This is a genomic window from Syntrophaceae bacterium (assembly GCA_013177795.1).
Lineage (GTDB): Bacteria > Desulfobacterota > Syntrophia > Syntrophales > UBA2192 > UBA2192.
This window is the reverse complement of the sequence record JABLXY010000002.1, coordinates 849,260-964,602: the sequence shown is the minus strand read 5'-3', so window position 1 is coordinate 964,602 and position 115,343 is coordinate 849,260. Positions and strand designations below refer to the sequence as shown.

103 protein-coding genes, 2 pseudogenes and 1 riboswitch (1 of these 106 cut by a window edge) are annotated in these 115,343 nt (G+C 63.0%); of the genes and pseudogenes, 84 read left to right on the top strand and 21 right to left on the bottom strand.

Annotation, left to right across the window (positions count from 1 at the left end):
• Positions 1–105: 105 nt before the first annotated feature.
• Positions 106–1,653: a hypothetical protein gene (locus HPY67_09530; GenBank protein ID NPV04959.1), complete on the top strand. Its 1,548-nt coding sequence runs from the start codon at positions 106–108 to the stop codon at positions 1,651–1,653.
• A gap of 86 nt (positions 1,654–1,739) precedes the next feature.
• On the opposite strand, the gene HPY67_09525 is transcribed toward HPY67_09530, so the two are convergent.
• A complete protein-coding gene (locus tag HPY67_09525; protein ID NPV04958.1) occupies positions 1,740–2,282 on the bottom strand; it encodes a hypothetical protein in 543 nt (180 codons plus the stop codon).
• 312 nt (positions 2,283–2,594) lie between these two features.
• Here HPY67_09525 and HPY67_09520 point away from each other — a divergent pair, with 312 nt between their 5' ends.
• The 9 genes from HPY67_09520 to HPY67_09480 all read left to right on the top strand — a co-directional run bounded on the left by HPY67_09520 (position 2,595) and on the right by HPY67_09480 (position 13,260).
• Positions 2,595–2,789, top strand: coding sequence for an ArsR family transcriptional regulator (locus tag HPY67_09520; GenBank protein ID NPV04957.1), 195 nt, complete (start codon positions 2,595–2,597; stop codon positions 2,787–2,789).
• Positions 2,790–2,926: 137 nt separating this feature from the next.
• Positions 2,927–3,919: a methyltransferase domain-containing protein gene (locus HPY67_09515; protein ID NPV04956.1), complete on the top strand. Its 993-nt coding sequence runs from the start codon at positions 2,927–2,929 to the stop codon at positions 3,917–3,919.
• Positions 3,920–3,961: 42 nt separating this feature from the next.
• Positions 3,962–5,425: a phosphoenolpyruvate carboxylase gene (locus HPY67_09510; protein ID NPV04955.1), complete on the top strand. Its 1,464-nt coding sequence runs from the start codon at positions 3,962–3,964 to the stop codon at positions 5,423–5,425.
• A 258-nt stretch (positions 5,426–5,683) separates the two neighbouring features.
• Positions 5,684–6,226 (top strand): hypothetical protein, encoded by a 543-nt coding sequence (locus tag HPY67_09505; GenBank protein NPV04954.1) that lies wholly within the window; start codon positions 5,684–5,686, stop codon positions 6,224–6,226.
• A 10-nt stretch (positions 6,227–6,236) separates the two neighbouring features.
• Positions 6,237–6,593, top strand: coding sequence for a DUF488 domain-containing protein (locus HPY67_09500; protein NPV04953.1), 357 nt, complete (start codon positions 6,237–6,239; stop codon positions 6,591–6,593).
• 26 nt (positions 6,594–6,619) lie between these two features.
• Positions 6,620–7,201, top strand: a complete 582-nt coding sequence (locus tag HPY67_09495) for a DUF4126 domain-containing protein (protein NPV04952.1) — start codon at positions 6,620–6,622, stop codon at positions 7,199–7,201.
• A gap of 34 nt (positions 7,202–7,235) precedes the next feature.
• A complete protein-coding gene (locus HPY67_09490) occupies positions 7,236–8,144 on the top strand; it encodes a diguanylate cyclase (protein NPV04951.1) in 909 nt (302 codons plus the stop codon).
• Between the two features lie 535 nt (positions 8,145–8,679).
• Positions 8,680–10,773: an acetate--CoA ligase family protein gene (locus HPY67_09485; GenBank protein NPV04950.1), complete on the top strand. Its 2,094-nt coding sequence runs from the start codon at positions 8,680–8,682 to the stop codon at positions 10,771–10,773.
• Positions 10,774–11,316: 543 nt separating this feature from the next.
• Positions 11,317–13,260 carry a hypothetical protein gene (locus HPY67_09480; protein ID NPV04949.1) on the top strand — a complete coding sequence of 648 codons (1,944 nt, stop codon included), beginning with the start codon at positions 11,317–11,319 and terminating at the stop codon, positions 13,258–13,260.
• 97 nt (positions 13,261–13,357) lie between these two features.
• Here the strand turns inward: HPY67_09480 and HPY67_09475 are convergent, their stop codons facing one another.
• Complete coding sequence (locus HPY67_09475; protein ID NPV04948.1) at positions 13,358–13,885, bottom strand: hypothetical protein; 528 nt, start codon at positions 13,883–13,885, stop codon at positions 13,358–13,360.
• 318 nt (positions 13,886–14,203) lie between these two features.
• On the opposite strand from HPY67_09475, the gene HPY67_09470 reads away from it, so the two are divergent.
• Positions 14,204–15,232: an alpha/beta hydrolase gene (locus HPY67_09470; GenBank protein NPV04947.1), complete on the top strand. Its 1,029-nt coding sequence runs from the start codon at positions 14,204–14,206 to the stop codon at positions 15,230–15,232.
• A gap of 63 nt (positions 15,233–15,295) precedes the next feature.
• On the opposite strand, the gene HPY67_09465 is transcribed toward HPY67_09470, so the two are convergent.
• On the bottom strand, positions 15,296–15,646 hold the full coding sequence (locus HPY67_09465; GenBank protein NPV04946.1) for a cupin domain-containing protein: 351 nt from the start codon (positions 15,644–15,646) through the stop codon (positions 15,296–15,298).
• A 52-nt stretch (positions 15,647–15,698) separates the two neighbouring features.
• Here HPY67_09465 and HPY67_09460 point away from each other — a divergent pair, with 52 nt between their 5' ends.
• The 9 genes and pseudogenes from HPY67_09460 (at position 15,699) to HPY67_09420 (ending at position 23,581) form a co-directional block, all read left to right on the top strand.
• Positions 15,699–16,643, top strand: a complete 945-nt coding sequence (locus tag HPY67_09460; protein NPV04945.1) for a polyhydroxybutyrate depolymerase — start codon at positions 15,699–15,701, stop codon at positions 16,641–16,643.
• A gap of 61 nt (positions 16,644–16,704) precedes the next feature.
• Positions 16,705–17,952 carry an MFS transporter gene (locus HPY67_09455; protein NPV04944.1) on the top strand — a complete coding sequence of 416 codons (1,248 nt, stop codon included), beginning with the start codon at positions 16,705–16,707 and terminating at the stop codon, positions 17,950–17,952.
• A 56-nt stretch (positions 17,953–18,008) separates the two neighbouring features.
• Positions 18,009–18,500, top strand: coding sequence for a hypothetical protein (locus HPY67_09450; protein ID NPV04943.1), 492 nt, complete (start codon positions 18,009–18,011; stop codon positions 18,498–18,500).
• 20 nt (positions 18,501–18,520) lie between these two features.
• A pseudogene (locus HPY67_09445) lies at positions 18,521–18,724 on the top strand (hypothetical protein).
• A gap of 80 nt (positions 18,725–18,804) precedes the next feature.
• A complete protein-coding gene (locus HPY67_09440) occupies positions 18,805–19,494 on the top strand; it encodes an anaerobic ribonucleoside-triphosphate reductase activating protein (protein ID NPV04942.1) in 690 nt (229 codons plus the stop codon).
• 77 nt (positions 19,495–19,571) lie between these two features.
• On the top strand, positions 19,572–20,873 hold the full coding sequence (locus HPY67_09435) for a hypothetical protein (GenBank protein NPV04941.1): 1,302 nt from the start codon (positions 19,572–19,574) through the stop codon (positions 20,871–20,873).
• A 134-nt stretch (positions 20,874–21,007) separates the two neighbouring features.
• Positions 21,008–21,703, top strand: a complete 696-nt coding sequence (locus HPY67_09430; protein NPV04940.1) for a lipid-binding SYLF domain-containing protein — start codon at positions 21,008–21,010, stop codon at positions 21,701–21,703.
• An 80-nt stretch (positions 21,704–21,783) separates the two neighbouring features.
• Positions 21,784–23,085: an MFS transporter gene (locus HPY67_09425; GenBank protein ID NPV04939.1), complete on the top strand. Its 1,302-nt coding sequence runs from the start codon at positions 21,784–21,786 to the stop codon at positions 23,083–23,085.
• A gap of 118 nt (positions 23,086–23,203) precedes the next feature.
• Entirely contained in the window at positions 23,204–23,581 is a 378-nt protein-coding gene (locus tag HPY67_09420) for a hypothetical protein (protein ID NPV04938.1), read from the top strand.
• A gap of 122 nt (positions 23,582–23,703) precedes the next feature.
• On the opposite strand, the gene HPY67_09415 is transcribed toward HPY67_09420, so the two are convergent.
• From HPY67_09415 to HPY67_09405, 3 genes are all read right to left on the bottom strand, one after another.
• Positions 23,704–24,381: a CBS domain-containing protein gene (locus HPY67_09415; GenBank protein NPV04937.1), complete on the bottom strand. Its 678-nt coding sequence runs from the start codon at positions 24,379–24,381 to the stop codon at positions 23,704–23,706.
• A 102-nt stretch (positions 24,382–24,483) separates the two neighbouring features.
• Positions 24,484–25,041 carry an SGNH/GDSL hydrolase family protein gene (locus HPY67_09410; GenBank protein NPV04936.1) on the bottom strand — a complete coding sequence of 186 codons (558 nt, stop codon included), beginning with the start codon at positions 25,039–25,041 and terminating at the stop codon, positions 24,484–24,486.
• A 113-nt stretch (positions 25,042–25,154) separates the two neighbouring features.
• Positions 25,155–25,580 carry a YjbQ family protein gene (locus tag HPY67_09405; protein ID NPV04935.1) on the bottom strand — a complete coding sequence of 142 codons (426 nt, stop codon included), beginning with the start codon at positions 25,578–25,580 and terminating at the stop codon, positions 25,155–25,157.
• A gap of 168 nt (positions 25,581–25,748) precedes the next feature.
• Here HPY67_09405 and HPY67_09400 point away from each other — a divergent pair, with 168 nt between their 5' ends.
• The 6 genes from HPY67_09400 (at position 25,749) to HPY67_09375 (ending at position 33,370) form a co-directional block, all read left to right on the top strand.
• The gene (locus HPY67_09400) at positions 25,749–26,771 is read left to right on the top strand and encodes a KpsF/GutQ family sugar-phosphate isomerase (GenBank protein NPV04934.1); all 1,023 of its coding nucleotides are present in this window, start codon (positions 25,749–25,751) and stop codon (positions 26,769–26,771) included.
• A 68-nt stretch (positions 26,772–26,839) separates the two neighbouring features.
• The gene (locus tag HPY67_09395; protein ID NPV04933.1) at positions 26,840–27,892 is read left to right on the top strand and encodes a DctP family TRAP transporter solute-binding subunit; all 1,053 of its coding nucleotides are present in this window, start codon (positions 26,840–26,842) and stop codon (positions 27,890–27,892) included.
• A gap of 19 nt (positions 27,893–27,911) precedes the next feature.
• Complete coding sequence (locus tag HPY67_09390) at positions 27,912–28,376, top strand: TRAP transporter small permease (protein ID NPV04932.1); 465 nt, start codon at positions 27,912–27,914, stop codon at positions 28,374–28,376.
• Positions 28,376–29,656, top strand: a complete 1,281-nt coding sequence (locus HPY67_09385; GenBank protein ID NPV04931.1) for a TRAP transporter large permease — start codon at positions 28,376–28,378, stop codon at positions 29,654–29,656. The genes HPY67_09390 and HPY67_09385 overlap by 1 nt, the downstream gene beginning before the upstream one ends.
• Before the next feature lie 187 nt (positions 29,657–29,843).
• The gene (locus HPY67_09380; protein ID NPV04930.1) at positions 29,844–33,008 is read left to right on the top strand and encodes a PAS domain S-box protein; all 3,165 of its coding nucleotides are present in this window, start codon (positions 29,844–29,846) and stop codon (positions 33,006–33,008) included.
• Positions 33,005–33,370, top strand: coding sequence for a response regulator (locus HPY67_09375; protein ID NPV04929.1), 366 nt, complete (start codon positions 33,005–33,007; stop codon positions 33,368–33,370). Before HPY67_09380 ends, HPY67_09375 begins: the two co-directional genes overlap by 4 nt.
• A 39-nt stretch (positions 33,371–33,409) precedes the next feature.
• Here the strand turns inward: HPY67_09375 and corA are convergent, their stop codons facing one another.
• The gene (corA, locus tag HPY67_09370; GenBank protein NPV04928.1) at positions 33,410–34,474 is read right to left on the bottom strand and encodes a magnesium/cobalt transporter CorA; all 1,065 of its coding nucleotides are present in this window, start codon (positions 34,472–34,474) and stop codon (positions 33,410–33,412) included.
• A gap of 340 nt (positions 34,475–34,814) precedes the next feature.
• On the opposite strand from corA, the gene HPY67_09365 reads away from it, so the two are divergent.
• The gene (locus HPY67_09365; GenBank protein NPV04927.1) at positions 34,815–35,660 is read left to right on the top strand and encodes an HDOD domain-containing protein; all 846 of its coding nucleotides are present in this window, start codon (positions 34,815–34,817) and stop codon (positions 35,658–35,660) included.
• 100 nt (positions 35,661–35,760) lie between these two features.
• On the opposite strand, the gene HPY67_09360 is transcribed toward HPY67_09365, so the two are convergent.
• From HPY67_09360 to HPY67_09330, 7 genes are all read right to left on the bottom strand, one after another.
• Entirely contained in the window at positions 35,761–36,597 is an 837-nt protein-coding gene (locus HPY67_09360; protein ID NPV04926.1) for an acyltransferase, read from the bottom strand.
• A gap of 41 nt (positions 36,598–36,638) precedes the next feature.
• Positions 36,639–37,136, bottom strand: coding sequence for an N-acetyltransferase (locus HPY67_09355; protein ID NPV04925.1), 498 nt, complete (start codon positions 37,134–37,136; stop codon positions 36,639–36,641).
• 29 nt (positions 37,137–37,165) lie between these two features.
• A complete protein-coding gene (locus HPY67_09350; GenBank protein NPV04924.1) occupies positions 37,166–37,954 on the bottom strand; it encodes a DUF169 domain-containing protein in 789 nt (262 codons plus the stop codon).
• Positions 37,955–38,179: 225 nt separating this feature from the next.
• Complete coding sequence (locus HPY67_09345; protein NPV04923.1) at positions 38,180–39,367, bottom strand: thiolase family protein; 1,188 nt, start codon at positions 39,365–39,367, stop codon at positions 38,180–38,182.
• Between the two features lie 143 nt (positions 39,368–39,510).
• Complete coding sequence (locus HPY67_09340; protein NPV04922.1) at positions 39,511–41,928, bottom strand: 3-hydroxyacyl-CoA dehydrogenase; 2,418 nt, start codon at positions 41,926–41,928, stop codon at positions 39,511–39,513.
• Positions 41,929–42,101: 173 nt separating this feature from the next.
• Positions 42,102–43,970, bottom strand: coding sequence for an acyl-CoA dehydrogenase (locus HPY67_09335; protein ID NPV04921.1), 1,869 nt, complete (start codon positions 43,968–43,970; stop codon positions 42,102–42,104).
• Between the two features lie 178 nt (positions 43,971–44,148).
• Positions 44,149–44,790, bottom strand: coding sequence for a TetR/AcrR family transcriptional regulator (locus HPY67_09330; protein ID NPV04920.1), 642 nt, complete (start codon positions 44,788–44,790; stop codon positions 44,149–44,151).
• 328 nt (positions 44,791–45,118) lie between these two features.
• On the opposite strand from HPY67_09330, the gene HPY67_09325 reads away from it, so the two are divergent.
• From HPY67_09325 to HPY67_09270, 12 genes are all read left to right on the top strand, one after another.
• Positions 45,119–45,484, top strand: a complete 366-nt coding sequence (locus HPY67_09325) for a hypothetical protein (protein ID NPV04919.1) — start codon at positions 45,119–45,121, stop codon at positions 45,482–45,484.
• Between the two features lie 2 nt (positions 45,485–45,486).
• The gene (locus tag HPY67_09320; protein NPV04918.1) at positions 45,487–45,957 is read left to right on the top strand and encodes an anti-sigma regulatory factor; all 471 of its coding nucleotides are present in this window, start codon (positions 45,487–45,489) and stop codon (positions 45,955–45,957) included.
• 52 nt (positions 45,958–46,009) lie between these two features.
• On the top strand, positions 46,010–46,345 hold the full coding sequence (locus HPY67_09315) for a serine kinase (protein NPV04917.1): 336 nt from the start codon (positions 46,010–46,012) through the stop codon (positions 46,343–46,345).
• A 126-nt stretch (positions 46,346–46,471) separates the two neighbouring features.
• Complete coding sequence (locus HPY67_09310) at positions 46,472–47,209, top strand: PHP domain-containing protein (protein ID NPV04916.1); 738 nt, start codon at positions 46,472–46,474, stop codon at positions 47,207–47,209.
• Positions 47,210–47,213: 4 nt separating this feature from the next.
• Complete coding sequence (locus HPY67_09305; protein NPV04915.1) at positions 47,214–47,762, top strand: ATP-binding protein; 549 nt, start codon at positions 47,214–47,216, stop codon at positions 47,760–47,762.
• Positions 47,763–47,788: 26 nt separating this feature from the next.
• Positions 47,789–48,283, top strand: coding sequence for an NAD(P)H-dependent oxidoreductase subunit E (locus HPY67_09300; GenBank protein NPV04914.1), 495 nt, complete (start codon positions 47,789–47,791; stop codon positions 48,281–48,283).
• A 123-nt stretch (positions 48,284–48,406) separates the two neighbouring features.
• Complete coding sequence (locus HPY67_09295) at positions 48,407–48,790, top strand: (2Fe-2S) ferredoxin domain-containing protein (GenBank protein NPV04913.1); 384 nt, start codon at positions 48,407–48,409, stop codon at positions 48,788–48,790.
• 53 nt (positions 48,791–48,843) lie between these two features.
• Positions 48,844–51,903 carry an NADH-quinone oxidoreductase subunit NuoF gene (gene nuoF / locus HPY67_09290; GenBank protein NPV04912.1) on the top strand — a complete coding sequence of 1,020 codons (3,060 nt, stop codon included), beginning with the start codon at positions 48,844–48,846 and terminating at the stop codon, positions 51,901–51,903.
• An 89-nt stretch (positions 51,904–51,992) separates the two neighbouring features.
• A complete protein-coding gene (locus HPY67_09285; protein ID NPV04911.1) occupies positions 51,993–53,774 on the top strand; it encodes a molybdopterin-dependent oxidoreductase in 1,782 nt (593 codons plus the stop codon).
• 14 nt (positions 53,775–53,788) lie between these two features.
• Positions 53,789–54,334 carry an NADP oxidoreductase gene (locus HPY67_09280; GenBank protein ID NPV04910.1) on the top strand — a complete coding sequence of 182 codons (546 nt, stop codon included), beginning with the start codon at positions 53,789–53,791 and terminating at the stop codon, positions 54,332–54,334.
• Between the two features lie 11 nt (positions 54,335–54,345).
• Positions 54,346–55,776, top strand: a complete 1,431-nt coding sequence (locus HPY67_09275) for a Ni/Fe hydrogenase subunit alpha (protein ID NPV04909.1) — start codon at positions 54,346–54,348, stop codon at positions 55,774–55,776.
• An 80-nt stretch (positions 55,777–55,856) separates the two neighbouring features.
• Positions 55,857–56,351 carry a hydrogenase maturation protease gene (locus HPY67_09270; GenBank protein NPV04908.1) on the top strand — a complete coding sequence of 165 codons (495 nt, stop codon included), beginning with the start codon at positions 55,857–55,859 and terminating at the stop codon, positions 56,349–56,351.
• Positions 56,352–56,413: 62 nt separating this feature from the next.
• Here HPY67_09270 and HPY67_09265 read toward each other — a convergent pair whose 3' ends face one another.
• Together HPY67_09265 and HPY67_09260 are read right to left on the bottom strand one after the other, a co-directional pair.
• Positions 56,414–57,289, bottom strand: a complete 876-nt coding sequence (locus HPY67_09265) for an epoxyqueuosine reductase (GenBank protein ID NPV04907.1) — start codon at positions 57,287–57,289, stop codon at positions 56,414–56,416.
• 105 nt (positions 57,290–57,394) lie between these two features.
• On the bottom strand, positions 57,395–58,783 hold the full coding sequence (locus HPY67_09260) for an MFS transporter (protein NPV04906.1): 1,389 nt from the start codon (positions 58,781–58,783) through the stop codon (positions 57,395–57,397).
• Positions 58,784–58,996: 213 nt separating this feature from the next.
• Here HPY67_09260 and HPY67_09255 point away from each other — a divergent pair, with 213 nt between their 5' ends.
• From HPY67_09255 to HPY67_09160, 20 genes are all read left to right on the top strand, one after another.
• Positions 58,997–59,575 carry a rubrerythrin family protein gene (locus tag HPY67_09255; GenBank protein NPV04905.1) on the top strand — a complete coding sequence of 193 codons (579 nt, stop codon included), beginning with the start codon at positions 58,997–58,999 and terminating at the stop codon, positions 59,573–59,575.
• Between the two features lie 90 nt (positions 59,576–59,665).
• Positions 59,666–60,985, top strand: coding sequence for a YihY family inner membrane protein (locus HPY67_09250; GenBank protein ID NPV04904.1), 1,320 nt, complete (start codon positions 59,666–59,668; stop codon positions 60,983–60,985).
• Between the two features lie 102 nt (positions 60,986–61,087).
• Positions 61,088–61,780, top strand: coding sequence for an ABC transporter ATP-binding protein (locus HPY67_09245; protein ID NPV04903.1), 693 nt, complete (start codon positions 61,088–61,090; stop codon positions 61,778–61,780).
• On the top strand, positions 61,771–64,266 hold the full coding sequence (locus HPY67_09240; protein NPV04902.1) for an FtsX-like permease family protein: 2,496 nt from the start codon (positions 61,771–61,773) through the stop codon (positions 64,264–64,266). Before HPY67_09245 ends, HPY67_09240 begins: the two co-directional genes overlap by 10 nt.
• A gap of 66 nt (positions 64,267–64,332) precedes the next feature.
• Entirely contained in the window at positions 64,333–64,560 is a 228-nt protein-coding gene (locus HPY67_09235; GenBank protein ID NPV04901.1) for a type II toxin-antitoxin system HicB family antitoxin, read from the top strand.
• Positions 64,553–64,771, top strand: coding sequence for a type II toxin-antitoxin system HicA family toxin (locus HPY67_09230; protein ID NPV04900.1), 219 nt, complete (start codon positions 64,553–64,555; stop codon positions 64,769–64,771). The genes HPY67_09235 and HPY67_09230 overlap by 8 nt, the downstream gene beginning before the upstream one ends.
• Before the next feature lie 68 nt (positions 64,772–64,839).
• On the top strand, positions 64,840–65,946 hold the full coding sequence (locus HPY67_09225) for a carotenoid 1,2-hydratase (protein ID NPV04899.1): 1,107 nt from the start codon (positions 64,840–64,842) through the stop codon (positions 65,944–65,946).
• Positions 65,947–66,697: 751 nt separating this feature from the next.
• On the top strand, positions 66,698–67,309 hold the full coding sequence (locus tag HPY67_09220; GenBank protein ID NPV04898.1) for a choice-of-anchor C family protein: 612 nt from the start codon (positions 66,698–66,700) through the stop codon (positions 67,307–67,309).
• 133 nt (positions 67,310–67,442) lie between these two features.
• Positions 67,443–68,129, top strand: a complete 687-nt coding sequence (locus HPY67_09215; GenBank protein NPV04897.1) for a hypothetical protein — start codon at positions 67,443–67,445, stop codon at positions 68,127–68,129.
• A gap of 891 nt (positions 68,130–69,020) precedes the next feature.
• Entirely contained in the window at positions 69,021–69,620 is a 600-nt protein-coding gene (locus tag HPY67_09210; protein NPV04896.1) for a hypothetical protein, read from the top strand.
• A gap of 581 nt (positions 69,621–70,201) precedes the next feature.
• Entirely contained in the window at positions 70,202–70,837 is a 636-nt protein-coding gene (locus tag HPY67_09205) for a choice-of-anchor C family protein (protein ID NPV04895.1), read from the top strand.
• A gap of 94 nt (positions 70,838–70,931) precedes the next feature.
• Entirely contained in the window at positions 70,932–71,813 is an 882-nt protein-coding gene (locus tag HPY67_09200; GenBank protein ID NPV04894.1) for a VPLPA-CTERM sorting domain-containing protein, read from the top strand.
• A gap of 479 nt (positions 71,814–72,292) precedes the next feature.
• Positions 72,293–72,390: riboswitch (cyclic di-GMP riboswitch) on the top strand.
• A gap of 112 nt (positions 72,391–72,502) precedes the next feature.
• The gene (locus HPY67_09195; GenBank protein NPV04893.1) at positions 72,503–73,198 is read left to right on the top strand and encodes a hypothetical protein; all 696 of its coding nucleotides are present in this window, start codon (positions 72,503–72,505) and stop codon (positions 73,196–73,198) included.
• A gap of 35 nt (positions 73,199–73,233) precedes the next feature.
• Positions 73,234–73,788, top strand: a complete 555-nt coding sequence (locus tag HPY67_09190) for a VPLPA-CTERM sorting domain-containing protein (GenBank protein NPV04892.1) — start codon at positions 73,234–73,236, stop codon at positions 73,786–73,788.
• 172 nt (positions 73,789–73,960) lie between these two features.
• Positions 73,961–74,575 carry a VPLPA-CTERM sorting domain-containing protein gene (locus tag HPY67_09185; GenBank protein NPV04891.1) on the top strand — a complete coding sequence of 205 codons (615 nt, stop codon included), beginning with the start codon at positions 73,961–73,963 and terminating at the stop codon, positions 74,573–74,575.
• A 102-nt stretch (positions 74,576–74,677) separates the two neighbouring features.
• The gene (locus tag HPY67_09180) at positions 74,678–75,547 is read left to right on the top strand and encodes a hypothetical protein (GenBank protein ID NPV04890.1); all 870 of its coding nucleotides are present in this window, start codon (positions 74,678–74,680) and stop codon (positions 75,545–75,547) included.
• Between the two features lie 120 nt (positions 75,548–75,667).
• On the top strand, positions 75,668–77,305 hold the full coding sequence (locus HPY67_09175; GenBank protein ID NPV04889.1) for a hypothetical protein: 1,638 nt from the start codon (positions 75,668–75,670) through the stop codon (positions 77,303–77,305).
• Positions 77,306–77,483: 178 nt separating this feature from the next.
• On the top strand, positions 77,484–79,148 hold the full coding sequence (locus HPY67_09170; protein ID NPV04888.1) for a hypothetical protein: 1,665 nt from the start codon (positions 77,484–77,486) through the stop codon (positions 79,146–79,148).
• A gap of 24 nt (positions 79,149–79,172) precedes the next feature.
• Positions 79,173–79,313 (top strand): VPLPA-CTERM sorting domain-containing protein, encoded by a 141-nt coding sequence (locus HPY67_09165; protein ID NPV04887.1) that lies wholly within the window; start codon positions 79,173–79,175, stop codon positions 79,311–79,313.
• A gap of 235 nt (positions 79,314–79,548) precedes the next feature.
• The gene (locus HPY67_09160) at positions 79,549–81,294 is read left to right on the top strand and encodes a DUF362 domain-containing protein (protein ID NPV04886.1); all 1,746 of its coding nucleotides are present in this window, start codon (positions 79,549–79,551) and stop codon (positions 81,292–81,294) included.
• 114 nt (positions 81,295–81,408) lie between these two features.
• On the opposite strand, the gene HPY67_09155 is transcribed toward HPY67_09160, so the two are convergent.
• Positions 81,409–81,807: a PEP-CTERM sorting domain-containing protein gene (locus HPY67_09155; GenBank protein ID NPV04885.1), complete on the bottom strand. Its 399-nt coding sequence runs from the start codon at positions 81,805–81,807 to the stop codon at positions 81,409–81,411.
• 1,266 nt (positions 81,808–83,073) lie between these two features.
• Between HPY67_09155 and HPY67_09150 the strand changes: the two genes are divergently transcribed.
• The 17 genes and pseudogenes from HPY67_09150 to xrtD all read left to right on the top strand — a co-directional run bounded on the left by HPY67_09150 (position 83,074) and on the right by xrtD (position 102,129).
• The gene (locus HPY67_09150) at positions 83,074–83,256 is read left to right on the top strand and encodes a hypothetical protein (GenBank protein NPV04884.1); all 183 of its coding nucleotides are present in this window, start codon (positions 83,074–83,076) and stop codon (positions 83,254–83,256) included.
• 67 nt (positions 83,257–83,323) lie between these two features.
• Positions 83,324–83,575 (top strand): CopG family transcriptional regulator, encoded by a 252-nt coding sequence (locus HPY67_09145; GenBank protein NPV04883.1) that lies wholly within the window; start codon positions 83,324–83,326, stop codon positions 83,573–83,575.
• A gap of 200 nt (positions 83,576–83,775) precedes the next feature.
• A pseudogene (locus HPY67_09140) lies at positions 83,776–84,933 on the top strand (ATP-binding protein).
• 356 nt (positions 84,934–85,289) lie between these two features.
• Complete coding sequence (locus HPY67_09135; protein ID NPV04882.1) at positions 85,290–85,529, top strand: hypothetical protein; 240 nt, start codon at positions 85,290–85,292, stop codon at positions 85,527–85,529.
• Positions 85,529–85,951 carry a type II toxin-antitoxin system VapC family toxin gene (locus tag HPY67_09130; protein NPV04881.1) on the top strand — a complete coding sequence of 141 codons (423 nt, stop codon included), beginning with the start codon at positions 85,529–85,531 and terminating at the stop codon, positions 85,949–85,951. The genes HPY67_09135 and HPY67_09130 overlap by 1 nt, the downstream gene beginning before the upstream one ends.
• Positions 85,952–86,087: 136 nt before the next feature.
• Entirely contained in the window at positions 86,088–86,846 is a 759-nt protein-coding gene (locus tag HPY67_09125) for a YdcF family protein (GenBank protein ID NPV04880.1), read from the top strand.
• 173 nt (positions 86,847–87,019) lie between these two features.
• On the top strand, positions 87,020–88,141 hold the full coding sequence (gene wecB / locus HPY67_09120; GenBank protein ID NPV04879.1) for a UDP-N-acetylglucosamine 2-epimerase (non-hydrolyzing): 1,122 nt from the start codon (positions 87,020–87,022) through the stop codon (positions 88,139–88,141).
• 32 nt (positions 88,142–88,173) lie between these two features.
• A complete protein-coding gene (locus HPY67_09115; GenBank protein ID NPV04878.1) occupies positions 88,174–89,202 on the top strand; it encodes a hypothetical protein in 1,029 nt (342 codons plus the stop codon).
• 5 nt (positions 89,203–89,207) lie between these two features.
• Positions 89,208–90,533, top strand: a complete 1,326-nt coding sequence (locus HPY67_09110; protein NPV04877.1) for an oligosaccharide flippase family protein — start codon at positions 89,208–89,210, stop codon at positions 90,531–90,533.
• Positions 90,534–90,615: 82 nt separating this feature from the next.
• Positions 90,616–91,491: a glycosyltransferase gene (locus HPY67_09105; GenBank protein NPV04876.1), complete on the top strand. Its 876-nt coding sequence runs from the start codon at positions 90,616–90,618 to the stop codon at positions 91,489–91,491.
• 84 nt (positions 91,492–91,575) lie between these two features.
• Positions 91,576–92,853 carry a hypothetical protein gene (locus HPY67_09100; GenBank protein NPV04875.1) on the top strand — a complete coding sequence of 426 codons (1,278 nt, stop codon included), beginning with the start codon at positions 91,576–91,578 and terminating at the stop codon, positions 92,851–92,853.
• 159 nt (positions 92,854–93,012) lie between these two features.
• A complete protein-coding gene (locus tag HPY67_09095) occupies positions 93,013–94,155 on the top strand; it encodes a glycosyltransferase (GenBank protein ID NPV04874.1) in 1,143 nt (380 codons plus the stop codon).
• A 103-nt stretch (positions 94,156–94,258) separates the two neighbouring features.
• The gene (locus tag HPY67_09090; protein NPV04873.1) at positions 94,259–95,335 is read left to right on the top strand and encodes a glycosyltransferase family 4 protein; all 1,077 of its coding nucleotides are present in this window, start codon (positions 94,259–94,261) and stop codon (positions 95,333–95,335) included.
• 61 nt (positions 95,336–95,396) lie between these two features.
• Positions 95,397–97,568, top strand: coding sequence for a hypothetical protein (locus tag HPY67_09085; protein NPV04872.1), 2,172 nt, complete (start codon positions 95,397–95,399; stop codon positions 97,566–97,568).
• Between the two features lie 38 nt (positions 97,569–97,606).
• Positions 97,607–99,295, top strand: coding sequence for an alginate lyase family protein (locus HPY67_09080; GenBank protein NPV04871.1), 1,689 nt, complete (start codon positions 97,607–97,609; stop codon positions 99,293–99,295).
• An 8-nt stretch (positions 99,296–99,303) separates the two neighbouring features.
• The gene (locus HPY67_09075; GenBank protein NPV04870.1) at positions 99,304–100,548 is read left to right on the top strand and encodes a glycosyltransferase family 4 protein; all 1,245 of its coding nucleotides are present in this window, start codon (positions 99,304–99,306) and stop codon (positions 100,546–100,548) included.
• A 6-nt stretch (positions 100,549–100,554) separates the two neighbouring features.
• Positions 100,555–102,129 (top strand): VPLPA-CTERM-specific exosortase XrtD, encoded by a 1,575-nt coding sequence (xrtD, locus tag HPY67_09070; GenBank protein NPV04869.1) that lies wholly within the window; start codon positions 100,555–100,557, stop codon positions 102,127–102,129.
• A gap of 111 nt (positions 102,130–102,240) precedes the next feature.
• On the opposite strand, the gene HPY67_09065 is transcribed toward xrtD, so the two are convergent.
• Entirely contained in the window at positions 102,241–103,332 is a 1,092-nt protein-coding gene (locus tag HPY67_09065) for a hypothetical protein (GenBank protein NPV04868.1), read from the bottom strand.
• A 402-nt stretch (positions 103,333–103,734) separates the two neighbouring features.
• Here HPY67_09065 and HPY67_09060 point away from each other — a divergent pair, with 402 nt between their 5' ends.
• Positions 103,735–105,372 carry an undecaprenyl/decaprenyl-phosphate alpha-N-acetylglucosaminyl 1-phosphate transferase gene (locus HPY67_09060; GenBank protein NPV04867.1) on the top strand — a complete coding sequence of 546 codons (1,638 nt, stop codon included), beginning with the start codon at positions 103,735–103,737 and terminating at the stop codon, positions 105,370–105,372.
• Between the two features lie 146 nt (positions 105,373–105,518).
• On the opposite strand, the gene HPY67_09055 is transcribed toward HPY67_09060, so the two are convergent.
• Positions 105,519–106,745: an ATP-binding protein gene (locus HPY67_09055; protein ID NPV04866.1), complete on the bottom strand. Its 1,227-nt coding sequence runs from the start codon at positions 106,743–106,745 to the stop codon at positions 105,519–105,521.
• 451 nt (positions 106,746–107,196) lie between these two features.
• Here HPY67_09055 and HPY67_09050 point away from each other — a divergent pair, with 451 nt between their 5' ends.
• The 3 genes from HPY67_09050 (at position 107,197) to HPY67_09040 (ending at position 110,365) form a co-directional block, all read left to right on the top strand.
• Positions 107,197–109,584, top strand: coding sequence for a tetratricopeptide repeat protein (locus HPY67_09050; protein NPV04865.1), 2,388 nt, complete (start codon positions 107,197–107,199; stop codon positions 109,582–109,584).
• Positions 109,585–109,784: 200 nt separating this feature from the next.
• Positions 109,785–109,991 (top strand): AbrB/MazE/SpoVT family DNA-binding domain-containing protein, encoded by a 207-nt coding sequence (locus tag HPY67_09045; protein ID NPV04864.1) that lies wholly within the window; start codon positions 109,785–109,787, stop codon positions 109,989–109,991.
• Positions 109,988–110,365, top strand: a complete 378-nt coding sequence (locus HPY67_09040) for a type II toxin-antitoxin system VapC family toxin (GenBank protein NPV04863.1) — start codon at positions 109,988–109,990, stop codon at positions 110,363–110,365. Before HPY67_09045 ends, HPY67_09040 begins: the two co-directional genes overlap by 4 nt.
• A 166-nt stretch (positions 110,366–110,531) precedes the next feature.
• Here the strand turns inward: HPY67_09040 and HPY67_09035 are convergent, their stop codons facing one another.
• Complete coding sequence (locus HPY67_09035) at positions 110,532–110,951, bottom strand: PIN domain-containing protein (GenBank protein NPV04862.1); 420 nt, start codon at positions 110,949–110,951, stop codon at positions 110,532–110,534.
• Positions 110,929–111,177 (bottom strand): hypothetical protein, encoded by a 249-nt coding sequence (locus tag HPY67_09030; protein NPV04861.1) that lies wholly within the window; start codon positions 111,175–111,177, stop codon positions 110,929–110,931. The genes HPY67_09035 and HPY67_09030 overlap by 23 nt, the downstream gene beginning before the upstream one ends.
• Before the next feature lie 111 nt (positions 111,178–111,288).
• Between HPY67_09030 and HPY67_09025 the strand changes: the two genes are divergently transcribed.
• The 4 genes from HPY67_09025 to HPY67_09010 form a co-directional block, all read left to right on the top strand.
• Complete coding sequence (locus HPY67_09025; protein NPV04860.1) at positions 111,289–111,963, top strand: polysaccharide export protein; 675 nt, start codon at positions 111,289–111,291, stop codon at positions 111,961–111,963.
• Between the two features lie 134 nt (positions 111,964–112,097).
• Positions 112,098–113,303, top strand: coding sequence for an outer membrane beta-barrel protein (locus HPY67_09020; GenBank protein NPV04859.1), 1,206 nt, complete (start codon positions 112,098–112,100; stop codon positions 113,301–113,303).
• Between the two features lie 153 nt (positions 113,304–113,456).
• Positions 113,457–113,846: a four helix bundle protein gene (locus HPY67_09015; GenBank protein ID NPV04858.1), complete on the top strand. Its 390-nt coding sequence runs from the start codon at positions 113,457–113,459 to the stop codon at positions 113,844–113,846.
• 38 nt (positions 113,847–113,884) lie between these two features.
• Positions 113,885–115,343: the 5' portion of a chain-length determining protein gene (locus tag HPY67_09010; GenBank protein NPV04857.1), read on the top strand. It continues 107 nt past the right edge of the window; only the first 1,459 of its 1,566 coding nucleotides appear in the window; it begins with the start codon at positions 113,885–113,887; its stop codon lies off the right edge, out of view.

Here is a 115,343-nt window from a genome sequence, read left to right as displayed (position 1 = left end):
ATCCTGCCGGCATCTTATCGTTTTCATTCATGACTCCGTATTCATCGATGACAGAGAACGAAGGGCTTCATGAGATCACTATTCTAAAAGGAGGAACATCGAAATATGCCCCAGCAGAAGATCGCCAACAAGGAACAAATCTGGATGCCGACTCCGACGCAGCAGAAGCTCCGCAACAAGATGATCACCCCCAAGCAGTGGGCCGACATGGTCAAGCCCGGCGACTGGATCAACCGCGGCGGTCCCGGCTCGGACACGACGGTGCTGATGGAGGCCCTGGCTGCCCGTCTCGGCCCCGGCCCCGGTGACCTGAATAACATCGAGATCTGGAACCAGGCCATCATGATCGGCAACGGCTTCTGCGCCGCCGCCGACATGGAGGGCAAGTACCACGTCCTCCACGAGGCCTTCATCCTGCCCACAACCCGCGGCCTCATGACCAAGGGCTACAAGGCCGTGGACTGGAAGCACTGGGGGTGGGCCATCGGCATGGACGCCGAGTACGCCCGGTTCTACCGGAAAGAGAAGTCGAAACGCGCCATGGACTGGGGCATCCAGGCCTGCGCGGTTCCCCAGGCGGGTTACGTCAACGCCAGCTACGGCGTCAACAACTTCATGATCACCGCCAAGTCCTGCAAGAAGTTCGTCTGCGAGATCCGCTCGGACTATGCCTGGTGCGAGGCGGGGCGGTCCATGTACCTGCCCATCGACGAGGTGGACTACTTCGTCGAGGTGGACGTGGACGACCCGAAGTACCAGTGGCCCTACATCGCCGAGAAGGACATCAAGCCCGACGCCGTCCAGACGGCCATCGCGAATAACTGCCTCTCCGTCATGCGCGACGGCGACTGCATCCAGGTCGGCATCGGCGCCCTGCCCACGGCCGTGGTCATCGCGCTGGCCAAGTCGGACCTCAGGCACATCGGCGTCCACAGCGAGATGATCGGCGAGTACGCCTTCACCCTCGCCGAGGCGGGCGTCGTGGACAACTCCCGCAAGACGATCGACAAGGGCCGCTGCGGCTGGGCCTACATCATGCCCGTCGACACGCCGCGCTACTACGAGTGGTTGCACCGCAACCCCTTCTTCGCGGGCTACGACATCGGCTACACCAACAACATCGTGACGCTCGCGGCGCTCGACAACATGGTGACCGTGAACAACTTCGCCCAGATGGACATTCGCGGTCAGGACTGCGCGGGCAACGTCGGCGGACGGCCCATCTCCTCCACGGGCGGCCAGTTCCAGTTCCACATCGGCGCCTCCCTGGCCCGGGGCGGACGCGCCATCCTGGCGGCCACGTCCCGCGACGCCAAGGGCCGTTCGCGCTTCGTCCCCATGCTGGACCAGGGCAGCGTCGTGACCGTGCCCGACCAGCTCGTGACCTACGTCTGCACCGAGTACGGCATCGTCAACATCATGGGCTGCACGGATGCCGAAAAGGCGAGGAAGATCATCTCCATCGCCCACCCGGACGACCGGGAGGCCCTGGAGAAGGCGGCCGTGGACAAGCTGGGCATCAAGCTGAACCACTGGATGTGGAAGAGCTGCCCGGACCGCCGCTTCCCGACGACTCAGGAGCTGAAGGACCACCGCTACGGCTACATGGACCTCGAGGTCTACCCGAAGCCGATCGCGAAGGTCACGGACTGAGCCTCCATCGTCGCATCGAAACGAAAAGGCAGGGTGCCCGGCACCCTGCCTTCTTTTTTTCCCAGCGTCTCTTCGGGGGCCGCCGGTCATTCCGAGTGGCGGAAGCTGAAGGGGAAATCGTACCGCAGCCCCAGCCGGACGAACACGTCGAGCGAGCCGAAGGCCCGCAGGATGTTCCCGCACTTGCCGGGGTCGAGCCGCGTGAACCCGCTGAACTCCCGGTCCAGATAACCGAGCATCTGCTCGACGATCGGGACCTCCCCCACGTGCGGCCTGCCCACAAAGCAGAGGAGCTCATGGGGCCCCTCCGTATGGGGGCCCCAGATGCACTCCGCCAGCGCGGGGTTGCGGTCCGTCATCAGAACGGTCGAGGCGGAGATGATGGCGCGGCCGCGATACCCCAGCACGAGGTCATCCCGGGACATGAGGGTCCAGGTCGAAAGGTTGCCCTGCGCATTGCGAATCCCCCAGAGGTGGCATTGCCCGTCCGGGTAAAGACGCCTCAGCGCCTCTTTCCGTCCCTCCTCCGGGATGAAGGGCAGCACGGTCTCGAGGGCGCACCCGCGTTCCGGGTCCCCGGCGAAAGCGGCCGCCCCGTCGTCTACTGCACAGATGAACACGCTGGCCATGACGTCTTCCCAAGATGCATGATTGAAGATGCATGAACGAAGATGCGCGAATGCCCCGTTTTCTCCCTTTCGGCGTTCCGGCCGTCCGCCTCCGGCAGGGGCCGCCGCCGCACCCGCGCGAGCGCGCGCAAGGGTGACGGGCCCATCATTACCAGAGATCGGGACGAAACGCCATCCCCCTCCGCCCGGCCCGGGCCGCAACTCGCCCCTTGCATTTCCCCACGCTTTTGCAGGATATTGATGACGCTGACACCGGATTTCAAGTATGCCGGCAACCGGCCGGACAGACGCCGGGAAAAGGAGGCAACCGTCATGCCCGCCGTCCGCATCACGCCCCAGGAGGCTTACGAGAAGGTGAAGGCAGGCCAGGCCCTGCTCGTCTGCGGCTACGAGGAGGAAGAGAAGTTCAAGGCCAACCGCCTCGAGATGGCCCTTTCCTTTGCCGAGTTCCAGAAGATGCTCCCCACGCTTCCCAAGGACAGGGAGATCGTCTTCTACTGCGCCTGAACGAAGGAGCACACGGCCGCCGGTCAGGCGGTCAAGTACAACAAGATGGGATATCCCAACGCCAAGGCCCTGCTCGACGGCGTGGAGGGCTGGAAGAGGGCCGGCTACAAGATTCTGTAACAACGAATGAGACCGACATGGGCTACGACACCCCTGAAGCCGTCCTGAAGCTGGCGCGGCAGTTCATGGAGAGCCGGATCCTGCTGACCGCCGCGGAGCTGAACCTCTTCACCCCGCTGGCCGGGAGGTCCTCAACGGCCGAGCAGCTTTCCAGGGAGCTCCGCTGCGACCCCCGCGCGCTGGGGATCCTGCTCGATGCCTTGGCAGCCATGGGCCTGCTCGAGAAGCAGGACGGCGCCTACCGCACGCCGCGCCCGGCCGCCCCGTATCTCGCCGCTGCGGGCCCCCGGTCCGTGATCCCCATGATCCTCCACGCGGCCAATCTCTGGGAGAGCTGGTCCCGGCTCACGTCCATCGTCAGGGGGACGGATCCGTCGGGAACCCCTGCGTCCAAGGCGAGGGATGCCGACGAGCTTTCCGCGTTCATCGGCGCCATGCACGTCGTGGGCATGCCCCTGGCGGAAACGATCGTGGCGGCGGTCCAGCCGGGCACGGCGAGGAACCTGCTCGACGTGGGCGGAGCCTCGGGGACGTACACCATCGCTTTTCTCCGTGCGGCCCCGGACATGAGGGCCACGCTCTTCGACAGGCCCGCGGTCATCCCCATGGCCCGCGAGCGCCTGGCCGAAACGGGGCTGCTCAACCGCGTCCGCCTCGCGGCGGGGGATTTCTGCGAGGACGAGCTGCCCGGCGGGCACGACCTTGCCTTCCTGTCGGCCATCATCCACCAGAACAGCCCCGCAGAGAACGTGGAGCTTCTCCGCAAGGTGTTCCGTTCCCTCGTCCCCGGGGGCCGGATCGTCATCCGCGATCACGTCATGGACCCGGACCGCACGCGGCCCCGCGACGGGGCGATCTTCGCCGTCAACATGCTCGTGAACACCGAGGGCGGCTCGACGTACACCTTCGAGGAAATCCGGCAATGGCTCGAGGCGGCGGGTTTCGCGCATGTCCGTCTCCTCAGGGCCGGGGAACGCATGGATGCGCTGGTCGACGCCTTCAAGCCCTGACGGGACGGGCGGATGGGGGACAATCGTCCAAGAGGTCACTGCATGCGGATACCGAGGGTGATGTCCACCCAGCATCCCGACAATGTCCTGCTGCCGTTCTTCGCGAAGACGCCGGACATGTCGGGTGACGACGAGGTGCAGGAGGCGTACTACTGCTTCTCCCATCTCGGCTGCGACGAGCAGATGTGGGACTGCGAAGGCAAGGAGGTGGACGACTTCGTCGTCCGGAAACTCCTGACCGACTACGGTCATTACTTCCGGAACACCGTCCTGGGGCGTGACCAGTTCCTGACTCTCCGCATCCCCAACCCGGACGTCGAGCGCGAGGAGGCCAAGGTGCTGATCGAGGCCCTGGAGAGCATCCCGCGGCAGTTCGACGCGGCGCGCGCCTTCTACGGGGAGGACGTCGCCCCGATCTTCGAGGTCATCCTGCCCATGACCTCCTCCGCCGCCAGCCTGAACCGGATCTATCACTACTACAGGGATTTCGTGATCGGGAAACAGAAGCGCCCCTTTTTCCCCGGCGACATCACCATCGCCGAATGGATCGGCGCCTTCAAGCCGGAGCGGATCAACGTGATCCCCCTGTTCGAGGACCTCGAGCACATGATCGGGGCCGACGGCATCGTCCGGGAATACCTGAAGGGCAAGGACCTCCGGCATCTGCGGGTGTTTCTCGCCCGGTCCGACCCGGCGATGAACTACGGCATGGTCAGCGCGGTGCTCTGCAACAAGATCGCCCTGAACCGGCTCCGGGCGCTCTCGGACGAGACCGGCGTCGAGATTCACCCGATTCTCGGCGCGGGCTCTCCGCCCTTCAGGGGCCACCTGACGCCCGACAACGTGGACGGCGTTCTGGCCGAATACGCCGGTGTCCGGACGTTCACCGTCCAGTCCGCCTTCAAGTACGATCACCCGGCCCCGGCCGTGATGGGCGCCGTGCAGAGGCTCCGCGAGGCCCCCGTGAGCCGGCCGCCCGCCGTCGACGAGGGCCGGTGCCTGGAGATCATCGACCGGCTGTCCCGGGAATACCGCCGCCGGATCGAATCGCTGGCCCCGCTCATCAACCGGGTGGCGGCTCTCGTCCCCCGGCGCAGGACGCGCAAGCTCCACGTGGGCCTCTTCGGCTACGCGAGGCAGACGGGAAAGACGAAGCTCCCGAGGGCCATCGGGTTCTGCGCGGCCTGCTACTCCCTCGGCCTGCCCCCGGAGATCATCGGGCTGAGTGCCCTGGGCAGCGACGACGCCGCCTTCCTGAAAAGCGTCTACGTGAACTTCGACCGCGACATCAAAGCGGCCATGCGGTATTTCAACCGGCGGGTTCTCGGTCTTCTGCCCGAAGACGCGGGGACCGGGCTGATCCCTGACTGGGTCGATGAGGGCCCGGCGGACCCCGAGCACGAGGCCGTCACCTCCATGGCCATCGAGGCGCTGAAGGACGACGCCCCGGAGAGATTGCGGTGGCTGATCCTGGAGGCGGCCCACGTGAGGCGTTTCCTGGGGTGAGGGAACACGACCGGCAAAGGACTGCCGCGACCCGGCAACCGTGCCAAGGGGAACAGAATGAAGCCGTTCACCGCAATCGCAATCGGAATCTTTTGACTGATCAGCCTTCTGCACGTCGTCAGGCTGATGACAGGGCTCGAGCTGACCGTCGGCGGGTGGGTCGTCCCGCTCTGGGTGAGCGTTCCCGGCGCCGTCGTGACGGGCGGACTGGCCTTCATGCTCTGGAAAGAGATGCGCTGAGACCCGAGGAGAACCCCCATGACACCCATGCGACGGATTTTCATGATCGCCCTTACCGCCTCGCTCCTTTTGCTCTCCGCCACACCGGCATGGCCAACGGCGCAGATTCCCGAGAAGATCCTCTACGAGGGCGAGCCGGGCTCCCTGCACACGAACCCCCTGGAGAGCTATTTCACGAAGGACACCCCTCGTCCCGAGTTCGCCGCACCGCACACGGCCTGCTGGCGGGGCTACATCGGCACCTGGGAGATCCGGGATGGCTACCTGTATCTGACCGACCTCAAGGCCTGGATGAGAGACAGCGAAGGCAAGGCCGCACCCGTCGGGCCCGAAGCCGTGTTCCCCGGCTGGAAGTTTCCCCTGAAGGCCGAGTGGTTCACAGGCACCCTGCGCATCCCCCGGGGCAAGCCGATCAAATACGTCCACATGGGGTACCAGACCGTCTACGAAGAGGAGGTGCACCTGCGGATCGAGGCGGGACGAGTGGTGGACAGGCAGACCATCGACAACCGGCAGAGGGTTCAGGTCCCCCCTGCCGCGCCGGTCACCCGGGACCCGTGAGGGCATCGCAATGAAAGCCAAGATCGCAATCAAGCGCGTCTACGACGCGCCGGCTGCATCCGACGGCAGGCGGATCCTCGTCGATCGGCTCTGGCCCAGGGGCCTCACGAAGGACAAGGCGAAAATCGACCACTGGGCGAAGGACGTCTCACCCTCCAACGAACTGCGGAAATGGTACGGCCACGACCCCGCGAAGTGGGACGAGTTCACGAAGCGATACTTCGCCGAGCTGGACGGCAACGCGTCGGCCGTCGAGGCGCTGATCGGGGCCATGGGGAAAGGCCCCGTGACTTTCGTGTACGGCTCCACGGAACGGGTCGTCAACAACGCCGAAGCCCTCAGACTGTACCTGCAGAAAAAGGCGTAACACATTACAGGACAAGGGAAATTCTTGTGAAAAGATCTCTTCTTGCCTTCGCGCTCTGCGCGGCCCTCCTGGTGCACGCTGCCGGCCTCGCATCTTGCTCGCGGACAGCGGACCCGCCGCCGGGCGCTCCCCCTTCAGGAACGGGGCCCGCCGTCCAGAACGGCGCGGCGAAGCAGCCGGTCCCGCAGCTCAAGCTCTACCTGCTGAGCGCCGTGTCCGCCCTTTCCCCCGGCATCGCCCTGCTGAAGGTCGCCTACGACTTCAAGGACGACAGGACCCTCAACGGCGGCAACAACTGGCTGGGCACCTATCTCTGGGTCTTCTGGATCATCGCCTTCATCGGCTTCACGCTGGACAAGATCCCCGGGGTCGCGCACATCCACCACTTCTTCGAGTACGGCGTCATCTGGTTTCTCGCCTTCATCGCGTCCACGTTCCTGAACGCCGATTTCGCGACGCTCTACGGGATCCTCACCGGTTCCGCCGCCCAGGCCCTGCGGCAGGGCCTTCGCGGGAGCGTCGACGCGGGCAGCGGCGGTGCGACCACCCCGCTGCTGAGCACGATCGAGGACATCGTGACCTACATCGCGGTCAGCTGGCTGCTGTGATATCGGGAGGGGGAAGACCCGGGAGGAGGCGACGTTGAGCGACAAGCACTGGCAGTTCTACACGGCCGCCACGTCGGTGCTCGCCATCCTCGTCTCCGTGTATTGCCTCTCGGAGGACATCACGGGCATCTTCGTCCATCTCTACTACATCCCCATTCTCATCGCATCCTACCAGTACCGGGAACGGGGACTGCTGCTGTCGCTGTTCCTCGTGATGGTCTACCTGCTTCTCGTGTTCTTCCATTTCCCCGGCGACGCGCGGGTCCTGATCGAGAGCCTGATCCGGGGCTTCGCGCTGATGGCCGTCGCCGCGATCATCGCGGTGCTCTCGAGCCGCATCCGGACCCACGTCGACGCCTTGCAGCGGGAGATCGAAGGGCACAAGAGAACCGAGGAGGCGCTCAAGCAGAGCGAGTCGCGCTACATGGAGCTGAGCATCACCGACGACCTCACGGGCCTCTACAACCAGCGGCACTTCTACAGCCTCCTGCAGGCCGAGATCGAGCGGACCGAGCGCTACGGCCGGCCCCTGTCGCTGCTGCTCCTCGACATCGACGATTTCAAGCACTTCAACGACACCTACGGCCACATGGAGGGCGACCGCGTCCTCGAGCGCATCGGGGCGACCATCCAGCGATGCATCCGGCGCACGGACTGGGCCTTCCGGTACGGCGGCGAGGAGTTCACCGTCTTCATGCCGGAAACCGAGGGGCAGCAGGCGGAGGTCGTGGCGGAGAGAATCCGGGCGGAATTCGCAGCCGAGCGCTTCCGTCCCGTGCCCGGCCGCGAGGAGGCCAAGACGGTGAGCATCGGGGTCGCCGAATACCGGCCCGGAGAGGGCATGAAGGACTTCATCAACCGGGCCGACCGCCTCATGTACGAGGCCAAGAGAAGGGGCAAAAACCAGGTCTGCTCCTCGATCGGGCCCCCGGCATCACGATGAACCGATTCGAAAAATCCTGATCCGCAGACGGCAAAGAGGCCTTCCGAAACGGACCCGTCCACAACGGACGCGTTTCCTCAACCCACTTATATCCCTGCACTATTTCCTCCCATGCCCCGGGGACGGCACGGTCCGCCATGCCCCGCGGCGAAGGCAGGGCTGCTGCGCGACGTTCCAAGTGTCCGCAATCATGGATTTTTTTGAATACCGGTCGCTCGGCACCCCTTGTGCGTAAGGCACCGGGCAGGCCGTCGCGCGACGCGGCGCCTAAAGCCGTTAAAAGCTCGAAGCAGGAGGTCCATCGCCATGAGGAACATGCGTAGGAGGCTCAGGCTCTTTGTCCTGTGCCACGAATATCTCTGCGCCGTCATCCTGTCGGTCATCGGCGCATTTCTGACCACATGGGTCGCGGGATAGATAAACGGACGGGGCCGGACGAGCTGCGAAGTCCTTTTTTTTCTTGAATGAAGCAGTCCATGAATGGATACTGCACCTGCGGCACGAATCCCACATCCGCCGTTCAGGAGGGCGCCCGATGCACAAATTCATGGACCCCGCATCCGTTGCACTGATCGGAACCCCCCGCAGGACAGGGGCCGGAGCCTTCAACAACGCCGAGATGATGCTCCGCTACGGCTTCAAGGGCCGCATCTATCCGGTAAACCCGGCAGGCGGCGAGATCCTCGGCATGAAGGTCTATCCCGCCGTCGCCGATATCCCTGAGACAGTCGATCTGGCCGTTATCTCCGTGGGGCGCGACCGTGTCCCGGCGGCCTTCGAGGACTGCGTCCGCGCCGGCATCCGTCGCGTGCTCATCATCAGCCAGGGATTCGCCGACTCGGATGAGCGAGGACGCCTGCTCCAGGAAGCGATCGCGCGCCGCGCGCGCGAGACCGGCGTCAGGGTCTTGGGCCCCAACACGCTGGGGGTCGTCAACAACTACAGGCATTTCAACACGGCCTTCGTCGAGATCCCCTTCCCCGAAAGATTCCTCCCCGTCTCCCTCATCGCCCAGACCGGATTCATTCAGGTGGCCTCGAGAAACCTCGCGTGGCGCGACATCGGGAAGGCCATCGACGTGGGGAATTCCTGCGATATCGACATCGTGGAGGCCCTCGACTATCTTGCCGACGATCCGGACACGCAGGTCATCGTCATCCACATGGAGGGCCTGAAGCGCGGCCGCGCCTTCCTCGAATCGGCGGACCGGGCCGGCCGCAAGAAGCCCGTCATTGCGCTCAAAACGGGGCGCAGCACGGCGGGGGCGCGCGCGGCCCTGTCCCACTCGGGGTCGCTCGTGGGCGAAGACCAGGTCTACGACGCGGCCTTCCGGCGGGCGGGAGTGCTCCGAGTCCGCAGCAGCGCGGAAATGCGCGACGCCATACACGCTCTTGCCGTACTCGGAGACATGCAGGGCCCGCGGGTGGGGGTCGTCACCGTGACCGGTGCGGGGGGCATCATGGCCGCCGACGCCTGCGAAGAACAGGGGCTCACCCTCGGGGAGATTCCCGCAGGGCTCCGGGACCAGCTGCTCCAGGGCCTACCCGATTGGATCCACGTCTCCAACCCCATCGACATCTGGCCCATCGGGATGCTCGGCAACCGGTACGAGACGGCGTGGCGCCTCTCGCTGACGGAATGTCTCCGCTCGCCCGGCATTGACGGCGTGCTGGCCGTCTTCTTCGTGACGGGATCCGCGCTTCACGGAGATCTGAACCTCGAGCAGGCCTTCGAGGAGGCCAGGAAGGCATCGGGGAATCGAAAGCCCCTTGCCGCGTGGCCCTACATGGAAAGCGAGTATGCCGTCGAGCGCTTCGAGCGGATTCCGGGGGTGGCCTGCTTCGACTCGATCGAGCAGGCCGTGCAGGGACTCGCCTGGTGCCGTCGGTTCCACCAGGCGAAGAACCGCCCCAGCCCCTCCCCCCGCTCCTTCGCCGTCGACGAGGCGAAGGCGGCGGAACTGGCCGCAAAGGGGAAAAAGGAAGGCGTGCTCCTCGGGCAGGACGCCCTGGAGATTCTCGGCTGCTACGGCATCCCCGCCGTGCGCGGTGCCGAGGCCAAGAGCCTGGCCGCGCTGCTCGCTGCTGCGAGGGGCCTGAATCCGCCCTTCGTCCTGAAGCTCGCGGGACGGGCCTTCCTGCACAAGAGCGAATGGGGCGGGATCGTGACGGGGATCAAAACCCTCGGCGCGCTGAAGGCAGCCCGCAAGCGGATCGCGGGGAACGTGCGCGCAAAGGACCCGGCCCTGCCGATCGAATCTTTTCAGCTCCAGGAACAGGCCGCCGGCACGGAGATCCTCCTGGGACTCAAGCGCGACCCGGTCTTCGGCCACGTGCTGGCCTGCGGCCAGGGCGGCATCTACACCGAGGTCTTCCGCGACGTGAGCCGCGAACTCGTCCCGGTCGACGGGCCCGCGGCGCGGGCGATGCTCGAATCGCTGAAGATCTGGCCCCTGCTCAAAGGCGTGCGGGGCGAGCAGGGTGCGGACGTGGAGGCCCTCGTCGAGACGATCGAGAGGCTCTCGTATTTCGCTGCGCAAAACCCCGGGGTGGCCGAGCTCGACATCAACCCCCTGATAGCCGGAGAGAACGGCTGCCTCGCCGTCGATGCGCGAATTCTCTGGGAATAGATCAAGGACGGCCTAAGATTTCACAGGATGGCCAGGAGAATTTTCAGCCTTTTTTCTCCCTGATGTAAAATAATTTTACAGAATTGCGAATCCTTTCAACTATTTGAAAATAAAACATCTTTTTCATTTCACCCCGTCGCCTCTCTACCCTGCTGTCGAATCCCTTTACAAAAAGGAAATCCGCAAAAAACCACATCTGAACAATCGATAATGATTACGACTTCTTACAGGAGCGGTACACTTTGTGCTGATGCATAAGCGATCTTCCTCCTGTAAGCCGCGAAATTTCATTGCCTACTGCGACCTTACACACAGTTTCGAGCCTGATCCTCCCATCCGCGCGAGCACAGGACGAATCGGTTTCTAGGCGAAAAGCGGCAGGGGAAAAGATGTGCGTTCATTTGGGAAAGGCATGATCGGCCGCAAGGCTTTCGGACGTTTCATGCCGGACACGTCGAGCCCGTCATCTCGGGCCAATCACCTCATGTACCGCTATCGTGCCATCATCCATCACGCAGATCTTCACGCCGCAGGAGGTGCATCATGAAAAAGAGAATCGCGACGGGTATACTTGGTGGTCTTTTCCTTTTTCTGTGGGTCGCAACGGCAAGCGCCTTCGTGAGAATCGCCGAGGGGGGATTCGGTGATTCGGCAAACAGCTATTCCTGGAGCGTGCTGCCGTTCAACGGCGATCTCTACGTGGGGACCAACCGGCACCATCTCCACAGCATGATGGAAGCCTTGTCCCGCATGACAGGCTCCCCCATCGACCCTTCCATGCTGCCAGCCGATCTGTTGCCCGACCCGCCACCGTCTACCACATGGTTCTCCAGAGGGTGGGCCGAGGCCTTTCAAGGTGAGATCTGGCGGTACAACAAGCAGAATCAATGGGAGAGGGTTCACCGATCGGGCGTCTACCAGACACAGGACGGGAGATGGGTGCCGTTTGCCTACGGATACCGGGCGCTGGCCGAGTTCAAGGGCTACCTGTACGCCTGCGGGATCGGGACATGGATGCCGCCTGTGCCGTACAACACCATCCTGCGATCGGCAAGCGGGGCTCCGGGAACATGGGAAGACGTGAGCAGGAACCTCAGGCAGACCACCAACATCCGGGCCATCGCGGAATGGAACGGGAAGCTCTACGTGGCGGTGTCAGTCGGCGCTGATCCGCGCACAGGACAGGGAGGAGAGGCTGTCGTCTTCGCATCAGAAGACCCGGGAGTCCAGGACTGGACACCGGTGAGCAACCCCGGTTTCGGGGGGAATAACTCGGAAATCTACTACCTCGCGGTCTTCAACAACCATCTCTACGCATCGACGGTGAACCTCGTCACCGGGTTCGAGGTGTGGAAAACGAACGGGACGACCGGCAGCGACGGGAAATACGTATGGACCCGGGTCCTGAAGAACGGATTCGGCGATACGTGGAACCAGTATGGGATGACCATGGCCGCCTTCGGTAATTACTTATACATCGGAACGGCGGTCGGCATCGGCATGGTGATGAAGAACGGCGAGGTGGTGGGCACTCGCCCAATCGAGATCATCCGGATCGACAAGGACGACAATGCCGAGCTGATCGTGGGGTCCCGCATCGCCTACGATCCCATCGACGGCGGTCCCAGCCTGCGCGTCCCGCTGAGCGGGTGGGGCGCAGGGTTCGGCAACCCGTTCAACGTCTATGCCTGGAACATGAACGTGTTCAAGAACTGCCTGTACGTGGGTACACTCGACCTCGGTGTCTTTGCCATAGGGATGCTCGAGCAGAATCCAGATATCCTTCGCTTTTTCATGTCACTCTACGATCCGAAGGACCTATCGCTCCCCGCGGAAATCGCGGATGCCATCGTCAACAACCGCCTCACGCCGGAGGTGCTGGCGCTGATGAAAAAGCTTTTCGGGGGCGGAGACCTGTGGAAGAGCTGCGACGGTCTGAACTGGATGCCCGTCACCCTGAACGGCTTCGGCAATTACCATAATTACGGGATCCGGGAGGTTATCCCTGTAAGAAAAGACGGGAGGGACAAAGCTTTGGCCGTCGGAACGGCAAATCCGTTCACGGGGCGGCCGGGCGGAGGATGCGAGGTATGGCTGGGCGGTTCCGACGGCGAGTCCGGCTGGGCCGCAGGCACTCGCTATGTCAGCAAAGGAAACTGGGCCACCTATACCCCCTATGCAGCGGGCAGCACGGTCAAGCTGTTCGCAGGACAGACCATCGAGGCGGGAAGTGTCACCTTCTCCGTCCCTGATTCCGACAACAAAGTGACAATCACCATCACCCTGAAGCCCGGGTGGTTCTTCGATAACGTTCCCGAAAACGTGAAGATCCAAGATTACGCGACCACGCCTCCCTCTCGCAATCCGAGCCCGGGACAGTTCGCGTGGAAGGGATATGCAAGCCTCTGCTCCTTCTCGATGAAGGTGCCCGCGAACAAATTCTATGGCGTGCACGTGGACCTCTGGCGCGCTGACCTGTCACACTAGGCCGCCCTCCCGGCTCGATCGCGCAAAATGCAACGGGGCGCGTTTCCGAAAGGTGACGCGCCCCGCTTCGTCTGCCGGAAGAGAATGCGGTGGCGGTTCAGCGGATGTGGATGAGGTTGTTCTTCTTGGGGGGCTCGACGACGATGCCGACGCGCAGCTTGCGGTTGTCGCCGGTGACGTAGTACCAGCGCTTCTCCAGCTCCGCCTTCGTCAGGTACCCGTAGCTGCCGAAGGGCAGCCCCGAGTCCATGAAGATGACCCGGTCGTCGTCGTGACCGATGGCCAGCACGTAGTGGCCGTAGTTGGTGAGTCCCTCGTAGCGGTCTTCCTTCTTGCTGCGGCTGTAGGCCTGGATGATGAGAATGACGGGGATCTCGGAGTCGATGAAATTGACCAGCGAGTCGACGGTCATGTCGTAGGTCATCCAGGCGCGGAACCCCTTGCTGTTGAGAAAGCGGACGATGTCGGGCTCCTCCGTCCCGGTCTCCTTGCTGACGTTGAGCTCCCGGCACAGGCGGCTGTACTGGTGCTTGATGTTGTGCTTGCGCAGGATGGACGAGACGATGGCAGCCCCGCAGTCATCCCTCGTCCTCTGGGTAACCGTGGGATAGGGGTGCAGGATCATGGGGTTTTCACTCCTTCTGACGCCGTCGGGCCCGGATACGCCGGGGAAGCGTACCGCCCTGATTCGGGCTCTATGATAACGACTTTACAGCCGAAATCCAAGTCCGCCCCGCCAAAAATAATCGTAAATGATTTCAAGCTGTTATACATATGCCGATGCCTGCCGTGCTCCCGGCCTGCCGCGGCCGCCCCCTGTCCGGGAACGCAAAAGGGCCTTGAAAAGTTTGCCCCTTGTGCCGATAGTATCAGCGGTGCGCGGCCTGGGGCAAACGCAGCACCGTGCAGGCGCAATGGACAATGGCAGAGGGGGCAAATGACGGTGAAGGGTCGTCTTATCCTGGTCATCCTGGCGGTCACGGTTCTGCAGGGGCTTTGGCCCGATGCCGAGGCGCAGGCGTTTTTCCGCGCCGACACTTTCCTGGAGAGTGAACCCGGCGTCAGGATTTTCGTCCGCGAGATCAAGGCCTCTTTGAAGGAGGAGCAGGGCTCCCCCGTGCTCCTCGTCCACGGTGGCGGCCCGGGAAGCCTTCCCAACTTTGACCCGACAGTGCCGCAATACTCCCTGGCCGAGGACATCGCCGCTGCGGGCTATTTCGTCTACCTGATGGATGTGCGCGGCTTCGGCAAATCGGCAGGCAAGGCAACCGAGGCGTGCTCCGATGAGGCCGTGAGGGACATCTCGGCTGTCGTGGACTGGATCCTTCGCCGCTGCGGGGACAACCGGGTCGCCCTGATGGGGCTGGGCGCGGGCGGCCACTGGGCCGCGCTCTACACGGTGAAAAACCCCGGCAAGGTGAGCCGCCTCGTCCTGCTCAACACCCTCTACGGGGTCAAGGCGCCCTGGCCGGCCGGCAGGGCCTTCGAGCACCGCGAGAGGCCGGGCACGTTCGATCCCCAGGCGGGGGGGGCGGCCGTCGCCGACGCGGCGAGTCTCACGGCCGACTGGGACCGGGCGATCCCCGACGCGGACAAGACGAAGTGGCGCGACCCCCGCGTGGCGAAGGCCTACGTGACCCTGGCCCTGGCCGATGCCCCCTCCGGCGGGCTTCGCATCCCGGGTGCATTCCGCCGGGAGCACTTCGAGATGGCGCAGGGAAAGAAGTTCTGGGACGCAAGGGACATCCGCGTGCCGACGCTCTATGCCCGGGGCACCCTCGACCACTGGTCGAGGCCCGAGGACCTGCAGGCGCTCCATGCCGAGATCGTCAACGCGCCCTGGAGGCAGTTCATCGTCCTGCACGGCGCCACGCACTTCCTTCTCCTCGACCGGCCCGAGAAGGGGCGCGCCGCCTTCATCCACGAGATGCTTCGGTTCCTTGCAGACCGTCCGGACGGACCTGCGAAGTAGGGGAAAAAAGACCCGGCCCCGTCGGGCGGCCGGGTCTTCAGTGTCCTGTCACGCCGCGCCGCTTCACTCGTATTCCTTCGGGACGGCGCAGATCATGACCATCGGCTCCGTGGCGGAGACGTTCTTGTACTGGTGCTTCTCCTCGGGCAGCACCAGCACGAACTGCCCCTTCTTCACGGGATGCTCCCTCCCCGCCTCGTCCACCACGGCCCCCTCGCCCTCGATTATGTAGTTCATGTGTTCCACGCTGTGGGTGTGGTAGGGCGTGTGTCCCCCCGGCAGGATGGTGAAGACGCGGAAGGAAAAGTTGGGAGCGCCGTCGTGTTTCGAGAGCGGGACCTGTTTCAGGACGTCCTTGGCCCCTTCCATCGTCATCTTGACCTTCTCAATTTGATCGAGACCTGTTATCTTCATGCCGTCCTCCCTCTCGGATGCTGTCGGACGATTATAGGGGATGGCGGCGATTATGCAAAGGGTATTTCACGGACCCGGGCCCCTTGCAGCCCTCTGCGCGGCTGTCCTGCTCGCGCTTGGGGCGCATCCGGGCTGCGCCGCCGGCGCGAAGGGGAAAGACACCCTGCACTCCCTGCGCCACGACGGCAGGGCGAGGACCTACCTCGTCCACCTGCCGCCCGCCTACGACGGGGTGAGGAACCTGCCCGCGGTGCTCGTTTTTCACGGCGGGGGCGGCCACGGCGAGCAGATGGCGAAGATGACGGGGTTCAGCGGGAAGGCGGACCGCGAGGGGTTCATCGCCGTCTACCCCAACGGCTCGGGCCGCTGGCAGAACCGCTTTCTCACCTGGAACGCGGGCAACTGCTGCGCCTACGCCTACGAGAACCGCATCGACGACGTCGGGTTTGTCCGCTCCCTCATCGGCCGGCTGAAGCAGGATTTCGCCGTCGACCCCCGTCGCGTCTACGTCACGGGGATCTCCAACGGCGGCATGATGAGCTACCGGCTGGCCTGCGAACTTGCGGACCTCGTCGCCGCGGCCGGCCCCGTGGTCGGCGCCCAGAACATCGAGTGCCGCCCGTCGCGGCCCGTCTCCCTGATCGCCCTGCACGGGACGGCGGACCTGCACGTCCGCTACACCGGGGGGCCACCGCTGCGCATGGCCGACATCCGCAACCCGCGCGTCGACCGCCCCGTCTCCGAGGCCGTCGCCTTCTGGGTCCGGCACAACGCCTGCCCCGACAGGCCGCAGACGCAGCGGAGGGGAAAGGTCACCATCGAGACCTACGAGGGCTGCGCCGCGGGCACGGCGGTGCGCCTCGTCACCCTCGACGGGGAGGGCCACACCTGGCCCGGCGGGACGAAGTGGGCCTTCTGGGCCGATGAGCCCTCCCGCGAGATCTCCGCCACCGATGCGATCTGGGAGTTCTTCGCCGCCCACCCGAGGCGGGACTGACCGCGCGGGACGCCGGGAAAGCCCTTGTGTTCCGGGACCGGCGGGAGTATCCTTCCCAACCATGTTCCCGGCACTCTTCTACGGGTGGCGGATCGTCGCCGCCTGCTTCCTGATCAGCATCTACGTCGGCTGCTTCGGGTTTTTCGGCTTCACCGCCATGATCGACCCGATCGTCCGCGAGTTCGGCTGGAGCTACACGGAGGTCTCCTTCGCGTCGAGCCTGCGGGGGCTCGAGATGGGCATCCTCGCCCCGATCGTCGGCGTGCTCGTGGACCGCTTCGGCCCGCGGCGTCTCATCCTCGCCGGGGTCGTCACGATCGGCGCGGGCTTCATGCTCCTGAGCCTCACGCAGAGCCTCTGGACGTTTTACGCCGCCTTCATCCTGCTGGCCTTCGGCGCCGGCGGCTGCACGAGCGTCGTGACGCTGGCCGTCGTGGCCCGGTGGTTCCGCCGCAATCTCGGCAAGGCGATGGGCATCACCGTCTCGGGGTTCGGCGCCAGCGGCCTGCTGGTGCCCGCCATGGTCTGGCTCATCGACAGCTACGGGTGGCGCTCGGCCATGATCCTGCAGGGCGCGGGCATGTGGGTCCTGGGAATCCCCCTCGCCCTGGTCATCCGCGACAGGCCCGAGGACATGGGGCTTGCGCCCGACGGCGCCCCCTTGCCGAAGATGCCGGCGGCGGACGCCGAAGGACCGGCCGCGACCCGCGAGGCCGGGGTCCCCTTCCGGAACGCCCTGCGGAGCCGGCCCTTCCTGTGGCTCAACCTCGTCGAGGCCATCCGGTTCACGGTGCTCACGGCCGTCGTCGTCCACGTCATGCCCTACCTCGCGGCACAGGGGATCGCGCGGGAGACGGCGGGCCTCGTGGCGGCGGCCATCCCCCTGTTCAGCATCCCCGGGCGGTTCGGCTTCGGCTGGCTGGGAGACGTGACGGAGAAGCGCTACGTCATGGCGGCGGCGTTCTCCTGCATGGCCGCCGGCCTCGTCGCCTTTCACTTCGCGGCCGCGCTGTGGCCGATCGCCCTGTTCCTGCTGTTCTTCTCGCCCGGCTTCGGCGGCAACATGGTCATGCGCGGGGCCGTCGTCCGGGAGTACTTCGGGGTGCAGAGCTTCGGGAAACTCATGGGCATCACCCTCGGCGCCGCGTCACTCGGGGGCGTCATCGGCCCCACGGCGGCGGGCTGGGTCTACGACACGACGGGCGGCTACGGGTACTTCTGGCTCGCCTGCGCGGGGCTGATTGCCCTGTCGATGCTGCTATCCCTCAAGATCCGCCGGGAGGACGGCCCCCGGTCAATCCGCTATTGACCGGCCCGGCCGTTCCCTGTACATTGGTCACGCAACGTCAGACCGCGGAGGCCGCCATGCGAAGAGCGCTTTGGGTACTCATTTTGTCCGGTTTTGTCCTGCTCGGGGCGGCGTCCCCTGCCCGCGGCGCCGAGGCGGGGCCCGAGACCAACAAGCTCCGGGTCAGCGTGGGGCCCTTTTTCATCCAGGAAGCGGAGAAGAAGATCCCCCTCGAGGGCAATGCGCCGCACGTCATCCGCAAGGGCAAGCGGGTCAACATCACCGTGACCGTGGAGAACTACGGCACCGAGAAGTCGGAGCCCGTGCGACTCCGCTACGTGGAGACGGACGGAAAGGCGGGCGAGCCGAGGCTCTACCGGGTCCAGGCGATCGAGCCCGGGAAGAAATGGCAGCGGACCTTCATGGCCCGATGGGACACCTCGGGACGCAAGTCCGTCACGGGCACCCTCGTGACGCTGGAGGACAAGCCCCTGACCGACGAGAAGGGAAGGCCCCGGCCCGGCGCGTCGCACACGGGCTCCGTAAGCCTGGCCGTGAAACCGATGTGAGGGGCACCGGGAAAATTCCTATGGACACTGCAACCTGGATCGGATCGCTGGGGGTGGCCCTGCTGCTCCTGGCTTTTTTTCTGAGTCTCTTCAAATTCATCGCCCAGGACGGCTTTGCCTGCATCGGCATGAACATCGCCGGCGCGGGCCTCGCGTGCTGGTCGTCGTGGATGATCGCCTTCATGCCCTTCGTCGTCCTCGAGGCCGTCTGGTGTCTGGTGGCGACGGCGGCCCTCGCGAAACGGCTGGGGTCGCCCCGCGCGCGGACATCCGGAGGCAACCCTGAACGGGAGAGACGCTCATCATGAAGATCGGCGGATTCCAGAAAGTGTCCCTCATCGACTACCCCGGCGTCATCAGCGCCGTGGTGTTCACCCAGGGCTGCAATTTCCGCTGTCCCTTCTGCCACAACCCCGAGCTGGTGGACCCGGAGCGTTTTTCGGACCGGATCCCGGAGGCGGAGATCCTGTCGTTCCTCGAAAGGCGGAAGGGCCGCCTCGATGCCGTCGTCATCACGGGCGGCGAGCCGACCCTGCAGGGCGAGCTGATCCCTTTCATCATCCACCTCAAGGCGATGGGCTACCGGATCAAGCTCGACACCAACGGGGCCCTCCCCGACGTCCTCGAGGAGCTGCTCGGCCGGGCGCTCCTGGATTACGTGGCCATGGACATCAAGGCCCCGCTGGAAAAATACGGCGAGGTCACGAGGACCGCCGCCGACACGGAACGGATCCGCAGGAGCATCGGCCTCATCATGGGCTCCGGCATCGACTACGAGTTCCGGACAACGGCCGTCCGGACGCTGCTCGCCCCGGCGGATCTCGAGGCGATCGGGCACCTCATCCCCGGGGCCCGGCGCTTCGTCCTGCAGAAGTTCGTCCCGTCCAAGGCGCTGGACCGGGAGTACCTCGGTGCATCATCGTACAGCGACGCGGAGCTGAGGGCGATTGCCGAGAAGCTGGCCCCCTTCGTGGAGCGGGTGACGCAGCGATGAGTGCGGGCAGCGGGGGGGCAGGGTTCGGGATCCGGGCGGGATTCGACGGAACTGACGGAACGGACCGGATGGACTGAATGACCGGCATGCTCCCCGCCTTCTTCCGCCTCATCGGGAGACTCTTCTTCCGCGAGATCGTCATCGAGGGGCGTGAGCACCTCCCCTCGCAGGGCCCGGCGATCCTCGCCCTGAATCACCCCAACGACCTTCTCGACCCCCTGCTCACGCTCTTCCTCAGCCCCCCTTTGCGGCTGCGCCACATCGCCAAGGCCTCCCTGTTCCGCATCCCCGTGGTCGGCGGGATCCTGCGCCGGATGCGGGCGATCCCCGTGCTCCGCCGCCAGGAGGCCCCGGGACCCGTCGACTACACCCCCTTTTTCGACGCCTGCGTCGACGCGCTGGCCGACGGCGAGACCGTCGTCATCTTTCCCGAGGGGGGCTCCTACGAGCGGGCGTTCCTGGGACCGCTCAAGACGGGCGCGGCCCGGCTGCATTTCCTGGCCCGCGCGAGGGGAATCGAGGCGCCCATCGTCCCGGTCGGGATCAACTACGAGGAGGGGTCGATCTTCCGCTCATCCGTCCTTCTCCTCGCGGCCGAGCCGGTGAGCGGCGGCCGCCAGGCGTCCCTGTACGCGTCGGACCCCGCGGCGGCCGTCCGGGAGCTGACGGCCGAGGTCCAGCGCGTGCTCGGCGAGCACGTCTTCCAGGCGGAGACCTACCAGGACCGCGAGCTGATCGTGCTGCTGGAGCGCATCTACCACGAGTCCGGGACCGGTGAACCCTGGGCAGAGCGCTACCGGCGGCTCGGGGCATTCAAGGAGCGGGTCACCACCCTGCGGCAGTGCTGCCCCGCGGAGATGCGGCGGCTCCGGAGGCAGGTCGCCCGCTATCGCCGGCTGTCGCGCATTGCCGGCACGCGCACGGGCGAGACCCCGTGGACCCCCGGGGAGGATCTCCTGGGGGCCCTCGGGTCCATGGCCGCGTGGGCGGGATGGGCCTTCAACTGGGTCCCCTACCGCATCGTCCGGTGGCTCATCGGGCGCAGGCGGATGCCGCGGACCGACATCGCCACGATGACGATCGCCTGGTCGCTGCTGGTCTTCCCGCTTGCCTACCTGGCTGAGGCGGTCCTCATCGGCGCGGCGCTCGGCTGGCCCGCGGCCCTGCTGTTCGTCGCGGGGATCCTGCCCCTGAGCTGGCTGACGCTTCGCTATTTCGAGTGGCACGAGACCCTCGGCATCCGGCCGCCCCCGCCGCATCCCTTTTTCGGGGGCCGGTGGTCCCGCCACACCGAGAGGCGCCTGCGGCGCCTCCGCGAGCGGATCGTGCGCGAGGTGGACCGGCTATCTGCCGCGGCCAGCGCGTCTCCGTCGCCGTGAGCGGGATCGGGGCGCCCGATAAAATGTTTTTTCAATTCCCGCCGCTTTCGGTATACTGTCCGGCAAGAGAGATCAATGGCCTATCGGCAAACCGGGATACACCCGCCCGTATCCACCGCGAAAAGGAGGGTCCCATGAAACGGTCATTCGTCCTGCTGCTGGCAGCCGCCGCGCTCGCCGTCTTTGTCCCCGTCCCCGCAGCCGCCGCCGCCAGTGACCGGGCCGACGCCCAAGCCGTGGTCACGAAGGCGAACATCACCTTCAACAGCTTCATGTCCGACAAGAACTTCACGGAGATGCGGAAGCTCTCGCGCAGCGCGAAGGGGATCTTCATCGCCCCGCAGGTGCTCAAGGGCGCCTTCGTCGTCGGCGCATCGGGCGGCACCGGGGTGTTCCTCGTGCGCGGCGAGGGCGGCAAGTGGACCTACCCGGCCTTCTACACGATCGGCAGCGTCAGCTTCGGCCTCCAGATCGGCGGCCAGGCCTCGGAGGTCATCCTGCTGGCCATGACCGACCGGGGGGTGACGACCATGCTGCAGAACAGCGTCAAGCTGGGCGCCGACGTGGGCATCGCCGCCGGGCCGTACGGCGCCGGAGCCCAGGCCGCCACGGCGAACATCAGCGCCGACATCCTGGCCTTCTCGCGCTCCAAGGGGCTCTACGGGGGGATTTCCCTCGACGGGGCGATCGTGGACGTCCGCGAGAGTCTCAACAAGGCCTACTACGGCAAGGCCGTCACGCCGGCGGACATCCTCGTGAAGCAGAACGTGTCCAACGCCCACGCCGACGCGCTGCGCGCAAGCGTGGCCAAGATCTCCGGGGGGAAGTGATCCCAGGGGCATGCACGATCCGGCCGAAAAACCCTTCGCGGCCCGCGGGGGGTTTTTTGTGACGCACAGGGGGTCCTGACGTGCAGGAAGACCGCAAAGCCGTTTTCGGGTGGGCCCTTTACGACTGGGCCAACTCGGCCTTCGCCACGACGGTCATGGCCTCCTTTTTCCCCATCTTCTTCAAGGAATACTGGGCCGTGGGGACCGACCCCGTGGTGAGCACGGCGAAGCTGGGGCTCGCCAACTCTGCGGCGGGCATCCTGGTGGCCCTCATGGCCCCCGTCCTTGGGGCAATCGCGGACCGGGGCGCCGCAAAGAAGAGGTTCCTGTTCTTCTTCGCCTCCGTCGGGATCGCGGCGACCTCCTGCCTGTACCTGATCCCGCGGGGCGGCTGGCAGGCGGCGGCAGCCTGCTACGTCTTCGCCATGATGGGCTTTGCCGGCTCCATCGTGTTCTACGACTCCCTGCTGACGACGGTGGCGGCGGAGGCGCGAAGGGATTTCGTCTCTTCGCTGGGGTTTTCCCTGGGCTATCTCGGGGGCGGCCTGCTGTTCGCCCTCAACGTCTGGATGACCCTTTCGCCCGCCGCCTTCGGCCTGCCCGACAGCGGCGGCGCGGTGAAGATCTCCTTCCTCTCCGTCGGGCTCTGGTGGGCGCTGTTTTCCCTGCCCCTGGCGTTTCTCGTCCGGGAGAAGGGCGGCGCGCATTCCCCGTCGCGCCTGGCCGCCGTACGGGAGGGAATCGCGCAGCTGCGCGACACGTTCCGGCGGATCCGGGACCTGAGGACGATCGGCCTGTTCCTCGCGGCCTACTGGCTCTACATCGACGGTGTCGACACGATCATCGTCATGGCCCTCGACTACGGCCTCTCCATCGGGTTCAAGGCCGACGACCTGATCGTCGCGCTGCTGTTGACGCAGTTCATCGGGTTTCCCGCCGCCCTCTTCTTCGGCCGCCTCGGCGAGCGGATCGGGGCGAAGCGGGCCATCCTGATCGGCATCGCCGTCTACCTGCTCATCACCGTCTACGGGGCGTTCATCGATCACCCGCGGGAATTCTTCATCTTGGCCTGCATGATCGGCCTCGTCCAAGGGGGCGTCCAGGCGCTGAGCCGCTCGCTCTACTCCCGGATCATCCCGCCCGGGCAGTCGGCCGAGTTCTTCGGCTTCTACAACATGCTGAGCCGCTTCGCCACCGTCGCCGGGCCCTTCCTCATCGGCGCGACGGGCATCCTGGCGCGGTCCATGGGTTTCGAGGGCGGTTCGGCCTCGCGCATCGGCATCGTCTCGGTGGCGGTCCTGTTTTTGGCTGGGGGCCTGCTGCTGAGCCGTGTCGACGAAGGCAGGGGAAAGGAAGAGGCGCGGCTGATCGCCGGCCGGTGAGGGCCTACTGTTTTTTTCGTAGAAAAAATCACCTCCCCGTCGTATTGCCCTCCCGCGGGGTTTCGTGGTTGGATATCCCCGGAACGGGAAGGCGGCCCGGACGCGCAGGAGGGGAATCGTGACGGAAGGACACGGCAGCCCGCTTCAGACCTCGAACCCGTGGGTGCAGGCCCTGTGCGCCCGCATAGACAACCCCATGGTCTTTTTCCTGGCCGTCCTGGTGATCGTCCTCAACCTGGCCGACGCGGTCTTCACGGATTTTATCCTCGCCCACGGCGGCTGGGAGGTCAACCCGATCGCCCGGGGCGCCATCGCGGCCTTCGGCGATTACTTCTGGGTCTGGAAGTATTGCCTCGTCTCCTTCTCCGTCATCCTGCTGAGCGGCTACGTGCACATGCGCATGGCCCGGGTCTGCCTCGCCGTGGCCGCCGTCCTCTACAGCGCCGTCACGGTGTGGCACCTGATCCTGATCGACAGCCTCGTCCCCTTCCTGTAGGAGAGGAAGTTTTGAAGTTGAGAAGTTGCGAAGCTCGGAGGGGCTGAACAACCCCTGCATGCTCCCCTCTTTCTCTAACTTCCGAACTTCACAACTTCCCAACTTCCGTCCTTGCAGTTCCTTCAGCGCCTCGCCCGTCCCCTGTCCGTCCCGTCGCTGACGATCAGCACCTGGTAGTGGATGTCCCATAGGGACTTGAGGAACTCATCCATCCGGGGTCCCTCCACCCGGATCATGACGAGGCACCGCTTGCTGCCCCTCAAGGGGTGGACGAGGACCGTCTGCAGGTCGAGCCGCCAGCGCTTGCACAGCTCGACGACATCGTAAATGACATTCTGCTTCTCCCCGGCGGGCACGCTGAAGCAGATGCGCACGTTGTTGTCGCCCGCGCGTGCAATGCCGCAGAGGGCCTCGAGGACGTCGCAGTCGGTGATGATGCCCACAAGGCGGTCGTCCTTCAGGACCGGCAGGGCGCCGATCTTCTTCTCCCGCAGCAGGGCCCCCACGTCCTCCAGCGCCGTGTTCGGGCCGCAGGTGACGAGTTCCCGCGTCATCGCCTCCGCCACGGTGTGCTTCTTGAGGTTTTCCGCGTCCGCAGGCGGAAGCTCCCCCTTGAGCTTCATGGGGTGGACGAAGGGGTAGAGGTCGGAGAGGGTGACGATCCCGCAGAGCTTGTTCTCGGGCGACACGACGGGGAGGCGCCGGATGTCGTGCCTGAGCATCAGGTTCAGCGCCTCGTACAGGCTGGTCTTCTCCAGCGCGACGATCGGGGATTCGGACATCCAGTAACGGACCAGCATCGCTGCACCCCTCGAAAAGGCATTCTCCGTATCAGCGGAAACAAGTTTCGTGCCAATCGGGGGGCGTCATCGATGCGGAAACGGCGCCGCAGCGCCTGCGGGTCACAGCAGGCGGTCGATGCAGACGCCGAGGAAAGCCGCGTAGAGCCCGTGCCCTTCCTCGTCGGGCAGCCGGGGGTCCGCCTGCAAGAAGGCAGAGCCCGTGAGGCCCCGGTCCATGCAGTAGCCCGCCCAGGCGGTGTGAACGGGCACCGTGCCGCAGTCCAGGTCCGCGGCCACCTCGCGGATCGTCCGGTAGTACACGTCGACGGCGGCCCGCTCGTCGGGATCGGGCAGGGGGTGCGAGGTGGAGAGCACGACGGCGGCCGAGAGCTTCCGGCGCGCAAGCCGGACGAGGCGGACGAGGTTCTCCTTGAACTCGGAGCGGTAGACCGCCGAGAAGGCGTCGTCGATGCCGAAATGGACGACCAGGATGTCGGGGCGGCAGGGCTCGATGTCCGCGGAGAAGGTCTCGACCGCGTCGAACGAGGTCTCCCCCGGCCGCGAGCGGTTGATGATCTCCGTGCCCAGCGGGGCGCAGCGATCCCTGAGGATATCGGCGTACCCGCGAGTAACGCCGACGCCGGCCGCGATGCTCCCGCCGCGGATCAACACACGCATTCGTTCTCAGCCCCTTTGAGTCGGCAGCCCTTCTGATGCCGGCCGATCCCCTGTTCGGTCAGCAGCGGTGACGGGTAAAGCAGCCTCTTTGCCTTTTGCCTTCCGCCCGATGCCTATTGCCTGACGCCCGTCACCTGCACCACCACCTGCCTCTTGCGCGGCCGGTTGTCGAAATCGCACAGGATCACCTGCTGCCAGGTGCCCAGCACGGGCCTGCCCCCGATGACGGGAATGGTCAGGGACGGGCCCAGCAGGGCCGCCCGCACGTGGGCGTAGCCGTTGCCGTCGCCCCACCGGGCGTCATGACGGTAGCGCAGCGCCTCCGGGGCAAGCCGCTCGATGGCCTCCCGGAGGTCCTCGATGACCCCGCTCTCGTACTCGATGGTCGTCAGGGCCGCCGTCGAGCCCGGCACGAAGACGAGCACGCTGCCCTCGGTGATGCCCGATTCGCGGACCCTCTGCGAGACCTCCCGCGTGATGTCGATGAGGTCCGTCTTCGACGTCGTCGCAACGCTCAGCGCATAATTCCGGATCTCCATGTCCCGCACCCCCTTGCGGCCCAGGCCTTTCGCCGGACCTTACCCCACCGGCCCCCAAGTTTCAAGGCCGTGCTGCGAACGGGCAAATTGTGCCTTGTCATGACGGCGAAGATTTGATAGTCAACAACTCTTGTATACAAAACCGTTCCGGCGGTTGCGGGGCACGGGATGAAAAAGACGAAAAAGGGCGGAGACGCCCTCAAGCAGGCCCGCGAGGTCCTGAAGATCGAGGCCGAGTGCATCCTGGGGCTCATCCCCAAGCTCGATCAGAACTTCACGAAGGCCGTTGACACCATTTACCGGGCCAAGGGTCGCGTGATCGTGTCGGGGATCGGCAAATCGGGCCTCATCGGCCGCAAGATCGTGGCCACCTTCACGAGCACGGGCACGCCGGCCATCTTCCTGCACCCCGTGGAGGGGATGCACGGGGACCTCGGCATCGTCACGAAGGGCGACGTGCTCATCGCCATATCCAACAGCGGCGAGACGGCCGAGCTCAACGAGCTGATCGCCCGGATCGCCCCGATCGGACTGCCGCTCATCGCGCTGACGGGCAACCCGGGATCGACCCTCGGCCGCGCAAGCGACATCGTCATCGACGTGGGGGTGGCCCGCGAGGCCTGCCCCTTCGGCCTGGCGCCCACCTCGAGCACGACGGCGGCGCTCGCCATGGGCGACGCGCTGGCCGTGGCCCTCACGGAGAGGCGCAACTTCGGCGAGAAGGACTTCCTCAAGTTTCACCCGGGCGGGACGCTGGGCCAGCGTCTCATGAGCCGGGTGAAGGACGCCATGATCACGGGCGACAGGATCCCCCGGGTCTATGCGGGCGCGCCGGCGCTGGACGCCGTCGAGGAGATCGACCGGCGAAACCTGGGCTTCGTCCTCGTCACGGACCGCCGGAACCGCCTCAAGGGGATCCTGACCGACGGCGACGTGCGCCGCTGCGTCAAGCGCGGGGTGCGCTTCGAGGCGATCCCCGTGGACGACATCATGACGAAAACGCCCCGGACGATCGACGAGAACGCAACCCTCGCCAAGACCGTGGAGACGATGGAGACCCTCGAGATCACCACGCTCGTCGTCACGGGGAAGAACGGCACCCTCAAGGGCTACATCCACCTGCACGACATCTTCGGCCGCGGCGGCACGCTGCGGATCTCCATACCCAACGCCAACGGGCGGGAACACTGACCGAGGCAGCGACATCGTCCCCGGCAGGCCGGCGGGGCCGTTCTTGCACCAAGAAAGGAGGAGACATCATGAGACGCTGGGTCGGAATCGTCACGGTTGTGCTGTTTGCCCTGGGAGGGGCGGCGGCGGCATCGGCGGCAAACTACAAGCCCGAGTACAAGATGAGCATCGTCGTCGGGCCCACGACGGCCTGGGGACAAGGGGGGCAGAAGTTCGCCGATCTCGTCAAGGAGCGCACGGGCGGCAAGATCAACATCAAGGTCTACTTCAGCGGCCAGCTCTACGCCGGCAAGCAGACCAACGAGTTCATGCTCGTCAAGCAGGGGGTGGCGGACTTCGCCCTGGGCTCCACCATCAACTGGTCCACCACGGTCAAGGAGCTCAACCTCTTCTCCCTCCCCTTCCTGATCCCGGACTACAAGGCCCTCGACGCCATCGAGGACGGCCCCGTGGGCAAGAGGATCTACCGGGCCCTCGAGGAGAAGGGCGCCGTGGCCCTGGGCTGGGGGGAGAACGGGTTCCGCGAGATCACCAACAGCAAGCGCGCCATCCGGAAGCCCGAGGACCTCGAGGGGCTGAAGATCCGCGTCGTCGGCTCGCCCATCTTCATCGACACCTTCAAGGCCCTGGGCGCGAACCCCGTCTCGATGAACTGGGGCGAGGCCCTGACCGCCTTCCAGTCCGGCACCGTCGACGGCCAGGAGAACCCCGTGACGGGGATCATCATCCCCTACAAGCTCTGGACGGTCCACAAGTACTGCACGTTCTGGCACTACGTGATCGACCCCCTGATCCTGCTGGCCAGCAGCGAGACCTGGAAGACCTTCGACAAGAAGGACCAGGAGATCCTCCGCAAGGCGGCCCTGGAGGCGACGGCGTGGCAGAAGGCCGAGGCGCGCAAGGGGCTGCTCGGCAGCACCGACTCCATGGACGAGCTCAGGAAAAACGGCATGGACGTGACGGTGCTCACGGCCGACGAGATCAAGCTCTTCAAAGCCAAGACGAAGCCCGTCTACGACAAGTGGGCCAGGGAGATCGGGGCGGACCTGGTCAAGGCGGCCGAGGAGGCCGTGGCCCGGTCGGCGGCTCCGGCGAAGAAGCCGGCCCCGAAGAAGAAGTAGGGCGGGCGGGGGAACGGGGGTGAGAGCGCTTGCCCGCCATTTCGAGGAGGCCGTGTCGGTCGTCCTGCTTGCCGCCATGGGCATCCTCGCCTTCGCGAACGTGCTCACCCGCTACTTCATCCACTACTCCTTCGCCTTCACGGAAGAGATCGAGGTGGCGCTCCTGGTGTGGGTCACCATGCTCGGGGGCGCCGCCTGTTTCAGGCGCGGGCTGCACCTCGGCTTCACGTACCTGGCCGACCGGCTGCCCGCGGCCTGGCGCAAGGCCGTCGCCGCCCTTTCCGGCGGCCTGATGCTCGCGGTCTGCGCGGTCCTCTTCCGCTTCAGCCTCATTCACATCCGGGATGAAATCGAGATGGCGATCACGACGGAGGCCCTGGGCATCCCGCAATGGTGGTACACCCTGGCCATCCCCGTGGGATGTCTCCTTATCGCCGTGCGGGTGATCGAGGCCACCGTTGGGAAAATACGGGGGGGAACCTGATGGAGTCGGCGCTCCTCTTCGGCCTCTTCATCGCGGCCCTCGTCCTCGGCGTCCCCGTCGCGACGTCGCTGGCGGCCGTGGCCTGCCTGCTCATCTGGCAGTTCGACCTGGGCATCCGTGGCATCTCGCCCAACTTCTACGCGGGGATCGCAAAGTTTCAGCTCCTGGCCATCCCCTTCTTCATCCTGGCCGGCCTGATCATGGAGCGCTGCGGGATCTCCCGGCGCCTCGTCCACCTGATCAGCCTCGTCGTGGGGCCGATCCCCGGGGGTTTGGCCATCGTGACGGTGGTGGTGGGCCTCATCTTCGCCGGCATCTCCGGGTCCGGGCCCGCCGACACGGCCGCCCTAGGGGCGATCCTGATCTCGGCCATGGCCGCCAGGGGCTACGCGAAGCCCTTCACGGCCGCGCTCATCGCTTCAGCGGGCTCCCTTGCGATCATCGTCCCGCCCAGCATCGCCCTGATTCTCTACGGCGTCATCACGGGGACGTCCATCTCGGCGCTCTTTGCCGCGGGGGCGATCCCCGGCCTGCTCGTGGGGCTCTTCCTGATCCTGCCCTGTTTCGTGATCTCCTGGAAGAACGGCTGGCGGGGCGAGCGCTGGGGGACGCCCGCGGAGATCTGGAAGGCCTTCACGGAGGCCGTCTGGGGGCTGGCGGCCCCCTTCATCATCCTCGGCGGGATGTACGGCGGGGTCTTCACGCCCACCGAGGCGGCCGTCTTCGCCGTCTTCTACGGGCTTTTGGTGGGCATGGTCATCCACCGGGAACTGCGCCTGGGCGACCTCTACGCCCTGCTGCGCGACGCCGTGCTGTCCTCGGCGGTCATCATGATCATCGTGGCCTTCGCCGGCCTGTACTCATGGACGGGCTCCACGCTGGGCGTCATGGACAAGTTCTCGGGCTATCTGCTCACGGTTTCGCAGAACCCCTGGGCCGTCCTGCTCATGATCAACGTCATCCTCTTCGCGGCGGGCATGCTGATGGACGCCATCTCCATCTACTACATCTTCCTGCCCATCCTCATTCCCATCATCAAACTCTTTCAATGGGACCCGATCTGGTTCGGCGTCGTCATGACGGTGAACCTCGCCATCGGGCAGCTCACCCCGCCCGTGGCGGTGAACCTCTACGTCGTCTGCAACCTCGCGCAGATCCGCCTCGAGGAAGTCTCCCGGGCGATCGTCCCCTTCATCCTCGCCATGCTGCTCGCGCTGGGCATCGTGATCGCCTTCCCGGCCCTGTCGACCTTCCTACCCGCCCTGTTCGGGCTCGGCTGAGCTTTCTCGCCGGTTCCGGGGCACTTTTCTTGCATAATTCTGATCCAGAGTGCAGGCGCCTCGGGCGGCCGATTTTCGACAGCAGGATCGGCGTCTCTCTGTTCCCCCTCCCGCATCGGCCTTTCGGCAGCGGCTCGCCGGGCATACCGCCGGCAACAGCCCGCCTGCACCTTCAGGAATCGAAGCCATGCGCAGAGTGACCGCCCGGAAGACCGAATCCAGGGGAAAGAACCGCGGGACCCTGTCCACGGGCAAGCCGGCAAACCGGTGCGCTTCGACCGACACACGGCGCCGGGCCGCCTGTGATCCCGGGGCGCTCCTCGATGCCCTCGGCGGGATGCTCTACATCCTCTGCCCCGGTCATCGCATCGAGTCCATGAGCGATGCGGCCCGCAGGGCCATGGGGCGCGACGGCACGGGCGAGCTGTGCCACGATTTCCTCTTCGGGCTCGACGCCCCCTGCCCCGGCTGCAGGGCCGATCTCGTCCGGCAGGGCGGGACACAGCGCCGGGAGACCCGCAGCCGGCGGGATGACCGCTGGTACGCCTGCATCCTGGCGCCGCCGCCCCGCGGGGAAGAGCCGGCCGCGCTGCCGGCCCTGGTCGTCGACGTGACGGAGCAGAAACTCGCCGAGGAGGCCCTGCGCCTGGGCGAGGAGCGCTACCGCGCCATCTTCGAGAACTCGCTCGTGGGCATCTACCAGTCCACCCCCGGGGGCCGGTTCCTCCGCGTCAACCCCGCCTGCGCGCGCATCTTCGGCTTCGCATCCCCTGACGAGATGGTCGAGACGGTGACCGACATCGCCGGACAGGTCTTCGTCGATGCGGAAGACCGCAGGCGGTGCCTGGACATCCTGCAGCAGCGGGGCACCCTGGAGCGCTTCGAGGTCCGCATGCGGCGGAGGGACGGCCGCGTGATCTGGACGGCCCTCAACGCCCGCGTCGTCCGGGACGGCGGGGGCCGGACGCTTTTCATCGAGGGCGTCGTGGAGGACATCACCGAGCGCAAGCGGGTCGAGGAGGCCCTGCGTCTCAGCGAGGAGCGGTTCTCCAAGGCCTTCCACGCGAGCCCGGCGCCCCTGGCGATCGCCACGATCGACGAGGGGCGCTACATCGACGTCAACGAGCGGTTCCTGGAGATGCTCGGCTGCGCCCGCGACGAGATCATCGGCCGGAGCTCCGTCGAGATGGGGTTCTGGGCCGATTCCGCCGTCCGGCAGGACCTGGTCGCCCGTCTCCGCCGGGAGGGCCGCGTCCGCGACGCGCCGGTCGCCCGCCGGACGAAGGACGGGAGGCTGCGCCAGACCCTCTGGTCGGCCGAGATCGTTCGGCTCGGCGGCAAGGACGTTCTGCTGTCGCTGCACCAGGACGTCACGGAGCTGCGGGAGGCGGAGGAACGGCTCCGCGCCGGCGAGGAGAAATACCGGCTGCTGGCCGAGAACGTCTCGGACATCATCTGGACTGCCGACACAAATCTCCGGTTCACCTATGTCAGCCCCTCCGCGGAACGGATACTCGGGTGGAGCGCCGATGACTGGCCGTCCCTCACCCTGCAGGATTATATCGCCCCGGCCCATCGGGAGCCGATACGGGCACTGCTCGCCGAGGAGATCGGGCGGCCGTTTGCGCCCGGCGTCGACGACGCCCGGGTCGTCCGGGTTGAGCTGGAGGCCCTGCGCAAGGACGGCTCCGCCTGCTGGGTCGAGGTGTCGGCGCGGCTGCTGCGCGACACCGCCGGGAACCCCGTCTCCCTGATCGGGGTCGCGCGGGACATCACGGACCGCAAGCAAATCGAGGAGGCCCTGCGGGCGAGCGAAAACAAGTACCGCCAGCTCTTCGAGACCTGCCCCATCGGGATCGCCGTCTGCGGTCTCGACGGCCGCCTCCTCGAGGCCAACCGGGCCTTCCAGGCCATCACCGGTTACGGGCTCGAGGAGCTGCGTGCGCGCCGCTTCGACGAGATCACGCCGCCCGAGTACCGGGAGTTCGAAAGGCAGATCCCCGGGCATCTCGAACGGGAGCCTGCCGTGACCTACGAAAAGGAATACACGAAGAAGGAGGGAGGGCGCGTGCCCGTGTCCGTCACGGCCTGGGTCTCGCGCGACGACGCAGGGGTCAAGCGGCACCTGGGCGCCTTCGTGCTCGACCTCTCCGACCGGGCCCGGCAGGAGCAGGCGCGGCGCCAGCTCGAGCGGCAGCTCCACCAGGCTCAGAAGATGGAAGCCATCGGAACGCTGGCGGGGGGCATCGCCCACGACTTCAACAACATCCTCTTCGCCGTCATCGGCTTCGCCGAGCTGAGCCTGCAGGATGCCGGCGACGACCAGACACGGTGGAACCTCCGGCAGATCCTCAACGCCTGCAACCGGGCGAAAACCCTCGTTGACCAGATCCTGGCCTTCAGCCGGCCCGTGGAACAGGCGCAGCAGGCCCTCGACGTCGTCCCGCTGACCAAGGAGGTCGTCAAGTTCCTTCGCTCCTCCCTGCCCGCCACGATCGACATCTCCGTCGAGTCCGCCGTGTCGCACAGCGTCATCCTCGCCGACCCGGCCCGCATCCACCAGGTGATCATGAACCTCTGCACCAACGCGGCCCACGCCATGCGGGCGGCGGGCGGGAGGCTCTGCATCCGGGTCGACAACGCTGCACCGCCCGCAGGCGCCCTGCCCGGAGGGACACGCTGCGGCGCAACGGGGGCGTTTGTCCGCCTCAGCGTCAGCGACACGGGCCACGGGATCGACCCGTCGATTCTCGACCGGATCTTCGATCCCTTCTTCACCACGAAGCCGCCCGGCGAGGGCACCGGGCTCGGCCTGTCCGTCGTGCACGGCATCGTGAAGAATCTCGGGGGCGCCGTCCTCGTGCACAGTGAACCGGGGCGGGGCAGCACCTTCGACGTGTTCATCCCGGCCCTCGGCACCGCGGGGCCCAGGCCGGAGCCTCCCGCGGGGCCGCTCCCGCGGGGGACCGAGCGTGTCCTGCTGGTCGACGACGAGGCCCCGCTGGCGGAGGCCCTGTCCCGGATGCTCACCGCGCTCGGCTACCGCGTGACGGCCGTCCAGGACGGCCCGGCGGCCCTCCGCCTCTTCCGGGAGGACCCCGGGGGCTTCGACCTGGTCATCACGGACATGACGATGCCGCGCATGACGGGAGCCGAGCTGGCATGCGAGATCCTGCGCTGCAGGCCCGGCACGCCCGTCATTCTCTGCACGGGGTACAGCGACTGCATCGGGGAGGCGGAGGCCCTGGCCATGGGCATCCGGCGATTCCTGCTGAAGCCTCTCTTCCTGGGCCAGCTGGCCCTGGAGGTGCGGGCCGTGCTCGACGGGCAGACAAGGAACGAGACGCCATGAAGAGAATCCTGATCGTCGACGACGACGCGCTCGTGCGCGACATGCTGGACCGGCTGCTGCGGCGGGCGGGCTACGACACGGAAACGGCGGAGAACGGCGCCCGGGCACTCTCCCTGCACCGGAAGCAGCCCGCCGACCTCGTCATCACGGACATCCTGATGCCCGAGAAGGAGGGGATCGAGACGCTGATGGAACTCCGCAGGCTCACCCCGGACGTACCGGTCATCGCCATCTCGGGCGGCGGCCGGATCGGGCCCGAAAGCTACCTGTCGATGGCGACGCTGCTCGGCGCGGACCGCGCCTTTGCAAAGCCCGTGGACACGGCGCAGCTGCTGAGGGCCGTCGGGGAGCTGACGGCCTGAACGGGTCGCTGCACGGGCGCCCCGTCCCGTGTCCGCCGCCTAGATCCAGCGGCGCCGCCGGAAGGCGATGAGCATGGCAAGCGCCACGGTGATCATGACCCCCCACACCAGGAAGTAGCCGTAGCGCCACTTGAGCTCGGGCATGTACTCGAAGTTCATCCCGTAGACGCCGACGAGGAAGGTGAGCGGCATGAAGAGGGTCGCGATCACGGTGAGCACCTTCATGACCTCGTTGAGGCGGTTGCTGATGCTCGAGAGGTAGATGTCGAACATCCCCGAGAGGATATCCCGGTAGGTGTCCACGGTGTCCATGACCTGGATCGTGTGCTCGTAGACGTCCCGGAAGTAGATGGCCGTCGTCTTGTCGAGCAGCGGCGACTCGGCCCGCTCGAGAAGGGAGACCACCTCGCGCAGCGGCCACACGGAGCGGCGCACCAGCAGGATCTCGTCGCGGAGCTTCTGGATGCTCTGCAGCGTCTCGCGCTTCGGGGCCGCCACGACCTCGTCCTCGAGTCGGTCGATCGTCTCCCCCATCTTCTCCATCACGACGAAGTAATGATCCACCACGGCGTCCAGCAGGGTGTAGACGAGGTAGTCCGTCCCCATCCTGCGGATCCGCCCGAGGCCGTTTCGAATCCGGTCGCGCAGCGGCCTGAAGATCCCGCTGTCGGACTCCTGGAAGGACAGGACGAAATCGTCGTTGAACACGATGCTCAGCTGTTCGATGCGGAGCTCCCCGGCCGCGTCGTCGTAGGTGATCAGCTTGACGATGAGGCAGATGTACTTGCCCAGGTCGTCGATCTTCGGCCGCTGGGTCGTGTTCATGATGTCTTCCATCAGCAGCGGGTGAACGTGGAACTGGCCGCCGATCTCCTCGATCACGCGGGGATCGTGGATCCCGACGACGTCGATCCACGTGACCGTCGACTTCCCGCAGTACGGGGCCAGCTCGGCGGGCGACCCGATCTCCCGCTCCTCGAAGTGATCTTCCCCGTAGTCGACCACGGTGACCCGGATCTTCTCCGTCCGCTCCGGTCCGATGTGCACCAGGCTGCCGGGGGGAAGACCCGACTTCCGGGATCTCTTGATGCCGCTTTTCACCATCCTCTCACCCACCTGCAACGGTTTCGGCCGGCCCGGGCCGCCGGCGGCAGCGGAGGGCTCCCCGCCGCGCCCCCGCCGGCCATGGTACGGTTATTGCTTCATTCCTCGTGCGGAGAAGTGCTGCGAATGACCTGACCATCGGCACGGCGAAACCCGAGCCTGGATCTCACGCGACGAACGGACTCATTTTTCTCACGCTCTTTCTGACCTCGAACGACACCGGATGCGGAACCTCACCTGCGCCCTGCACACCCACTGACCGCCGGTGGTCAGGTCATCATTCGGGGGCCCCCGCGGGCGGGTGCCGCACCCCGCCGTCAGGAGCCCCATGAGCAGCACGATGGAAAGTCTGGCGGCCGAGCTGAAACGGGACATCCCCGCGCCCGAGCTCGCGCTGCTGTCCGACATTCACGATTCGATCATCGAGAAGCTCAATCTCGGCTTCGACCCCTCCGTGCTCCTCGTCCTGGACAACGAGGACGCCCAGCAGCACGAGATCGAACAGCTCAAGTTCAGGATCAAGGAGCAGATCGCCGCCCGCATGCTGGCCCGCGCCAACTCCGTGGTCCTCTTCGGCAAGGTGAGACCGGGCGACGCCGGCAGCTTCACGAAGGTCGTCCTGCGGATGGGGATGAAGCCGTCGAAGATCTACATCCTGGCGCTCGCCCTGTTCCTGCTCGACCCCGCCCTGGAGCCCCTGGCGGGCCGGAGCTTCTCGAGGGCCATTCTCGGCCGCATCCTGGCCGAGGAGCTGGGCTTCAAGAGCGCGGCCGTAGAGCAGGTGGAGATGGGGTCGCTCCTGCTCGAGATCGGCCGGATCCCCGCCGCCCTGTACGAGATCCGCGCGGCAACTGCCCTGGACGAGGCGTTCGTATCCGCCCGGCACCCCCTGCTGGGCCTCGCCATCCTCAGGAAGTACGAACTGCCCCGTTACCTGGAAGAGGCCCTCCTGTGCGAACATTTCTCCCTTCTGCACCGGTCGCTCTCGCCCCTGGCGGTGATCCGCCTGGCCGACCTCGTCGTGCAGCAGAGCTTCCGCAAGCACGGAAAGCTCGTTGTCGAATCGCCCCTGCCCGACGGGACGGTCGAGTACACGCTCGGTTCCGCCCTGATCGACCAGTTCAACGCCATCGGCTACCGCAGGTTCGTCGAGGTCAGACTGCCACCGCAAAAAGACGGAAGTTAAGAAGATCGGAAGTTAGGAAGTTCGGACAAGCCTTAAGGGCACGATGTCTTCCCCTCCCGTGATCCTAGCTTCATAACTTCCTCGCTTCCTAACTTCATAGTCAATCCCGCCTCGTCTTTGTTCCCTCGACGGCTGGAGGCACTCCGCAGATATCCCTATAGAAGGTGGGCCTGCGGTCGCCGAACAGGTTGTTGTGGGGGTTGAGCTGCTTGTCGAGCGCCCCTGCGGGGTCGACGTCGATGACCCCCACGCACTCCTCGTCCTCACCGGCCCGGGACAGGATCTCGCCCAGCCGGTCCGTGATCTGGCTCCTTCCCGTGTAGTGCAGGCTCTTGCCCCCCCGGCTCTCCGTCCCCGTCCGGTTCGCCGTCACGGCAAAGACCCGGTTCTCGAGGCAGCGGGTGACCATGGCCGTCTGGCAGTAGGGGAGAACGAGGTTCGCGGGGTGGCAGACGACCTGGGCCCCCTTCAGGGCGAGGGTCCGCATGGACTCGGGGAAAAACCAGTCGAAGCAGACCATGATCCCCACCCGGCACGGCCCGATGTCGTAGACCTCGAAGCCGCCGTCGCCGGGGTCGAACCAGAGCTTCTCCTCGAAAAAGAGGTGGACCTTCCGGTAACTCGCCACGAAGCCCGTCGGCGAGACGAGGATCGCCGCGTTGAAGATCCTGTCGCCGCTGCGCTCGGCCATGCCCGCGACGAGATGGACGTTGTTGCGCCGCGCGAGGGCGGCGAGCCGCTGCGTCGTTTTCCCGCCGGGCGCCTCCTCGGCCAGGGCGGCGATCTCCTCCTTCGAGGTGATGAGGTAGCCCGTGTTGAAGAGCTCCGGCAGCACCAGCAGGTCCGCCTGCGCGCCTTCGATGAGCGCCTCGGCCTTGTCGAGATTCCTGTCCACCTGGCCGAAGGCCGGGTTGAACTGCACGTACCCGATTTTCATTCCACCCCTCTTTTCGACGGGCAAACCCGTCGTCCCTGTGCTCACAGGATCAGCTGCATCCACACCGCGTCGAGGTCACGCCCCTTCTTCTCCGCGACGCGCCGGAACCGCCCGCACTCCACGAACCCGTGACGCTCGTGAAAGCGCAGGCTTGCCTCGTTGAGCGAGGAGACGTTGGCCAGGACGGTGTCGACCCCCTTGCGCCTCGCCCCGGCGATGACCCGCTCGAGCAACCCCGTTCCGATCCCTCTGCCCGTGTAGGCCGGGTCGATGAACGCGCTGATCTCCGCCGCACGCCGAAACGCGGGGAGCGGGTGAACCGGGCGGAGGAAGGCGAACCCGACGACCCGGCCGCCGCGTTCCTCGTCCCTCGCGGTGAAGGCCGGGTACCCCTCCGTCAGCTCGAGGAAGCGGTCGAAGAAGGCGTACGGCACCGCCTCCTCGGGGTAGGCCGCAAAGCTGTTCTCGATGTAGTGGTTGAAGATGTCGATGACGGCCTCCCGGTCGCCCTCGGCCAAGCGTGCAAAGCGAATTCGCATCTCTTCCGCCTGACTCGCAGCACGTAACCCTACAGCAAACCCAGCTCCTTCCCCAGCGTCTTGAAATGCGGGGGGAACTCGGGCTGGAAGTTCAGGAAGAACGTCACGGGATACCCCGCGCCCACCTTCTTGCCCGCCTCCTGCAGCCCCGTCACGAGCTGCGCGAGCCCCTTGGCGGGCAGCGCGAAGACCATCTCGTCGTCCTGGGTGATCGAGAACACGCGGTCGCCCATGCCGGGCACGGCCACGCGGGGCTTCTGTTCCCTGAACGGCGCGATCAGGTACTCGGCGCATTCGATCTTCCCGCCGAAGTTCCCGGCGATGCGCTCCCCCTCCTGCCAGCTCCAGGCCTGGACGAAACGCATCACCTGCGCGGGATTGCCGTAGAGCACGACGACGTCCGGATCGAAGGATGCCCGGGCGAGCGGGGCGATGAGCAGCGCCGCGTACTCGTCCTTCCCGAGCCGGCAGATGGACATGCCCTCCCGGGTCCCCGTCTCCTCCGTCCTGGCGTACGCCCCCCCGCAGAAGAGCCTGCCGATGGCGGCCGCCGTGTCGTCGGCATTCGTGAGGCCGAAGGCGATGCCCGCGGGCACGCAGATCAGGTCCTCCTTCGCAAGGCCCACCGTCCAGCCATAGAGCCGGGCCATGCTCACGGCCTGGCAGACGGCGACCCTCTTCCCCAGCGCCACGGAGGGCTGCCTGGTCTTTTCCGGGAAGGACTTGTCCTTCAGGAACTTCACGGCCACGGGCAAGGTCCTCAACCTGACGTTGTTCCGGATGAATTCCGCCGCTTCCGCGTAACTCTGTCCCGTCATCTCTGCCTCCTCCTTGGGGTTTGGAAATTGGGGAATGGGTCCCGGGCATCGGCACGGCACCGAGCCGACAGCCTGCAGTCGACGGCCGACACGCTTCTCTCTATAGCGTCTTTTCGCGCGGGCTGAAAGAAGAAAAAAACGCCGCGGCTCTCTCGAACCGCGGCGCCCTTCATTTTTCTCCTGAACTCATTGAACCAATCGAACTAACGAACCAACGAACTGTTTTTACAGCATCTCGTATATCCCCGCCGCGCCCATGCCGCCGCCGATGCACATCGAGACCATGCAGCGCTTGGCCTTCCGGCGCTTGGCCTCATGGAGGATCTGCGCCGTGAGCTTGGCCCCCGTGGCCCCCAGGGGGTGGCCCAGGGCGATGGCGCCGCCGTTGGGGTTGATGTCCCCCTTCCAGTAGCGCTCCTCGATCCCGAGGGTCCGGCAGGACGCGATGGCCTGCGCGGCGAAGGCCTCGTTGATCTCGAACAGATCGATGTCGTCCATCTTGAGGCCCGCCAGCTTCAGGACCTTCGGGATGGCCACGGCCGGGCCGATGCCCATCTCCTCCGGCGCGCATCCCGCCACGGCATAGTAGGTCATCTTCGCCAGGGGCTTGAGGCCCAGGGCCTTGGCCTTTTCCTCCGTCATGAGCAGCGCGAAGGCGGCCCCGTCCGTCATCTGCGAGGAGTTGCCCGCCGTGACCGAGCCCCCCGCCTTGAAGGCGGGCTTGAGCCTGCCCAGGTCCTCGAGCGTCGTGGGCCACCGCACGCCGTCGTCCTCGGTGAAGGTGACCTCTTCGCGGATCCGCTTGCCGCTTGCGTCCTTCTTGTACCGCCAGGCCTTGATGGGAATCGTCTCGTCCTTGAACTTGCCCGCCTTGAGGGCCTCGGCGGCCCGGCGGTTGCTCTCGACGCCCATCTTGTCCTGGTCCTCGCGGGAGACGTTGTACTTGGCGGCGACGTTCTCCGCCGTGATGCCCATGGAAACGTAGGTGTTGGGCCGGTTTCCCCAGTCCGGGTGCGGCCGGAACTGGCTCCCGCCCATGGGGATGTGCGACATGGTCTCGACGCCCCCGGCGATGATGACGTCGGACCAGCCCGCCCGGATCTTCGCCGTCGCGTCGGCGATGGACTGCAGGCCCGACGAGCAGAACCGGTTGATCGTCATGCCCGAGGCCTCGATGGGCAGGCCTGCGCCCAGGGTGAGGACGCGGCCGAGGTTCATCCCCGTCTCGGCCTCCGGGAAGGCGCAGCCGACGATGAGGTCGTCCACGTCCTTCGGGTCGAGCTGCGGGACCTTCGCCAGCAGCCCCTTCACGACCTGCAGGCCGAACTCATCGGCCCGGGTGGCCGCCAGGCCCCCTCTTCGGTATCGCCCGCCCGGGCTCCTGACCGCTGCAACGATAACGGCTTCTCTCATGATCGATATCCTCCCTTTGTTGAAGAGACGGTTTCTTGTTCTCTCATCTCAGCCCTCCTCTCCCCTCCGCGGGAGAGGATCGAGGTGAGGGGGGTTCCCCCTCCTCCTGCCTCCTCCCGCCAGGGGAGGAGGATATAAGGAAATTAGTTACGCAGCGGCTTCCCGGTGGACAGCAGCGACATGATCCGGTCCTGCGTCTTCTGCTCGCCGCAAAGGCTCAGGAAGGCCTCGCGCTCGAGGTCCAGGATCTCCTGCTCCGTCACGTACGTCCCCTCGGGGCAGTCGCCGCCGGAGAGGATGTGGCCCAGCTTGCGGGCGATGTGGAGGTCGTAGTCGCTGATGTAGTTGCCGTGCCGCATGTTGTAGAGGACGGCCTCGCAGATGCCGCGGAAGTTCTCGCCCATGACGGGGATGAGCGCCGGCTTGGGCGGCCTGTAGAACTTCGAAAGCCCCAGGACCACCTGCTTGGCGTCGTTGAGCTGCTGGTCGCGGTTGATGCTGATCCCGTCGGTTTTGCGGACGTAGCCGAGTTCCTTGGCCTCCTCGGCGCTCGTGGCCACCTTGGCCATGCCGATGTTCTCGAAGACCTTCGCGTAGTAGCCCTGGAGGTTGAGGCCCTGCTCGACCACCCCCACGGGGATGCCCTCGGTGACGCGCACCATGAGCTCCTTGGTGCCGCCGCCGGCGGGGATGACGCCCGCACCCACTTCGACGAGCCCGATGTAGGTCTCGGCCGCGGGCTGGCACCGGGCCCCGTGCATGGCGATCTCGCAGCCGCCGCCCAGGGTCATGCCGGCCGGTGCCGTCACGACGGGCTTCTCACAGAACTTCAGGCGCATGTTGGCCTGCTGGAAGTCGTTGATCATCTTCTCGAGGATGTCCCAGTCGCCCTTCTGGATGGCGACGAGCACCTTGAAGATGTTGGCGCCCACGGAGAAGTTGGGGGCCTGGTTGCCGATGACGAGGCCCGTGAAGTCCTTCTCCACGATGTCGCAGGCCAGGAAGAGCATGTTGATGATGTCCTCGTCGATGGCGTTCATCTTGGTGTGGAACTCCAGGCAGGCCACGCCGTCGCCCATGTCGATGAGGCTGGCACCCGCGTTCTGGCGGATGACCTTCTTGCGCTCCTTGAGGGCCGGCAGGACGATGATCTTGGGGTTCTCGGGGAGCTTCACGTAGTCTTTCTTCGCGAAGTCGTAGTAGTAGGTGCCGTCTTCCTTGGTCGTGTAGAAGGACGGGAACCCTCCCTTGAGCATGTCCTCGACCTTCTTGGGCACCTTCTTGCCCAGCTGCTTCATGACCTCGACGGCCTCCTTGACGCCGACGGCGTCCCAGGTCTCGAAGGGCCCGAGCGCGTGGTTGTAGCCCCACTTCATGGCGTTGTCGATCTCGACGATCGTGTCGGCGATCTCGGGGATGCGGTTGGCGGCGTAGATGAAGTTGTTGCAGAGGTACTCGCGGACGAGCTCCGCCGCGGCGTCCTTGCCGTTGAAGACCATCCTCACGGTCTTCTCGACGGGGGCCTCGGACTTCTTGGCCGCATCGATGGACTCGAACTTGGGCTTGTCGGCGGGCACGTACTCCAGGGTCTTGACGTCGATGGCGAGCTTGACCTTCTTGCCCTTGGCGTCCTTGGACTTCTTGTAGAACCCCCCCTTGGTCTTGTTGCCGAGCCACTTCTTCTGGATCATGGCCTTGACGAAGTCGGGCGGGATGAAGAGGTCGCGGCTCTCGTCCTTGGGCAGGGCCTCGTAGAGGTTCGTCATGACGTGGTACGCCGTGTCGAGGCCCACGAGGTCGATCGTCCCGAAGATGGCCGAGCGGGGCCGCCCCAGGGGGGCGCTGATGATGGCGTCGATGTCCTCGATCCTCATGCCCTTGGCGAGCATGAGGTTCATGGCGTTGGCCATGTCGTAGACGCCGATGCGGTTGGCGATGAAGTTCGGGACGTCCTTGCAGACGACGACGCCCTTTCCGAGCACGTCCTCGCAGAAGCGGGTCACGTACTCGACGACCTCCCTCTTCGTCTCCTCGCCGGGGATGACCTCGACGAGCTTCATGTACCGCGGCGGGTTGAAGAAGTGGATCCCCAGGAACCGCTCCTTGAGCCCCTTGCCGAGATTGGCCGAGATCTCGCCGATCCGGATGCCCGAGGTGTTCGTGGCCACGATGCAGTGGGGCTTCACGACCTTCTCCACCCTGGCGAAGAGGTCCTGCTTGATCTTGAGGTTCTCGATGACGGCCTCGATGACCAGGTCCACGCCCCCGAGCCACGAGAGGTGGTCCTCGAAGTTGCCGGGCGTGACCAGCGCGGCGTTGCGCTTGGTGTAGAAACTCGCCGGCTTGGCCTTCGTTGCGCCCTCGAGCCCCCGCATGGCGAAGCTGTTCCGCCAGGCCGGGCTGTCCTTTGTCAGTCCCTTCGCCTTGTCCGCCTCGGTCAGCTCGGGGGGGACGATGTCGAGGAGCAAACACTCGATCCCCGCATTGGCCAGCTGGGCCGCGATGTTCGCGCCCATCACCCCCGCGCCTAAAACGGCCGCCTTTTTGATCTGAAACGACATGGTTTCCTCCTCCTGGATTCGAAATCAGGCAAACGGCTGAGGGTCAGCGGCGGAGGCCCGTGAAACGGGCATCCCCCATGCACGATGCTTGCGCCTCAACCCCATGCCCGACATGTTCCTTGTCTGCAGGATACGGTTCCCTGCCTGTCGCCTTTCGCCTTTTTCTTTCGGCCTCACATCGCAAAGCTCTCGTCGGCGATCTCGATGGGCGTGCGGTCGCCCGCCTTGATCCCCTCGGCCCTGCCCCGCACGGAGGTCAGGACGTTGACGGCGAAGAACTTCGCCGATGCGATCTTGCCCTGGTAGAAGGCCACCTCGGGGTTCGTGTGCACGAGCGCCCGCTGCTTGGCCTTGGAGTTCTTGGCGCCCGCCTCAACGTAGATGGCGTTGAGCCTTCTCTGGGCGATGCCGGCTGCCTGCATGAGCAGGTAGCCCACGGCCACGTCCCCGAAGAGGTTCAGGTAGGGGCTCGCGTAGAGGATCGGGACGAGGAAGCTCGCGCTCTTGCCGAGCTTGAAGAACTGGATCGTGAGGTCCGTCATCGCGTTCTTGGCCTCGGCGAGGTAGTTGACGTAGGCGGACAGCTCGGGGAACTCCTCGCGAAGGCCCGCGATGGCGGCGTCCATCTCCTTGGCGATGGCCAGCAGGTGCATGCCCTTCTTCATGCCGAGCTTGCGGCCCACGAGGTCCAGGGCCTGGATGCCGTTGGTCCCCTCGTAGATCTGGGTGATCTTGCAGTCCCGCATGTACTGCTCCATCGGGTATTCCGAGCAGTAGCCGTAGCCGCCGTAGACGTCGATGCCCATCGAGCAGACATCGAGGGCGCGGTTGGTCACGTAGGCCTTGCAGACGGGGATGAGGAGGTCGGCGCGGCTCGCCCACTGCTGTCTTTCCTCCTTCGTCGGGGCCGCCTCCATCATGTCCTGGCAGAAGCTCGCGTAGTACAGCAGCGCCCGGCACCCCTCGACGTGCGCCTTCATCCACAGCAGCTGGCGCCGGACGTCGGGGTGGCGGATGATGGGGACCTGGGGGGCCGCCGGGTTCTTGAACTCGAAGATCTCCGAGCCCTGGAGCCGCTGCTTGGCGTACTCGACGGCGTGCTCGTAGGCCGCCGTGGCGGTGCCCAGCCCCTGGAGCCCGACCTCGAGGCGCGCCTCGTTCATGAGGTGGAACATGATCTTCATGCCGTCGCGCTCCTTGCCGAGGAGCTCGCCCACGCACTTGCCCTCCTCGCCGAAGATCAGCATCGCCGTCGCCGAGCCCTTGATGCCCATCTTGTGCTCGATGCCGCCCGTCGTGACGTCGTTGGAGGGCCCGAGGCTCCCGTCGGCCTTCACGCGGAACTTGGGCACGATGAAGATCGAGATGCCCCTCGTCCCCGGGGGGTCCCCCTCGATGCGTGCGAGCACCGTGTGGATGTTGTTGGCCGTGAGGTCGTGGTCGCCCGAGGAGATGAAGATCTTCGTGCCCTGGATGCTGTAGGTCCCGTCGGGCAGCCTCCTGGCCGTGGTCTTCAGGGAGCCCACGTCGCTCCCGGCGCCGGGCTCGGTGAGGCACATCGTCCCCCCCCACTCGCCCGTGTACATCCTTTCCATGTACTTCTTCTTCTGCTCCGGCGTGCCGAAGCGGTCGATGAGGCCCGCCGCGCCGTTGGTGAGCCCCGGGTACATGATCAGGGGGTAGTTGGCGGCCTGGAAGAACTCGTAGCAGGCCTGCGCGACGGAGTTGGGCATCCCCTGCCCGCCGGACTCGACGCTGCGCATGCAGTTGAGCCACCCGCCCTCGCAGAACTTCTTGTAGGCGTCGTGGAAGCAGGCCGGCACCTTGACCCTGCCCTTCTCGAACTTGCAGCCCTCCTTGTCGCCCTTGTCATAGGTGGGCAGGAGGACCTCGACGGCCAGCTTCTCGGCCTCGTTGAGCATCATGTCCACCGTCTCCCGGTTGTACTCTGCGTACTTCTCGGTCTCGAAGAGCCTTTCGATCCCGATCTGCTCGTAGAGCACGAACTTCTGATCCCGCGTGTTCACCAGCATGTTGCTCATATCCGTCTCCCCTCTGAAAGGTCGTTCGCGGCAGCCCGTCGGCAGACGGTCCCGGATAAAGAAGACGTTGGGAAGATGAAAAATTGCGAAACACGGACAATCCTGCGGGGTTCCTATGTCCCCGGTGCTCCGGGCTTCATAACTTCCTGACTTCCCAACTTCCGCCTTTCGACGCCGCCTATGGTTTCTGACCGGGGCACAGCCCCGCAATGAATACCTCGAGCCCGCCCCGGACCTGGGCGCGGACCCGTTCTTCCCTCGTGTTCTCTCTGCCCGTGAAGAGGTGCAGCGCGATGATTCCGTTGAGAAGCCCCCAGAGGGCGTTGCGGCAGACCCGGACGTCGCGGCACCCGGTGAACTCCCCGCGTTCGATGCCCATCTGCAGGATCTGCTCGATGATGGCGACGGTCTGGTTGGTCGACCGGACGATCTGATCGTTGATGCTCGGCGTGAAGTTGACGGGGTTGTGCTGGATCATGAAGTTCATGAAGATCCGGAACAGCTCCCGGTCGCTGATGAAAAACGCCGCGTAGACCTCGGCGAAGCTGCGCAGGTTCTCCGCGGCGCTCCTCGACGTGTCGAGAAGGGTGGCGACTCTCTCGTGGAACTTGTCGATGTCCCTGAGCAGAATCTGGGCGTAGATCTCTTCCTTGCTCTTGAAGTAGAGGTAGATGGCCCCCTTGCTCAGCTCGGCGCGCCGGGCGATGCTGTCCACCGTGACGGCCCGGAACCCCTTCTCGAAGAATTCCTTCCTCGCCGCCCGCAGGATGGAGCTGCGCCGCTGCTCCTTCTCCCTCTCTCTCCTTCGCTCGGAACCCAAGGCCTCCCTCCCTGCCGCCCGGCCGGTCCGCATGCCGGGACCGGTGATGAATGACGGTCACTAACTGACTAGTGGTCACTTATACACTCGGCCCTCTCCCCTGTCAAGAGAAATGTTCCCCTTTCCCCCGTTCCGTCCCGCAGGCCGTTTCCGCCGGGGGACACCATCCTCGAAGTGCGGCAATCTTCCTGGTTGACTTCGCGCGCGCCGATGTGCTACCAACCGTCAGGATTGACGACCTTTCCATCGGTTCCGCCCGTCACGGGCATCGGCTCCTGCATGCCGTCCGCGGTACGCATGCCGGTTTGCGAAAGCAGAGGAGGACGCTGTGACCCTGAAAGACGTGAAAGAGATCCTGGAGGCCGATGTCCTCGTCGGAAACGACCAGCTGGATAAGCCTGTCAAGACCGCGTTTGCCGCAGACCTGATGAGCGACGTGCTCGCCTTCGCCAAGCCCGAGGCCATGCTCCTCACCGGGCTGACGAACCCCCAGGTCGTCCGGACGGCGGACATCCTGGACATCACCGCGATCATCATGGTGCGCGGCAAGAAACCGACCGAGGAGACCGTCAAGCTCGCCGAGGAGCTCAAGATCCCCATCCTCTCGACGAAGTACATCCTGTTCGAGACATCCGGCCGCCTGCACGCGCGGGGGATCAAGGGCTGCATCGAGAAGGTCGGCGGCGAGACGTGAACATGGGGGTGACGCTGAATTTCGAGAAGTCCTTCGAGGTGGAGGGCGGAAGCTTCCAGAATGCGGGCAACGTGTCCGGCCAGATCAAGGGCATCCTGAAGGACTTGGGCGTCTCGACGGACATCGTGCGACGGATCGCCATCATCTGCTACGAGTCGGAGATCAACATCGTCTCCTATGCCAAGCGCGGCACCATCACCCTGTCCGTCACCGACGAGGCGGTGAAGATCGAGGCGAAGGACGAAGGCCCCGGGATCCCGGACATCGAGCTCGCCATGCAGGAAGGCTATTCCACCGCATCGCCCGCCGTGCGCGAGATGGGGTTCGGCGCGGGCATGGGGCTGGCGAACATGAAGAAATATTCCGACCACCTGATCATCACCTCCGAGCTGGGCGTGGGCACCAACGTGCGGATGACGGTGATGAATTTCCAGAAGATTCTGCACCCCGATCTGCCGCAGATCACGCTCTGAGGGGGGAAACGCCGAAGGGTTGCGCCCTTGATGACGGCAGGAGAGGACGCTCATGCAGCTTGACGCATTGGTCCGCGAGTTGGGCCTCGAGGTTCGCTGCGCAGGGGAAAAACTCGGGCGGGAGGTCCGCGGCGGGTACGTGGGGGATCTGCTCAGCGATGTCATGGCCAACAGCAAGGAGGGCGACATCTGGATCACGCGCCAGGTGCACCAGAACATCGTGGCCGTGGCCAGCCTCAAGGAACTTGCGGGCATCATCCTGATCCAGGGAAGCGAGCCCGCCCCCGACACGAAGGCAAAGGCCGAAGCGGAGGGGATCCCGATCCTGGTGACGGAGCTGCCGGCCTTCGAGATCGTCGGCAGAATATATCAATTGATCAAGCCGTGAATTTGTAGTAAAGGAACGGTCCGAGCGGGGCCGTTCCTTTTTTTTTCGGGTTCTTGCCGTCAGCGGCCCGCACCGGCCGCGACCGGGAGGGGGGAGAGCGGCAGCAGCCCTTAAGGGGTTCCGCCGATGATCAGGGAGTTCCGCTGTGATTTCCACGTTCACACCTGTCTTTCACCCTGTGCCGACCTCGACATGTACCCCCGGGCCGTCGTATCGATGGCGCTGGCCCGCCGTCTCGACATCATCGCCGTCTGCGACCACAACGCATCCGAAAACGCGCCGTACGTCGTCAAATGCGCCGAAGGCACCGGGCTGACCGTCTTTCCGGGCATGGAGATCACGAGCTGCGAGGAAGTTCACGTCCTGGCGCTCTTTGACAAGCTGGAAAACCTGGGCCCCCTGCAGGACCTCGTCCACCGGCACCTGCCGGGGAAAAACGACGAGGACGCCTTCGGCTGCCAGGCCATCGTCAACGAGCACGACGAGGTGGAGGGGCTCAGCGAGAGGCTGCTCATGGGGGCCACGGAACTGCCGCTCGCGCGGATCGTGGATGCCATCCACGACGCGGGCGGGCTCGCCGTGGCGGCCCACATCAACCGCGAGGCCTTCGGCATCCTCGGGCAGCTCGGGTTCATCCCCGAGGGGCTCCCCCTGGATGCCCTTGAGGTGACCCGCCGGCTGGGGATCGCCGAGGCGAGGCGCCGTCACCCCGAGCTTGCGCGCTTCGCCTTCATCGAGTCCTCCGATGCCCACATCATCACGGACATCGGGACGGGGGTTACGCGCGCGATGCTGAAGGAACCCACGCTGGCGGAGCTGAAGCGGGCCTTCGGAAAGCGCGGCGGCCGGTGCATCCTGGAGTGAGAGAGTGCTCGAGCTGGCGCTGCACATCCTGGACATCGTCGAAAACGCCATCCGCGCCGGCGCGACGCTCGTCCGCATCCTCGTCCGCGAGAGCCGGTCAAAGGACCTCCTCCTGATGCGGATCACGGACAACGGCAGGGGCATGACCCGCGAGGAGCGCGAACGGGCCCTCGACCCCTTCTACACGACGAAAAAGGTCCGGCGCGTGGGCCTCGGGCTGCCCATGCTCGCCGAGGCGGCGCAGAGGACCGGCGGGCGCCTGACCCTTCGATCGAAACCGGGGACGGGGACGGTCGTCGAGGCCACCTTCGGCCTGACCCACATCGACCGGCAGCCCCTGGGCGACATTGCGTCGACCCTGATCGCGCTCATCGTGGGAAACCCGGGGAGCGATTTCATCTACAGGCATGAAACGGACGGCAGGGTTTACCTGCTGGACACGAGGGACATCAAACAAGCGTTGGAGGACGTGCCGCTGGACCACCCCGAGGTCACGGGATTCCTCCGCGGGCACATCGCGGAGGGGCTGCGGGACATCGGGGCGTCGGCATGAAACCCTCCCGAGAGAGGAGAGCATCGATGAAGAACGGCAACAGCGATTTGCTCCGTGAGTTCACCGCCGAGCAGGTGGCGAAGCTCGACGCGATCATCGCCAAGTACAAGGGGAAGCCCGGCGGCCTCATCCCGGTGCTGGAGGAGGCCCAGGTCGTGCTCGACTATCTCCCCGTCCCGGTTCAGCGGAGGATCGCCGAGGGTCTGCATCTGCCGCTGGCGCAGGTCTACGGCGTCGTGACGTTCTATTCCTTCTTCACGATGAAGCCCCGGGGCCGGCACACGGTGCGCGTCTGCCTGGGCACGGCCTGCTACGTCCGCGGCGGAAAAGCCATCGCGGAGAGCATCGTGAAGGAGTACAGCGTCCAGGAGGGCGAGACGACGGCCGACAGGCGGTTCACCTACGAGACGGTCCGATGTCTGGGGGCCTGCGGGCTCGCCCCGGTCATCGTGATCGACGAGAACGTCCACGGCCGGATCAAGACCCAGAAGCTCAAGTCGGTGCTGGACGACTACCAATAAATGACGGGCAAACGGCGGAAGGCGGAAGGCGCGAGGCCGGAGGAAGAAAGCACAATCCCTTGTCCGCCCATATCCTTTCAGCCCTTCGCCCGCAGCCCTGAGCCATCCAAACGAGGTTGCGCCATGACGAAGCTGAAAATCGAGGATCTCAAGAAGATCAAGGAGAAGGTCCATTCCCAGACGGCCCTCCGCGAGGGCGGGCATCGGGCCAAGGTGACCGTCCACATGGGGACCTGCGGCATCGCCTCGGGCGCCCGCGAGGTGCTCAACGCCCTGATGCGCGAGATCGAGGAGAGCGCCGTGACGGACGTCATCGTGACCACCTCGGGCTGCATGGGACTCTGCAGCCGCGAGCCCCTCGTCACCGTCGAACTCCTGGGCAGGGAGCCCATCAAGTACGAGAAGATGGACGAAAAGAAGATGCGCCAGGTGTTCAAGCGCCACGTCATGGAGGGCGAGATCCAGACGCCCTTCGTGCTCGCCAAGGGGGCCGAGGTCGTCCGCTAGGAGAGAGGCATTCACCATTCCCTGCCGAGAATGAGAGGGGAGGAGCAAATCCGATGAAAGTGTTTCGTTCGCATCTGCTGGTCTGCGGGGGCACCGGCTGCCACGCTTCCGGAAGCATCGCGGTCAAGAAGGCCCTCATCGAGGAGATCAACAAGCGGGGCCTTGCAGAGGAGCTCAAGGTCGTCGAGACGGGCTGCAACGGCTTCTGCGCCATGGGGCCCATCATGGTCGTCTACCCCGAAGGCATCATCTACATGGGCATCCAGCCGGCCGACGTCCCCGTGCTCGTGGAAGAGCACTTCATCAAGGGGCGCCCCGTCGAGCGGCTCTTCTACCGGGAGCCGGGCAAGGAAGACCGGATCCCCTCCATGCAGGAAATCCCCTTCTTCGCCCTGCAGGATCTCCGGGTGCTGCGCAACCGCGGCCTCATCGACCCCGAGAACATCGAGGAGTACATCGCCCGCGACGGCTACGCCGGGATGGCCAAGGCGCTCACGGAGATGACGCCGGACCAGATCGTCCAGGAAGTCCTCAAGTCGGGCCTGCGCGGGCGCGGCGGCGCCGGGTTCCCCACGGGGCTCAAGTGGCAGTTCGCCCAGCGCTCCCCCGGCGACGTGAAGTACGTGCTCTGCAACGCCGACGAGGGCGACCCGGGGGCCTTCATGGACCGCAGCGTGCTGGAGGCGGACCCCCACGCGGTGCTCGAGGGCATGGTGATCGCCGCCAAGGCGATCGGGTCGAAGAAGGGCTACATCTACTGCCGCGCCGAGTACCCGCTGGCGATCCACCGCCTCAACGTGGCCATCGGCCAGGCCCGCGAGATGGGCCTGCTGGGTGAGGACATCCTGGGCACGGGCTTCGACTTCGACATCGAGATCTACCAGGGCGCGGGCGCCTTCGTCTGCGGCGAGGAGACGGCGCTGATGACCTCCATCGAGGGCAAGCGCGGCATGCCGCGGCCCCGGCCCCCCTTCCCCGCCGTGGCGGGCCTCTGGGCCAAGCCCAGCGTCCTGAACAACGTCGAGACGCTCGCCAACATCGGCCAGATCATCCTGCGCGGGGGCGAGTGGTACGCCAGCGTGGGCACCGAGAAGTCCAAGGGTACGAAGGTCTTCGCGCTGACGGGCGACGTCAACAACGTGGGCCTCGTGGAAGTCCCCATGGGCACGACCCTCGGGACCATCGTCTACGACATCGGCGGCGGCATCCCCGGCGGCAAGAAGTTCAAGGCCGCCCAGCTGGGCGGCCCCTCCGGCGGCTGCATCCCCGTGCAGCACCTCAACGCGCCCGTCGACTACGAGAAGGTCACCGAGCTGGGGGCCATCATGGGCTCGGGCGGCCTCATCGTCATGAACGAGGACAAGTGCGCCGTCGACATGGCCCGCTTCTTCATGGACTTCTGTCAGGACGAATCCTGCGGGAAGTGCATCCCCTGCCGGGAGGGCACGAAGCGGATGCTCGAGATCCTGACCAACATCTGCAAGGGAAAGGGCAAGGAGGGCGACATCGAGCTGCTCGAGTCGATGGCCAGCGTCATCAAGGACGCCTCCCTGTGCGGCCTCGGGCAGACCGCCCCGAACCCGGTGCTGTCGACGATCCGGTACTTCCGCGACGAGTACGTCGAGCACATCCGCGACAAGAAATGCCGCGCCGCCGTCTGCTCGGCCCTCTTCAAGTCGCCCTGCCAGCACACCTGCCCGATCGGCATGGACATCCCGGCCTACACGGCCCTCATCCGGGACGACCGCCTGGCTGACGCCTACAAGGTCATGCTCAAGACCAACCCCTTCCCGTCGGTCTGCGGCCGGGTCTGCGACCACCAGTGCATGTCCAAGTGCCGCAGGGGCCTCCTCGATGAGCCGGTCTCCATCAAGTTCCTGAAGCGCTACATCACCGACAACGCGCCGAGGCCCGAGGTCAAGCCCGTCCCGCTGACCCGGAAGGAGCGGATCGCCGTCATCGGCGCGGGGCCCGCGGGGCTCACCTGCGCCAGGGACCTGGCGCTGCGCGGCTACCGCGTCACGGTCTTCGAGGAGCTGCCCACGCCCGGCGGCATGCTGAGCTGGGGCATCCCCCCGTACCGCCTGCCCAGGCAGATCCTCGAGAGGGAGATCGACGACATCCGCAAGCTCGGCGTCGAGATCAAGTGCGGCATCCGCGTGGGGCGCGAGATGCCCTGGGACGCCGTCAACCGGGACTTCGACATGGTGTACCTCGCGCCCGGCGCCCACAAGAGCCAGCGCTTGGGCGTCGAGGGCGAGGACCTCAAGGGCGTTTGGGGCGGCGTCGAGTTCCTGCGCGACTTCAACATGGACGAGTCGGCCTGGACGAGCGGGAGGAAATCGCTCGGCTCCAAGGTGGCCGTCATCGGCGGCGGCAACTCCGCCATCGACGCGGCACGGACGGCCCTGCGCCTGGGGGCCGAGGTGACGATCCTGTACCGGCGCCTGCGCGAGGACATGCCCGCCGCCGAGGAGGAGATCGTGGCGGCCGAGCACGAGGGCATCAAGATCGAGTACCTCGTCGCGCCCCTGCGCATCGTCGGCACCGGCGGAAAGGTCAGCGGGATCGAGTGCCAGAGGCAGAAGCTGGGCGACTTCGATTCCAGCGGCCGCAAGCGGCCCGTTCCCGTCAAGGGCTCCGAGTTCACCCTGGCGGTGGACACCGTCATCGCCGCCATCGGCCAGACGCCGGACCTCTCCTTCGTGCCGAAGGACAGCGGCGTGTCGGTGAACAAGTGGTCCTGCTTCGACACGGCCGTCAACGGCTTCCGCACCGGGACGACGAACCCGAAGTTCTTCGCCGGCGGCGACGCCGTCACGGGGCCCAGCACGGTCATCAAGGCCATCGCCGCGGGGCACGCGGCGGCCGAGGACATCGACGCCGCCATCCGGAAGAGAAACGGCGAGCCCGCCTGGGTGCCTCCGCCCGAGGAAGAGATCCACATCCCCTTCGTCATCGACGAGGACACCGAGGAGTGCCCGATGGCCCGCATGCCGGAGCTGGAGGCCTCGTACCGGAGGGCGAACTTCCAGGAGGTCGAGCTGGGGTACACGAAAGAGGCCGCGAAGAAGGAGTCGACCCGCTGCCTGCGCTGTGACGTGGAGCTCTGACCAAGCACATCGACACCGGGCAGGCCCCCGGCGTGCATCGCAGCCCCCGGTGCCTTGCGACAGCCTTTGAGAAAAAGGAGAGGCGAGAGATGGCAAAGATACGAGTGATCATCAATGGCCGCGAGGTGCTGGCGCCGCTGGGCGCCACGGTCCTCGAGGCCGCCAGTCAGGCCGGCATCGACATCCCGACGCTCTGTCATCACCGGGCGCTGCAGCCGATCGGGGCTTGCCGGATCTGCGTCGTCGAAGTCAAGGGACAGCGCAACCTGCAGGCGGCCTGCGCGTTCCCGATTTCGGAGGGCATGGAGATCGAGACGGAGTCCCCCCGCGTGGTGGCCGCCCGGAAGCTCATCCTCGACATGCTGTTCTCCGAGCGCAACCACTACTGCCCGTTCTGCGAGACGAGCGGCGACTGCGAGCTGCAGAACCTCGGCTACCGCTACGGGATCGACCACTGGGTCTACCCGACCTACACCCAGCCGTTCCCCGTGGACGCCACGCGCAAGTACTTCATCATGGATCAGAACCGCTGCGTGCTCTGCCAGCGCTGCGCGAGGGCATGCGGCGATCTCGTGGCCAACCACACCCTCGGGCTCAGGCAGCGGGGGGCGGAGTCGATGATCCACGCCGACGCCAACGTGCCCTTCGGCGAATCGACCTGCATCTCCTGCGGCACCTGCCTGCAGGTCTGCCCCACGGGCGCCCTCATCGACCGGCGGAGTTCCTTCATGGGACGCGGCGACCAGACGGAGCGCGTCCGGAGCGTCTGCAACCGATGCAGCGTCGGCTGCGGCACGCGGATCGTGACGCGGGCCGGCAACGTCCTGCGCATCGAGGGGGATTGGGACTGCGCCGTCAGCGGCGGCCTGCTCTGCAAGGCCGGCCGTTTCGACCCGCTCTACGAGGAGCGCAGGCGGATCACCCAGCCCCTGATCCGGAGGAAGGGGAAGCTCGAGCCCGCCGGCTGGGGCGACGCCCTCAAGACCGTCGCCAGGCAGCTCGAGGACGCCGAGGCCAAGGAAATCGCCCTGCTCGTCTCGGGCGACGCGACCAACGAGGCCCTCTACCTCGCAGGCCGGATCTTCCTCAAGGAGCTGAAGGCGAAGAACGTGGGCCTGCTCTCCGGCGCCGCGCCCGACTGGATCGGCAAGAAGCCGGGCACCTTCGGGGAACTCGTCGGCAGCGGCATGATCCTGCTCGTCGGGGCCGACCCCGCCAAGGACCAGCCCGTCGCCTCGTTCCGCATCAAGCGGCTCGTCGACAAGGGGATGCGCCTCATCGTCGTCGACGACAACGACAACGGGCTTGCCCCGTACGCGGAGGTGACCCTGGGCCTCGCCGACATCGCGAAAGCCGTCGAGATGGCCGACGACGCCGAGAATGTGACCGTGTTCTTCGGGACCGGACTGACCGAGAAGGCGGCCAAGACCCTCAAGAAGCTCGGGAAGAAGGCCCGTTTCCTGGCCCTGGAGCCCGGCGTGAACACGCGGGGCGCCCTGGCCTTCGGGATCCACAACGGCTTCAAGCCTCAGGCCGCCAAGGTGCTCTACGCGATGATGGGGGAGCAGGACATGAGCGGCGACGTCCTCGAGCGGATCGGCAAGAGCACCTTCGTCGTCGCGCAGGCCAGCTACGCCTCGCCGCTCACCGAGCGGGCCGACGTGGTCTTGCCCTCGGCCGTCTGGTGCGAGCGCGAGGGGACCCTCATCAACATGGAGGGGGTTGTCCTGAAGGCCGAGCGGGCCGTGGAGCCCGAAGGCGAGGCCCTGGCGGACTGGGAAATCCTCTCCCAGCTGGCCGACAGGCTGGGGAAGAAACTCGGCGCATCCTTCAAGGAAATATCGGCCCGCGCCGCAAAGGAACTGAAGTGAAAGGAGACCCTTCCATGTCGAAAATCACGATCGCCACGGACTGGCTGGCCGGCTGCGCCGGGTGCCACATGTCCTTTCTCGACATCGACGACCGCATCCTGCAGCTGCTGGAGAAGGCCGAATTCACCTCGAGCCCGGTGACGGACCTGAAGCACCCGCCCAAGGAAGGCGTCACCGTGGGCATCCTCGAGGGGGCCATCTGCAACTCCCACAACGTGGAGGTGGCCAAGCAGATGCGCGAGCGCTGCCAGATCCTCATCGCCATCGGCGACTGCGCCACCTTCGGCGGCGTGCCGGCCATGCGCAACCTCTGCGGCACGAAGGAGGCCCTCAAGCGGGCCTATCTCGAGGCGGAAAGCAACGTGGGCGGCCTCATCCCCGACTCCCCGGAGCTCGGCACGCCGCTGGACGAGGTCGTGGGCGTCGACAAGGTGGTGAAGGTCGACCTGTTCATCCCCGGGTGCCCGCCGAGCGCCGACGCGCTGTTCTACGCGCTCTCGGAGCTGCTCGCCGGTCGCACGCCCGTCGTCCTGCCCCCGAAATACTTCAAATACGACTAGGAGTACAACCCATGAACGCTCGGAAGATAACCATCGAACCCGTGACCCGGATCGAGGGACACGGGCGTGTGACGATCCACCTCAACGAGCAGGGCGACGTCGACCAGACCTTCTTCCACGTCGACGAGTTCCGGGGGCTGGAAAAGTTCACCGAGGGCCGCCCCTACCTCGAAATGCCGCAGATCACCCAGCGCATCTGCGGCATCTGCCCGGTGAGCCACCACCTGGCGGCCGCGAAGGCCTGCGACGGGGTGGCCCGGGTGGAGCCCCCCCGCCCGGCGAAGCTGCTGCGCGAGCTGATCCACATGGGGCAGATCATCCAGTCGCACGGGATGCACTTCTTCCACCTGGCCGCTCCCGATCTGATTCTGGGGTTCGACGCCGACCCGAAGGACCGCAACGTCTTCGGCATCATCAAGGCGAACCCCGAGCTCGCGGTGAAGGCCGTGCACCTGCGCCGGTACGGCCAGCAGATCATCCAGCGCCTGGGGGGCGGCAAGCGCGTCCACCCCAACCTCTGCGTCCCGGGAGGGGTCAACGCCCCCCTGACGGTCGCGGACCGCGATGCCATCGCCTCCGAGCTCGGCGAGATGACCGGGATCGGCAAGGTGGCCCTGGGCATCGCGCGGGGATGGCTGGAGCAGAACAAGGCCCTGGCCGACACCTTCGCGGCGTTCCCGTCCAACTACATGGGCCTCGTCGACGAGGAAGGCGGCCTTCAGCTCTACGACGGCGAGATCCGCGTGAAGAGCGCCGAAGGCAGGTTCCTGGCCCAGTTCAAGGCGGACGCCTACCTCTCCCACATCGGGGAGCACGTGGAGCCCTGGTCGTTCCTCAAGCACCCCTACTACCGCAAGCAGGGCTTCCCGCAGGGGTTCTACCGCGTGGGCCCCCTGGGGCGCATGAACGTGATCGACAAGATCGGCACCCCCCTGGCCGACGAGGCCTTCCGGCAGTTCAGGACGGTCAACGGCGGCAAGCCCGTCGAGGGGTCCCTGTACTACCACTACGCCCGGATGATCGAGCTGGTCTACGCGCTCGAGCGCACGGGGCAGCTGCTGGACGACCCGGACATCCTGTCCCGGGACGTCCGCGCGTATCCCAAGGACCAGCTGCCCGGCCAGGGCGTGGGCGTCATCGAGGCCCCCCGGGGAACGCTCATCCACGACTACAGCACCGACGAGAACGGCATCCTGACCCGGGTGAACCTGATCGTGGCCACGGGCAACAACAACTGGGCCATGCACACGGCAGCGGGCGCGGTGGCGAAGGCCTTCGTGAACGGCAACAGGCTCAGCGAGGGCATGCTCAACCGCGTCGAGGCGGCCATCCGCTGCTACGACCCGTGCCTGTCCTGCGCCACCCACGCCATCGGCAAGATGCCCCTGGAGGTGACCCTGGTGGCCGCGGACGGGACCGTGCTGGACCGCATCTCGCGCTGAGGCCGCGGCGGAGGGGACGAAGGCGGGCGGGCGCAGGGCGCCCGCCCGCTTCTGCATTCCCGCGGGCCGGGGAAAATCCCATGGACCGGACATTGGTGATCGGCTTCGGCAACCTCGACCGCGCCGACGACGGCGTGGCCTTTCACGTGGTCAACGCCTTCCGGCGGCGCCTGGGGCAGGCCGCCCTCGCGGAGGACGACACGGGCCTCGAGCGGCTCGGCCTCTCGGTGGACTCCGTCTTCATCGGCCAGCTCGTGCCGGAGATGATGGACCTGCTCGAGGGCTACGGCCGCGTCCTCTTCGTGGACGCCCACGTGGACCCCGCGCTGGGCGACGTGTACTGCGCGCCCGTCTCGGCGGAGGATGCCGGCCTCACCTTCACCCACCACATGAGCCCGTCCACGCTGCTGGCCTTCTACAAGGCCATCCACGGCCGCGACCTCGAGGGGCACCTCGTCTCGGTCCGCGGCCGCGACTTCGACTTCCGCCGGTCCCTCTCGCCGGAGACCCTCGCCCTTGTAGAACCCGCCGTCGAGCGGCTGGCGGCCCTGGTACGCCCCGGCGTGCCCTCCTGAACAGGACGCGCGTCGCCGGTCCCCCGGATCGGCCCCCTCTCCCTGTCACGGCCGCCGGCCCTTCAGCCGCCGTCCTCCGCGGCGGGGATTCGCGACTCGCAGGGGACCGCCGTCTGGCAGAGGCCGCAGGCGTAGCCCGCGAACCCGTAGCGCTCGGCGATGACCGCCTTGCACGTCTCGTGGACATGCCTCGAGCAGAGGATCTTGTCGTGCCCCCTCTCCGAGAGGGCCCCCACGGGACACCGCGCCGCGCACTTCCTGCAGGTCCCGCGGCTGAACCACAGGCACCAGTCCCGGTGCCCCCTGTAGGGCCGGGGCGTGGGCTGGACCTCGATCTCGGCGATGACGGACCCCGCGCGCATGGCCTTCCCCCGCGGGGTGATGAGGCCGTCGGAGAGCCCGAAGGTCCCCAGCCCCGACACGAAGGCCGCGTGGCGCTCGGACCAGGTCGAGGCGAACGTGAACCTCTCCGAGGGCATGCGGGAAAACCCGGGCAGCAGCACCGGCGCCGCGGCCCGGATGCCCGCCTTCCCCAGCTCCGCCACGACGTGCCTGCGGAGCTTCTCATTGACCGCCTCCCCGTAGAACCGGGCCCGCGCCCAGCTCTCGGGCGGGTAGGTCGTTTCCCTTCTCGTCTCCATCTTCGTCTTCTTCATCTGGGGCAGCACCCAGCTGACCACCGTGAGCCTCTCCGGCCCCGCGCCGCCGCCCGGAAAGGCCTGCGCGAAGGCCTCCGCCGGGGTCCAGTGGAAGGGGCCCACGTGCTCCTTGAAGGATTCCCAGTACGGGTCGTCGCCGCGGGAGAACCCGACGAGCGGGTCGTCCCAGGCCCGGTCGCCTGCCTCGTTCCCCAGCGTGTTCTCCGGCGAGGTATTGACCCAGTCCCGGATCAGCGCGGTGATCCACTCCGCCCGCCCCTTCGATCTGTCATACGCCATATCATCCTCCAGACCAGGGACGTTGTTTACTAATTGGAATAACTCGGTTCGGGGGTTGTGGTGTTGCGCTGAGTTATTCTAATTAGTAAACAACGTCCCCCGCTATCAATCCAGTTTTTCGCTTGCGCGGTCGTCCAGCAGCGCAAGGGCCGCAAGGCTGATGAGGGCCGCCAGGATGAACCACCAGGCGACCGCCAGCCGGTCGCCCGTCAGCGCAACCAGCACCGTGCCCACCATCGGGGTCAGGCTTCCGAACACCGTGACGCCCACGCTGTAGACGATCGCGAGCCCCGTGGTCCGGACCGGCGTGGGAAAGAGCGAGGCCCCGACGGCGTAGGCCGGCACTGCGTAGACGACCAGCAGCAGCCCCAGGACGAACTGCACGAGGACCAGGGAGAGCTCGCCCGGCCACCGGTTGAGGACCCAGAAGGAGGGGTAGGCGGCGATCAGCATCCCGAGCGCGGCCGCCGTCATCAGCGGCTTCCGGCCCGCCCGGTCGCACCAGGCGCCGACCAGGGGGGCGAGGCTCAGGGCGCAGCCGAAGACGAGCAGCCCGATGTAGGCGCTCGAGAGCCTCATCTTGAGCTCGCGGATGAGGTAGGTCGGCATGTAGTTGGCCAGGTGGTTGCAGACGGCGCCCACGGCGACCAGTGCGATGCCGAGCAGCAGCGGCCGCAGGTGCCCCCGGAACAGGTCGCGCACCGGCGTGGACGCCCGGGCGGGGCTCCGCCTCCGGTATCGGTCGAACAGCGGCGTCTCGTCGAGTTTCCAGCGGATGTAGAACCCCACCGGGGCGATCGAGAGGCCGAAGACAAAGGGCAGCCGCCAGCCGAACGCCTGGACCTGCTCGGGCGTGAGCAGGTTGGTCACGAGGTGCCCCGACAGGCCCGCCAGGAGAAACGCCCCGGCCTGGCCCGCCTGCTGCCAGGACACATAGCGGCCCCTGCTGCCCGCGGGGGCATGCTCGATCAGGAAGGCCACGGCGCCGCCGATCTCGCCGCCGGCCGAAAGCCCCTGGAGCAGCCGGGCCAGGACGATCAGCACGGGCGCGGCCGCCCCGATCGTCGCATAGCCCGGCGTGAAGGCGATGATGGCGGTCCCCAGCGCCATCAGGAGGATCGTCAGGCTCAGGGCCGCCCGGCGGCCTGCGCGGTCGCCGTAGCTCCCCAGCACCAGGGCCCCCACCGGCCGCATGACGAACCCGGCGGCAAAGGTCGCGAAAACGGCCAGCAGGGAGGCCAGCTCGCTTTCGGCGGGGAAGAATTCCCTTGCGATGAAGACGGCAAACAGGGCATAGGCGCTGAAGTCGAGCCACTCGAGGGCGTTGCCGATGGTGGTGGCGATGATGAGCCGGGCTGAGGCCCCCGGGGCATCGGGCGGGCCCGGCCGGTTCTTTTCGTCGCTCAATGCTCGTGCTCCCTTCGAAGCAGGGGGTGTGGCCGGAAACACCCCTGGCAGCAGGGGCGAAGGCCGCTGCCCGGATTGTACAGGCATACACGGCGCAGGTCCATGGTTTTGAGCCGGACAGGGGAAAAAAGTGGGGCAGGGTGTGCCGCCCTGCCCCGAAGGAGATGAAAGGAGGTGGTTGGGTTGACCTGATGTCAAGCAAGTTCCGTGCCTCATGCCGGCCCGGTTGCTTCTTGACTTGTCCCGGGCATGCGTTATGTTATCCCCATTGCGACAACCCATCGAAAGGAACGCGGCATCATGGCAAAATCGGTCAGGGGAACAAGGACGGAGAAGAACCTGCTGGCGGCCTTCGCCGGCGAGTCGCAGGCGCGAAACCGCTACACGTACTTCGCCAGTGCGGCGCGGAAGGAAGGCTACGAGCAGATCGCGGCCATTTTCCTGGAGACGGCCGAAAACGAGAAGGAGCACGCCAAGGTGTTCTTCAAGCACCTCGAGGGCGGCGAGGTGGAAATCACGGCGTCCTACCCGGCGGGCGTGATCGGCGACACGGCGGCGAACCTGCTGGCCGCCGCCGAAGGGGAGAAACTCGAGTGGTCCACGCTCTACGCCGATTTCGAGCGCGTGGCCCGCGAGGAGGGGTTCCCGCAGATCGCCCACTCCTTCCGCGAGATCGCAGAGGTCGAGCAATTCCACGAGGCCCGCTACCGCAAGCTCCTGGCCAATGTGCAGGCAGGCGAGGTCTTCAAAAAGAAGACGGCCGTCAAGTGGCACTGCCGCAACTGCGGCTACGTGCACGAGGGCCCCGAGGCGCCGGAAGTCTGCCCCGCCTGCCGCCACCCGAAGGCCCACTACGAAATCCTGGCGGAGAACTACTGATGGCCCGCCGCTTTCTTTACCTTCGCGGCGTGCTGTGCTAAACAGGGACAGCCCGGGGCATGCGTCCCGGCGGACAAGGGGGACGGGGCCATGTTCGCGAAGGTGAGGAAGTTCGTCGAGCAGGACATCTGGCGGATCCGCGCGCGGGACCTGCCGCCCCTGAAGGCCTTCGCCGTCCGGTACCTGCGGATCTTTCTCGCCGCCGCCCAGGCCTTCCAGGAGCACCGCTGCAGGCTGAGGGCCTCGGCGCTGACCTTCTTCTCGCTGCTCTCGATCGTCCCCGTCGTGGCCATGGCCTTCGGGATCGCCAAGGGCTTCGAGTTCGAGAAAGTCCTGCAGGAAAAGATCCTGGAGCGCTTCGAGGGGCAGGAGGAAGTCCTCCTGGAGGTCTTCGGCTTCGCCAACTCGCTGCTCGAGAACACGAAGGGCGGCCTCATCGCCGGGGTGGGCGTCATCCTGCTGTTCTGGACGATCATCAAGGTCCTGGGCAACATCGAGAACTCCTTCAACGACATCTGGTCGGTGAAGGAGGACCGGACGCTGGCCCGCAAGATCACGGACTACCTCTCCGTCATGCTCGTGGCCCCCGTGCTGCTGGTCCTGTCGGGGAGCGCCACCGTTTTCGTCACCACGCAGCTGGCCGCGATCACCGGGAGGTTCGACGTCCTGGGGTTCCTGGGCCCCGTCGTGGTCCTCTTCCTGGAGCTCACCCCCTTCGTGACCATGTGGGTGCTCTTCAGCTTCCTGTACCTCTTCATGCCCAACCGCCGGGTGGACAGGAAATCGGGGATCCTGGCCGGAGTGATCGCCGGCACCGCCCACGTCGTCGTCCAGCTCGTCTACGTGAAGTTCCAGGTGGGGGTGGCCAAGTACAACGCCATCTACGGCAGCTTCGCCGCCCTGCCCCTCTTCCTCGCGTGGCTTCAGCTCAGCTGGATCATCGTGCTGGCCGGCGCGGAGATCTCCTGCGTCCACCAGAACGCCGACGCCCTCGAGTACGGCCCCGACGCACGGCGGGCGAGCAACCACTTCCGCAGGCTCGTGGCCCTGCGCATCGTCAGCCACATCAGCCGGAAGTTCACGGCGGGAGAGGTCCCCCTTACGGCAAGAGAGGTCTCGGAGAGCCTCGAGATCCCCCGGGGCCTCACGGCTGCCATCCTAGAGGAACTGAGGGAAAGCGGGGTCCTCCTCGAGGCGGACCGCAAGGGCCGCGATGAGCCCGCCTACGCCCCCGCGCGAGACACGGACCAGCTGACCGTCGCGTTCGTGATGGATGCCCTGGACCGCCGCGGTGCTGATTTCATCCCCGTGGCCCGGACCGGGGAGCTGGAGCGCCTCGAGAAGAGCCTGGAGGCCTTCGGCGAGGCGATCGAGAGATCCCCCGCCAACCTGCGCCTCAAAGACATCTGAGATGAGATTGGGGACGTTGTTTACTAATTAGAATAAATCGGCCTAGCCCAGGCATTTCGAAAGTTATTCTAATTAGTAAACAACGTCCCCGGTGCGAGTAATATGTTACCAACGTCCCCAATCGTGCGTGTGGTGGACCTCTGGAAGGAATACCGCGAGGACGGGCAGGTCGTGACCCAGGCCCTGCGCGGGGCGAACCTCGAGGTCGCCCCCGGGGAAGTGGTCGCCCTGTTCGGCAAGAGCGGCTCCGGCAAGACGACCCTCCTGAACATGCTCGCGGGCCTCGACCGCCCTTCCCGGGGATTCATCGAAATCGACGGCCGCAACCTCGAGGACCTCGGGGAATCCGGCCGCACCCGGCTCCGCCGGTCCCGCCTGGGCTTCATCTTCCAGTTCTTCAATCTCCTGCCCACCCTGACGGCCTTCGAGAACGTGTACCTCGCCCTCGAGCTGGCCGGAAAGACCGACCCCCGGGCCGCACAACGGGCCCTGGAGAACGTGGGCCTCAAGGGCAAGGAGGGCCGCTACCCCCATGAGCTCTCGGGCGGAGAGCAGCAGCGCGTCGCCATCGCCCGGGCGATCGTGAAGGAGCCGGCGCTGATCCTGGCCGACGAGCCCACGGGCAACCTCGACACGGCGACGGGCGACCAGATCCTGCAGCTCATCACGGAGCGCTGCCGGGAGGCCGCCATGTCGCTCATCATGGTGACCCACACGCCGCTTGCCTGCAAGTACGCCGACCGAATCCTGAAGATGGTGGACGGCGTCGTGACGGACGACGACCGATGCGACTGAGCACCGTCACCCGCTCCTTTCTTCGCTACCTCTACCGGCGCCGGAGCCTCAGCCTGCTGCAGCTTCTGGGAATCGCCTGCGGAGTGGCCGCCGTCATCGGGATGACCCTCTCGGCGCAGTCGGCCCTGTCCAGCTTCTCCCAGGCCGTGGAGTTCCTCCGCGGCAAATCCTCCCACACCCTCGAGCGTCTCGCCGGGCCCATGGACGAGTCGATCCTGCGCGACCTCGCCGCCGACCCGGCCGTCGTTTCCTTCGCCCCCGTCGTGGAGCGGCGCCTGAAGCTGGAAAACGGTGACCTGGTGCGCATCCTCGGCATCGACCCCTTTCTCGACCGGGCCATCCGCCCCGAGCTCTCCCGCGCCCCCTTCGAGCGGGACCCCGGCGCCTCGTTCGAGGACTCGCTGGCCTTTCTCACCGACGAGCGGGCCGTCCTGGTCGAGGCGGAGCTTGCCCGCGGCCTCGGGCTTCAGAAAGGGGGTGAGCTGCCCACCCTGAAGGGAACCCTCCGGGTGATCGGGACCTTCGCCAACCCTTCGGGCGAACCCCTGATCCTGATGGACATCGCCCACGCGCAGAAGCTCCTGGGCCTCGCCGGGAAGGTCGACCACGTCGACCTCATTCTCGGCGACGAGAGCGGCTTCGCCTCCCGCTGGCAGGAGGGCTGGCGCATCCAGTCCAAGCGGCAGCGCCAGGACACCTTCGGCGCCATGGTGGGCGCCTTCCGGCTCAACCTCGAGGCCCTGTCGCTCATGGCCCTCTTCGTGAGCGTCTTCCTGATCTACAACACGGCCATGTTCGCCGTCGTGAGCCGCCGCCGCGATGCGGGCGTGCTGCGCAGCCTGGGGGCCAGCCGCGGCGAGGTGGCGCTCGCCTTTCTCACCGAGATCGCCCTGTTCGGCATCCTCGGCGGCCTGCTGGGCGGGCTCCTGGGCTACCTCCTGAGCCGGGCCCTCACGGACGTCATCGGGGGCACGATCAGCACCCTCTACTTCTTCCTGCGGCCCGCCCCCGTGCCCTGGTCCTGGTGGGTCCCGGCCGCCGGCGCCGCCGTCGGTCTCGGGGCGAGCCTCCTGGGAAGCCTCTACCCCCTGCTGGAGCTCACCCGCACCGACCCGGTCCGCACCCTGAGGGGCCGCTCGGGGGGCCGCGGGAACCGCCGCCGGGCCTGGATCGCGGCCCTGGCGGGGGGGGCCGTCCTGGTCGTGAGCATCGTCCTGCTGGCCTTCTTCTCGAAGCGGATCTACGTCGCCTTCGCCGGGGTCTTCGGCTTCCTCTTCGGCCTGAGCCTGCTGACGGGCGTCGTCATGGTTCTCGCCGACCCGCTCCTGGCAAGGCTCCTGGGGTCGCTGGGACGCCTGCCCGGACGGATCGCGGCGGGCAACATCATCCGCAACCTCGGCCGGACCGGCGTGGCCGTGGCCGCCTTCATGGTGGCCCTGTCCCTCTCCATCGGCCTGGGCTCCATGATCGGCAGCTTCCGCGAGTCGCTCATCTGGTGGATGGGCACCCAGCTGCGCGGCGATCTCTACGTGTCCAACGCCTCGGACATGGAGGTGCCCGAGGCGTTCTACGAGGAGATCCGGGACATCCCCGGGGTCGGCGGCGTCGACACCTACCGCAAGGTGCAGGTGCCCTACCGCGGCCGCACGGTGCACGTCGTGGGCATCAAGGCCGACGTGCTGCAGCGCTTCGCCCGGTTCGGCTGGGTCGAGGGCGGCGACGAGCACTGGGAAGCCGTCAAGCGGGGCGACGTCATCGTCTCGGAGAGCTTTGCCCGGAGCTTCGGCGCGCGCCCCGGCAGCGTCGTGACCCTCGAGAGCCTGACGGGCCCCGTCGGGCTGCGCATCGAGGGCGTCTTCTACGACTACTCGACGGAGCACGGCCTCATCATGATGGACCGCGCAACCTACATCGGGCTCTACGGCGACCGGACCATCAACAGCATCGCCGTGTTCCTCGACCCCGCGGAGCCCCGCAGGAAGCAGATCCTCGACGACATCCGCGCCCGGGCGATCGCGCGGGGCCTGCCCGCCCTGACGCGCGAGCAGTTTCACCGCAACATCCTCGAAATCTTCGACAGCACCTTCGCCGTCACCCGCTCCATGCGGATCCTGGCGATCGTCATCGCCTTTTTCGGGATCACGGGGGCCCTGATGACCCTGTTCATCGAGCGGCAGCGCGACCTCGGCATCCTCCGGGCCCTGGGGTTCTCCACGGGGCAGGTGGCGCGCATGACCCTCCTGGAGGCGCTCGGGATGGGGCTCGTGAGCTTCGCGCTCAGCGCCGGCGTGGGGACCGTGCTGGCCCTGCTGCTGATCCGCGTCATCAACCTGCGGAGCTTCAACTGGACGGTCTTCTATTACCCCGACTGGCAGCCCTACGCGCTGACCGCCCTGACGGCCCTGGCCGCCAGCGTCGGCGCGGCGCTCTACCCGATCTGGAAGGTGCACCGCACCTACCCGCAGATGCAGATCCGGGAGGAGTGAAACGAGTCGCTTGTCGCTGACGCGCGGACGTGCTATCGTTCGGCTGCAAGGAGGCGTGAGAAAGACATGAGACGACAGCTGACTGCCATCATCGAGAAAGGGGAAAAGGGCCGTTACGTGGCCCTGTGCCCCGAGTTCGACATCGCCAGCCAGGGGGAAACGATCGAACAGGCCAAGGCGAACCTCAAAGAGGCCGTGTCCCTTTTCCTGGAATGTGCCTCCGAAGAAGAAATCAACGAGCGGTTCCAGGATGAGATATTCGTCACGAGCATAGAGGTCGCAACTCTTGCCTAAGCTCCCCCTCCTTTCCGGAAAAGAAGTCTGTGCGATCCCCGCGAGACACGGATTTTCAGAAGTCCGGCGTCGGGGAAGCCACATCGTGATGCAGAAAAAAGATTGGACCACAACCAAAACCGTCCCCGTGCCGGACCACAGAGAAATTCTGACGGGTACCCTCCTGTCCATCATTCGACAATCCGGCCTGAGCAGAGCGGATTTCGAGTAGCAACATCATCCCTTTCAAGAAAAAGGACATTGCGAGCCAGACCGCCGGAGATGTCTGCAATATTGCCCGTGCTCCCCATCCTTTTCTCGCTGATCATCGCCCTGGTCCTCCCCATCGGCACCCCTGCGCACGCCGCAGAGGACTGGAGGCAGGCCGCCGGCCCCTGGCACTGGAGCTTCCCGCGGGACCACGGCGCGCACCCGGAGTTCCGCACCGAGTGGTGGTACTTCACGGGAAACCTGCGCGACGCGGCGGGGAACCGCTACGGCTACCAGCTCACCTTCTTCCGGCAGGGCGTGCGCATGAAGCCCTCCGACCCCGGCAACCCCTGGTCGCTGCGCGATCTCTACCCCGCGCACTTCGCCCTCACCGACGCCCGCAACGGCGCCTTCCACTATGCCGAGCAGATCACCCGGTCGGGCCCGGGGCTTGCCGGCGCCCAGACCGGCGGCATGAACGTCTGGAACCTCGGCTGGTCGGCCAGGATGACGGGGGACCGAATCGCGATCCGCGCGCGGCACGGGGAGATGGAGCTTTCGCTCGATCTCGCGCCGCGCAAGCTTCTGGTCCTCCATGGCGACAGGGGCCTCAGCCGCAAGGGGCCCGGCAAGGGCCAGGCCTCCTACTACTATTCCTTCACCGACCTGGCCGCGGCGGGAACGATCCGGACGCCGGCCTCCCAGAGACCCGTGCCCGTGCAGGGGGTGAGCTGGTTCGATCAGGAGTTCAGCTCCAACGCCCTCACGAAGGACCAGGTCGGCTGGGACTGGTTCTCGATCCACCTCTCCGACGGCCGGGACCTGATGCTGTACTTCCTGCGGAAGAAGGACGGTACGGTGGAAAAGGAATCCTCGGGCACCCTCGTGGAGGCCGACGGCCGGTCGAGGCACCTGACGCTCGACGAGATCCGCGTCGAGGCCCTCGCAACCTGGACGAGCCCGAGAAGCGGCGGGAAGTACCCCAGCCGCTGGCACATCCGCATCCCCACGGCCGGCATCGACCTGCAGCTCGCGCCGCTCGTCGCCGCCCAGGAATTGATCACGGAGGGCTCGACGGGCGTGACCTACTGGGAGGGGGCCGTCGACGGGAGGGGAACCTCCGGGGGCAGCCCCGTCACCTGCGAGGGCTACGTGGAGATGACGGGCTACGCCGGCAGCCTGGGCGGCCTGTTCTAGGACCGGGGACGTCGGCAACTAATTAGACAAAGTCATGCCCCACGCCCTTTCTGCAGTTTGTCTAATTTGTTACCAACGTCCCCGATGTGCGGACGGGATAGCCAGTCAACTTGGTCAACAGCGTCCCCGATGCGACGGGAAACCGACGCCCCGAAGCCGCTCTCTGTCAATACCTTGACGTTTTTCGCGCTGGGCCGTGCGTGCCGGTCGAACGCCGCCCCCTGAGGCGCCCGGAAACCCGCGCCCAGCAAGAGTTTCCGGCCACCCCGCCTGACCGCATCCGACGCCTTTTTCGCACGATTCTTGCGTATCAAAACAGCGGTGCATTGAATCGCCACGGTGCAGGCGATTCGACGATCGGACACTCCACCTGGACCAGCGAGACCTGACAACCGATCACGAGACCGAAGACCGCCGGGCCCGGCCGTGCGTCGGCGGGTGAACCGGCGGCGGGACGGACCGTCCGGCTCTTTCCTGATGCCCGAATGCAGCCTGAGGATGAAAGGCCGTGGGAGCCGGTTACGGCCGGATTCGAGTCATGCTTTTTTCGTAGGCCGGAAACGCTATTTTCATGATTTTTCCGTATTGCTTTTCCGGAAACGCTTGGCTAGCATGCGTCGCGGAAGGTTCGGAGTACAATCCACAGCCGTCGATTTCGGATAGACTGCAGCAGGACCGCGCGATGCCGCGGCAAGGCGCAAATCTTCGACCGGCGTCAGCCGCGCTTCCCGATAAGCAGAGGAGGAAAACCATGCGGAAGCTCCTGATTGTCGCACTCTTCGTCTCCCTGATCGCAACACCTGCCGGCGCTGCCATCCTGAACGGCAGTTTCGAGCTCGGCACCTATTCCGGGGGCGCCTTCAGCACCCTGTATGCCGGCAGTACCGCCATCAACGGTTGGATCGTCGGCGGCGACAGCATCGACTGGATCGACAGCTACTGGCAACCCGCCGTGGGCAGCCGCAGCATAGACCTGAGCGGCAACGGCCCCGGGTCGCTGTCCCAGCAATTCGATACCGTGCCCGGCACGACATACCGGGTGACGTTCGCCATGGCGGGCAACCCCGCCGGCGGTGATGCGATTAAGGATCTCCGGGTTACAGCCGTCGGCATTGGCTCCGGCGTCTACGCCTTCAACACGACGGGAAAGACCCTCACTGCCATGGGCTGGGACACGCGGGATTTCGTCTTCACGGCCCGCAACACTGTAACGACCCTGGTCTTCGAGAGCCTCGAGAGCAACGCCTACGGCCCGGCACTCGACGCCGTCGCCGTCAACGTCGTCCCGATCCCCGGCGCTCTCTGGCTCCTGGGCTCGGGACTGGTAGGACTTGTGGTAATCGGGCGCCGCCGCACCCGGTAACGGACAACCGGCCTGTATCGGCACCGCCCCGGAGAGCACGCCGCCCGGCGCATGCGGAACGCGAACAATTCGGCTTTTCGGCATCAGCGGAATAGAGAGGGAGGCGCAACGCATACACAAAGGAGGAGGTCGCATGAGGCGCATCAATCACGTATGGATTCTCCTGGCGGCCCTCGCCGCGGTTCATCTGGGCGCTGTCACGGCCGGGGCGGCGCTCATTATGGGCGGACAGGACCCGCTCAGCCAGAACCCTGAGACGCGCGACGGGGCATCAGGCATCATCTTCGTCGATCTGACGTCAAGGGTTTCGGCGGACGGGACCCTCACCGGCTGGAACATCTATGCAAAGCAGTACTACAAGCTCGAGCCGTCACAGCCGGACTCGTCAGCCCGGAACGTCCAGCTGGTCATCTTTCGGCAGAGCGGGTCAGACTACATTGTCGTCGGCATGAGCCCCATGGAAACCGTCAGCCAGTGGGACCGATTCTATCATTTCAACCTGCCGGGGATTGCCGTACAGAAGAACGACATCATCGGCTGGTATTACCCCAAGATTGCCCAAGGGGATAATTACTACCCCCCGGGGGGAGTGATCGGCTATTCTGACGGCGGAAACAACACGCACTGGTACTGGCCCGCCGAGGGCGCCGTACCGCCGGGAATCGGCGGCACGCTTGCCCTGAGCCTCTTCAGCGATGGCGGCCCACGGACATACAGCATCAACGTGGAGGGCAATCCCGTCCCCATCCCCGGGGCTCTCTGGCTCCTTGGCTCGGGCCTGCTCGGGCTGGTCGCATTCAGGCGAAGATTCAAGAAATAGTCAGTCGAAAAAGGGCGCCGTGAGCGCCCTTTTTGTGCAAAATTTTTCTCGCGCCATCCGGGGCAGGGGCGGCCAAACCGAAAGAAGAGCCGTATTTGTCGGCATCTTTTACATTCCTGAAGCGATGGGAATTTTTTTGCGAAATCGAAGCTGTTGATAACTTTGGTTGCATCAGTGGCATAAAGACGCCGCAATCATGTAAATATTTTTTACAAATCCGCGTCACGGCCGGAAGACAATTTTATGCTTTTTTCAATAATAACAACGTATTAAGAACTTGGCTCACCCTATGCATTTTTTTAGCGCGTTTTGATGCGCAAACTGCACCTTGTGCAACCTGCGCAACCAATTCCTGGAGCCACAGAGACAGAAAACACATGCTGTCTTGAACTTCCCGCGCTGCAGGGCGGCCGCGTCAGGGTCAGCGAAACGGACATTATGAAAAGTCTACTTCCGGACAAAAAAACATGCTTTTATCGCATGGCCGATTTCTGGAAAATACCGCGAAGGGTACCCATGGGCAGGGGAGCCAGGCACTTACTCCTTATGGACTGCGGATAGAGGGAACGTTCTGTTGCCCTTTTATGCTTTTAGCCTGCGGGGCAGGCTGGGCGCGATGTTTGCCGCCGACTGACCGGAAACCCAGCCTTACACCCACGATTGCGCGGGGCGATGTGGAGATGGAAACATCCGAACCGGTCCGGGTGGTGGGCGCGGACCTGAGCGGGTTGGCCATAATCAGGTGAGACTCAAGAAATGGTCCGAAGAACGCGGCGGCCTCTCAGACCGGGTAGAACTCACGGAACCGTCATAACTGATTCTTTGTCGTGCGTGAGCACCGAGCAATAAGCACCGTTTACGGAAAATATGCAGCTTGCAGGAGAAGGGAGAATGAAAAAGAAAATAGGGGTCCTCTTGGCAGCAGCGCTGGTTTTCAGTTTTGCCGCCGGCCAGGCAAACGCATCGCTTGTTATAAATGCCCATAGCTATGCATGGAGCGATACGCCGCTTTACAGCTCCGACCCCAGTTACGGAACAACCTGGTGGGCAGGAACAGGCACCGCAAATCTGAACGCCGATGCGATCAAGGCGATCGTTGGGTATACCGGAGTGTTCTCTGAATTGTACAAAAAGGACGCGAACACGTCGCCTGCGACAGGCCTTTACCAAACATCCTACACGACTACTTTTTCTAACGACAACGAATCCGCAGAAATAAAGTGGGCCGGTGCTCCGCAGCCCGCCATCACGTGGGGCCCCATTTATCTCTTCGTGAAAGATGGCAATCACATACCCTCGTGGTATCTGTTCAATTTGACCTCCCTGCATTGGGACGGCAAAGAAACGATTAATTTGATCAATTTCTGGACGGAAAAGGGCGAGATCTCTCACCTTGGCCTTTACGGTCCCCCGGTCCCCGTCCCGCCCACGGCATGGCTCCTGGTCTCGGGCCTGCTGGGGCTGGTGGCGCTGCGCCGGTTCAAGAGGTAACCCGCACACCCGACCCGAAAGAAAGAAGGCGGGGCCGCAACCCCGCCTTCTTTTTTGCAGCGCAGGCGAAACCTACCAGGCCTTGTGACGATGCTGCTGTCCCGATTCCCGAACGACCCCAAAGACCCATGATCGGAGAGTTTCCGGTTCATACGTGATTCCCGCCGGCGGCAACGGCACGTGGCGCCGTGTCCATCGAACCTCGAAATCGGCAGTTCCCCGGTGTGCGGCGTCAGCTTTCCGACCCCTGCCGCCTGCCGGACACGCGGAACGGCGGAAAGGCCCCCACCCTGCTCATGGAAACCCGCGCCCCGAGAGCCTTTCCGGCCACCTCGCAGGCCGGCCTCTGACACCCATTTTCGCATAATTCTTGCACATTCCCCGCACGGTGCAACCGATTGACCGGGTGCGGCCGATCGGACGTTCGGAACATTCCCCTTCGATAATGGGCATCTCACATCCGACCGTGGCCCCCGCCGATGCATTCATCGGCGCGAAGGCACCGGCCGCGCAATGCCGCGGCAAGGCGTAAACCTTCGACCGGCGTCAGCCGCGCTTCCCGACATGCAAGGAGGAGAACCATGCGGAAGCCCTTCACCGTCGCGCTCATCGTCACCCTGCTGGCAACACCTGCCGGCGCGGACATCCTGAACGGCAGCTTCGAGAACGGCTCTTACCCGGGCGGCGTTTTCAGCACCCTATATTACGGGGACATGAGACTCTCCGATTGGGCCGTCGGCGGCAACAGCATCGACTGGATCGACAGCTACTGGCAGCCCGCCGAGGGAAGCCGCAGCATAGACCTCAGCGGCAACGGCCCCGGATCGCTGTCCCAGCAATTCGGCACCGTGCCCGGCACGACATACCGGGTGACGTTCGCCATGGCGGGCAACCCCGACGGCGGTGAGGCGATTAAGGATCTCCGGGTTACGGCCATCGGCATCGGCTCCGGCGACTACGCCTTCGACACGACGGGAAAGACCCGCACTGCCATGGGCTGGGACACGCGGGAGTTCGTCTTCACGGCCCGCGCCTATGCAACAACCCTGGTCTTCGAGAGCCTCGAGACCGACGCCTACGGCCCGGCACTCGACGCCGTCGCCGTCAACGCCGTGCCGCTGCCCCCTGCCGCCTGGCTGCTGGGCAGCGGCTTGATCGGCCTGGTGGCGGTCCGGCGGCGGCGTCAGACAAAGGCACCCCCGTGCCCTTCCCCGTGAAACGCGCAGAAGGTGCGAGGACGCCATAACAAAAAGTCCCGTGCAGTCACGGATCAACCCCTGAAACTTTTCGAATTTCCAAAGGAGAGCAATCATGCGGCGATGCTTTTTGACGTTTTCCCTGCTTCTTGCACTTCTGATCGGCACGAACGCTCAGGCGGCCTTTTTTGCGGGCACGGACCGGGTCTCATACACGGGAACCGTGACGAGATACGAAACCCTCGCAGACGCGCAGAGCGGGGTCAATGCAACCGGAACCTACGCGATCCCTGCAAGAGACGCAGCGGCACCCTACAACACAGGCTTCCGGGATGCAGGCATCTTTTTTTCGAATAACGCCCCCGACTATTGGCCTAACGCGAGCATCTTCCTGACCGCATGGTATTACACAACGGACCCGTCGCACGGCGAATACAGCGGCTGGGGAAACCCCAACAACACCAACACGGGCTTCATTCAGCTCTACGACGAAACGGGCGGCACGAGCACCTCCGCAAACGGTTACTTCAGCAATCTGTCGGGCGGCTACTACCGGGATTTCACTCTCCAGGTGACCGGGCAGAATGCCGGCGCCGCCGAATACGCCCGTCTCTGGCACGCCCCCGGCGTGGGCGGCGAAGCCGGACTGACACGCGGGACCTTTCTCAACTACAACCTCAACATCACCTTCGGCGGCCTGCAGGGTATGCTGTTGCCCGGAGGCTGGATCGAGTCCCACAACCACCCGGAATCCGTGACGGGAACCTTCATGGCTCTTTTCCAGAACACAAACACGATAGACCCCGCCTACCAAGGCTACTACGTCGCCAATTTCACCTTCGGCCTGGACAATTGGGCATTCGCACAGGGCGAGGCGCTGAACGGGGCGTTTTCTGAAAGCACATTTGCGGCGCCCGTTCCCATTCCCCCTGCCGCCTGGCTGCTGGGCAGCGGCTTGATCGGCCTGGTGGCCATCCGCCGCCGTATAAAGAAGTAGCGATATTCGGACAGAAACCCCAAGAAGGCCCCGGGAGACGGCGCAGCCCGTCTTGCCGGGGCTTTTGCTCTTCATAACGCCTGCATTTTATTTCCGACTATCCACTTTTTTAAGCGTGTGAAGCACAGCTTTGTCATTTGCAGGAGGGCAAGATGCGGCTTTTCGTCGGTTTTTTTTACAAAATGGGGCAAACAATAAAATCCATATTTTTCATAAGCTTTCATTGAATTGGTTGCAATCGTTTAAAGTAGCCGTCGCTCCTGTTTACAATTTCAACGTGACCGATAAAACGCATGACCGGCTAATGACATGTCATGTCAACAGGTTATTTCTTTGGCACGGGGGATGTATCTTGTTTCAATCGTTGAACTGGATGTGTGTAATGCATCCGAGGCGCATTTGGCGTTCCATCCAGTCTGTTTAAGCGGGGGAAAAATTCATAAATCCAAAGCCTTTCATAACTGGAGCGCATAAGGACGGGAAGAAAAAGCCAAACCTCGAGTAATCGGGGGACGGAAAGCCACGGGTCCTTGGGAAAGCTCAGGCCGGAACGCGCAAGGATAGCCGGGTTGCCTTCAATCACATAGAGGGGCACCCGGCTGTTTTGTTTACGATCCGGTCCCGCAGACTGACGAGCGAACCGGCCGCAAGCGCTGAGGCGGAGAAGAATATAAAGGAGGGCCACGGGCATGAGAAGCAAGAGAAGATCACCCGGTGTAATCTTGGCAGCATTGGTTCTACTTGTACTGCCGTCCGCCGCGCTCGCGCAGCTTGCCATCTACGCGGAAGGCGCCTACACGGCGACGGATCTCGCTGTTTACCTCTATGCCGATATCTCGGGCACTCCCCTTTGCAGCTATGGGGTCACGCTCTACTACGACGCCACGAAGCTCACCGTCACATCCGCCACAAAGAATCAAGCGGTCTGGTACCTCGGGACGTCGGCGGCGCCGATCGCTTACGTGAATCCTGATACCTCGACTGCGGGGCGTATCGTCTTCATCGGCGGCAAGCTGGACACGGGCAATCCGACAGCGGGGGTTACCGGCACACGGGTCCTGCTGGGCACGGCCCGGTTCAACAGGGTGGCCGGGACGGATACGAACTTTGGGATCGCATTAGCCCTCGGGAGGACTCATCCCCCCTACGACAACATCGTCACCACGGGCGGCGTTGTGCGGGATGACACTACCGGATGGGGTCCGGTCATCATCAGGCAGAGGGGCGATGTGAATGGAGACGGTTACATTACCGGAGCGGACAACAGCGCGTTGAAATATTACTTGGTGAACGGCGGGGTTGCCCATCCATGGATGGACTGTAATGGTGATGGGTTGATCACCGGAGCGGACAACAGCTGCATCAAGTACTTACTTACACACTAATGGTCAATTCTACCCGGAGACAAGGAGGTATCGATATGAAGGCACGAAAACCTGCAGCAATCTTTATCATTGCTCTGATGTTGGTGTTAACCACAACGCCGGGTTTTTCGTCCACCGTGTATTTCGCTGTGGACAATACGTTGAATTTTGACCTGCTGGACGGGTTTGATCTCTTTACGTCCGTTGGTGTCAACCCTATCGAGCAACTGACCTTGTCCGTGAGGTATCAATCTGCCGGTGGTGCGGTACCGAACGACATCGTTATTCCTCCATCTACGACAATTAAAATGTGGGACATCATGCTGACGAACTACGGCGTTTATGGCGAAAAAGCAAATCCACTCAACCTGCAACCCGGGGTTGTCTTAATGCTGACGGGCACACCTACCTTCAGCCTCACAAATATTCAATTACTCAGCGATGATCATAGTTCTGGTTTCTACAACTTACCCTATCAAATCATCCAGACCGCTTATCTTGATGGAACGCTTTACACCGCGACGAATGCCGTCCCCATCCCCGCCGCCGCCTGGCTGCTGGGCAGCGGGCTGATCGGGCTCGTGGCCCTGCGCCGCCGGATGCGGAAGTAAATCCCCCCTCTTCCCCCTATGCAAAAGGGGGATGAAAGGGGGAATTGATGTAACTGAATACGCGTTTGCTTGAGATTCAACACTCGCTGTGCAGCGACAGCCGCACTGCGGAGAGCTTCCTTATTCGGACACGCTCTTCCAGAAAGCAGAAAGCCAACGGAGGAGAACTGACATGAAATATGCGTCCATCGCGGCCATCCTGGTCCTGTTCATGGCCGGGACGGCAACCGCCTCGACGGTCGACTTCAGGACATCGGCATTCAGCGGCGCCATGAACCAGCCGACATTTGCCGCCGGCATCGGCGGAAACACGGTCACCCTGACGGCCCTGCCGACGGGGGCCCGCATCTGGTGGGACAGCACCGACGGTCTCGGGGTGCGGTACAGTTACGAGAACGACGAGATCGAGGGCGTGGAGCGGCTCCGGATCGGTTTCGCCGCCCCGGTGCAGCTCTCGAGCGTGCTCCTGACGGATCTCTTCAACGAAAGCGGCTACCTCGAGCGGGGCGCCTACCAGTTGAACGGAACCGGCGCCTGGATCAGCTTCCAAGCACTGCCCGACCAGACGCCCGGGACGAACGGGGAACTGATGCTGATGATCGATTCCAGCGTCCCGGTGAGCAGCATCACGTTCCGTGCGCCGGGCTGGCTGCCACTGCTGAACCAGCGGCACGAGTTCTCCGTTGCAAAGATGGAGACCGCACCCGTCCCCATCCCCGGCGCGGTCTGGTTGTTAGGGACAGGGCTCTTGGGATTGGCAGCGATCCGTCGCCGCTTCAGGAAATAGAATCCTCCTCGTTCCCTCTTCAAGAAGGAACGACAAGAGGCTCCGGCACGAGAATGAATGGCAAGTGGATTCAACCTTAACGATAAACGGAGGGAGGAAGAAATGAAAAGAACAACAAAAAGAACAGGATGGTGCATTGCGGTGTCGGCGGTGTTTCTACTGTTTTCCAGTGGGACAGCACAGGCATATTCATTTACCGGCGTCTATTCACAGGACTTTAATTCTTTAGGAACGAGTGGCACCACACTGCCCAGCGGATGGAGCTTCTATTATTCCGACACCAGTGGCGGCGGTACTTGGAGTACGTACATACCGGCAACAGGTACGGGAAGTGTTCAAAGTATGACGTCTGCATCAAACCAGAGTGCAGCGTCAGCGATGCTCGACACAGGCATTGGTAGCACCACTTACAGTCAAAATCGATGGTATAACATCGCCCGTTCGACAGACACAGGCAACCGCGTGATATCCAGCTCGCCTGACACAAATGCCGGGGCGGCTTTCCAGCTTGAACTTACGAACAATACCGCCAGCGCTCTCAACCGGATCACTGTGAGCTACGATATCGTTAAGTTTCATAACGGCTGGGACAACTCATTGTCGTCGGAACCATCAGTTGAAACGCTCCCCGGTTATCAGCTTTTCTATTCGTTCAGCTTAGCCCCCAATGCTACATGGTACAATGTATCAGCCTTGAATCCTACGAGTGCAAATATCCCGCAAAACGGCACTCTCGGTAGTCTTGACTACAATGTATATTCGATTACCAATGCTGTTATAAATTTGAATTCAGCATGGAATGTGGGCACAAACTTGTACTTGCGGTGGGTGGATGACAACGCAATTGGCCTCAGGCCCGACCAGATCATAGGCATTGACAACGTCGTCATCACCCCCATCCCCGGTGCGGTGTGGCTGCTCGGGTCGGGGCTGCTGGGCCTGGTGGCCTTCCGCCGCCGTTTCAGGAAGTAACCGGCTCCTCCTTCCCTCTTCCCGATCAGGGGGATGAGGGGGTTTCGCGGGTTCTGTCCGGGCCGTGTTCGAATCAGAAAGACGTCTGCGGTCTGCATCGGGCCGCGAGGGGGTATACCCATGAGAGCTTCCAGATTCCTCACTTTCCTGTGTTCTTTTGTATGCCTCCTCGCCCTGTCTTCCGCACCCGGCCTGCTCTATGCGGCAACCCCTATCACCTTTACGGGAGAGGAGCTGCTCGGCAAGCCGACAAACACCTCCATCACGGTCAACATTGTTCCTGACTCGACCATCGAGTATCACTACCAGTACGGAACATCCCCGGGGGTTTATTCGGGACAGACGCCCAACCAGACAGCAGCCGCCGGCCAGCCCCACGAAGTCACGCTCACCGGGTTGACCGCCAACACGAGGTATTACTACCGGATGCGCTACCATGCACCCGGGGACGCGATGGATGACTGGGTGACACGCGCCGAACGTTCCTTCCATACGCAGCGCGCCCGGGGCAGCACCTACACGTTTACGATAACGTCCGATGCGCACGGCACGTTCAATCAGCAGGTGCTGCAACAAATCATTGCTGACCCGCCGGATTTCAATATCGACCTCGGTGACACCTTCTATACCGATAATACAACTTCACAAACTGCAGTGAACAATCGATATCTGCTATTCCGAGGTCAGTCGTACTTTGGTGCCATCGGTCATTCCGTTCCAATATTCCTTGCATCGGGGAATCACGAAAACGAAGAGGGCTGGAACCTGGATGACACGCCCTTCAGCATCGGCGTGGCGAGCATCCAGGCCAGAAAGGCGTACTACCCCACACCGGTGAACAACGGCTTCTATTCAGGAAACACGGACCCACTGGCCAGGATCGACGAGGCAACCTACGGCGACGAGCTGCGGGAGAACTACTATGCCTGGGAATGGGGCGATGCGCTGTTCGTGGTCATCGACCCGTTTCAGTATACGATGAATCTGCCTTACACTCCCGTGGCAGGTGAAGGATCCGACGACGCGGTTACGGGTGACCAGTGGAGCTGGACCCTGGGGGCCCAGCAGTTCAACTGGCTCAAGCAGGTGATTCAGAACAGCACCGCAAAATACAAGTTTGTTCTCTCACACCAGATGGTCGGCGGGATCCCGAACCTGTGGATCTCCGGAGCAGGCCCCGGATATGTGCGCGGAGGTGCCCAAGCAGCTGGGTATTTCGAGTGGGGCGGGAAAAACGCCAACGGGACGGAGGGTTTCGCGGATCATCGCGATGCGGACTTCTTCGGCACGCAGCCGATTCACCAGTTCATGGTTGAAAACGGCGTCAGCGCCTACTTCCACGGGCACGACCACCAGTATGTCTACGAGATGCGAAACGGAATCGTCTATCAGGCACTTCCCTCGGCAGGCGCGGCTTCGGCATTCAGCGGCGTTTATGTCGAAGGCGATCATGGCGATTATATTACGATCAGACGGTTGACCAGTGTGGGCCATCTGCGCATTTCCATCACGCCCACGCAAGCCATAGTCGATTATTATACCAGTGCCGGAACCATTGCCTACTCCTACACCATCGCCCCAAACGCCGCCCCCTGCCCGGGGGACCTCAACGGCGACCGGCAGGTGAACGCCGCGGATCTGGCCATCTTCGCCGCGAACTACGGCCTCAGCGGCAGCGGCGACTACAACGGCGACGGCGACGTGGACGGCCACGACCTGGCCACGCTGGTGGGCGCCTTCGGGACCACGTGCCCGTAGCTGCCTCACCGCACGCGATGCCGTCGGCGACGGATTGACTCTCTATCGGATCGACACGCGACACCCGGACACGTAAAACACCCTGACCGGGGCACATCCGCCGCCGGTTCTCAGATCGCTCCACACAGGTGACGGCAAACAGGTCTTTAACATCACGGGATGCCAAGGAGGGAACGCCATGAAAGCGCCGAGAGTCGCCAGTCTTCTGTGCGCTGCTGTCATGCTCATCGGTCTGTCGGCCGCGCCGCCGGAGCTGAACGCGCAGGTCAGCTTTACGGGGCCGGAGCTGCTGAGCAGGCCGACGGACACCTCCGTCACCGTGAACGTCGTTCTGAACGCGGCCCGGGACGTCTACGTCCAGTACGGCACATCCCCGGGCAGTTACACCGGTGCAACCGGGGTGTACAGAAGCACGGCCAACGTGCCCCTGAGCATCGTCATCAGCGGGCTGCTGCCGAACACGCAGTACTACTACCGCGTGGGGTACCGCTTTGACAGCGGGTACGCCTGGAACTACCGGTCGGAGCACTCGTTCCGAACCCAGAGGGCGCCGGGCAGCACGTTTACGTTCACGATTTCGTCGGATTCGCACCTGGGCCATACGTTCTCCGGGAACTCCCCAGACCGGTATCAGCGGACGACGCAGAACATCGCCGCGAACGGCCCGGACTTCCACATCGACCTGGGCGATGCCTTCATCATCAGCAGCGACCTCGGCGTGGACACCCAGGCGGAAGCCGACACGACCTACCTGAACCAGCGCCCCTACTTCGGCAATTTTAGCCACTCGGCGCCTGTTTTCCTTGCAATCGGCAACCACGAGAACGAGGAGGGCTGGAACCTCGACGATGTCAACAGCAAGGCCCTGTTCAGCATCAATGCCCGCAAGCGCTACTTCCCCAATCCGATCCCGAACGGGTTCTATTCCGGCAACACCGACCTCCTCGCGGCGATCACGGGCGACGACAAGCACCGCGAGGACTACTACGCCTGGACGTGGGGCGACGTGCTGTTCGTCGTCCTCGATCCCTTCCAGTACACGATGACCAAGCCCTACGGGAATGTCATCGGCTCGGGGGAAGACAATGACGAGGTCGTCAGCGGCGACCAGTGGAACTGGACCCTGGGGCTCCAGCAGTTCAACTGGTTCAAGCAGACCCTCCAGAACAGCACGGCAAAATACAAGTTCGTGTTCTCCCATCACGTCGTCGGCGGGCAATTGACGGTCTCGAACCCGGAGGCCGGTCCGCCCACCTACGTGCGCGGCGGCGCCGTGGCCGCCCCGTACTTCGAGTGGGGCGGGCAGAATTCGAGCGGCACGCCCGTGTTCGAGACGCAGCGTCCCGGATGGGGTGCGGACCCGATCCATCAGCTCATGCGCGACAACGGCGTGTCCGCCTTCTTCCACGGACACGATCATCAGTTCGTCCACGAGCTGCGGGACGGCATCGTTTACCAGCTGGTTCCCGCAGCGGGCATGACGGGGTACGGATTCGACCTCTACGACACGAGCCCCTACGTCGTCAGCGGGGGCAACCTGCCCAATGCGGGTCACGTGCGGGTCACGGTCACGCCGACCGCGGCGACCGTGGACTACATCCGCAGCTGCATCACGGGCGACGGCTGCACCAACGGGACGATTGCCCACACCTATACCATCGCCCCGAACGTCACCCCGTGCCCGGGGGATCTCAACGGGGACCGGCAGGTGAACGCCGCGGATCTGGCCATCTTCGCCGCGAACTACGGCCTCAGCGGCAGCGGCGACTACAACGGCGACGGCGACGTGGACGGCCACGACCTGGCCACGCTCGTGGGCGCCTTCGGGACGGTGTGCCCGTAAATAACAAGCAAAGGGTAAGGGAAGCTGAGGATCGAGAGGCGGGAAAACGTCATCTTCACCCTATCGGCCCCTGACACCCCCAATACTGTCCCCATCCCCGGTGCGTTCTGGCTGCTGGGCGCGGGTTTGCTCGGCCTTGCCGCACTCCGCAGGCGCTTCAAGTAATCGCCCGCACATGCCATTCGCGCCGGCCAAGGCAATGCGTTGATTCCGCCTGACGTGTTTCATCGTGTCGGCACGTTGATCTGCCGCAGGGGGGACAGCGTTACAGCCCTGCCGAAAGAGCTGCACCCGGCTGCCGGTCCTCCCCGGTCATCTTCATGCGAGGCAGGGGAGTTGAACGTTCGCCGTGCATGACAGGCGCTGCATGACCGCAAACGCGCGGCACAAGAGGCCGACCATGAACCGGACCGCTTCGAGATGGGCAAGAGTCCTGCTGCCCCTGTTCGGCTTCCTTTCCCTACTCTGGTTCCTGGTCCGGGTCATCCCCAAGCCCAGCCGCGCGACATATCCCTGCATGCGGGTGGCCTTCCCCGCGGCCTCGGCCTTCGTGGTGTGGCTCGTCGGGCTGGGGGCTTCCGCATCCCTGCTCTGCAAGGCCAGGAAGAGCCTCCGCGAATCCCGATTCCGCCTCGCGGGCGTGTGCACAGTCGCCGCCGCCGTCACGGCCTGGGCCGGCTTCAGCGGCAGCCTGACCCCGACGGCCTTCATGGGGCAGATCCCGCCCCTCTTTGCGCAGGCAACGCCCGACACGCCTAACGCACCTATCGGCACGGCAAAAGGCGTCAACCCCGGCCGCGTCGTCTGGGTGCACGACCCTGCGGCCACCGACTGGAACGGCCCGGGCGACGGGTACAGCTGGCAGCCCTCGCACACCAGCCAGGCCGTCGTCGACACGATGATGTCGAAGGCGGTTCGGTGGCTGGCCGGGCGACCCACGGATGCCGGGGCCTGGGACGCCCTGTTCCGCTACACCAATCTCCAGAAGGGCGCAGGCGACCGGGGCTACCAGGCCGGGGAAAAGATCGTGATCAAGCTCAACCTGACGCTCTGCTACGTGAGCAGCCAGAGCAACCCATCGAGCCGCTCCATCGTCGCCCTGAACCGTTACCCGAACAACGCCGGCATGACGAACCCGCAGCTCGTCCTCGCGCTCCTGCGGCAGCTGGTCAACGCCGCCGGGGTGAGCCAGGCCGACATCTTCGTGGGCGACCCCGTCAATTTCTTTCCCCAGGAGTGGTACGATTACCTGCATGCCGAGTTCCCCAATGTGGTGTACCTCGATCACTACCCCTTTGCCGGCCGCACCCAGGTGCAGCTCTCCGGCACCCCCTTCTACTGGAGCACGCCGGCCGCGGACGGCAAGGTGCAGGACTACCTGCCCCAGCCCTACGTGGATGCGGCCTACCTCATCGACTTCTCGGTGCTCAAAAGCCACGAAAGGGCGGGCATCACCCTCTCCGCCAAGAACCACTTCGGTTCTCTCGTCCGCTCCCCGGTGGGTGATCTGCGGGGCGTGCACTACAATTACTACGATCTGCACACGAACATCGAGGGCAATCAGCCCGGCCGCGGCCGGTACCGCACCCTGGTCGACCTGATGGGGCACGAGGGCATCGGCCGCAAGACGCTTCTTTACCTGGTCGATGCCCTGTACGGCGGCAAGGGCTGGAGCGGCACGCCCTACAGGTGGAACATGCCGCCCTTCAACGGCGATTGGCCCTCGAGTCTCTTCGCCTCGCAGGACCCGGTGGCCATCGATTCGGTCGGGTTCGACTTCCTCCTGGCCGAATGGCCCGCGGAGGTCTCGGTCTGGGACGGTCTCGCCCAAGACTACCTGCACGAGGCCGCCCTGGCCGACAGTCCCCCGTCGGGAACCGTCTACGACCCGGAGAGAGACGGGACGAGGATGGCCAGCCTGGGCGTCCACGAGCACTGGGACAATGTCACCAACAAGCAGTACACCCGCAACCTGGGCACGGGAGCCGGCATTGAGCTGATTTCTTCGATTACCCTTGCCGCCCGGGGCGATTTCGACGGAGACTGCGACGTGGACGGAAGCGACCTGGCGTCGCTGATCGCCGACCCCGGTCGGCTAGGCATCCCTGCCTTCGCCGCAAACTTCGGGAAAAGCACCTGCCCCTAGAGGATCGGAAGACGTTCAAAGCAGCAGACCGGGACCAGGCCCGACGGCCCTCAACGAAAAAGGCAGAGCCAATCGGTTCTGCCTTTCATGCCTTCCCCTTACGAGTGGCACACCCTACTTTCGGAACCGTCCGATGCCGGCCACGCCGATCAGGCCCAGGCCCAGAAGCAGAAGTGTCGTGGGCTCAGGAACGGCGTGCGGCTGGGTCACGGGCGCAACAGGGTAAAAACCCGGGAAGCCGGGATACCGGGCCTCCCAACGATACTTGCCCGCGTACTGCCACGCGCCCGGGCCCATGTTCTGATAGAATGCCCAATGCTGCCCCGGTGCAGGCGGCGCAGAGACGTTCCGCCAGTAGTAGAAACTGAACGTGCCGCCCATGTCCTTCGTCATCCCGCAGGGGCCCCACGCGGTCGGCTTGAAATCGGCGTCACCGGGCGTGAGAATCGCCCAGGCCGCCGGAACGCAAAGCAACAGGGCCGCCAGGACAGCCAACACCATGACCTTTCTCATACGTCACCTCCCCCCCTTTTTGGTCTGTCATTTCCGTTCTTTTGGTTGCACAGAATGCGCCAAAATCGCAACCATATGATTTTATTGACCAATTCCGGAAAGCAGTCTGTTGGCCATCCCCCAAAAGTGTAAAGGCTCTTTACAGTCTGAAGGCGAAGGAAAGCCGCGCATGCGCCAACTATTTGTTTTTACCAATCAATTCATCCATCCCCAATCCGTAAAGAGATCTGTCATCGGGCCTGCCGGATCGCCCCCCCCGCGTCGCGGCCGCGCATGCATTTCACAGGCCCAAAGAAAATTTTCCCGAAAAAACGTCAATCTAGTACTTTTGTCGTATGCGGCATAGAAGACGGGCCGGGCTCACCGGCGGGACCTCTTCACAGAGAAGCCTGCCTGGGCTACGGGAGACGACCGGGCCCGGCATGACCCGCGGACATGCAGACGCAAGGAAAGCCATCTCCGGGCGCCCTGCCTTTTCTCGTGGCCGGGAACACGGCCATCTACAGAATGCCGGGATCACCCGGGCCGGGCTACGGATTTTGCAACGAACCGCCACCGCAACCTCCCTTTTTTGATGCCGCCCGCCGACAGCCCCGCCCTCTCCTGTTCCCTCTCACCCAAAACATAACACCGAAAACCTAAAACAGTCGTAAATTATTAAATTTACGGAATATTCCATATTGACATCGATGCCGGATTTCGCTACAGAAGTTGACGGATTTGCAGGTTTTTTGCATAAGATGCAAGGATTCAGAAAGCCCGGGCATCCCATGAGAAACAGCCCGGCGGCAGGGGGTACCCGAGCCATCCGGCATGGCGCATTCACCACCCCGACCACCCCGTCGATTCAGAATGCCTCGTGCCCTTCTGTAATCGAGAGGGCGAAGCTTTGTGCAGTCTCTTCTTAAAACGTAATTCCCGCGTAACGCTATCTTTGATGCAATCAAGCGCCACGGGAGACAGAAGCCCGAGCGACAGGGCCTTGAGAATACAACAATCACGCGAGTGCAGAAAGAAGGCCGTGTCCCGACTTTTCAGGGAAGCGGCGAAAGGCAAGCGCATGTCCACCCGTGAAATCGTCACGGCCCTGCAACACGACAGGAACAGGAAGAATTTACGCAAATACCAGCCCCTGGCCCTACCCGGATGCCGAGGACATGCCCATGGAGCCCTTCAAGAACGCCGGCGGGATGACGGCAAGGTTCGCTTGAACTTCTTTGTTGAGTAATACATGTTGCATATTTGTTTAATAAATGTATAATTGACATGACTTTTGAGTGGGACGCGCAGAAAAGCATCTCGAACCGGAAAAAGCACGGTATCGATTTCAAGAAAGCCCGGTGCCTCTGGCTCGACGATGATCGGGTTGAAGTCCACATGACCTTTCCGTTGGAAGAACGAGGGGCACTGATTGCTGCAGTCGAAGGCAAGATTTGGACAGCCATCTAAACCATGCGGGGAGATGCCATCCGAATCATATCCGTGCGGCGAGCGCGGCCCAGGGTGGTAAGGCTTTATGAAGACAAAACGGCCGGCGAAGACCGCTTCGGAATTCGATGAGCGCTTTGACCGGGGAGAGGACCTCCACGACCTCGCAGACCTGTCGAAGGCCGCCATCACCCGGCCCGGCAGAAAGATACGCATTACGCTCGATATCCCCGAATCGCTCGTGCGGGACATTGATGCCGTGCGTGAGCGCATCGGCGTGGACCGGGGGGCGCTCATCAAGGTCTGGCTGCATGAGAGGGTCGCACAGGAAAAAGCCTGAACCCTAATCGCGCAAAACATAAAACGCAACATACCGCTCAGCGGCCGTACTAACCAACCGATTTTCTTACCTAAAACCTAGAACGTAAAACCTAAAACGGCCCAAAGGGCTTTCGTAAAACCCTAAACCTTCTCAATCGAACCCCTAACTACCTTGAATATCCCGCTTGACATGCGGGAATTTCAAGGTACTATACGGGAATGATTCCACGACCGGCTGCCACCGAAGCGATCAGAACCGCTCTGGCCAGGAGCCGCATCGTCGCCCTTCTCGGCCCCCGCCAGTGCGGCAAGACGACGCTTGCCCGGCAGTTCGTCGCTCCGGAGTCGGCCAATTACTTCGATCTGGAAGACCCCGTCAGCCTGGCGCGCCTGGACGAGGCCATGACGGCGCTTCGAAGCCTGACGGGGCTTGTGGTCATCGACGAGATCCAGCGGCGACCCGAGCTGTTCCCGATCCTCCGCGTTCTGGCGGACCGCGATCCCCTGCCGTCACGGTTTCTCATCCTGGGAAGCGCCTCTCCCGCGCTTCTCCGCCAGTCGTCGGAATCTCTTGCCGGCCGGCTGGAGACGGTCCGCATCGGCGGGCTGACGCTCGCGGATGTGGGCATGCCGGACCACTAGAAGCACTGGCTGCGGGGCGGGCTTCCCCTCTCCTTCCTGGCCGCGAGTGAGACTGACAGCCTGGCATGGCGGAAGAATTTCATCCAGACCTTCCTGGACCGGGACATCCCGCAACTCGGCATCGGCACGCCTGCGCCGACGCTCTTCCGTTTCTGGACCATGCTGGCTCACTTCCACGGCCAGATCTGGAATGCCGCCGAGCCCGCCCGGTCGCTGGGCGTGAACGAATCCACCGTGCGCCGCTACCTCGACCTGCTCGAGGGTGTCTTCATGGTGCGCCGGCTCCCCCCGTGGCATGCGAATCTCAAGAAGCGGCAGGTCAAATCGCCCAAGATCTATTTCCGGGACAGCGGACTCCTGCACCACCTCCTGGGGATCCGCACCCGGGACGATCTCCTCTCCCATCCCAAGTGCGGCGCGTCATGGGAAGGCTACGTCATAGAAAACCTGCTCGCGGGCGTCCAGCCCGACGAGGCATACTTCTGGGCCACCTACGCCGGAGCCGGAATCGACCTCCTGCTCTTCAAGGGCGGGCGCCGCTGCGGGGTCGAGATCAAGCGGGCCGACGCGCCCCGCCTGACCCCGTCCATGCGGTCGGCGATGACGGACCTGGGCCTCGACCGGCTCCTCGTCGTCTATCCCGGAGACCGGGGCTACAAGCTTGCCGACGCGATCGAGGTGATCCCCTTGTCCGCACTGGCTGCAGAAAGCGCATCTTTCCTCGGCGGACTTTAATCACATGATCCCTTGCGCTCCGCGCAGCGGCCTTACTAACGAACTGTTTTCTTCCCTAAAACGTAACACGTAAAACCTAAAACGGGTTTTGAACCAACGAACTGCCTCACTAACGAACTGCTTTTTTCCCCAACACGGTCTTTTGAACCAGCGAACGAATGAACTAACGAACTAAGGAACTGTCTTTTTCCCTAAAATCCAACACGTAAAACCTAACACGCCGCGAAGAGGTAACGTAAAACGCCACGCAACGGGCGAATTAACGAACCGTTTCTATCTGCGACAATCCACCCTTGTCGTCTCCCTAAGTATGGTGTATGATATATACATATGATTAGTGTATATCGGAGGTGCGTATGAGCTCCACCGCGAAAAGAATCAACTTTCTCATCGACGAGAGCGTGAGCCGGGATCTGGTGGAACTCGTTCCTGCGGGTAAAAGAAGCCAGATCGTCAATGAGGCATTGCGGAAGGAACTGGATCTCATCCGCAGACAAAAAGCCATCAGCCGTCTCGTGAAGAGTGCCTCGAGAGGTAAGCGCCTGTCTACCCGGGAAATCGTCTCTGCCCTTGAATCGGATCGGAGCAAGCATTGATGACGACATACGTGGTCGATGCCTCGGTGATCCTGAAGTGGGTGCTCGGAGACGAGAGGGAGGCGGACCAGGAACGCGCCATGGCGCTGCTCCATGCATGGGGTGAGGGCCGATGCGAACTGGCGGCCCCCTGTCTCTGGGTGTACGAAACCGGCAACATCCTGGGCCGCCTGCTCGATAAGGCGGCGCAGGAGAAAATGGAAATGCTATTGAATCTTGGCATCCAAAAAATCGAACCGACGCCGGGCATGACCAAGATGATCTTCTCCTGGATGACCAAGAATGCCGTCACGTTTTACGATGCCGCCTACCTGGCAGCAGCATATGACCGCGATGCCATTCTCGTGACAGCCGACCGGGCCTTTGCCCGAAAAATGGAGAGAGAAGAAAAGATCTGCTTGCTCCAGGATCTGAAACTGTAAGCTGGTCCGATTCCTTTTTCTTATTCTCCGCGTAATACCTGAAACATATGATACGCACCCCTGCAGCGCGATGACCTACTAATAGAACCAATCGAAATGACGAACTGTCTTCCCGAACTAACGAACCAATCAACTAATGAACCGTTTTTTATTTCTGATCCTCTGCCTTCTTATCCTGGCAATTCTGGCAATCATCCAAGCCCCGGCGTTCCTGGTCGTCTCCGACCCGCCCGCCAAATCCGACGCGGCCATCCTCTTCCTGGGCGGCGAGAAGGGCACGCGGGAGAAGGAAGCCAGGCAGCTCGTCACGGAGGGCTGGGCCGAATACCTCATCATCCCGGCCCGCAGCCAGGTCCAGAAACTCGACCCCTCCGGCAAGTTCATTCGCCTTGATCTGAAACATTCTTTTTCCAATCTGAACCAAAGAACTAACGAACTAACGAACCAACGAACTGACGTACATCTTCCCCTAAAACCTAAAACGAGCGACAGCGAGCGAACTAACGAACTAACCAAACTAAGGAACTGGGTCGTTGAGGACACCCACGAGGAGACCCTGATCGCCCGCGACCTGATGGAGCGCATGGGCCTCAAATCGGCCATCCTCGTCAGCTCCCCCTACCACATGCGGCGGATCCAGCTGATCGCCCGCAGGGTCTTCGATACGCAAACTGACTCGCCCTCGAAAACAGACAACACTTCCCTCCCCTCGCGGGAGGGACAGAGGGAGGGGGCAGAGAAAGCGCACGGAAACGAATTCACACTCACTCACGTGCCGACCCGCTACGAAACGAAAAGCGAGGGCTTCTGGCTATTCAACAGCTACGACCGGAGATTCATCCTGTCCGAATATGCAAAGATTGCATGGTTTCTTCTCTATGCGCCTTTTGTTTGATGCCATGCGCCCGGCATCGCCGTCTTTGCCCAATACGCGCAAAAGTTATCGAACTAACGAACTCAATAACTGAGGACCCAATGAACCGCCTTCGTGAACTAACCAACTAATGAACTAACGAACTGTATTTCTTACCTAACACCTAAAACGTAAAACCTAACACGGTCATATCATTGAAAAAGCTCATCCACCTCATCGCGGCCGCCAGGCCCAACTTCATGAAGATCGCCCCGCTCTACCACGCGCTCAGGCGCGAAGAATGGGCCGAGCCCCTCATCGTGCACACCGGCCAGCACTACGACGTCAACATGTCCGATGCTTTCTTCAGGGACCTCATGCTGCCCGAGCCGCACCATCACCTCGGCGTGGGCAGCGGCACGCACGCCGAGCAGACGGGCCGGGTCATGATCGCCTACGAGAGGCTCCTCATGGAGAGGCGGCCCGACCTCGTCGTCGTGGTGGGCGACGTAAACTCCACGGCCGCCTGCACCCTGGCGGCGGTCAAGCTGGGCGTCAGGACGGCACACCTCGAGGCGGGCCTTCGCTCCTTCGACCGCACCATGCCCGAGGAGATCAACCGCATCGTGACGGACAGCATCGCCGACATCCTCTGGACCCCGTCGCCGGATGCCGACGAGAACCTCCTGCGCGAAGGGATCCCGAAGGAGAGAATCGAGCGCGTCGGCAACATCATGATCGACTCGCTGGAGATGATGCGGCCCCGGATCATGGCGGAAAACGCCGTTGCGAAATACGGGCTGAAAAACGGCGCCTACGGCATCGTCACCCTGCATCGGCCGGCAAACGTCGACCACCCGGAAACGCTGGGAAGGCTCTGCGATGCCCTGAAGCGCATCGCGGCCGAGTTGCCCCTGATCTTCCCCGTGCACCCGCGCACGCGCAAGAACCTCGAGGCCTTCGGCCTCCTTGCCGGCCTCGCGGCAAGCCCCGGCATTCACCTCGACGAGCCGCTCAGCTACATCCCCTTCATGAACCTCGTGTTCAACTGCCGGCTGGCCATTACCGACTCGGGCGGCATCCAGGAGGAGACCACCTATCTCGGCATCCCCTGCCTGACGCTCCGGCCCAACACGGAGCGGCCGATCACGGTGACACAGGGGACCAACAGGCTGTGCACGCCGGAGGGCCTTTCGACGAAAGCGCAAGAAGCGATTGCCGGAGTAAAAAAGACCAGCGCACCGGAACTGTGGGATGGAAAGACAACTGAACGATTAACCCTTAAAATCTTTCAAATTTTGTTAATGGAACAAAATCGAAAAACAAATTTATCATAATCCTAATTTACTCATATTCCATCATCCATTTGATGCGTAAGGTTTCGATAATAGGACCACGAGTTGGTAATATTCCTCAAAGCATTGCCGATGCGTTTCGTCGCATTGGCTGGGAAGCGATGCTTTATGAATATTCTCCTCCGTCACGTCAGAATCTTGTCCGTGTTGCATATGATCGCATTCATGATCCGTTTTATCGCAAAGCTACCGCTCACGCATTCAACTCTTTGCTGCGTGATCACATTGTCTCGCAGTTACGTATGAAGCAAATAGATCTCCTGCTCATTTTAAAAGGAGACTGCATTGAAGCAGACAATCGGGATGCTTTGTTTCGTGCTAAAGTACCTATAATTACTTGGGCTATTGATTCCTTATCACGAGCTGAATATACAAAAAGTTATGAAGAAATCTCGAAACATGTATTTTATATCGACGCAGGCGATATTTCCGATAACACTACTAATAATAGTTGGCTACCACTCGGCTTTGATGACTTAATTTATAAGCCTAATGAGGAGAAGCTGAAAGATATCGATATACTTTTAATCGGCAAGCTTGGTTATAGATACAAGAGACGTGAAATGTATCTTCGAATGCTAAACGAAGCAACATCTAAGATTTCTAAAAATAGCTACTTTATCGGCTCAACAGGAACTTTATTCGGGAATGCTAGTTTATATCTATCACTTGGCCACCGCAAAGGGGCTGGAGTCAAGTGGCTTTCACGAAGGATACCTGCCCATCAGCTTGCAAGTGTAATAGGACGCTCTAAGATTTGTATTAACATTCATCAAGATGATGGAGCCATGCCCGTCAATCCTATGTTCTTTGCTATTCCCGCAACTGCAACATGCCAATTAGCTGAAGCAAAGCCATATTTGCATAAGTGGTTAGTTCCCTGGATGGATTACGCAGAATGTTTCGATAACAACTTTTTAGACGTGTTATCGGACTTATTAGTCAATAATGAAAAACGCCAGGCTCTGGCCTGCCAAGGACATGAGTCAAGCCGCTCACATACCTTTGTTCGTCGTCTGACAAATATCTTAGAAATTCTTTAGGCTGATTGGCAATAGTGATAATTTTGTATACGTCGCTATTTAACAAAATTAGTGATTTATGTGGCATACCACAGAAATTCTTCAATGATGTATTTTGTATTTTGACTTCTAATATCATCAACAACATTACTGTCTTTGCAGCTAATATTGTGATTGCAAGGAATTTCAATCATGAATTCTTTGGTCTCTATTCAGTAGCTGTTAATATTGCTCTGCTGACTCTAACACTTTCTGAATTCGGAATGAATTATTCTATGATACGTCTTTATAAGAAACATGTCAAAAACCATCCTAGAAGTAGGGCAATTTTACTCGCGAATTTCTATTTCAAGATCTTCATGCTTCTAATTCTCGTTATAATTGGTCTTTTGACGGGACGTCTATTTGCTTCTTTAATCATGCATGATGATAGCAGATGGTGTCTTGTAACGGTCGCTTTCTTTTGTGGTGGAATATTGGGAATATGGAGTTTTACACGAGCCTACTTTCAAGCAATGGAAGAGTTTCGTTTAATTGCACTTCACACGCTAGTATACGCAGTCTTGAGAGTGTCTTTTTTGTGCATGATGATATCGTTCTCGTACTTTGCTTCAGAGGTTTGGTTTCTTCTCGCGATTTACGTTTTTCCATTATCCATAATTTTATTATGGGGGTTGATGACCTTCAACAATTCATTCAGCATTTATCCCGTTCGACTGGAAGAATTGCTAGATGCAGGTGCAGAGAGCATTCAATATTCTTGGTCAGTCGCATTGACAGGCATCTCCTTTGTACTAATCCAGCAAAGCATGGTTTATATTGTATCTATTATTGGCGGTGTCAAACAGGTGGCATTGTTGAGTGCCGGTCTCGTATTTACGGCTGTTTTTGGCATGATAAATGACGCTATCACGCAGGTTCTTTTTAGCAAGATTTCCAGCTTGCCCACTGAGCGAATCGATGAATACAAGAAAAGACTGTCTCGGCTTGCACCTTTTTACATAATGGGTTGCGTTATTATTATCGCCTCCCTTTCCCTAGCCATGATGCTTTTCTTGGATGATAGGTATATCAAATCCCTATCGATATTTTGGGTCACAAGCGTGGCAACAGCCGGAACGGCCTTCATCAGCTACTACTCTCTGGTTATGCATACCATCCAGCGACCTCAACTGGGAGCATATGTTAATGTTGTCACGTTGATCAGCGTTTGCATATGCAGCGTATTTCTCATGAAATATGTTTCACTCCTTGCTGTTACGGTCGCATACATGCTCGCACTGATCATCGGTGAGTTTTTCAAGGCTATGCTAGTAAACCGGGCCGTATCGAATTCATCTCTCAAAGAGTGAGCCGAGAACAGTGGAACCGCTTTTCTCAGTTGCAATACGGACGGTCCGCGATAACAAGTATTTAAAACGATGCCTCGAGGCATTGGAGAAGCAGACCGTCAGGCCTGCGGAAATTATCCTTGTCATCCCGAATGACGTTCAACCATGGGATACAGGCATAAGCTGCGTTCGCTTCGAACAGGACAAAAGAGGGATGGTCACGCAACGTGCTGGTGGTATCCGTGCAGCAAAGCACAGATATGTGTTGCTCCTCGATGATGATGTGGTAATTGCACCCGAGACAGCTGAATTGCTACTTTCTGCGATGAAAGAGCGAAACGCTGCGTGCGTTATACCCTACTGGTCGGGCAGCTGGCCCAAAGGAGTATTTTTACGCTTCTTTATGGCTTTTTGGGGAATCGCAATACCCAGATCTAAAGGAGGTATACGTTACACATCTGGTGGTGGCTATTACTACCCCTTGAATAAGCCTTTCGAGCCGTGGGTAACGGAGGGTGGCGCAGGGGCGATAATCTTGGTTGATAGGCTTTTTTGTCTGAACCGGCGATGTCTCGGCGATGTTGCATTTCAAGACGTTTCTGTTTATGCCTTACGCGAGGATGGTGCTTTTATTTTTGACATTCATCAGAAGGGTGGCTTGTGCTTGATAATCGGGGGCATCCGTTTAGAGCATCTCGGCGGCACAACACGACTCGATTCTTCACGTCTCGAAATGTCATATAGGGCACTCATCTATAACCACTACTTATTTTGGCGGAAGTACATCTACCCCCATCATAATCAATACTTTTCAAAAAAAGTCATATCACACCTATCTTTCTATCGCTACTTGGCTGGAAGTATTCTTCTTTCTATGCTTGCCGCATGCCGAGCAACGAGTCTTCAGCCACTACGCGGCATGATTAACGGCCTTTTTTTAATCCACACTAAACCGTATGTAGCGTCAGAAAGCGAATAAAACTAATCCCTTCAGTAAGAGAGGTAATTTGATATCAGCATGATGATATCATTATTCACTTTTGCATCTTTTGGATGCCTTGCCATGTTTTCCGTTCTACATGGTCTCGGGTTGTTGTTTTTCTTGATGATCACTCATGGCATTTTTTATAAGGTTATCGGGGAGGGCTCTGAACATCTTCCTTTAATTGGAGGGCTTGCTGTATTTTCAGCAATACTGATTCGTCACAAATGGGCAGGAATATCTCTAAAACTTCTCGTTCTTGTAATTTCGCTTGTCATCGTAATGGCTGTCGCCGGTCTGTTTGGTATTAACCAACAGAATTCATTTGTCACCATCCTTCTTTTTTCTAAAGGCCTTATTTTGCTCATTTTGCTGGCTGGTACACTAACGTCTGCAGACGACGTAAAGGTAATGACCCTGTACTGCCTAGCAGGATTGTTTGTCGGGGCCTGGCACGCAATCTATCAGTATCTAACTGGCACATTTGCTATCAAGACCATTTACGTCCAGAGGGCGGCATCCCTCCGAGGAGACCCTAACGACACAGCCATGCTTCTTGTCGCCGGTGTACCACTCATTTTCTACTGGATTAGCAATTGCCGTAGTATGACTTGCAAGAGCGTATTTATTGCAGTATTTTGCGCGATCCTTGCCGGCATTGTTCTTACAGGTTCACGCGGCGGATTCCTTGCTCTTCTTTTCGTGCTGACTGTACTGTTCCTCCGACGTCCTTCCATCCGCCTTTTCTTTATAGGGTTATTCGGCATCGCCCTGATGATTGCGTTTGCGCCACAAAGCTACTGGGAACGTACGAAGACAATCGCGACAGGTAAGGAAATAAATTACAGTCAGTCAATAAGCAATCGCGTCAAGCTGCAGGTCGTTGGGTTAGAGATTTTTTTTAGCAGTCCATTGCTTGGTGTGGGCCCAGGGAACTTCAGCCAAGCTTTCTTTCAAAATGTTCTAAAAGATCATCAAGTGCAGGCATCTCAACTAGCAGAAGGAAAGACTTTTGCCGTTGCGCACAACATGTATTTGGAGTTTTTTGTTGAAAACGGAATAATTGCGGGTATTTTGCTGCTTGCTATTTTTTATTTCAGCATTAAGCATCTACTACATTTTGATAGAGGCGACGGAAAGGACCGAGCGCGAATTGGTTTGGGCTTCAGCCTGGCACTTGCACTCGGCGGAATGCTGTTTGCTGGACTTTTTCTTTCACAAGGCAAGAATTCCGTCCTCTGGTTCACTGTCGGTATCGGTTACGCTATGGGCATGATCAGTAAACATAAGCGTTCCCTGAACGTGCAAACGGAGCCTACGATTGACGATGCCGTAACCGCAAATATGAAGACAATTTAGGTGAACGACTTCGCCGCATACAACGGAATATCAGAGGATCACGGATATTCAGATCCAGGCACACTTGGGAGAATCGGACCTGAAGCGATCAAACAGCCGCGATGAAGGCAGCATAGTTGTTTTAAATGTAAAGACTGACGTTTTCATTTACGTAAAATAGTGATTATAGTACACATAATTCCAAGCTTCAATGTAGGTGGTGGTGAGCTTCTTGCCGTTCGCATCTGCGCCGAGATCAAGAGGCGCCATCCGTCATTTTCCGTCCATCTGATCAGTCTTTACGATCCATTTCCTTCAGTCGTATATACTGAAGCAGTTGAATCTGGCGCCGCGATTCATACACTCGGGAAGCAAAAAGGGCCAGACCCCCGCCTTCTCTTTCGGATGCGTGACGTGCTACTAAAAATTGATCCGAATGTCATTCATACGCACCTGGCAGGGCTGCGATATTCCATGGGTGCCGCTCTATTGATCAAGAAAGCCGTTAAGATTCACACAATTCATAATATCGCTGAACGCGAAGCCTCGAGAACAGTCCTGCGATTGCACCGCTTTGCCTTCAATCGCCTTGGTTGGCTTCCTGTCGCACTGTCTCCGGAAATTCAAAACAGTATACGAGATTTTTACGGTATCGACGCGCCGGTAGTAAATAACGGGATCCGCGTGGATCCGACCATCAGAAAAGAACAAAAGAATGACCTACGAAAAAAGAGTGCTTTGCCACTTGATGCCAATATTATCATCACGATCGGGCGCCTGTGTCCGCAAAAGAATCAGATTCTCTTAATTGATGCCTTTGAAAAATTGACAGCGCAGAGCGAAACAGAGACGATTCTCCTCGTTGTGGGCGAAGATTCAACATCCGGCAGTTATCGACTGATGCTTGAAAATAGACTTCGTGCTCTCCCTGAGCAACAGCGGAAGCGCGTGCATTTATTGGGCGTGCGGAAGGACATACCAGAACTGCTGATCGCAGCCGATGTTTTTGTTTTATCCTCCGATTGGGAAGGGCTTCCGCTGACACTCCTGGAAGCCATGGGCTACGGGACACCGGTTGTATGCACAGCCGTAGGCGGGATACCCGACGCTATTGAGCAGGGTGTCAGCGGTCTTCTGGTGCCGGCAGCAGACGCCAAGCGTCTGGCGGATGCGATATTCAGGTTGCTGAACGATAAGTCCCTTGGCGCACAAATGGCAAAAGCAGCTCGTGAAAAGTTCCAGATGCATTACTCAATCGAGCGCACAGCAGAATCTTATGTGGATTTGTATAACCGGTATCTCAATTATGCTGAAAGTTTTTAATTTGCTCACTCCAACACTTTACTCGTAGATCATGTGCCGGACGGTGTTCTGGTTGCTGGGATACCCGCACGTATTATCAAAACGGGCATTGTGATGCAGGATTATGTGTGAACACTGCAAGGTATGCATTATCGGCCCATCGGTCGAAGGTGACTATCTCGGGGGTGTGGCCACGCACATGAAGACGCTTAAAGCGCTAACCTGTTTTCAGGATGCCGTAGTACTTGACCCCGGCTCAATGCATTCTAATGTCCGAGCCGGTATTTTCCATATAACAAGACATATTGCAGATCTACGAAAGGTCATTCTCCACGGTGATTTCTCTCATGTGCTGATCAACGCCTCAATCTATCCCGCGTCGTTCGTCAAGATGTTGATGATTCTGGCCGTCCTGCCGCGCGGAACGAAGCCCATCATTCACGTCTTTTTTCATGGAGGCAGGTTTTCGGGGCCAATCTGGCATTTACTCCCTTTTGTTGCCTTCGCAATACGCCCGCTCATGGCAAAAGTTAGAAAATTCCATATGCTTAGCCCGATACAGGCAGCGGGCTTTGCCTGCCTTTTCCCCCAGCATGAACATGGTCTTTTTGCCAATTATTCTCTGTCAGACGATGTACTCCAGCGTGATCAACCGCGTAAGGACGGACCTTTGCGCCTTCTTTTCGTCGGGCGAATCGTGAGGGAAAAGGGGGTCTTCGACCTGATCGAGGCCATGCGCGTCCTTGCCGGTAGAAGAAACGACATAACGCTCGCTTTTGCAGGTGATGGGCCCGCGCTGCGCGAACTCAGGGAAATCAGCAAAACGCTTCCAGCAGGAATGGTAAATTTCAAAGGTTACTTATCAGGCAGGGCTCTCGATGATGAATACCGCAGAGCAGACGCCGTTCTGCTCCCGTCATACAGCGAAGGATTTTCTTATACCGTCATCGAGGCTATGCGCGCCGGAGCACCAATTATCTGCACAAATGAAGGAGCCTTAGAGTACATCGTGCAGGATGGGAAAACCGGACTGAAGGTTGAAGCGCGTGATGTTTTGTCCATTGTGCAGGCGATCGAAAAGATTGATGACGATCGGGCCTTGCTGGAAGAGATGGCCCGGAATTGCCACCAGTATTTCAGAGAGCATTTGAGCAAGTCAGCAGCAGAAAAATATTATCGCCAACTAACAGAGATGAGGTAAGTGAGGATGCGATCCCAGGAAGTCACGAGCTGCGGACCGCACGGCGGCCATACATGAAGCCATGAACAAACCGCGTCTGTTTATCACTTTGTGTGTCGCCTGCCTCATCGGGGTCGGCCCGTCCTACGCCACCGGCGGTCTAGACAACCTCTTTGTCCGTGAGTTATACCCGAAGCCGAATTATCCCCTTTGCACTGATCCCGATGACATGCGGGATTTAACTGACGGCCTGACCATGCGCTTCCCTATGTGGGTGCATCGCAAATGCGTGGGATGGTTTGAGCAGGGCCCAATCAGGATAGAAATGGAATTGCCGGGAGGTCCAGACGCAGGGGCCTTCACTGGTACGCTCAGCTTCCATTCGGCCAAAGGCTCTCATGCCGGCGTCGATTTGCCCGCACGGATAGACCTCTATTATGGAGAGGGAGTCAACGAGCGATACCATTACGCAGGCGGTGCGGCATTTGATTCTCAGCAATATGCGGATCGGTCGTCTCACTGGCTGCCCGTCAAGGTAACTTCAAAAGGAAACAAATTGCTGGCAATCGTCCGACCCAGGGGCAGTTATCTGTTTCTTGATGAAATACGCTGGAATGCCGAAGTTTCCTTGGATCATGCTGAGCTCGTTCCCATCGGCGACCGTTTGGCTTGTGAGCGAGACAGCTTGAAGAGACATCGTCAGCATCTCTTGGATCGTATAAGGCCACCTCAAGAAGACACCGCAGCCTGGGCAGAAACATTCGGGTCTGTACACGTCCCGCCATGGGTTGTCGAGAACCCCTATTCACCTTTGCCTATCTACCCAACGAAGGAACAAGTAAATGAGGGCAATCAGGGGCTTGAGCTTGTGGGTTCGCAAAGCGAATCGGAGGCCGGCTGCATCGGTCTTCTGAACCCCGGAAAGACGGAAAAGAAGATCCAAATCACGTTCAGCGGCGATCCCCGCGTTCTGCAGGCCTTGTCGTTGAGTCAGGTGATGCCGATTCTCAGTGCCGATGGCCGGCTGGTCTACGATCCGTTGATTCCGGTCAAGAAGCAGATTCTTTTGCCGGGCCTGCAAGCCTCCTACTTCTGGCTTCAAGCGGATCTTCGCCTGATACCGGCCGGAAGGCACAGGGTGGTAGTGACCTTTGCGGACGCCGCATCATTGTGGACCCACTCGTTACCGATTACAATCTCGGTCGCTCCGGTTGTGCTGAAAGATCAGCACAGACCGGCTTCTATAAACTGGGCATACACTTCGGATCTTCCCATATGGAGGGATCGCAAGGCCGCGATCGAGGATCTCACACGTCACGGGATCAACGTGTTTGTCCTGCACCCGTCGGTAATACCCATGCCGCACGCAGCCAGCGGCTGGGACGTTAAGAAAGCCGTACGCTTCGTTGAAGACGCGAAACTCTATCGCGGTAAGGGCTTGATCCTCTTATATCTGGGGTGGGAGCGCGAAAAGGCCCCCTCCTGGCTTAGCCCCTCATACGGGGCCAATGAGACGAAACACAGGGAAACGCTGAAGCGCTGGCTGGTCAAGATCAGGGCATCGCTCGAAGGACAGGGCATTCCTGTATCTGAGTGGGCACTCTACCCGATAGACGAACCGCGCGGCGAGGACTTGCGTCTACTGCAGAAATTGGCATCCTGGATCAAAGAAGCTGACCCGCAGATCCAGATCTATGCCAACCCCATTACCTCGACAACCATTCCCAGTTACGCGAAGGATCTGGTCCCACTGAAGGGCCTGGTAGATTTCTGGCAACCGGATCTTCGTTTTGCCCAGGGGAGCGGAGCGCCTTTCTTCACGACGCTGGAGAAGTCATGGTGGGTATACTCGAATACCCCGATGCCAGCGAAATCCGCATCGCCGTGGTACTACTATCGTCTTCTGGCCTGGCGCGCGTGGAGCGCCGGCGCTAGCGGCATCGGCTTCTGGTCATACAGTGACACCTCTGGCACGAGCGCATGGGACGATCTGGACGGCCGTAGGCCCGATTGGGCCGTCGTTTACGAAGGCGTAAACGGAGCCGCTTCGCCTGTGAGCAGCCGCCGCTGGGAAGCATTCCGTGAAGGCGTCGAGGACTATACCCTTTTTGAATCAGCTATCAAGGGGGACCTCCCCTGGGACAGCAGCCGAAACGCATTCATAAGGGAAAAGATCAGGGCGTTGGGCAATAGCGAAAACGCTTCTTTTCATGAGGTTCAGGCTCTTCGTAAAGCGCTTCTCGGATTAAACTGATCCCTGCATCCGGCGGTTGTCTGCCTTCGAATGAATCTATGAGCATAGGGCTCTTTTCCAGGACCCTCCGCACGCTGCGGCCGGAGCAGGTCTATTACCGGCTTCTGTATGCGGCAAGGGGCAGGCTGAAGCGTTCCGCCGTTGCCCGGACGCCGACCCATGCCGTGCAGACCGCAACCGGGTTTGCCCCTGCCGTGCCCTTCCCCTCCTACCCGTGGTTCGATGCCGCATCCGTAGGGGCCGGCCGCTTCCGCTTCCTGAACGAGACGGCCGTCTACGGGCCGGTCCCCGAGTGGCATGACGCCCGCAGGTCCCGCCTGTGGCGCTACAACCTGCACTACTTCAACTATCTCCTGCCGCCGGGCGGCCTGCCCGCGGAGACGGCCCTGCCGCTTCTGCGCCGCTGGGTGCAGGACAACCCCCCGGGGACGGCGGACGCATGGGACCCGTTCCCGATCTCGCTGCGGCTGGTCAACTGGATCAAGTATCTCTGCACCTCCGGCGCGGGGGGTGCCTCGGTACAGGATATCGTCGCATCCCTGCACGGCCAGGCGCTCTGGCTGGAGAACTCCCTCGAGTACCACCTGCTGGCCAACCACCTCTTCAAGAACGCAAAGGCCCTGCTCATCGCCGGCCTATTCTTCGACGGCCCCGACGCGGCGCGATGGCGGGATATGGGTATACGCCTGCTTGCCCGCGAGATCTCGGAGCAGGTGCTGCCCGACGGGGGGCACTTCGAGCGAAGCCCCATGTACCACTCCATGATCCTGGAGGACTGCCTCGATTGCTACAACCTGTGCGCGCACAGAGACGGCAGGGATCTGCAGGGCCTTGCCGTGCTGCTGCGGGATGCCGTCCCGAAGATGGCCGCTTTTCTCCGGGGGATGTGCCACCCCGACGGGCAGATCGCACTGTTCAACGACGCCGCTTTCGGGATCGAGCTGCCGCCCGAGGACCTCTTCGCCTACCAGGCGCGGCTGATGGGCGGGCAGCAGGAGGCCTTCTCCGCGCCGGCATGTGCCTTTCCGGAATCCGGCTACTACGTGATGGCCCCCTCGGCCGGAGCGCGCCTGATCGTCGACTGCGGCCCGGTGGGGCCGGACTACCAGCCGGGCCATGCCCACTGCGACACGCTGAGCTTCGAGATGTCCCTGCGGGGCAGGCGCGTGATCGTGGACTCGGGGTGCTTCGGCTACGAGCCCGGCCCGATGCGGGCGTACAACCGGGGCAACGCGGGGCACAACACCGTCACGGTGGACGGCAGAAACCAGTCGGAGGTCTGGGGCGCGCACCGCTGCGGCAGGCGGGCCAGGCCCGTCCGCGCACGGCTGGAGCGCATGGACGACGGGGCGCTGCTGTTCGAGGGCGCCCACGACGGGTACGCATACCTGGCGGGCACGCCGATTCACACAAGACGCATCCGGTGGACGGCCGATGCCTGCCTCGTTGAAGACGAGATCTCGGGGTCGGGGCGGCACGATATCGAGGCCCGCCTGCACATCCACCCTGACCTGTCAGTGACTCACTCCGGGCTATCCGTGAGCGTCAATGACGATGCCCATGAAATCCTTGCCGTCTCTCCCCTTTCGGACGGCCGGATCGAGCTCGAGGACGGCTGGTACTGCCCTGCGTTCGGCATGAAGAGCCCCTGCAGGGTGCTGGTTCAGAGATTTCACGGTCAGCCGCTGCCGTCTCGCTGCGGCTGGCGGCTCCAGACGGCACGGTGAGCGGTCACATGCACATCCTTTTCCTGACGCACTACTTCCCCCCCGAGGTCAACGCCCCGGCCTCGCGCACCTACGAAAACGCGAGGCGGTGGGTGCGGGCAGGCCACCGGGTGACCGTGCTGACCTGCGTGCCCAACCATCCCCGCGGGATCCCTTACCCGGGCTACGAGAACCGCCTGCGGCAATGGGAGGAGAAGGACGGCATCCGGGTGTTGCGCGTCAAGACTTTCCTCAGCGCCAACGAGGGGTTCTTGCGCCGGACGGCCAACTATGTCTCCTACATGCTCTCGGCCGCTGCGCTTTCGCCCGCCGTCCGGGACGTGGACATCGTGGTCTCCACGTCGCCCCAGTTCTTCTGCGGCATGGCGGGGTATTTCGTGTCGAGGATGAAGCGGGCCCCGTGGGTCCTCGAAATCCGGGACCTGTGGCCCGACTCGATCATCTCCGTGGGCGCGATCCGCAACGAGGGCATCATCTCGGCCCTGCGCAGGCTCGAGCGATTCATGTACGCAAAGGCGGACCACGTCGTCTGCCTCACCCACGCCTTCCGCAGGCACATCGCGGGCATGGGGAAGGCCCCGGAGGCGATCACGGTCATCACCAACGGCGCGGACCTGGAACTGTTCCGGGATGACACGGGAAACGAGGTCCTGTCGAAGCACGGGCTGAACGGCGCGTTTGTCGCCTCCTACGTGGGCACGCACGGCATGGCGCACGCCCTGGAAACCGTCCTGCGGGCGGCTAGGCGGCTCGAGGCGCACGGGGACATCCGGTTCCTGCTGGTCGGGGACGGGGCCGAGCGGGCCCGGCTGGTGAGGATGAAGGACGACATGGGTCTGACAAACGTGATCATGCTGCCCCAGCAACCGAAGGAGGTGATGCCCGCCATCCTGCGGGAAAGCGGCGCGTGCCTCGTGCTGCTGAAGAAGGACGACCTCTTCAAGACGGTGATCCCCTCGAAGATCTTCGAGGCCATGGCTATGGCGCGGCCCGTGATCCTGGGCGTCGACGGCGAGGCGCGGGGGATCGTCGAGGAGGCGGGGTGCGGGATCTGCATCGAGCCGGAAAACGACGAGCAGCTTGCGGAGGCGGTCCTCGCGCTGTGCCGTGACAGGGCGGAGGCGGCCCGCCTGGGGGAAAACGGCAGGCGTTTCGTGAAGGAAAACTACGACCGGGATATCCTCGCCCGGAGGTACCTGGACGTGTTGACGAAAGTGAAAAACACGGATCCGCACACGGCGAATCGGAGGTAAGGGGAAATGGCGTTCAATCCGGGTGCCCTGAAGTCATCGGCGAAAACCGCGACCCTGCTGCATATCGCGGTCTACGCGCTGCTGCTTGCCGGGCTTTTCCACTCGGCATACCGCGTGATGTTCAGCTGGTGGGCCGGCGAGGACTTCAACTACTGCTACCTGATCCCCCTCATCGTCCTGTACCTGGTATGGGACAAGCGGGATGCCCTTGCGGGGGCCCCTGCGCGCCCCTCGTGGTGGGGCCTGGCCCCGGTCGTCCTGGGGATTGCGCTGTTCTGGCTCGGCGAGCTCGGGGGCGAGTTCTACACCCTGTACCTGGCGTCCTGGCTCATCTTTGCGGGGCTTCTGTGGGCGCATCTCGGGTGGGCCAAGCTGAAGATCATTTGGTTCCCCGTCGTCTTCCTGCTGGCCATGTTCCCCCCGCCCAACATCGTCAACTTCCCCCTGTCGCTCAAGCTGCGGCTGATCTCATCCCAGCTGGGCGTGGCGTTCCTGCACCTGGCCGGCATGTCCGCCTACCGGGAGGGCAACGTCATCGACCTCGGGTTCACCCAGCTGCAGGTGGTGGATGCCTGCAGCGGCCTGCGGTATCTCTATCCCCTGATCGTCATGGCGATCCTGCTGGCGTACTTCTACCGGGCGGCAATTTGGAAGAAAGTCGTGCTGGTGCTGTCGGTCCTGCCACTCACCATCTTCATGAACTCCCTGCGCATCGCGGCGACGGGCATCCTGTACCGCTCCATGGGGGCCGCGGCGGCCGAGGGGTTCTTCCACGGGTTCTCGGGGTGGCTTGTCTACATGTTCGCCCTGGCCTGCCTGCTGCTGGAGATGTACGTCCTGAACAAGCTTCCCGGCTCCGCGCCCGCGAGGAGGGATGCAGACGAGAAAGCGCCTGTGCGCATGGATGCCCCTGCCAGGGCGCGGGCGGCAAGCCGCATTGCACAGCCCCAGTTCATGGCCGTCGCGGGACTGCTTACCCTGACGCTCGTCGCGTCGCAGGGCATCGAGTTTCGCGAGAGGATCCCCATCGCAAAGCCCTTCTCGCAATTCCCCATGCAGGTTGCCGGCTGGACGGGAAAGACCGACACCATCCCCGCGAAGTTCCGGGAGGGGCTCTACTTCAGCGACTACCTCCTGGCTGATTACGTGGACGGCCAGGGCAAGCGCATCAATCTCTACGTGGCCTATTACGAGAGCCAGCGGAAGGCCGAGTCGATCCACTCGCCGGAGACCTGCCTGCCGGGCAGCGGCTGGGAATTCAAGAATGCCGGCAGGAAGACCATTGCCGTGGGGGATGGCCACGGACGTTCGATGCGGCTCATGGCCGCCACCATGGAGAATGCCGGCCAGAAGCAGATCGTCTACTACTGGTTTGCCCAGCGCGGGCGGGTGAACACGAGCCTCCCCGAGGTCAAGCTCTACAACTTCTGGGACGCCCTGACGCGCCAGAGGACCGACGGGGCCCTGGTGCGGCTTATCACGCCGGTGCTGCCGGGGGAGACGCCGGAGGAGGCGGAGAAGCGGCTGCAGGAGTTCACGCGGGAGGTTGTGCCAACGCTTGAGCAGTTTCTTCCCAAGTAAAGACAGTTCGTTAGTTCGTTAGTTCAAAGACCGTGTTAGGGGAAAAAGCAGTTCCTTAGTTCCTTAGTTACTTAGTGAATTAGTTCATTGATAGCAACAAAAACACGTTACCTACTGATACGCCCTTAGGGGCACTATCGGTTTTTCATTGAGCCGGTAGTGGAACAGCACCGTCAGGACGTTTTCGATCCCGCGGTCGCTCCAGCGGGCCCCGACATCGGCCCTGCGGTTGAGTTCCCTCATCTCCCGCTCCAGGGGAGCGGTGGTCGTGAAGGCAAAGCCCTTGTCGGCCTGCCAGCTGAAGGCGTGCGGCTGAGCGTTTTGGAGGTGCTCGGCCGACTGACGGAAGCCGTCGCGCTGCAGCTCTTTGATAAAGGCATCCAAGCCCTCGGGGGCTCGGGGCCCCCGGCGCCACAGCAACCGCTTGAGGCGCTTCTGGTAGTGCCGGCGCTGCTCGACCTGCATGCCGTCGAGCCAGAGGTAGTGATTGAGCTGGTGCACCAGATGCCAGCGGCAGCGCTGGACCGCAGAGGCACAGGCCTCGAGGTTCAGGCCCCCATCATGCACGAGCCGCTCGATGGGCAACCCCAGCAGTCGCCGGCGAAGCCCCTCGGCATCACCCACGTGCACGTGCACCAGCCGCTTGACGATGGTCGGGCGTCCGGCCACCGCGGGACCCGGGATGGCGCTGACGGCCAGATAAACGGCCGAGCCCCGCGGGTTCTTCCCCGCCTTGACCCGGGTGCCGTCGACCAGCACGGTCTTGCCGGCCACCTCGTCGCTCGGGGCGAGCGTCGCGGCCCGGGCGGCGATCTGGCGCCGCAGCCCCTCCGGGGAAGGCGCATCGGCCAGCAGCGCGCGCAGGGCCCAGGAGGCCCGCCCGAAGGGCATCTGGATCCCCAGCCCGATGGCCTTCTCGACCAGCTCGTCGAGGAAGCGCCGCCCGAAGGGAAGCCCCAGCACGGCATTGACCGGCCGAAACGTCCGGCCGCAGGCCTTGCAGCGCATCTGCAGGACCGCCAGTGACAGGCGCCCCCGCGACGTCCGCAGCACCCGGCTCCGCCAACCCTTGCGGATCAGCGCCGTGCCGTCGCAGCGCGGACAGCGCAGCCGGCCCCGATGGGCCGACAGCCACTGCAGCTGGATGTCCCGAAGCCGCTGCCCGTAACTCCGGGGAAAGGCCTGATCGTACAGGGCGGCCAAATGAACAAACAACCGGTTGACAACGTCCCCGGGGCAGGCAACAATCCATCCGGGAGGGGTAACTCTCCTGGGAGCATCTTGATACCTCCTTTCGAGTTTTGGCGAATTCTCCAAAGGCGTATCAGATGCTCTCTGCTTTTTCAAAGAACAGGTAACGCGTATTTTACGCTATCAGTTCATTAGCTCGTTGGTTCGAAAGACCGTGTTAGGTTTTACGTTTTACGTTTTAGGCATGCCCTTCGGGCGGTTTTAGGTTTTACGTTTTAGGTAAGCCCTTAGGGCGGTTTTACGTTTTACGTTTTACGTTTTAGGTGTTAGGGAAGGAAAAAGTTCGTTAGTTCCGAAAGCCCCCTCACCCCTGCCCTCTCCCGCGGGGGGAGAGGGTGATCTGAATGGAAATAGATGATTTTTCTTTCGACGTTATTGCTGTCCGTCTTTATAACGATAGCCCTCATGCCGCTGTGCTGCCGGGTGGCGGTGGGGGTCAACGCGGTGGACCTGCCCGATCCGCGCAAGGTGCACCCGGCCCCCGTGCCCCGCTGCGGGGGCGTGGCCATGGCGCTGGGGGCGATTGCGCCCATCGTGTTCTGGACGCAGATGTCGCAGCCGCTGACGGCCTACATGGCGGGCGGCGCGATCCTGTTCCTTGCGGGGCTCTACGACGACTTCAGGGGCCTGGGATACCAGGCCAAGTTCATGGCCCAGGTGGCGGCGGCCATGGTGCTCGTGCTCTACGGGGGGGTGGTGATCAGCGACCTGGGCATGCTCCTGCCCGCAGGCTGGCAGCTGCCCGGGTGGCTGGCGGCCATTCTGACCGTCTTCGTGGTGGTGGGGGTGACCAACGCGATCAACCTGGCCGACGGCCTCGACGGCCTGGCCGGGGGCATCTCGCTTCTGATCTTCCTCTTCATCAGCTTCCTGGCCTACCAGGTGGGCAACACGGCCGTGGCCGTCATCGCGCTGGCCCTGGCGGGGACGCTCTTCGGCTTTCTGCGGTTCAACACCCACCCCGCCACGGTCTTCATGGGCGACACGGGGAGCATGCTGCTGGGCTTCTCGGCGGCGACGCTCTCGATCATGCTCACGCAGGGCCACTCGCCCCTGAGCCCCCTGCTGCCGCTGATCCTGCTGGGCTTCCCCATCCTGGACACCCTGGCCGTGATGGCCCTGCGCATCTCCGAGGGCCGCTCGCCCTTCTCGGCCGACAAGCAGCACTTTCACCACCGCCTGCTGCGGCTCGGGCTCTACCAGACCGAGGCCGTCTTCGTCATCTACGTCATCCAGCTCGGCCTGATCCTCTTTGCCTGGTTCTTCCGGTTCCACTCGGAGTGGCTGCTGCTGCTGGGCTACGCCGGCTTCTCGGCGCTCGTCGTGGGGCTCTTCACCGCGGCCGACCGGACGGGCTGGAGGCTCAGGCGCTTCGACCTCGTCGACCGGGTCATCAAGGGCAAGCTCAAGGCGCTCCGGGGCAAGCGGCTGCCCGTGCGGCTCGCCTTCCCGGCCGTCTACATCGGGCTGCCGGCCCTGCTCGTGTTCCTGGCCGTCCTGCCGGCGGCCGTGCCGGGCTACCTCGCGTACCTGGCGGCCTGCCTGGCGGCAACCCTGGCCTTGGTGTGGGTACTCCGGAAGGAGTGGCTGGGCCGGGTCTTCATGCCCTGCCTCTACGTCTTCATCCCCCTGCTGGTCTACGCGGGCGAGCTGGGGGCGGCCGGCTGGCTGTCGCCCCGCACGGTGCGGCTGCACAACGTCGCCTACCTCGCCCTGGCCTTCTTCGCGGTGGCGACGCTGCGGTACACGGACCGCCGGGGCGGCTTCCGGGTGACGCCCATGGACTTCATCGTCGTGGTGCTGGCCCTGGCGGTGACCGCCCTGCCCCGGGAGATCCTGCCCGAGGAGGCCGTCAAGGGCGTGATCCCGAAGATCCTGACTCTGTTCTTCGGCTACGAGGTGCTCGTGGGCGAGCTGCGCGGCGACGTGCGGGTGCTGGCGGGGGTGACGATCTGCACGCTGGGGATCGTTGCGGTGAGGGGTATCTTTTGAGAGTTCGTTAGTTCGTTAGTTCCTTAGTTCGTTAGTTCGTTGGTTCGTTAGTTCAAAAACCGTGTTAGGTATTACGTGTTAGGTTTTAGGGGAAAAGACTGTTCGTTGGTTCCTTGGATCGCAGGGGGGCGTTGGGGTTCGGACCGTCACGAAAGGATGAGGCCGAGGGGAAGGGCCCAGAGCCTCTCACCGAGCCTGACAGCGTCTTTTCCATTGTGGCAGAGGATGCCGGCCCGGCACTGGGGCGTCGAAGAAAGAAACGCCTTGAGGCCCGAGAGATCTCTCTCGTCCCACCGCGCGCCGGATTTGACCTCGAGGGCCATGCAGTGCCTTCCCGCCTCGATGACGAAATCGACCTCGTAGCGTCCCTGCACCGCAAGAAAATGCAGGCGTGCCTCCTGCCAGCGGGAATCGAGGATGCCCGAGAGGTTCTGCGCCGCGAAGGTCTCGAAAAGAGCACCGTACAGGGGGTCGCCCTGCGGCTCCACGTCCGGATCGACCCCGGCCAGCCACGCGGCAAGGCCGGAATCGCTCACGTAGAGTTTCGGCGACTTGATGAGCCTGCTCGCCCTGCTTCTCAGGAAGGGGGGCAGGCGGTGCACGACGAAGGACGCTTCCAGAAGGGAAAGGTACCGGGCGGTCGTTTTGGCGTTCAGCTTCGCATCTCGGCCCAGCCCGCTGGGGCTCAGCAGACCCCCGGTCCGCAGCGCCACGAGCCGCAGGAGATTCCGAAAGGCAATCATGTCGCTGATGCGGCTCAGATCGCGCACGTCCCTCTCAAGGTAGGTTTGCTCGTATCCCCTGAACCACATCGACGGCGGTGTCACCTCGCGCAGGCACACGGCCGGCAGTCCTCCGATGCAGACTTCCTCGGGCTTGACCGCGGCGGATACCGGACCGCGGGGGACAGCGGGGTCTGCAAAGAAACGTTTGATGAAGGGTTCGGAACGCACGGCGCCGCCGAGTTCCCTGCGCGTGAACGGGTGGAGAACAAAATAGAGGGCCCTGCCCGCCAGGCTTTCAGACAGGGCCTTCAGAACGAGGAAATTCGCCGAGCCCGAAAGCAGAAAGCGGCCGGGCTGCCGCTGCCGGTCGACGGACCGTTTGATCGCATCCATGATTTCCGGGCACTTGTGCGCCTCGTCGATCGTCAATGCGTCTGAGCCTTCGATAAACCCGTCCGGGTCCGACTTCGCGGCGGCAAGCTGGCCGAAGTCGTCGAACGTGACGTATCGCCTGCCCTCGAGCCCCGGTTGCCGCTGAAGAAAGGTGGTCTTGCCCGTCTGCCGCATTCCGCTCAACACGACGACGGGCATCTGTTTCAGCGCAGCCAGGACGGCAGGCCCAATATCCCGCTCAACATAAGCTGTCATGATACGACATCTTATAGTGGCATTTTGACAGGGTCAAGGGGAAAGAAGCGAGGGGGGGACAGTTCATTAGTTCGTTAGTTCCTTAGTTCGTTAGTTCGTTAGTTCGTTAGTTCCTTAGTTCGTTAGTTCGTTAGTTCCTTAGTTCCTTGGTTCGTGGGTTCGGCCCTGGATGTGGCCCGTTTAAGTTCCAGGTGTCACGTATTCAGCGAATCATAAGAAACGAAGATTGCCGCGCTTCGCTCCCAATGAACAGCCACGAAGGTCATTGCGAGCGTAGCGAAGCAATCTCAATAAATTCCAGGGATTGCCGCGTCGGCCCTGCGGGCCTGCTCGCAATGACGGATCGACGCTGTTTCTTCCATCGATAACCCTGGCTCCGGAGGGGGGTCAGTGGTGCTCAACGACTTGTTCCAATCGTCTCACTGAATAAACCGACGGGAGGTTTGGGTTGATGAAACGACGCGTTTGGCTCTGCGGCCTGTGTGCACTGCTCATCCTGGCGCTGGCGGCCGGCTGCTCGGGGCCGGAGGAGAAGAAGCTCAAGTTCTTCAACAAGGGCAAGGACCTCTACGACAAGGGGCAGTACACGGAGGCGAAGCTGGAGTTCAAGAACGCCATCCAGATCGACCCGAAGTACGCCGACGCCTACTACATGCTGGGCATGGTGGAGATGCGCACCGGCAACCCCCGGGGGGCCTACGGGGCCTACGCGAAGGCCGTCGAGCTGGACCCGAAGCACCTCAAGGCCCGCCTGGAGCTGGGGCGGCTCTACCTGGGGGCCCGCATGCTGGACAAGGCCCAGGAGGAGGCCTCCCTCATCCTGAAGGAGGACCCGAAGAACGAGGAGGGCCTCCTGCTGCAGAGCGCCCTCTACCTGGCGAAGCAGGACGGGGGGCGGGCGCGCGCCATCCTTGAGGGGCTCATCGGGCAGGGCTCCGTCAACCCCGACGTCTACCTGATGCTCTCCATGGTGTCGCGGCAGGCGGGGGACGATGCGGGCGAAGGGGCCGCCATCCGCCGCGGGATCGCGGCCAGCCCGAGGTCGGTGAGCCTCCACATGGCCCTGGCCGACCACCACGTGCGGCACAAGCGCATGGACGAGGCCATCGAGGCCGTCCGGAAGGCCATCGAGATCGAGCCCGGCAACGAGCGCTTCCGCGTCGCGCTGGCGGGCCTGTACTGGGGCAGCGGCAGGCAGGCCGAGGCCACCGAGGTGCTCAGGGCCCTCACGGCGGCCGACCCCAGGAAGGAGCAGGCCTGGATCGAGGCGGCCGGCTTCTACCTCCAGCGCCAGAAGCCCGACGCGGCCGAGCAGGAGCTCAAGAGTGGCCTCCAGCACAACGACAAGAGCGTCAAGATCCGCATGGCCCTGGCCGAGCTGTACGCCAACACGGGGCGGGTGGACCAGGCCTCCGCCCTGCTGAAGGAGTGTCTGGGGCTCGCCAAGGACGCCGCAAGCCCCGAGGCCGTCCAGGCCAAGAACGCCCTGGCCAAGATCGCGCTGGCCCGGCAGGACCTGGCCGAGGCGAAGAAGTACGCCGACGAGGTGCTCAAGGAGAGCCCGAAGAACACGGATGCCCTGTTCATGCGCGGCACCGTCGCGCTGCTGCGGGGCGAGGCCGCGGGCGCCATCCCCGACTTCCGGGCCGTCGTGACGGAGAACCCGCAGAATATCGCGGCCCACATCCGCCTGGCCGAGGCGCACGCCCTCAACGGCGAGATGAACCTCGCCATGGACACCCTGAAGGCGGCCCAGCGGATCGACCCCAAGTCGAGGGACCTCAACCGCGCCCTGGCCCGGCAGCACGCCCGGCAGAGAAACGTGAGGGAGGCCGAGAACGCCCTGCGCTCGATCCTCCAGGCCAACCCCAACGACCTCGAGGTGATGGTCGAGCTGGGCGACCTCTACATGGCGGCGCGGGACATCAAGCGTGCCGAGGCGCAGTACGCCGAGGTGAAGCGCAAGGCGCCCGACGCGCCCATCGGCTACGTGAAGACGGCGGGGCTGGCCACGGCCCAGGGCAAGTGGGACCGGGCCGTGCCGGAGCTCGAGCAGGCCCTGAAGCTCAACCCGCAGGCCAACGCCGTGGCGGCGATGCTGGCCCAGGCCTACGTGCAGACCCAGAAGCCCGCCCGGGCCGCCGCGCTGGCCGAGGAGCGCATCAAGGCCAACCCGAAGGACGCCTTCGCCTGGAACCTCAAGGGCGAGATCCTGCTGACGCAGCGTGATGCGGCCGGGGCCGAGAGCGCCTTCCGCAAGGCCATCGAGCTGCAGCCCGACTGGCAGGCGCCCCACGGCAACCTCGCGCGGCTCTTCCTCGCGCAGGGCAAGAAGGACAAGGCCATCCAGGAACTCGAGGCGCTGATCAAGGCCAGCCCCGACAACCTGGGCGCCTACCTGTCGATCGCCGCGATCCACAACCAGGCAAAGGACTTCAGGAAGGCCGCCGAGACCTACGAGCGGGCCCTGGCCCGCAAGCCCGACCTGTGGGTGGCGGCCAACGACCTGGCGTTCCTGCTGGCCGAGACCGGCGGCGACCTGGACAAGGCCATGGGGCTTGCCCAGAAGGCCCTCGCCCAGCGGCCCGAGGAGGCCTCGGTGCTCGACACGGTGGGCTGGGTCCACTACAGGAAGGGCGATGCGGCCCGGGCCGTCGAGTACCTCGAGCGCGCGCGGGCCAAGACGGCCGACGACCCGAGCGTCAACTACCACCTCGGTATGGCCTACGCGAAGCTGGGGAAGAAGGAGCAGGCGAAAGAGTATCTGAAGAAGGCACTGGCCTCGGGCCGGGAGTTCCAGGGGAAGGAGGACGCGGCGAAGGCGCTGGGGGGACTCTAATAGAGTTCCATAGTTCCTTAGTGAGTTAGTTCGTTAGTTCGTTGGTTCATTAGTTCGTTGGTTCATTAGTTCGTTAGTACCTTAGTTCGTTAGTTCATCAGTTCGTTGGTGAGTTGGGTTGGCCGCTGACGCGTATGGGGATTGACTGCGGGCGATCGATCTGGTATTCGTAATACGATGAATCGATCGATGGAGGCATCATGGACACGGTGACCGTATCCACCAAGTACCAGGTCGTGATCCCCAAGGAGATCCGGGAGTCCCTGGGCATCAAGCCGGGAACCCGGTTCCAGGTTCTGCGGTATGAGAACCGCATCGAGCTGATACCCGTGAAGCCCCTGCGCAAGATGCGCGGGTTCCTGCGCGGGCTCGACACGGAGATCGAAAGGGACAGGGACCGCGTATGAACCTGGTGGACTCCTGCGGCTGGCTCGAGTATTTCGCCGACGGCCCCAACGCGGACTTCTACGCGGGGGCCATCGAACAGACCGACAAGCTCCTCGTCCCGTCGATCTGCATCCTGGAAGTGTTCAAGAAGATCCTGGGCGAGCGGGGCGAAGCGGCCGCCCTGGAGGCCGCGGCGCTCATGAGCCAGGGGCGCGTCGTCGATCTCGATGTGCCCACGGCCATCGCTGCCGCGCGCATCGGGGCCGAGCGGAAACTCCCGCTTGCCGACAGCGTCATCCTGGCGACGGCCCGGGCGAAGAACGCCCGGATCTGGACGCAGGATGCCGATTTCGAGGGGCTCGAGGGCGTGGAGTACATTCAGCGGAGACGGTAGCAGGAGGGGGAAGGTCGTGAGACAGTTCGTTGGTTCGTTAGTTCGTTAGTTCGTTGGTTCAACAAAAAGACCGTGTTACGTGTTACGTGTTAGGTTTTACGTGTTAGGGGAAAGACAGTTCCTTAGTTCCTTAGTTCGTTGGCCGGCCGATGCAAAGGGACGTGGTTCACAGGAAGGGATTTTCGATCCGGATCCCCTCGATGACCTGACCGTGGTTGAAATCCTCGGAAAGAATGCGGTCGGCGCCTGCCCGCGATGCCGAGGCCACAATCATCGCATCCCAAAACGAGAGTTTGTACCGCTCCTCCAGTTCGGCGGCAAGAAGCACTGAGGCCGCGTCGCCGGGCTCGACATGCCAGACCAGGTAATTGCGGATGACCCCTCGAGCCGCAGCCGGGGCAAGCGGCTTGGGAATCTTTCGAGTGACGTTGACGTAGAACTCCTGGAGGACCTGCGCGCTGAGGATGCCGCTGCGGCTCTCCCACAGGCCGGAAACAACAGCGGCAGCCCTCTCGTGCTTTGGACCGGCATCGAGGTCGTGCGCGTAGATCAGCACATTGGTGTCAACGAAGGTCCTGCCGGTCATGGAGTTCGTCCCGCCTCGCAAGGGGCTTGCCGCCCAGGTGAAACCCTTTTCTCAAGGCAGCCAGAGCGCTTTTTTGGGCCTGTTCATACCGCTCGTGATCCCGGACAAGCCGCTCGAGCTCCTCGCTCAACAGCCTGCTGATGCTGGTTGATCTGCGGGCCGACAGCAGGCGCGCCTTCCGTATCACGTCCTTGTCCAGGCTCAGGGTGATATTCTGCTTTGCCATGGCATGACCCTTGTGACCGATCTCACGTAAAATACGTGTAGCACGGAAACCTTGTGATGTCAATGCGCAGGGGAGGCGCCTCCGGCCTTGACTCCGCCGAGGCGATCCTTTATGAGTAAAAGGCTTGAAAGCAAGCAAATTCACGGTGATCCGGGGGCCGGGCGAAAAACGCCCCCCGGGGAGGCGATCATGAGACGGACCGTCATTCTCACCCTTGTGTGCCTGCTGGCCGCTGCCGCGCCGGCCTGGGCGCAGGGCAATGCCGCCCGCGCGGCGGCGCAGGAGTTTGCATCGGCCTTCGGGCCCGATTACCTGATCGGGCCGGGCGACATCCTCGAGATCTCCGTCTGGAAGGAGGAGGCCCTGACGAAGCAGGTGGTCGTCCTGCCCGACGGGAAAATCTCCTTCCCGCTGATCGGCGAGGTGCAGGCGGCCGGGCGGACGCTGGCGGACCTCAAGAAGGAGCTGGCCGCGAAGCTCGCGAAGTACGCCCCCAAGGAGGAGGTCAACCTCGAGGTCAAGCAGGTCAACAGCATGCTGATCTACGTGATCGGCCGGGTGAACCAGCCCGGGCGCTTTGCGCTGAACACCAACGTCACCGTGCTGCAGGCCCTCTCCATCGCGGGCGGCCTCAACGCCTTCGCGAAGCGAAACCAGATCAAGATCTTCCGGCAGGAGGCCGGGGGCACGCAGATCCTGCCCTTCTCCTACGACGAGGTGACCGAGGGGGAGAAGCTGAGGCAGAATGTGATCCTCAAGCGCGGGGATGTGGTGGTGGTGCCGTAGAAGAAGTTCATTAGTTCATTAGTTCGTTAGTTGGGAAAGAGAGTTCGTTAGTTCAAAGAGGCAGTTCCTTCGTTCGTTAGTTCCTCAGTTCGTTAGTTCGGGGAGAAAGTTCACAAGTGGGGGAAGAGGGGGAGATGCTGAAATCTGCGGTGCGTGTTGCGGTTGCTGCGGCGGTGCTGGTGATGGCCCTTCCGGCCGGGGCGTCGGCTGACGAGTTCCGGGTCGTCCCGTCGCTGGCCCTTAAGGAGGAGTACAACGACAACATCCTCTTTTCGACGAACAACCCGCTGCGGAGCTGGATCACGACGGTCTCGCCCGGGCTCGAGCTCGTGAACCGCACCGAGAAGGTCGACCTGTCCCTCTCGGGGCGGGTGGACATTGCGCGCTACCACAACGAGTCCGACTACAACCGCGAGGACCAGTACTACCGGGCACGCCTGGGGTACCTCTTCGGGCCGCGGACCAACATCCAGGCCGAGGGCGGCTGGTCGCGGGATTACCGGCCCGACCGTGACGTCATCGCCACGGGCATCGTGCTGGGCAACTACCGCCGCGACCGGGCCACGGGAGGCCTGTCGGGCAACTGGGCCGTGACGGAAAGGCTCACCGCCGGGGCGTCCTATTTCTACGAGAACGACAACTACGACGACCCCACGATCTCCGACCTGGAAGGGCACAACGTGTCCCTGGGCCTCTACCACGCCCTGGGGCTCTCGACGAAGGGGCGGTTCAACGTGGGGTACTCCGGCTACCGGTACACGAGCTCCGACGTCAACGGCGTGTGGAGCACCGTGGGCATCGAGCACCGGTTCCAGGAACTCTGGACGGTCGTCGCCGACGCGGGCGGGCGCTTCACCCGGTCGGAGTACAAGGTGACGGAGCTGGTGTTTGTCCCGCCGATTTTCCTCGTCCCGGTGACGAGGGATGTCACCTCGGAGGACTGGGGCGGCGTGGGCAAGCTCTCGGTGAACTACCGGGGGGAAAAGACGACCCTCTCCCTGTCGGCCAATCACGACCTGGCCACGGCCAGCGGCCGCGAGGGCCCCGTGCAGCGCACGGCCTTCGTCGCCGACATCCGCCACCGGCTGACCTACGAGTTCTCGGCGGCCCTCTCGACGGGCTACTACATCAACCACGCCTCCGGGGGCCAGTTCGGGGCCGCCCCCATCGACGAGGAGACCTTCCGCGTGAGCCCCTCGCTGCGCTACGCCTTCACGAAGGACATGTTCCTGGAGCTGCTCTACGACTACACGGCGACCCGGTACAAGAACACGGACACGGATGCAGAGCGGAATCTCGTCTTCCTGCGGTTCTACGTGCAGTATCCGGTGTTTGAGTAGACAGTTCGTTAGTTCCTTAGTTCCCTAGTTCCTTAGTTCGTTAGTTCAAGAAGACGGTTCATTAGTTAATCAGTTCGTTAGTTCGTTAGTTCCTTAGTTCGTAAGTTCAAGAAGACGATTCATTAGTTCGTTAGCTCGAGATAGAAGATCACGATGGCGGCAATCAAGCGATTTGAGGAAATGTTATGCTGGCAGGCTGCCCGGCACCTCGTCAACATCGTTTATCGATATACGAAGAATGACCGCTTCAAGCGAGATTTCGACCTTGCCAGTCAAATCCGCCGAAGCGCTGTCTCATCCATGGCCAACATGGCTGAGGGGTTCCATCGCAGCAGCAACAGGGATTTCATCAAGTTTCTCGATTATTCGCGGGCATCCGTTGCAGAGACTGTCAGTCATGCCTATGTGGCATACGACCAGGGATACATATCCGATGCCGAACTGAAGGACCTGCAGCGGCAGGCCGATGACGTATGGAAGAGCACAAACGGCTTCATGGCTTACTTGAAGCAGGACCTCAAGAAGAAGGATTCCAGGAACTAACGAACTGACGAACTAACAACCAAGGAACTGTTTCTACCATGGACTCGGATGTCAAAACCCTGGGCGACGTGATCGCCATCGTGAAGCGCAGGAGGAACTGGCTGATCTGGCCGGCGGTGGGGGTGTTCCTGCTGTCCGCCGTCATCGCCTTCGTCTGGCCTCCCACGTACCGCTCCACCTCGACGATCCTCATCGAGGAGCAGGAGATCCCCCGCGAGTACGTCATGACCACGGTGTCGAGCTACGCCGAGCAGCGCCTGCAGACCATCAACCAGCGCATCATGAGCTCCACGCGCCTCACGGAGATCATCAACCGCTTCAACCTCTACGCCGACCTCCGGGAGAAGTGGACGATGGAGGAGATCATCGACAAGATGCGCAAGAAGGACATCAAGTTCGAGACGATCAGCGCCGAGGTCATCGACCGCCGCACGGGCCGGCCCACGGCGGCCACGATCGCCTTCCAGCTCTCCTACGAGGGCCGCAACCCCGCCGTGGTCCAGCAGGTGGCCAACGTGCTCGCGTCGCTGTACCTCGAGGAGAACCTCAAGGTGCGCGAGCAGCAGACCGAGGGGGCCACGAAGTTCATGGAGGACGAGCGCAAGGCGGTCGAGGAGCAGCTGGCCGCCCTCGACAAGCAGATCGCCGAGTTCAAGCAGCAGAACGTCAACACCCTGCCGGAGCTCGCCCAGTACAACCTCCAGATCGTCGACCGGCTCGACCAGGACATCGAGCGCCTCAACAACCAGCTCAAGGAGCTGCGCGAGAAGGAGACGTACCTGCAGACCCAGCTGGCCAGCATCCCGCCCGACGCCTCCAACCCCGACAAGGACCGCCTCCGCGAGCTGCGGGTGAAGCTCATCAATCTGCAGAGCCGCTTCACGGACGAATACCCCGACGTGAAGAAGACGAAGGCCGAGATCGCCGAGCTGGAGCGCAAGCTCAAGGCCGCGGGCCAGAGCCCCATCGACAGCAAGCCCGACAACCCCGCCTACGTGACCCTGTCGGCGCAGCTCGCGAGCACCCGCTCGGAGATCGACTCCGTCCGCCGCCAGATCGCCGCGGCGCAGGGCAAGCGCAACGACTACCAGCGGAGGATCGCCACCTCGCCCAAGGTGGAGGAGAGCTACCGGCTGCTGCTGACCCAGCGCAACAACCTGCAGGCCAAGTACGACGACCTCACGAAGAAGTACATGGAGTCCAAGGTGGCCTCGGGGCTCGAGAAGGGGCAGATGGGCGAGCGATTCACCCTGATCGACGCGGCGCGCCTGCCGGAGAAGCCCGTGCGCCCGAACGTGCCCGCCATCCTGCTGATCGGCCTGGTGCTGGGGATCGGGACGGGCGTGGGCGCGGCGGCCCTCAGGGAGTTCAGCGACCAGTCCGTACGCACCGCCGCGGCCCTCTCCGGCGCCCTGGGCCTGCCCGTGCTGGCTGTCATCCCCGAGATCGTGACGGCCGAGGACTCGGCCAGGAACGTCCAGTTCCGGCGGCAGGCGG

Bases quoted from the DNA above. Each gene is read 5' to 3' on its own strand.
- HPY67_09530 (NPV04959.1), top strand. From the start codon at position 106: ATGCCCCAGCAGAAGATCGCCAACAAGGAACAAATCTGGATGCCGACT.
- HPY67_09525 (NPV04958.1), bottom strand. From the start codon at position 2,282: ATGGCCAGCGTGTTCATCTGTGCAGTAGACGACGGGGCGGCCGCTTTC.
- HPY67_09520 (NPV04957.1), top strand. From the start codon at position 2,595: ATGCCCGCCGTCCGCATCACGCCCCAGGAGGCTTACGAGAAGGTGAAG.
- HPY67_09515 (NPV04956.1), top strand. From the start codon at position 2,927: ATGGGCTACGACACCCCTGAAGCCGTCCTGAAGCTGGCGCGGCAGTTC.
- HPY67_09510 (NPV04955.1), top strand. From the start codon at position 3,962: ATGCGGATACCGAGGGTGATGTCCACCCAGCATCCCGACAATGTCCTG.
- HPY67_09505 (NPV04954.1), top strand. From the start codon at position 5,684: ATGACACCCATGCGACGGATTTTCATGATCGCCCTTACCGCCTCGCTC.
- HPY67_09500 (NPV04953.1), top strand. From the start codon at position 6,237: ATGAAAGCCAAGATCGCAATCAAGCGCGTCTACGACGCGCCGGCTGCA.
- HPY67_09485 (NPV04950.1), top strand. From the start codon at position 8,680: ATGCACAAATTCATGGACCCCGCATCCGTTGCACTGATCGGAACCCCC.
- HPY67_09480 (NPV04949.1), top strand. From the start codon at position 11,317: ATGAAAAAGAGAATCGCGACGGGTATACTTGGTGGTCTTTTCCTTTTT.
- HPY67_09475 (NPV04948.1), bottom strand. From the start codon at position 13,885: ATGATCCTGCACCCCTATCCCACGGTTACCCAGAGGACGAGGGATGAC.
- HPY67_09465 (NPV04946.1), bottom strand. From the start codon at position 15,646: ATGAAGATAACAGGTCTCGATCAAATTGAGAAGGTCAAGATGACGATG.
- HPY67_09460 (NPV04945.1), top strand. From the start codon at position 15,699: ATGCAAAGGGTATTTCACGGACCCGGGCCCCTTGCAGCCCTCTGCGCG.
- HPY67_09455 (NPV04944.1), top strand. From the start codon at position 16,705: ATGTTCCCGGCACTCTTCTACGGGTGGCGGATCGTCGCCGCCTGCTTC.
- HPY67_09450 (NPV04943.1), top strand. From the start codon at position 18,009: ATGCGAAGAGCGCTTTGGGTACTCATTTTGTCCGGTTTTGTCCTGCTC.
- HPY67_09440 (NPV04942.1), top strand. From the start codon at position 18,805: ATGAAGATCGGCGGATTCCAGAAAGTGTCCCTCATCGACTACCCCGGC.
- HPY67_09435 (NPV04941.1), top strand. From the start codon at position 19,572: ATGACCGGCATGCTCCCCGCCTTCTTCCGCCTCATCGGGAGACTCTTC.
- HPY67_09430 (NPV04940.1), top strand. From the start codon at position 21,008: ATGAAACGGTCATTCGTCCTGCTGCTGGCAGCCGCCGCGCTCGCCGTC.
- HPY67_09415 (NPV04937.1), bottom strand. From the start codon at position 24,381: ATGCTGGTCCGTTACTGGATGTCCGAATCCCCGATCGTCGCGCTGGAG.
- HPY67_09410 (NPV04936.1), bottom strand. From the start codon at position 25,041: ATGCGTGTGTTGATCCGCGGCGGGAGCATCGCGGCCGGCGTCGGCGTT.
- HPY67_09405 (NPV04935.1), bottom strand. From the start codon at position 25,580: ATGGAGATCCGGAATTATGCGCTGAGCGTTGCGACGACGTCGAAGACG.
- HPY67_09400 (NPV04934.1), top strand. From the start codon at position 25,749: ATGAAAAAGACGAAAAAGGGCGGAGACGCCCTCAAGCAGGCCCGCGAG.
- HPY67_09395 (NPV04933.1), top strand. From the start codon at position 26,840: ATGAGACGCTGGGTCGGAATCGTCACGGTTGTGCTGTTTGCCCTGGGA.
- HPY67_09385 (NPV04931.1), top strand. From the start codon at position 28,376: ATGGAGTCGGCGCTCCTCTTCGGCCTCTTCATCGCGGCCCTCGTCCTC.
- HPY67_09380 (NPV04930.1), top strand. From the start codon at position 29,844: ATGCGCAGAGTGACCGCCCGGAAGACCGAATCCAGGGGAAAGAACCGC.
- HPY67_09375 (NPV04929.1), top strand. From the start codon at position 33,005: ATGAAGAGAATCCTGATCGTCGACGACGACGCGCTCGTGCGCGACATG.
- corA (NPV04928.1), bottom strand. From the start codon at position 34,474: ATGGTGAAAAGCGGCATCAAGAGATCCCGGAAGTCGGGTCTTCCCCCC.
- HPY67_09365 (NPV04927.1), top strand. From the start codon at position 34,815: ATGGAAAGTCTGGCGGCCGAGCTGAAACGGGACATCCCCGCGCCCGAG.
- HPY67_09360 (NPV04926.1), bottom strand. From the start codon at position 36,597: ATGAAAATCGGGTACGTGCAGTTCAACCCGGCCTTCGGCCAGGTGGAC.
- HPY67_09355 (NPV04925.1), bottom strand. From the start codon at position 37,136: ATGCGAATTCGCTTTGCACGCTTGGCCGAGGGCGACCGGGAGGCCGTC.
- HPY67_09350 (NPV04924.1), bottom strand. From the start codon at position 37,954: ATGACGGGACAGAGTTACGCGGAAGCGGCGGAATTCATCCGGAACAAC.
- HPY67_09345 (NPV04923.1), bottom strand. From the start codon at position 39,367: ATGAGAGAAGCCGTTATCGTTGCAGCGGTCAGGAGCCCGGGCGGGCGA.
- HPY67_09340 (NPV04922.1), bottom strand. From the start codon at position 41,928: ATGTCGTTTCAGATCAAAAAGGCGGCCGTTTTAGGCGCGGGGGTGATG.
- HPY67_09335 (NPV04921.1), bottom strand. From the start codon at position 43,970: ATGAGCAACATGCTGGTGAACACGCGGGATCAGAAGTTCGTGCTCTAC.
- HPY67_09320 (NPV04918.1), top strand. From the start codon at position 45,487: ATGGGGGTGACGCTGAATTTCGAGAAGTCCTTCGAGGTGGAGGGCGGA.
- HPY67_09315 (NPV04917.1), top strand. From the start codon at position 46,010: ATGCAGCTTGACGCATTGGTCCGCGAGTTGGGCCTCGAGGTTCGCTGC.
- HPY67_09310 (NPV04916.1), top strand. From the start codon at position 46,472: ATGATCAGGGAGTTCCGCTGTGATTTCCACGTTCACACCTGTCTTTCA.
- HPY67_09300 (NPV04914.1), top strand. From the start codon at position 47,789: ATGAAGAACGGCAACAGCGATTTGCTCCGTGAGTTCACCGCCGAGCAG.
- HPY67_09295 (NPV04913.1), top strand. From the start codon at position 48,407: ATGACGAAGCTGAAAATCGAGGATCTCAAGAAGATCAAGGAGAAGGTC.
- nuoF (NPV04912.1), top strand. From the start codon at position 48,844: ATGAAAGTGTTTCGTTCGCATCTGCTGGTCTGCGGGGGCACCGGCTGC.
- HPY67_09285 (NPV04911.1), top strand. From the start codon at position 51,993: ATGGCAAAGATACGAGTGATCATCAATGGCCGCGAGGTGCTGGCGCCG.
- HPY67_09280 (NPV04910.1), top strand. From the start codon at position 53,789: ATGTCGAAAATCACGATCGCCACGGACTGGCTGGCCGGCTGCGCCGGG.
- HPY67_09275 (NPV04909.1), top strand. From the start codon at position 54,346: ATGAACGCTCGGAAGATAACCATCGAACCCGTGACCCGGATCGAGGGA.
- HPY67_09270 (NPV04908.1), top strand. From the start codon at position 55,857: ATGGACCGGACATTGGTGATCGGCTTCGGCAACCTCGACCGCGCCGAC.
- HPY67_09265 (NPV04907.1), bottom strand. From the start codon at position 57,289: ATGGCGTATGACAGATCGAAGGGGCGGGCGGAGTGGATCACCGCGCTG.
- HPY67_09260 (NPV04906.1), bottom strand. From the start codon at position 58,783: ATGCCTGTACAATCCGGGCAGCGGCCTTCGCCCCTGCTGCCAGGGGTG.
- HPY67_09255 (NPV04905.1), top strand. From the start codon at position 58,997: ATGGCAAAATCGGTCAGGGGAACAAGGACGGAGAAGAACCTGCTGGCG.
- HPY67_09250 (NPV04904.1), top strand. From the start codon at position 59,666: ATGTTCGCGAAGGTGAGGAAGTTCGTCGAGCAGGACATCTGGCGGATC.
- HPY67_09245 (NPV04903.1), top strand. From the start codon at position 61,088: ATGTTACCAACGTCCCCAATCGTGCGTGTGGTGGACCTCTGGAAGGAA.
- HPY67_09240 (NPV04902.1), top strand. From the start codon at position 61,771: ATGCGACTGAGCACCGTCACCCGCTCCTTTCTTCGCTACCTCTACCGG.
- HPY67_09235 (NPV04901.1), top strand. From the start codon at position 64,333: ATGAGACGACAGCTGACTGCCATCATCGAGAAAGGGGAAAAGGGCCGT.
- HPY67_09220 (NPV04898.1), top strand. From the start codon at position 66,698: ATGCGGAAGCTCCTGATTGTCGCACTCTTCGTCTCCCTGATCGCAACA.
- HPY67_09215 (NPV04897.1), top strand. From the start codon at position 67,443: ATGAGGCGCATCAATCACGTATGGATTCTCCTGGCGGCCCTCGCCGCG.
- HPY67_09210 (NPV04896.1), top strand. From the start codon at position 69,021: ATGAAAAAGAAAATAGGGGTCCTCTTGGCAGCAGCGCTGGTTTTCAGT.
- HPY67_09205 (NPV04895.1), top strand. From the start codon at position 70,202: ATGCGGAAGCCCTTCACCGTCGCGCTCATCGTCACCCTGCTGGCAACA.
- HPY67_09200 (NPV04894.1), top strand. From the start codon at position 70,932: ATGCGGCGATGCTTTTTGACGTTTTCCCTGCTTCTTGCACTTCTGATC.
- HPY67_09195 (NPV04893.1), top strand. From the start codon at position 72,503: ATGAGAAGCAAGAGAAGATCACCCGGTGTAATCTTGGCAGCATTGGTT.
- HPY67_09190 (NPV04892.1), top strand. From the start codon at position 73,234: ATGAAGGCACGAAAACCTGCAGCAATCTTTATCATTGCTCTGATGTTG.
- HPY67_09185 (NPV04891.1), top strand. From the start codon at position 73,961: ATGAAATATGCGTCCATCGCGGCCATCCTGGTCCTGTTCATGGCCGGG.
- HPY67_09180 (NPV04890.1), top strand. From the start codon at position 74,678: ATGAAAAGAACAACAAAAAGAACAGGATGGTGCATTGCGGTGTCGGCG.
- HPY67_09175 (NPV04889.1), top strand. From the start codon at position 75,668: ATGAGAGCTTCCAGATTCCTCACTTTCCTGTGTTCTTTTGTATGCCTC.
- HPY67_09170 (NPV04888.1), top strand. From the start codon at position 77,484: ATGAAAGCGCCGAGAGTCGCCAGTCTTCTGTGCGCTGCTGTCATGCTC.
- HPY67_09160 (NPV04886.1), top strand. From the start codon at position 79,549: ATGAACCGGACCGCTTCGAGATGGGCAAGAGTCCTGCTGCCCCTGTTC.
- HPY67_09155 (NPV04885.1), bottom strand. From the start codon at position 81,807: ATGAGAAAGGTCATGGTGTTGGCTGTCCTGGCGGCCCTGTTGCTTTGC.
- HPY67_09150 (NPV04884.1), top strand. From the start codon at position 83,074: ATGACTTTTGAGTGGGACGCGCAGAAAAGCATCTCGAACCGGAAAAAG.
- HPY67_09145 (NPV04883.1), top strand. From the start codon at position 83,324: ATGAAGACAAAACGGCCGGCGAAGACCGCTTCGGAATTCGATGAGCGC.
- HPY67_09135 (NPV04882.1), top strand. From the start codon at position 85,290: ATGAGCTCCACCGCGAAAAGAATCAACTTTCTCATCGACGAGAGCGTG.
- HPY67_09130 (NPV04881.1), top strand. From the start codon at position 85,529: ATGACGACATACGTGGTCGATGCCTCGGTGATCCTGAAGTGGGTGCTC.
- HPY67_09125 (NPV04880.1), top strand. From the start codon at position 86,088: ATGAACCGTTTTTTATTTCTGATCCTCTGCCTTCTTATCCTGGCAATT.
- HPY67_09115 (NPV04878.1), top strand. From the start codon at position 88,174: ATGCGTAAGGTTTCGATAATAGGACCACGAGTTGGTAATATTCCTCAA.
- HPY67_09100 (NPV04875.1), top strand. From the start codon at position 91,576: ATGTTTTCCGTTCTACATGGTCTCGGGTTGTTGTTTTTCTTGATGATC.
- HPY67_09090 (NPV04873.1), top strand. From the start codon at position 94,259: ATGTGTGAACACTGCAAGGTATGCATTATCGGCCCATCGGTCGAAGGT.
- HPY67_09085 (NPV04872.1), top strand. From the start codon at position 95,397: ATGAACAAACCGCGTCTGTTTATCACTTTGTGTGTCGCCTGCCTCATC.
- HPY67_09080 (NPV04871.1), top strand. From the start codon at position 97,607: ATGAGCATAGGGCTCTTTTCCAGGACCCTCCGCACGCTGCGGCCGGAG.
- HPY67_09075 (NPV04870.1), top strand. From the start codon at position 99,304: ATGCACATCCTTTTCCTGACGCACTACTTCCCCCCCGAGGTCAACGCC.
- xrtD (NPV04869.1), top strand. From the start codon at position 100,555: ATGGCGTTCAATCCGGGTGCCCTGAAGTCATCGGCGAAAACCGCGACC.
- HPY67_09060 (NPV04867.1), top strand. From the start codon at position 103,735: ATGATTTTTCTTTCGACGTTATTGCTGTCCGTCTTTATAACGATAGCC.
- HPY67_09055 (NPV04866.1), bottom strand. From the start codon at position 106,745: ATGACAGCTTATGTTGAGCGGGATATTGGGCCTGCCGTCCTGGCTGCG.
- HPY67_09050 (NPV04865.1), top strand. From the start codon at position 107,197: ATGAAACGACGCGTTTGGCTCTGCGGCCTGTGTGCACTGCTCATCCTG.
- HPY67_09045 (NPV04864.1), top strand. From the start codon at position 109,785: ATGGACACGGTGACCGTATCCACCAAGTACCAGGTCGTGATCCCCAAG.
- HPY67_09040 (NPV04863.1), top strand. From the start codon at position 109,988: ATGAACCTGGTGGACTCCTGCGGCTGGCTCGAGTATTTCGCCGACGGC.
- HPY67_09035 (NPV04862.1), bottom strand. From the start codon at position 110,951: ATGACCGGCAGGACCTTCGTTGACACCAATGTGCTGATCTACGCGCAC.
- HPY67_09030 (NPV04861.1), bottom strand. From the start codon at position 111,177: ATGGCAAAGCAGAATATCACCCTGAGCCTGGACAAGGACGTGATACGG.
- HPY67_09025 (NPV04860.1), top strand. From the start codon at position 111,289: ATGAGTAAAAGGCTTGAAAGCAAGCAAATTCACGGTGATCCGGGGGCC.
- HPY67_09020 (NPV04859.1), top strand. From the start codon at position 112,098: ATGCTGAAATCTGCGGTGCGTGTTGCGGTTGCTGCGGCGGTGCTGGTG.
- HPY67_09015 (NPV04858.1), top strand. From the start codon at position 113,457: ATGGCGGCAATCAAGCGATTTGAGGAAATGTTATGCTGGCAGGCTGCC.